The sequence below is a fragment of the Pseudoxanthomonas sp. 68-E7 genome (genome assembly GCF_057773145.1).
Genome location: NZ_JBYMTI010000002.1, coordinates 595,304 through 709,061, shown reverse-complemented (window position 1 = coordinate 709,061; position 113,758 = coordinate 595,304). Strand labels below are relative to the sequence as shown.

Annotated in this window: 100 protein-coding genes, 3 tRNA genes and 1 pseudogene (2 of these 104 cut by a window edge); 68 read left to right on the top strand and 36 right to left on the bottom strand. The window is 67.3% G+C overall.

Annotation, left to right across the window (positions count from 1 at the left end; translation table 11 throughout):
• The 7 genes from AC3DE2_RS07780 to tviB all read right to left on the bottom strand — a co-directional run.
• Positions 1–1,853 carry the 5' portion of a heparinase II/III family protein gene (locus AC3DE2_RS07780; protein WP_488425708.1) on the bottom strand. Its footprint begins 19 nt before the window's first position, so only the first 1,853 of its 1,872 coding nucleotides appear in the window; its start codon is at positions 1,851–1,853; its stop codon lies beyond the left edge, outside the window.
• Positions 1,854–1,863: 10 nt separating this feature from the next.
• Positions 1,864–3,171 (bottom strand): outer membrane beta-barrel protein, encoded by a 1,308-nt coding sequence (locus tag AC3DE2_RS07775; RefSeq protein ID WP_488425707.1) that lies wholly within the window; start codon positions 3,169–3,171, stop codon positions 1,864–1,866.
• 18 nt (positions 3,172–3,189) lie between these two features.
• Positions 3,190–3,954 carry a P-loop NTPase family protein gene (locus AC3DE2_RS07770; protein WP_295382151.1) on the bottom strand — a complete coding sequence of 255 codons (765 nt, stop codon included), beginning with the start codon at positions 3,952–3,954 and terminating at the stop codon, positions 3,190–3,192.
• 10 nt (positions 3,955–3,964) lie between these two features.
• A complete protein-coding gene (locus AC3DE2_RS07765) occupies positions 3,965–5,560 on the bottom strand; it encodes an XrtA system polysaccharide chain length determinant (protein WP_488425706.1) in 1,596 nt (531 codons plus the stop codon).
• Complete coding sequence (locus AC3DE2_RS07760) at positions 5,560–6,183, bottom strand: XrtA/PEP-CTERM system exopolysaccharide export protein (RefSeq protein ID WP_295382149.1); 624 nt, start codon at positions 6,181–6,183, stop codon at positions 5,560–5,562. Before AC3DE2_RS07760 ends, AC3DE2_RS07765 begins: the two co-directional genes overlap by 1 nt.
• A gap of 73 nt (positions 6,184–6,256) precedes the next feature.
• Positions 6,257–7,264, bottom strand: coding sequence for an NAD-dependent epimerase (locus AC3DE2_RS07755; protein ID WP_488425705.1), 1,008 nt, complete (start codon positions 7,262–7,264; stop codon positions 6,257–6,259).
• Between the two features lie 51 nt (positions 7,265–7,315).
• A complete protein-coding gene (tviB, locus tag AC3DE2_RS07750; RefSeq protein WP_488425704.1) occupies positions 7,316–8,605 on the bottom strand; it encodes a Vi polysaccharide biosynthesis UDP-N-acetylglucosamine C-6 dehydrogenase TviB in 1,290 nt (429 codons plus the stop codon).
• A gap of 214 nt (positions 8,606–8,819) precedes the next feature.
• Between tviB and galE the strand changes: the two genes are divergently transcribed.
• Complete coding sequence (gene galE, locus AC3DE2_RS07745) at positions 8,820–9,836, top strand: UDP-glucose 4-epimerase GalE (RefSeq protein ID WP_488425703.1); 1,017 nt, start codon at positions 8,820–8,822, stop codon at positions 9,834–9,836.
• Positions 9,837–9,939: 103 nt separating this feature from the next.
• Positions 9,940–10,989 carry a diguanylate cyclase gene (locus AC3DE2_RS07740; RefSeq protein WP_295382947.1) on the top strand — a complete coding sequence of 350 codons (1,050 nt, stop codon included), beginning with the start codon at positions 9,940–9,942 and terminating at the stop codon, positions 10,987–10,989.
• 3 nt (positions 10,990–10,992) lie between these two features.
• Here the strand turns inward: AC3DE2_RS07740 and AC3DE2_RS07735 are convergent, their stop codons facing one another.
• The 8 genes from AC3DE2_RS07735 to AC3DE2_RS07700 form a co-directional block, all read right to left on the bottom strand.
• A complete protein-coding gene (locus AC3DE2_RS07735) occupies positions 10,993–11,841 on the bottom strand; it encodes an alpha/beta hydrolase family protein (RefSeq protein ID WP_488425702.1) in 849 nt (282 codons plus the stop codon).
• The gene (thiD, locus tag AC3DE2_RS07730) at positions 11,838–12,647 is read right to left on the bottom strand and encodes a bifunctional hydroxymethylpyrimidine kinase/phosphomethylpyrimidine kinase (protein ID WP_488425701.1); all 810 of its coding nucleotides are present in this window, start codon (positions 12,645–12,647) and stop codon (positions 11,838–11,840) included. The genes AC3DE2_RS07735 and thiD overlap by 4 nt, the downstream gene beginning before the upstream one ends.
• A gap of 42 nt (positions 12,648–12,689) precedes the next feature.
• Positions 12,690–14,378, bottom strand: coding sequence for a SulP family inorganic anion transporter (locus AC3DE2_RS07725; RefSeq protein WP_488425700.1), 1,689 nt, complete (start codon positions 14,376–14,378; stop codon positions 12,690–12,692).
• A gap of 14 nt (positions 14,379–14,392) precedes the next feature.
• Positions 14,393–15,112: a YoaK family protein gene (locus tag AC3DE2_RS07720; RefSeq protein WP_488425699.1), complete on the bottom strand. Its 720-nt coding sequence runs from the start codon at positions 15,110–15,112 to the stop codon at positions 14,393–14,395.
• Positions 15,113–15,173: 61 nt separating this feature from the next.
• A complete protein-coding gene (locus tag AC3DE2_RS07715; RefSeq protein ID WP_295382953.1) occupies positions 15,174–15,425 on the bottom strand; it encodes a helix-turn-helix domain-containing protein in 252 nt (83 codons plus the stop codon).
• Positions 15,426–15,546: 121 nt separating this feature from the next.
• Positions 15,547–16,947: a PhoH family protein gene (locus tag AC3DE2_RS07710; protein WP_488425698.1), complete on the bottom strand. Its 1,401-nt coding sequence runs from the start codon at positions 16,945–16,947 to the stop codon at positions 15,547–15,549.
• 115 nt (positions 16,948–17,062) lie between these two features.
• Complete coding sequence (locus tag AC3DE2_RS07705; RefSeq protein WP_295382955.1) at positions 17,063–17,551, bottom strand: peroxiredoxin; 489 nt, start codon at positions 17,549–17,551, stop codon at positions 17,063–17,065.
• A gap of 2 nt (positions 17,552–17,553) precedes the next feature.
• The gene (locus AC3DE2_RS07700; RefSeq protein WP_141453362.1) at positions 17,554–18,114 is read right to left on the bottom strand and encodes a glycine cleavage system transcriptional repressor; all 561 of its coding nucleotides are present in this window, start codon (positions 18,112–18,114) and stop codon (positions 17,554–17,556) included.
• A gap of 161 nt (positions 18,115–18,275) precedes the next feature.
• Between AC3DE2_RS07700 and dapA the strand changes: the two genes are divergently transcribed.
• Both dapA and AC3DE2_RS07690 read left to right on the top strand, forming a co-directional pair.
• The gene (gene dapA / locus AC3DE2_RS07695) at positions 18,276–19,184 is read left to right on the top strand and encodes a 4-hydroxy-tetrahydrodipicolinate synthase (protein ID WP_295382958.1); all 909 of its coding nucleotides are present in this window, start codon (positions 18,276–18,278) and stop codon (positions 19,182–19,184) included.
• 15 nt (positions 19,185–19,199) lie between these two features.
• Positions 19,200–19,724: a hypothetical protein gene (locus AC3DE2_RS07690; protein WP_488425697.1), complete on the top strand. Its 525-nt coding sequence runs from the start codon at positions 19,200–19,202 to the stop codon at positions 19,722–19,724.
• 157 nt (positions 19,725–19,881) lie between these two features.
• Here the strand turns inward: AC3DE2_RS07690 and fdxA are convergent, their stop codons facing one another.
• On the bottom strand, positions 19,882–20,205 hold the full coding sequence (fdxA, locus tag AC3DE2_RS07685) for a ferredoxin FdxA (protein ID WP_295382961.1): 324 nt from the start codon (positions 20,203–20,205) through the stop codon (positions 19,882–19,884).
• Positions 20,206–20,514: 309 nt separating this feature from the next.
• Here fdxA and AC3DE2_RS07680 point away from each other — a divergent pair, with 309 nt between their 5' ends.
• From AC3DE2_RS07680 to AC3DE2_RS07670, 3 genes are all read left to right on the top strand, one after another.
• Positions 20,515–21,219 (top strand): pirin family protein, encoded by a 705-nt coding sequence (locus AC3DE2_RS07680; RefSeq protein ID WP_488425695.1) that lies wholly within the window; start codon positions 20,515–20,517, stop codon positions 21,217–21,219.
• A 98-nt stretch (positions 21,220–21,317) separates the two neighbouring features.
• On the top strand, positions 21,318–22,418 hold the full coding sequence (locus AC3DE2_RS07675; protein ID WP_488425694.1) for a PLP-dependent cysteine synthase family protein: 1,101 nt from the start codon (positions 21,318–21,320) through the stop codon (positions 22,416–22,418).
• A 100-nt stretch (positions 22,419–22,518) separates the two neighbouring features.
• Complete coding sequence (locus tag AC3DE2_RS07670; RefSeq protein ID WP_488425693.1) at positions 22,519–24,552, top strand: M3 family metallopeptidase; 2,034 nt, start codon at positions 22,519–22,521, stop codon at positions 24,550–24,552.
• Between the two features lie 78 nt (positions 24,553–24,630).
• Here the strand turns inward: AC3DE2_RS07670 and AC3DE2_RS07665 are convergent.
• Positions 24,631–24,705: transfer RNA gene (locus tag AC3DE2_RS07665), tRNA-Glu, on the bottom strand.
• Positions 24,706–24,737: 32 nt separating this feature from the next.
• Between AC3DE2_RS07665 and pcnB the strand changes: the two genes are divergently transcribed.
• The 6 genes from pcnB to pgi all read left to right on the top strand — a co-directional run bounded on the left by pcnB (position 24,738) and on the right by pgi (position 30,344).
• A complete protein-coding gene (gene pcnB / locus AC3DE2_RS07660) occupies positions 24,738–26,126 on the top strand; it encodes a polynucleotide adenylyltransferase PcnB (protein ID WP_295382968.1) in 1,389 nt (462 codons plus the stop codon).
• Positions 26,123–26,614: a 2-amino-4-hydroxy-6-hydroxymethyldihydropteridine diphosphokinase gene (folK, locus tag AC3DE2_RS07655; protein WP_295382970.1), complete on the top strand. Its 492-nt coding sequence runs from the start codon at positions 26,123–26,125 to the stop codon at positions 26,612–26,614. Before pcnB ends, folK begins: the two co-directional genes overlap by 4 nt.
• Positions 26,615–26,631: 17 nt before the next feature.
• Complete coding sequence (panB, locus tag AC3DE2_RS07650) at positions 26,632–27,444, top strand: 3-methyl-2-oxobutanoate hydroxymethyltransferase (protein ID WP_295382971.1); 813 nt, start codon at positions 26,632–26,634, stop codon at positions 27,442–27,444.
• A gap of 48 nt (positions 27,445–27,492) precedes the next feature.
• Entirely contained in the window at positions 27,493–28,335 is an 843-nt protein-coding gene (panC, locus tag AC3DE2_RS07645; protein ID WP_488425692.1) for a pantoate--beta-alanine ligase, read from the top strand.
• A gap of 114 nt (positions 28,336–28,449) precedes the next feature.
• Positions 28,450–28,830, top strand: coding sequence for an aspartate 1-decarboxylase (panD, locus tag AC3DE2_RS07640; RefSeq protein ID WP_295382974.1), 381 nt, complete (start codon positions 28,450–28,452; stop codon positions 28,828–28,830).
• Complete coding sequence (pgi, locus tag AC3DE2_RS07635; protein ID WP_488425691.1) at positions 28,827–30,344, top strand: glucose-6-phosphate isomerase; 1,518 nt, start codon at positions 28,827–28,829, stop codon at positions 30,342–30,344. The genes panD and pgi overlap by 4 nt, the downstream gene beginning before the upstream one ends.
• Positions 30,345–30,432: 88 nt before the next feature.
• On the opposite strand, the gene queG is transcribed toward pgi, so the two are convergent.
• A complete protein-coding gene (gene queG, locus AC3DE2_RS07630) occupies positions 30,433–31,509 on the bottom strand; it encodes a tRNA epoxyqueuosine(34) reductase QueG (RefSeq protein WP_295382976.1) in 1,077 nt (358 codons plus the stop codon).
• A gap of 23 nt (positions 31,510–31,532) precedes the next feature.
• Here queG and AC3DE2_RS07625 point away from each other — a divergent pair, with 23 nt between their 5' ends.
• From AC3DE2_RS07625 to AC3DE2_RS07600, 6 genes are all read left to right on the top strand, one after another.
• Entirely contained in the window at positions 31,533–33,005 is a 1,473-nt protein-coding gene (locus tag AC3DE2_RS07625) for an NAD(P)H-hydrate dehydratase (RefSeq protein ID WP_488425690.1), read from the top strand.
• A 24-nt stretch (positions 33,006–33,029) separates the two neighbouring features.
• Positions 33,030–33,521 carry a tRNA (adenosine(37)-N6)-threonylcarbamoyltransferase complex ATPase subunit type 1 TsaE gene (gene tsaE / locus AC3DE2_RS07620; RefSeq protein ID WP_488425689.1) on the top strand — a complete coding sequence of 164 codons (492 nt, stop codon included), beginning with the start codon at positions 33,030–33,032 and terminating at the stop codon, positions 33,519–33,521.
• Positions 33,522–33,596: 75 nt separating this feature from the next.
• Positions 33,597–35,165: an N-acetylmuramoyl-L-alanine amidase gene (locus AC3DE2_RS07615; protein WP_488425688.1), complete on the top strand. Its 1,569-nt coding sequence runs from the start codon at positions 33,597–33,599 to the stop codon at positions 35,163–35,165.
• Positions 35,166–35,238: 73 nt separating this feature from the next.
• On the top strand, positions 35,239–36,978 hold the full coding sequence (gene mutL, locus AC3DE2_RS07610) for a DNA mismatch repair endonuclease MutL (protein WP_488425687.1): 1,740 nt from the start codon (positions 35,239–35,241) through the stop codon (positions 36,976–36,978).
• Positions 36,978–37,946, top strand: a complete 969-nt coding sequence (locus tag AC3DE2_RS07605) for a DUF1684 domain-containing protein (protein WP_488425686.1) — start codon at positions 36,978–36,980, stop codon at positions 37,944–37,946. The genes mutL and AC3DE2_RS07605 overlap by 1 nt, the downstream gene beginning before the upstream one ends.
• Positions 37,943–38,893: a TraB/GumN family protein gene (locus AC3DE2_RS07600; RefSeq protein WP_488425685.1), complete on the top strand. Its 951-nt coding sequence runs from the start codon at positions 37,943–37,945 to the stop codon at positions 38,891–38,893. Before AC3DE2_RS07605 ends, AC3DE2_RS07600 begins: the two co-directional genes overlap by 4 nt.
• 41 nt (positions 38,894–38,934) lie before the next feature.
• Here the strand turns inward: AC3DE2_RS07600 and rnfB are convergent, their stop codons facing one another.
• The 3 genes from rnfB to AC3DE2_RS07585 all read right to left on the bottom strand — a co-directional run bounded on the left by rnfB (position 38,935) and on the right by AC3DE2_RS07585 (position 42,014).
• Positions 38,935–39,354, bottom strand: a complete 420-nt coding sequence (rnfB, locus tag AC3DE2_RS07595) for an Rnf electron transport complex subunit RnfB (RefSeq protein WP_488425684.1) — start codon at positions 39,352–39,354, stop codon at positions 38,935–38,937.
• A 51-nt stretch (positions 39,355–39,405) separates the two neighbouring features.
• Positions 39,406–41,475 carry a methionine--tRNA ligase gene (metG, locus tag AC3DE2_RS07590; protein ID WP_488425683.1) on the bottom strand — a complete coding sequence of 690 codons (2,070 nt, stop codon included), beginning with the start codon at positions 41,473–41,475 and terminating at the stop codon, positions 39,406–39,408.
• Positions 41,476–41,570: 95 nt separating this feature from the next.
• The gene (locus tag AC3DE2_RS07585) at positions 41,571–42,014 is read right to left on the bottom strand and encodes a DUF2147 domain-containing protein (protein ID WP_295382988.1); all 444 of its coding nucleotides are present in this window, start codon (positions 42,012–42,014) and stop codon (positions 41,571–41,573) included.
• A gap of 263 nt (positions 42,015–42,277) precedes the next feature.
• On the opposite strand from AC3DE2_RS07585, the gene AC3DE2_RS07580 reads away from it, so the two are divergent.
• The 4 genes from AC3DE2_RS07580 to AC3DE2_RS07565 are packed head-to-tail and all read left to right on the top strand — an operon-like array spanning position 42,278 to position 47,551.
• Positions 42,278–42,688 carry a GntR family transcriptional regulator gene (locus tag AC3DE2_RS07580; RefSeq protein ID WP_295382989.1) on the top strand — a complete coding sequence of 137 codons (411 nt, stop codon included), beginning with the start codon at positions 42,278–42,280 and terminating at the stop codon, positions 42,686–42,688.
• A gap of 36 nt (positions 42,689–42,724) precedes the next feature.
• Positions 42,725–43,639, top strand: a complete 915-nt coding sequence (locus AC3DE2_RS07575; protein ID WP_295382990.1) for an ABC transporter ATP-binding protein — start codon at positions 42,725–42,727, stop codon at positions 43,637–43,639.
• A gap of 22 nt (positions 43,640–43,661) precedes the next feature.
• Positions 43,662–45,482, top strand: coding sequence for a hypothetical protein (locus AC3DE2_RS07570; RefSeq protein ID WP_488425682.1), 1,821 nt, complete (start codon positions 43,662–43,664; stop codon positions 45,480–45,482).
• A gap of 20 nt (positions 45,483–45,502) precedes the next feature.
• Entirely contained in the window at positions 45,503–47,551 is a 2,049-nt protein-coding gene (locus tag AC3DE2_RS07565; protein ID WP_488425681.1) for a S9 family peptidase, read from the top strand.
• Between the two features lie 127 nt (positions 47,552–47,678).
• Here the strand turns inward: AC3DE2_RS07565 and AC3DE2_RS07560 are convergent.
• The 4 genes and pseudogenes from AC3DE2_RS07560 to AC3DE2_RS07545 form a co-directional block, all read right to left on the bottom strand.
• Positions 47,679–47,884 (bottom strand): annotated as a pseudogene (locus AC3DE2_RS07560) (AAA family ATPase); the annotation flags it as partial.
• A gap of 247 nt (positions 47,885–48,131) precedes the next feature.
• Positions 48,132–50,984, bottom strand: coding sequence for a TonB-dependent receptor plug domain-containing protein (locus AC3DE2_RS07555; protein WP_488425680.1), 2,853 nt, complete (start codon positions 50,982–50,984; stop codon positions 48,132–48,134).
• A gap of 263 nt (positions 50,985–51,247) precedes the next feature.
• Positions 51,248–54,154, bottom strand: coding sequence for a TonB-dependent receptor domain-containing protein (locus AC3DE2_RS07550; RefSeq protein WP_488425679.1), 2,907 nt, complete (start codon positions 54,152–54,154; stop codon positions 51,248–51,250).
• 246 nt (positions 54,155–54,400) lie between these two features.
• Positions 54,401–57,280: a TonB-dependent receptor plug domain-containing protein gene (locus tag AC3DE2_RS07545; protein ID WP_488425678.1), complete on the bottom strand. Its 2,880-nt coding sequence runs from the start codon at positions 57,278–57,280 to the stop codon at positions 54,401–54,403.
• Between the two features lie 173 nt (positions 57,281–57,453).
• On the opposite strand from AC3DE2_RS07545, the gene apbC reads away from it, so the two are divergent.
• Positions 57,454–58,305 (top strand): iron-sulfur cluster carrier protein ApbC, encoded by an 852-nt coding sequence (gene apbC / locus AC3DE2_RS07540; protein ID WP_488425676.1) that lies wholly within the window; start codon positions 57,454–57,456, stop codon positions 58,303–58,305.
• A gap of 95 nt (positions 58,306–58,400) precedes the next feature.
• On the top strand, positions 58,401–58,967 hold the full coding sequence (gene dcd / locus AC3DE2_RS07535) for a dCTP deaminase (protein WP_141453330.1): 567 nt from the start codon (positions 58,401–58,403) through the stop codon (positions 58,965–58,967).
• 18 nt (positions 58,968–58,985) lie between these two features.
• On the opposite strand, the gene AC3DE2_RS07530 is transcribed toward dcd, so the two are convergent.
• Complete coding sequence (locus AC3DE2_RS07530) at positions 58,986–59,393, bottom strand: HIT domain-containing protein (protein ID WP_488425674.1); 408 nt, start codon at positions 59,391–59,393, stop codon at positions 58,986–58,988.
• Complete coding sequence (locus AC3DE2_RS07525; RefSeq protein ID WP_488425672.1) at positions 59,390–60,067, bottom strand: dienelactone hydrolase family protein; 678 nt, start codon at positions 60,065–60,067, stop codon at positions 59,390–59,392. The genes AC3DE2_RS07530 and AC3DE2_RS07525 overlap by 4 nt, the downstream gene beginning before the upstream one ends.
• A gap of 168 nt (positions 60,068–60,235) precedes the next feature.
• Between AC3DE2_RS07525 and rimO the strand changes: the two genes are divergently transcribed.
• Positions 60,236–61,597, top strand: coding sequence for a 30S ribosomal protein S12 methylthiotransferase RimO (gene rimO / locus AC3DE2_RS07520; protein WP_488425670.1), 1,362 nt, complete (start codon positions 60,236–60,238; stop codon positions 61,595–61,597).
• Positions 61,594–62,421: a DUF3025 domain-containing protein gene (locus AC3DE2_RS07515; protein WP_488425669.1), complete on the top strand. Its 828-nt coding sequence runs from the start codon at positions 61,594–61,596 to the stop codon at positions 62,419–62,421. Before rimO ends, AC3DE2_RS07515 begins: the two co-directional genes overlap by 4 nt.
• On the opposite strand, the gene greB is transcribed toward AC3DE2_RS07515, so the two are convergent.
• The 3 genes from greB to AC3DE2_RS07500 form a co-directional block, all read right to left on the bottom strand.
• Complete coding sequence (greB, locus tag AC3DE2_RS07510; RefSeq protein WP_488425668.1) at positions 62,422–62,925, bottom strand: transcription elongation factor GreB; 504 nt, start codon at positions 62,923–62,925, stop codon at positions 62,422–62,424.
• Between the two features lie 64 nt (positions 62,926–62,989).
• Complete coding sequence (locus AC3DE2_RS07505) at positions 62,990–63,469, bottom strand: GNAT family N-acetyltransferase (RefSeq protein ID WP_295375961.1); 480 nt, start codon at positions 63,467–63,469, stop codon at positions 62,990–62,992.
• A gap of 43 nt (positions 63,470–63,512) precedes the next feature.
• On the bottom strand, positions 63,513–65,015 hold the full coding sequence (locus AC3DE2_RS07500) for a helicase HerA-like domain-containing protein (protein WP_488425667.1): 1,503 nt from the start codon (positions 65,013–65,015) through the stop codon (positions 63,513–63,515).
• A 134-nt stretch (positions 65,016–65,149) separates the two neighbouring features.
• Here AC3DE2_RS07500 and AC3DE2_RS07495 point away from each other — a divergent pair, with 134 nt between their 5' ends.
• Complete coding sequence (locus AC3DE2_RS07495) at positions 65,150–66,724, top strand: transglycosylase SLT domain-containing protein (protein ID WP_488425666.1); 1,575 nt, start codon at positions 65,150–65,152, stop codon at positions 66,722–66,724.
• A gap of 1 nt (position 66,725) precedes the next feature.
• Complete coding sequence (locus tag AC3DE2_RS07490; RefSeq protein WP_295375958.1) at positions 66,726–67,391, top strand: lysoplasmalogenase; 666 nt, start codon at positions 66,726–66,728, stop codon at positions 67,389–67,391.
• Here the strand turns inward: AC3DE2_RS07490 and asd are convergent.
• Positions 67,388–68,263: an archaetidylserine decarboxylase gene (gene asd, locus AC3DE2_RS07485; RefSeq protein WP_488425665.1), complete on the bottom strand. Its 876-nt coding sequence runs from the start codon at positions 68,261–68,263 to the stop codon at positions 67,388–67,390. The genes AC3DE2_RS07490 and asd overlap by 4 nt on opposite strands.
• Positions 68,260–68,913 (bottom strand): SCO family protein, encoded by a 654-nt coding sequence (locus AC3DE2_RS07480; protein WP_488425664.1) that lies wholly within the window; start codon positions 68,911–68,913, stop codon positions 68,260–68,262. Before AC3DE2_RS07480 ends, asd begins: the two co-directional genes overlap by 4 nt.
• A 126-nt stretch (positions 68,914–69,039) precedes the next feature.
• On the opposite strand from AC3DE2_RS07480, the gene prmB reads away from it, so the two are divergent.
• The 7 genes from prmB (at position 69,040) to AC3DE2_RS07445 (ending at position 76,669) form a co-directional block, all read left to right on the top strand.
• Positions 69,040–69,969, top strand: coding sequence for a 50S ribosomal protein L3 N(5)-glutamine methyltransferase (gene prmB / locus AC3DE2_RS07475; protein WP_295375955.1), 930 nt, complete (start codon positions 69,040–69,042; stop codon positions 69,967–69,969).
• A gap of 113 nt (positions 69,970–70,082) precedes the next feature.
• The gene (aroC, locus tag AC3DE2_RS07470; RefSeq protein ID WP_488425663.1) at positions 70,083–71,186 is read left to right on the top strand and encodes a chorismate synthase; all 1,104 of its coding nucleotides are present in this window, start codon (positions 70,083–70,085) and stop codon (positions 71,184–71,186) included.
• Positions 71,179–72,213: a 2-hydroxyacid dehydrogenase gene (locus AC3DE2_RS07465; protein ID WP_488425662.1), complete on the top strand. Its 1,035-nt coding sequence runs from the start codon at positions 71,179–71,181 to the stop codon at positions 72,211–72,213. Before aroC ends, AC3DE2_RS07465 begins: the two co-directional genes overlap by 8 nt.
• Before the next feature lie 96 nt (positions 72,214–72,309).
• Positions 72,310–73,335: an aspartate-semialdehyde dehydrogenase gene (locus tag AC3DE2_RS07460; RefSeq protein WP_488425661.1), complete on the top strand. Its 1,026-nt coding sequence runs from the start codon at positions 72,310–72,312 to the stop codon at positions 73,333–73,335.
• Between the two features lie 41 nt (positions 73,336–73,376).
• Positions 73,377–75,059, top strand: coding sequence for a FimV/HubP family polar landmark protein (locus AC3DE2_RS07455; protein WP_488425660.1), 1,683 nt, complete (start codon positions 73,377–73,379; stop codon positions 75,057–75,059).
• 19 nt (positions 75,060–75,078) lie between these two features.
• Positions 75,079–75,867, top strand: coding sequence for a tRNA pseudouridine(38-40) synthase TruA (truA, locus tag AC3DE2_RS07450; RefSeq protein ID WP_488425659.1), 789 nt, complete (start codon positions 75,079–75,081; stop codon positions 75,865–75,867).
• A gap of 160 nt (positions 75,868–76,027) precedes the next feature.
• Entirely contained in the window at positions 76,028–76,669 is a 642-nt protein-coding gene (locus AC3DE2_RS07445) for a phosphoribosylanthranilate isomerase (protein ID WP_295379577.1), read from the top strand.
• On the opposite strand, the gene AC3DE2_RS07440 is transcribed toward AC3DE2_RS07445, so the two are convergent.
• A complete protein-coding gene (locus AC3DE2_RS07440; protein ID WP_295379575.1) occupies positions 76,666–77,583 on the bottom strand; it encodes a LysR family transcriptional regulator in 918 nt (305 codons plus the stop codon). The genes AC3DE2_RS07445 and AC3DE2_RS07440 overlap by 4 nt on opposite strands.
• A 103-nt stretch (positions 77,584–77,686) precedes the next feature.
• On the opposite strand from AC3DE2_RS07440, the gene trpB reads away from it, so the two are divergent.
• From trpB to AC3DE2_RS07410, 6 genes are all read left to right on the top strand, one after another.
• Entirely contained in the window at positions 77,687–78,904 is a 1,218-nt protein-coding gene (gene trpB / locus AC3DE2_RS07435) for a tryptophan synthase subunit beta (RefSeq protein ID WP_295379573.1), read from the top strand.
• Positions 78,905–78,913: 9 nt separating this feature from the next.
• The gene (locus AC3DE2_RS07430; protein ID WP_488425658.1) at positions 78,914–79,297 is read left to right on the top strand and encodes a DUF3144 domain-containing protein; all 384 of its coding nucleotides are present in this window, start codon (positions 78,914–78,916) and stop codon (positions 79,295–79,297) included.
• Positions 79,294–80,100 carry a tryptophan synthase subunit alpha gene (gene trpA, locus AC3DE2_RS07425; RefSeq protein WP_488425656.1) on the top strand — a complete coding sequence of 269 codons (807 nt, stop codon included), beginning with the start codon at positions 79,294–79,296 and terminating at the stop codon, positions 80,098–80,100. The genes AC3DE2_RS07430 and trpA overlap by 4 nt, the downstream gene beginning before the upstream one ends.
• 103 nt (positions 80,101–80,203) lie before the next feature.
• Positions 80,204–81,094, top strand: coding sequence for an acetyl-CoA carboxylase, carboxyltransferase subunit beta (gene accD, locus AC3DE2_RS07420; protein ID WP_295379566.1), 891 nt, complete (start codon positions 80,204–80,206; stop codon positions 81,092–81,094).
• A gap of 16 nt (positions 81,095–81,110) precedes the next feature.
• Positions 81,111–82,454, top strand: a complete 1,344-nt coding sequence (glmM, locus tag AC3DE2_RS07415) for a phosphoglucosamine mutase (RefSeq protein WP_295379563.1) — start codon at positions 81,111–81,113, stop codon at positions 82,452–82,454.
• Between the two features lie 68 nt (positions 82,455–82,522).
• Positions 82,523–83,461 carry an isopenicillin N synthase family dioxygenase gene (locus AC3DE2_RS07410; RefSeq protein WP_488425655.1) on the top strand — a complete coding sequence of 313 codons (939 nt, stop codon included), beginning with the start codon at positions 82,523–82,525 and terminating at the stop codon, positions 83,459–83,461.
• Between the two features lie 145 nt (positions 83,462–83,606).
• On the opposite strand, the gene AC3DE2_RS07405 is transcribed toward AC3DE2_RS07410, so the two are convergent.
• Complete coding sequence (locus tag AC3DE2_RS07405; protein WP_488425653.1) at positions 83,607–84,410, bottom strand: SDR family NAD(P)-dependent oxidoreductase; 804 nt, start codon at positions 84,408–84,410, stop codon at positions 83,607–83,609.
• Between the two features lie 119 nt (positions 84,411–84,529).
• Here AC3DE2_RS07405 and tpiA point away from each other — a divergent pair, with 119 nt between their 5' ends.
• The 26 genes from tpiA to AC3DE2_RS07275 all read left to right on the top strand — a co-directional run bounded on the left by tpiA (position 84,530) and on the right by AC3DE2_RS07275 (position 112,060).
• On the top strand, positions 84,530–85,288 hold the full coding sequence (gene tpiA / locus AC3DE2_RS07400) for a triose-phosphate isomerase (protein ID WP_295383338.1): 759 nt from the start codon (positions 84,530–84,532) through the stop codon (positions 85,286–85,288).
• A gap of 58 nt (positions 85,289–85,346) precedes the next feature.
• Positions 85,347–85,811, top strand: a complete 465-nt coding sequence (gene secG / locus AC3DE2_RS07395; protein ID WP_488425652.1) for a preprotein translocase subunit SecG — start codon at positions 85,347–85,349, stop codon at positions 85,809–85,811.
• A gap of 51 nt (positions 85,812–85,862) precedes the next feature.
• Positions 85,863–85,947: transfer RNA gene (locus AC3DE2_RS07390), tRNA-Leu, on the top strand.
• 393 nt (positions 85,948–86,340) lie between these two features.
• Positions 86,341–86,697: an NADH-quinone oxidoreductase subunit A gene (locus tag AC3DE2_RS07385; protein WP_141453301.1), complete on the top strand. Its 357-nt coding sequence runs from the start codon at positions 86,341–86,343 to the stop codon at positions 86,695–86,697.
• Entirely contained in the window at positions 86,688–87,242 is a 555-nt protein-coding gene (locus AC3DE2_RS07380) for a NuoB/complex I 20 kDa subunit family protein (RefSeq protein WP_141453300.1), read from the top strand. The genes AC3DE2_RS07385 and AC3DE2_RS07380 overlap by 10 nt, the downstream gene beginning before the upstream one ends.
• Positions 87,243–87,300: 58 nt before the next feature.
• Entirely contained in the window at positions 87,301–88,023 is a 723-nt protein-coding gene (locus tag AC3DE2_RS07375; protein WP_488425650.1) for an NADH-quinone oxidoreductase subunit C, read from the top strand.
• On the top strand, positions 88,023–89,327 hold the full coding sequence (locus AC3DE2_RS07370; protein WP_488425649.1) for an NADH-quinone oxidoreductase subunit D: 1,305 nt from the start codon (positions 88,023–88,025) through the stop codon (positions 89,325–89,327). Before AC3DE2_RS07375 ends, AC3DE2_RS07370 begins: the two co-directional genes overlap by 1 nt.
• On the top strand, positions 89,324–89,851 hold the full coding sequence (gene nuoE, locus AC3DE2_RS07365) for an NADH-quinone oxidoreductase subunit NuoE (protein WP_488425648.1): 528 nt from the start codon (positions 89,324–89,326) through the stop codon (positions 89,849–89,851). Before AC3DE2_RS07370 ends, nuoE begins: the two co-directional genes overlap by 4 nt.
• 4 nt (positions 89,852–89,855) lie before the next feature.
• Positions 89,856–91,220 carry an NADH-quinone oxidoreductase subunit NuoF gene (nuoF, locus tag AC3DE2_RS07360; RefSeq protein ID WP_141453296.1) on the top strand — a complete coding sequence of 455 codons (1,365 nt, stop codon included), beginning with the start codon at positions 89,856–89,858 and terminating at the stop codon, positions 91,218–91,220.
• Complete coding sequence (nuoG, locus tag AC3DE2_RS07355; RefSeq protein WP_488425647.1) at positions 91,217–93,451, top strand: NADH-quinone oxidoreductase subunit NuoG; 2,235 nt, start codon at positions 91,217–91,219, stop codon at positions 93,449–93,451. The genes nuoF and nuoG overlap by 4 nt, the downstream gene beginning before the upstream one ends.
• Positions 93,448–94,539, top strand: a complete 1,092-nt coding sequence (gene nuoH, locus AC3DE2_RS07350; protein WP_295379649.1) for an NADH-quinone oxidoreductase subunit NuoH — start codon at positions 93,448–93,450, stop codon at positions 94,537–94,539. Before nuoG ends, nuoH begins: the two co-directional genes overlap by 4 nt.
• A 4-nt stretch (positions 94,540–94,543) precedes the next feature.
• Positions 94,544–95,032 carry an NADH-quinone oxidoreductase subunit NuoI gene (nuoI, locus tag AC3DE2_RS07345; protein ID WP_295379652.1) on the top strand — a complete coding sequence of 163 codons (489 nt, stop codon included), beginning with the start codon at positions 94,544–94,546 and terminating at the stop codon, positions 95,030–95,032.
• 10 nt (positions 95,033–95,042) lie between these two features.
• Positions 95,043–95,693: an NADH-quinone oxidoreductase subunit J gene (locus AC3DE2_RS07340; protein WP_488425646.1), complete on the top strand. Its 651-nt coding sequence runs from the start codon at positions 95,043–95,045 to the stop codon at positions 95,691–95,693.
• Positions 95,690–95,995, top strand: a complete 306-nt coding sequence (gene nuoK, locus AC3DE2_RS07335; protein WP_488425645.1) for an NADH-quinone oxidoreductase subunit NuoK — start codon at positions 95,690–95,692, stop codon at positions 95,993–95,995. The genes AC3DE2_RS07340 and nuoK overlap by 4 nt, the downstream gene beginning before the upstream one ends.
• Positions 95,996–96,002: 7 nt before the next feature.
• Entirely contained in the window at positions 96,003–98,210 is a 2,208-nt protein-coding gene (gene nuoL, locus AC3DE2_RS07330; protein ID WP_488425643.1) for an NADH-quinone oxidoreductase subunit L, read from the top strand.
• Positions 98,211–98,242: 32 nt separating this feature from the next.
• Positions 98,243–99,754 carry an NADH-quinone oxidoreductase subunit M gene (locus AC3DE2_RS07325; protein ID WP_488425642.1) on the top strand — a complete coding sequence of 504 codons (1,512 nt, stop codon included), beginning with the start codon at positions 98,243–98,245 and terminating at the stop codon, positions 99,752–99,754.
• Positions 99,755–99,760: 6 nt separating this feature from the next.
• A complete protein-coding gene (gene nuoN / locus AC3DE2_RS07320; RefSeq protein WP_488425641.1) occupies positions 99,761–101,212 on the top strand; it encodes an NADH-quinone oxidoreductase subunit NuoN in 1,452 nt (483 codons plus the stop codon).
• Between the two features lie 107 nt (positions 101,213–101,319).
• Positions 101,320–101,396: transfer RNA gene (locus AC3DE2_RS07315), tRNA-Met, on the top strand.
• Between the two features lie 163 nt (positions 101,397–101,559).
• Positions 101,560–102,180, top strand: a complete 621-nt coding sequence (gene rimP, locus AC3DE2_RS07310; RefSeq protein ID WP_295377096.1) for a ribosome maturation factor RimP — start codon at positions 101,560–101,562, stop codon at positions 102,178–102,180.
• 3 nt (positions 102,181–102,183) lie between these two features.
• The gene (nusA, locus tag AC3DE2_RS07305; RefSeq protein WP_295377098.1) at positions 102,184–103,695 is read left to right on the top strand and encodes a transcription termination factor NusA; all 1,512 of its coding nucleotides are present in this window, start codon (positions 102,184–102,186) and stop codon (positions 103,693–103,695) included.
• Positions 103,696–103,805: 110 nt separating this feature from the next.
• Entirely contained in the window at positions 103,806–106,454 is a 2,649-nt protein-coding gene (gene infB / locus AC3DE2_RS07300) for a translation initiation factor IF-2 (RefSeq protein ID WP_488425640.1), read from the top strand.
• Between the two features lie 117 nt (positions 106,455–106,571).
• Complete coding sequence (gene rbfA / locus AC3DE2_RS07295) at positions 106,572–106,943, top strand: 30S ribosome-binding factor RbfA (RefSeq protein WP_295377102.1); 372 nt, start codon at positions 106,572–106,574, stop codon at positions 106,941–106,943.
• Positions 106,944–107,086: 143 nt separating this feature from the next.
• A complete protein-coding gene (gene truB, locus AC3DE2_RS07290) occupies positions 107,087–108,034 on the top strand; it encodes a tRNA pseudouridine(55) synthase TruB (RefSeq protein WP_488425638.1) in 948 nt (315 codons plus the stop codon).
• A 148-nt stretch (positions 108,035–108,182) separates the two neighbouring features.
• On the top strand, positions 108,183–108,443 hold the full coding sequence (gene rpsO, locus AC3DE2_RS07285; RefSeq protein ID WP_141453283.1) for a 30S ribosomal protein S15: 261 nt from the start codon (positions 108,183–108,185) through the stop codon (positions 108,441–108,443).
• A 185-nt stretch (positions 108,444–108,628) separates the two neighbouring features.
• A complete protein-coding gene (pnp, locus tag AC3DE2_RS07280; RefSeq protein WP_488425636.1) occupies positions 108,629–110,737 on the top strand; it encodes a polyribonucleotide nucleotidyltransferase in 2,109 nt (702 codons plus the stop codon).
• 177 nt (positions 110,738–110,914) lie between these two features.
• On the top strand, positions 110,915–112,060 hold the full coding sequence (locus tag AC3DE2_RS07275; RefSeq protein WP_295377111.1) for an NAD-dependent epimerase/dehydratase family protein: 1,146 nt from the start codon (positions 110,915–110,917) through the stop codon (positions 112,058–112,060).
• 37 nt (positions 112,061–112,097) lie between these two features.
• On the opposite strand, the gene AC3DE2_RS07270 is transcribed toward AC3DE2_RS07275, so the two are convergent.
• On the bottom strand, positions 112,098–113,162 hold the full coding sequence (locus tag AC3DE2_RS07270) for a hypothetical protein (protein WP_488425635.1): 1,065 nt from the start codon (positions 113,160–113,162) through the stop codon (positions 112,098–112,100).
• Positions 113,163–113,243: 81 nt separating this feature from the next.
• On the bottom strand, positions 113,244–113,758 hold the final stretch of the coding sequence (locus tag AC3DE2_RS07265; RefSeq protein WP_488425634.1) for a DUF1501 domain-containing protein. Its footprint extends 955 nt past the window's final position; the window shows 515 of its 1,470 coding nt (coding positions 956–1,470); its start codon lies beyond the right edge, outside the window — the gene reads right to left on this strand; it ends in the stop codon at positions 113,244–113,246.

Below are 113,758 nucleotides of genomic sequence, written 5' to 3'. Positions count from 1 at the left end.
ACCAGATAGCCGTTCTGCCCACCTTCCACGTCCAGCCGCCAACCGCTGCGGAATTCCTGCGCGTCCACGCCGCTCCAGTCGTGAGCACGCAGGGTAGCGCCCGCGGGTTCCAGCACGCGGATCCTCAACCGGCCGGCTTGGGCCTCGTTGCCCTGGATGCGGGGTTTTTCAGGCACGTTGACCTGGAAAATCGCGCGCGTGCCGGCGCCGAGCTTGAAGGTGTCGCGGACCAGCAGCTTGCGCCCGCCGAAGTCGATGCGACGCTGCCAACTGTCCAGCGCGGGATTGCCGCGATAGACCGGGGTGAGGTCGGCGGTGGCGGTCAGGCCGCCATCGGGATTGCGGGTCAGGCTGAGCTTCGAGCGCGACTGCTGCGATTCGCACTGGTGCACCACCACGTCGCCGCGCGGTGCGGCGCACTGCTGGGCGTCTGGATTGCCACGTTCGAACCTGACCACGTTGTGGACGGGCGTGCCCTGCTGGATGCCGCTGTGGCTCCAGATGTTCTCGCTCACCGCCAGCCAGTCGCGCGCGAACAGGGTGAACGAACCCTGGTCCTGGTGGGCATGGCTCTCGTTGTAGGGGCCGGCGACGAACGACAGCCACATCGCGTCCTTGTTCCAGTCGCTGCGTGCGAACAGGTGGCCGGCGCCTTCGGCCAGGTAGACCAGATCGGTCGGCGGGGTGCCGCCTTCGCCCGCGGGCAGCAGGTCGTAGCGGCTGGTGAAGCCCTGGCTCATCCGCGGCACCGAGATGTGGCCCAGCCACCACGACGACATTGCCAGCGCGGCCGGCTCCTGGGTCAGCTGGCGCGCTTCCAGCACCAGCCGGCGGTGGTAGTCGAACAGTTCCGGAACCGAGTTGCGGGCCTGGTCGCCGATCGGGGCGAAGCGATCCATCGTCGGCACGGTGGCGTGCACCCAGTAGGCGATGCTGTCATGCGCGTGCGGGTTGGCGTTGGCCAGGTCCTCGCCGGTGCTGTCGCGCCACAACCTGTAGAGGCCGAACAACCGCATCTGCGCCGCGCCATAGCCGGTGCCTTCGCGGCTGCCGCCGCCGGGCAGGTTGGCGAAGTACGCCTGCAGCGGCGGCAGCCGGCGCTCGCGCAGTTCCTTCATCCAGACCGGATTGCCGCTGACCAGCGCCCAGTACATGGTCGCTTCCAGGAAGCTGTAGTAGTAGTTGTTGCCGGGATTGTCGATCGACCAGCCGCTCCACGGATGCGATTTTCCGCCCCATTGTGCCTGCGCTGGATGCCAGACGTTCCAGACCGCCTGCTCGGCGTAGTCGGACCAGCGCTTGCGCTGCGCGGCGTCGATGCCGGCCGGACAGCTGTGCAGGGTCATGGCCAGGTCGGCCAGCATCGGCCCGACTTCCAGATAGGAATCGCCGGAGATCGCGGGACGGCCGCCGGAGGCGATGGTCGCCTCGGCCTCGCCGACCTGCTGCTCGACCATGCGCACCGCCAGGTCGCAATACTTCTTGCCGTCGCTCAGCAGGGCCATCAACGCGGCATCGCTGGCCGCGAACGCGTACCCGGGACTGCCGGCGACCGCGCTGTCCACCCAGCCACGGAAACGCGAGTACGCCGACGAACGCCGATCCACGCGCGAAAGATCGATGTTGAGGGTGTCCTTGCCGGGCGCGGCCATCGCGGCGGGTGCGATGGCCGCGGGCGCCGCGGCGGGTGGCGGCGTGTCCGCGGCCTTTTGTTCGGGCAGGCCGGCGCCGGTCTCGCTGCACTGGCCCATCGCCGCCGCCAGCAGGGCCAGCGCCAGCAGGAATGCGCTGGGCAGGCCGTGGGTCTTCATCCGGGAGGCATGCGGGGCGGAAGGCGACGGGCGCGTGCGCATGGCGGGTTCCTCAGCGATTGGTGTAGGACACGCTCAGGTAGACGATGTTCTGCGAGACGTCCTGGCCGATGTCGGTGCTTTCGCGCTTGTAGCGCTCCCACAACAGGCCCAGGCTCCAATGCCGCGACCACTCGTAGCGCAGGGTCGCGCCCAGGCGGGTGGTCTTGTCCTCGCGGTTGAGCGTCGTGTACTCGAGCTTCTCGTGGGTGGCGTAGGTGCCCAGCGTCAGCGACTGCCGGACCAGCCAGTGCAGGTCGAAGCGCGCGCCGCGGTTCTTCTGATCGAACTCGTCAGAGTCCACGTAGTTGCGCTTCTGCACGTAGGGCGAAATCGAGAAGTTGGTGCGGGTGCTGGTGAACTGGTAGCCCAGGTCCACGCTGCGCACTTCATACGGCGACGCATTGACGATGGCGTCGCCGGTCAAGACATGTTCGGGCAAGGTGGGCGCCGCGTCGGCGTCGATGCCGCGCAGCGCGTCGGTGGCGGTGTCGGAGAACTGGCTGGCGACGGCGGCGGTGAACTGGCTGCGCGAAGTCGGGTTCCACTCGGCGTCCAGGCGGATCAGCGGATCCGAACGGCTTTCGCCGCGGCGGTAGTCGATGCGCGAATAGCCCACGTCCGCGCCCAGTTCGAAATGCGCGAGCGTGCGCGAGTAGCGGGCGAACAGGTCGTAACGGTTGTAGTCGCGGGCGACGACGTCATTGTCGAAATCGACCCGCTGGGCCTGGAAGTTCGCCGACATCCGGCTGGTCGCCGAGAATTCCTTGATGGCGCGCAGCGCGGCGGCGATCCGTTGCGAGTTGAACTCGTCGGTGATCTCGGCGTCGCTGTTGACGTAGCGCAGTTCGGCCTGGCCACGCAGCGCGGAGCTCCAGTTGAACAGCAGGGTGGGGCCGAGCGAGAACACGTTGACCTGCTGGCGGTTGCCCGGCGCGTCCGGCGCCAGCGCGTTCACCGGCTGCACCGACAGGTTGTCCTCGACGGTGAAGAACAGCCGCTCGGGGACGGCGATCCAGTTCATCCGACCGTTGAGGGTGCCGTCGACGGTGTCCTTGAACACGTCGTCCTCGTAGTCGCGGTATTCCACCCGTCCGCCCAGGCTCAGCTGCAGCGCCGACAGGTTCTCGGTGACGGTGAAACCGAGTCCCGCGCGCAGGTAGCGCTGCTGGATCGGATCGAACGGCGCCAGGGTGACGTTGTCATTTTCCTCGACGCCCAGATCGACCGTGTAGTCGACCCGGGCGGCCCAGGCGTCGGCGGAGATCCCGGCGAGCGTGGCGGCGGTGATGACCGAGGCTCCCACGTACTTCATCGGCATGCGCCTGCTCCTTGCTTGTCAGGGAATCTGGTTGAAGACCACGCCAGCGACTTTCTCGTGCGGGAAGCTGGCCACCGCCTTCTCGATGCTTTCCGGCGTCACCAGTCCATAGCCGGCGACCAGCACGACCAGATCCGCCAGCTCGGACAGGATGCGCGCGTCCGGCGAACCCAGTACCGAGGGGCTGTCCAGGATCAGGTAGCGATCCGGGTAGCGGCTGCGCAGCGAATCGACCATCGCCCGCATCTTGAACGAGCTGTAGGCCTCGCCGCTGGTCTCGCGCTGCGGACCGCTGGGAATCAGGCGCAGGCGCGGCACGCCGGTGCGGTAGATGATCCGCGCCAGGTCGCCTTCGCTGTTTTCCAGGTAGTCCATCAGTCCGCCATGGCTGGCGTCGATGCGCAGCGCATTGTGCTGGGTGGGATGCAGCGCGTCGCAGTCGATCAGCAGGGCGGACTTGCTGTCGTCGAAGGCGAACGCCGCGGCCAGGTTGCGGGCGACGAAACTGCCGCCGCAGCCATGGTTGATCGGGGCGACCAGGGTGACGAAGTTGCGCTCGCCGCCCAGCGCCAGCAGGCGCGTGCGCAGTTCGCGGAACGCGTCGGCCTGTTCACGCACCGAATCGTTGCGGTGGATGAGCCGGCGTTCCTCGAGTTCGCGCGGCGTCAGCGCCTTGGGTTCATCCATGAGGGCCAGGGAGCGGGCGGTGTCGGCGCGGTTGGGTACGCCTTGCGAACGATCGTTGTCCGGGGTCACGAGCGGTTCCAGAGTGGCTTGTTGCATGGCATCGTCCTCAGGCAGCGGCCATCTGCTTCAGCCCGAAGGCCAGAGCGTAGGCAAGGACGACGACGACGAGCATGCCGATGCTCAGCGCATTGCGCTTGAGCTGCAGGCGACGATCGTGCGGCGACGCGTAGGCCGGCACCGAGGTCAGCAGCATCAGGCCGGTGGCCTTCTGCAACTGGCGGGCCGAGCGGATGCGCGGATCGAAGCGGGCGCGCAGGAACAGCAGGCCGATTGGCAGCGCGACCGCCACCAGCAGGCCGGCGATGGCGAAGTGCAGGAAGCGCAGGCCGGTCGGGCGCAGCGGCATCGTCGCCGGATCCTGCACGCGCAGGGTCAGGCCGCGCTTCTCGCGGTCCAACTCCATCGACACGCGGGCATTCTCGCGCCGGCGCAGCAGATCCTGGTAGATGTCGCGGTTGACTTCGTAGTCGCGGGTCAGCTCGGCCAGCGCGCTTTCCGATTCGGCGATGCGCCGGCTGCGGTTGAGCTCATCGGCGAGCATCGACTCGGCGATCGACATGCGCGACTGGGTGGCCGCCACTTCACGCCGGGTCTGCGCCTGCTGGCTGCGCAGTTCCTGGTACAGCGGGTTCATCTGGGTATCGTCGAACGGGCTGTTGCCCTGCGGCGCCTGCGCGCGGCGCTGCTGTTCGTTGGTCATGGCCTGCTGCAGGTCGGCCATCTGGTGGCGGATGCGGACCACGTCCGGGTGCTGCTCGGTGTAGTTGAGCAGCAGGCGATCCAGCTGGCCCTGCAACTCGAGCAGCTGGGCGCGGTACAGGCTCTCGCGGGTGGCCACCGCGGTCACCGCCGATTCGCCCGACAGCTGGGAAGCGATCGCGCCTTCGCGCGAACGCTGTTCCAGCAGCGACATGCGGGTCTGTTCGACCTGGGTGCGCAGGGCGCTGATGCGGGTGTTGGCGTCGGTGGCGCTGCCGGGCTGCGCGTCGGCGTTGGCCGAGCGGTAATCGCGCAGCTTGTTCTCCGCTTCCATCAGCTTGGCGTGGTAGTCGGTGACCTGGCTGTCGATGAACTCGTAGGCCTCGCGGCTCTCGCGCTCCTTGGCGGCCAGGCTTTCCTGGATGAACAGCGCGCCCAGTCGCTCGGTGACGTCGTAGGTGCGCTTGGCGTCGGTGTCGCGATAGGCGATCTGGACCAGGTTCGGGCGCGGGCTGGTGATCGCGATGCGGCCCTTGATCTGTTCCATCAGCCGGTCCTGTTCCACCGGCGAGGGCTTGCTGTCCAGCCAGCCGCCGACCTTCAGGGCTTCTTCCAGCACCTTGCGGCTGTAGATGACCTGGCGGGCAATGCCGGCGCGATCCACCACTTCGGTGGCCACCGCGCGGCCTTCCAGCAGCGGCTGGATGATGTCGCTTTCCTGCGCCAGGATGGTGGTCGAGGCGGTGTAGTTCTTGGGCAGTACCAGCAGGCCGACGAGCAGCGTCAGCAGGGCGATGGCGGCGAAGATCGCGGCCATCGCCAGGCGGTTGCGCTTGGCCTCTTCCAGCAGGATCGGGACCAGTTCGTTCGGGGTCAGCGTGGCGGTGGCGGCCTGCGGCGCGGTGATCGCGCGGCGGGGGGCGGGAAGGGCATTGTTGCTCATCAGAACGTCCGCTCGGGCACGGTGATCACGTCGCCGGGGGAAACCGGATAGTTGGTGCTCAGGTCACCCCGGTTGAGGATGCGGTCCAGCCGCACGGCGTAGGTGCGGGTTTCCTCCGCGCTCTTGCGATGCAGATCGGAGCGATCCGGCGCGGCGAACTCGGTGATGCCACCGGCCGCCAGCACGGCGTCCAGCACGGTCATGCCGGGACGGTAGGGCAGCGACACCGGCTGGCGCACGGCGCCGGTCACCCGCACGCGCGAAAGGTATTCATGGCTGCGCAGGTCGGTGAGGATCACCGCCACCTGCGGATCGCGCACGAAGGTGGCCAGCTTGTCCTGGATGTCCTTGGCCACTTCCTGCGGGGTGCGGCCACCGGCGGAGACGTCGCCCACCAGCGGCACCGAGATCATGCCGTCCGGACGGACCGGCACGGTGATGCCGAGTTCGGGGTTGCGCCACACCGAGACCTGGACGATGTCGTCGACGCCGATGTGGTAGGCGTCGGTGGCCATCGTGGTGGTGGCGACCGGCGGCGGCGCATCGCTGCCCGAGGTGGTGGCGCACGCGGCGAGCAGTAGCGAAAGACCTGCGGCAGCAAGGCCGGCAAGGGCGCGTCTCATCGGAAGTTTCCCCTGTGGTGTGGATTACCCGGGAAAACGCGGCGGACGGCCGAAACCGGCCACGCGGAAGGGCTCAGACCCGGTAAAAATCCCGGTACCAGTCGACGAAACGGCGCACGCCGGTCTCGATCGGCGTGGAAGGCGCGTAGCCGGTGTCCCGGCTGAGCGCGGCCACGTCGGCATAGGTGTCCGGCACGTCGCCCGGCTGCAGCGGCAACAGGTTGCGCTCGGCCTTGCGGCCCAGGCAATCCTCCAGTACCTCGATGTAGCGCAGCAGTTCGACCGGCTGGTGGTTGCCGATGTTGTAGACCCGGTAGGGCGCGCTGGACGTGGCCGGGCTGGGCTGGAGCGGGTCGTAGTCCGGATCCGGGCCAGGCACGCGGTCCAGGGTCCGGATCATGCCCTCGACGATGTCGTCGATGAAGGTGAAGTCGCGGGTATGCCGGCCATGGTTGAACACGTCGATCGGCTCGCCGGCCAGGATCTTGCGGGTGAACAGGAACAGCGCCATGTCCGGCCGGCCCCAAGGGCCGTAGACCGTGAAGAAGCGCAGGCCGGTGGTGGGCAGGTCGAACAGGTGGCTGTAGGTGTGCGCCATCAGCTCGTTGGCCTTCTTGCTGGCCGCGTACAGGCTGACCGGATGGTCCACGCTGTCCTCGACCGCGAACGGCAGCTTGCGGTTGGCGCCGTAGACCGAACTGGAGGACGCGTACACCAGGTGCTCGATCCGGCGATGCCGGCAGGCTTCCAGGATGTTGATGAAGCCGGTGATGTTGCTGTCGATGTAGGCGTGCGGGTTTTCCAGCGAGTAGCGCACGCCGGCCTGCGCGGCCAGGTTGACCACCCGCTGCGGGCGGAAGCTGTCGAAGGCCTGTTCCAGCGCGGTGCGGTCTTCCAGCGCGGCGTTGACGAACCGGAAGCCCGGCTGCGGCAGCAGCCGGTCCAGGCGCGCCTGCTTCAGGCGCGGGTCGTAGTACGGATTGAGGTTGTCGTAGCCGAGCACCTCGTCGCCGCGCGCCAGCAGGCGCTCGCTCAGGTGATAGCCGATGAAGCCGGCGGCGCCGGTGACGAGTACGCGCATGGAAGGCCTTGAACAGTGCGGAGGGAAGACCGACGGTAGGCGGAGCCGTGTCTAGAGGCTGTCGTCGACCGCCGTGCGCGGCAGGGCGCGCTTGACGTCGAATAATACCGCGCCGGGCTTGCCGAAGCCGCGGATGCCGTCCGCGCCCAGGGCGATGAACTCGCGGTGCGAGACCGCCAGGATCACCGCGTCGTACTTGCCTGCTTCGGGCTGCGCGACCAGCTCCAGGCCGTATTCCTCGTGCGCCTCGGCCGGGCTCACCCACGGGTCGTGGATATGCACGTTGGCGTTGTAGCTGCGCAGTTCGGCGACGATGTCCACCACCCGGGTGTTGCGCAGGTCCGGGCAGTTCTCCTTGAACGCCAGGCCCAGGATCAGCACGTTGGACTGGGTGGTCTGCAGGCCGCGCTGGCCCATCAGCTTGGCCACGCGCTGGGCCACGTGCCCGCCCATGCCGTCGTTGATGCGGCGGCCGGCCAGGATCACGTCCGGGTGGTAGCCGATCTGCTGGGCCTTGTGGGTCAGGTAGTAGGGATCCACGCCGATGCAGTGGCCGCCGACCAGGCCGGGGCGGAACGGCAGGAAGTTCCACTTGGTGCCGGCGGCTTCGAGCACTTCATGGGTGTCGATGCCCAGGCGGTGGAAGATCAGCGCCAGTTCGTTGATCAGGGCGATGTTGACGTCGCGCTGGGTGTTCTCGATGACCTTGGCCGCCTCGGCGACGCGAATGCTGGAGGCCTTGTGAGTGCCGGCGACGACGATCGCGCCGTACAGCGCGTCGACGAATTCGGCCACCTCCGGGGTGGAGCCGGAGGTCACCTTGGTAATGGTCTCCAGGCGGTGCTGCTTGTCGCCCGGATTGATGCGCTCGGGGCTGTAGCCGGCATAGAAATCATCGTTGAACACCAGGCCGGACTCGCGCGCGATGATCGGCACGCAGACCTCCTCGGTCGCGCCCGGGTAGACCGTCGATTCGTAGATCGCCACGCCACCGGGGCCGATCGCGCGGCCAACGGTGCGACTGGCCGATTCCAGGGGGCGCAGATCCGGGCGCTTGTACTCGTCGATCGGCGTGGGGACGGTGATGATGAAGACATTGCAGCCCTTCAGCGCCTCGGGGTCGTCGCTGAAGTCGAGCAATGACGCCTCCTTGAGCTCGGCTTCCGAGACCTCCAGGGTGTGGTCGTGGTGGCCGCGCAGTTCCTGCACGCGCTTGCCGTTGATGTCGAACCCCAGCGTGGGGAAGCGGCGCCCGAAGGCCGTGGCGAGCGGAAGGCCGACGTAGCCAAGGCCGATGACGGCAATCTTGACCTGGTCGAGCGCGGGCAGTGAGGCATTCATCAAGCGTCGTTCCCCTGTGGTGGACATGCGCACCGCTGGCAGTCTAGCGGGTGTGTACGCCGGGAAACGCGCAAACCATCGCGGAGAGGACACGCCGGGCTGATTCCGGCCGTGGTTGGCCTGTCCGGAGCGGACATCGCGTATCATCAGGCGGGTATGGCCAGGACGTGACCGTGACCGTGCCCGTGGACGAATCGATATCGGGAATGAAGGAATGCGGATCCTGCTTTGCGGCGGCGCCGGCTACATTGGCGCCCACACCTATGTGGAACTGATTGCGCGCGGCCATCGCGTGCATATCGCCGACAACTTCTCCAACAGTTCGCCGCAGGTGCTGGGCCGGCTGGAACGGATTGTCGGCCAGCCGCCGGTGTGCCATACCCTCGACCTGCGGGATCGAGCCGCGACCCATGCCCTGTTCGACGCCCACGCCTATGACGCGGTTGTCCATTTCGCCGCGCTGAAGGCGGTAGGCGAGTCATGCGAGCGTCCGCTGGACTACTTCGAGAACAACATCAGCGGCACCATCCACCTGCTGCAGGCCATGCGTGGCGCCGGCGTTCGCCGGCTGGTGTTCAGTTCCTCGGCCACGGTCTATGGCGACCCTGCGCAGGTACCCGTGCGCGAGGATGCGCCCCTGAGCGTGACCAATCCCTACGGGCGGACCAAGCTGGTGATGGAAGAGCTGATCGGCGACTTGTGCCGGTCGGATCCGGAATTCCGTGCCGCCAACCTGCGCTATTTCAACCCGGTTGGCGCCCATGTCTCCGGCTTGATCGGGGAGGACCCGTCCGGCATTCCCAACAACCTGATGCCCTATATCTGCCAGGTGGCGGTCGGACGCCGCGAGCGCCTGCAGATATTCGGCGGCGACTACCCGACCCGTGATGGCACTGGCGTGCGCGACTACATCCATGTGGTCGACCTGGCCCGTGCGCATGCCGATGCCCTTGATTACCTGATACAAGCCGACCGCAGCCTGACCGTCAACCTGGGGACCGGGCAGGGCGCCAGCGTACTGGAACTGGTGGCGGCCTTCGCACGCGCCTCCGGCCAGGCCATTCCGTATGACATCGTCGAGCGCAGGACCGGTGACGTCGCCGAGGTCTATGCCGACCCGAGACTGGCGCGGGAACTGCTCGGCTGGCGCGCCGAACGTGGCATCGACGCCATGTGCGAGGACGCCTGGCGCTGGCAGTCGATGAATCCCCGCGGCTACGAAGCGGCCTGAAGCGCCGTTTGGACGGGCGGACAGGTCCCTCGCGATCGGGACTGCTGGACGCTGCCGGCCGGTTCGCGGAGAATCCGCCGGACGGAGCCACCGACTGCTTGTCTTGCCACTGGAACGCGTAAACCGCATCGACGAGCAGACCCGCAGCCGTTTCGGCTTCCGCACCTATCGGATGCGGGTCCTGGGGCTGGGGCTCGGCACCCTGTGCGTCGGCGCGGTCCTGTACGAACACGGCGACGGCATCGCGCCCTGGTTGCTGTTGCTCTTCAACGGCCTGGTCTGGCCGCACCTGGCCTACTGGCGGGTCCGCCGCAGCCGCGATCCGATCAACGACGAGTACCGCAACCTGACCCTGGACGCAGCGATGGGCGGGTTCTGGGTGGCCGCCATGCGCTTTGACGCATTGCCGAGCGTCCTGCTGGCGGTGATGCTCACGATGGACAAGATCATCATCGGCGGGCCGCGCTTCGGCGCCCGCACGCTCGGGGCGATGGCGCTCACCTGCCTGGCGGCCAGCGCCGCCTGGGGATTCGCCTTCGAGCCGCTGACCAGCTACCGGGTGGTCCTGGCCTGCCTGCCTTTCCTGGCGATCTACCCGATGGCGATCGGCTTCGCCACCCATGCGATTTCGCGCAAGGCCCAGCAACACAAGGATCTGCTGGAAAAGATGGCGCGCTTCGACGCCGCCACCGGCCTGATGAACCGCCAGCAATGGCTCTATGCGGTGGCGGTCGAGCTGAACCGTTACCAGCGCGCGCGCCTGCCGGCGGTGCTGGTGCTGATCGACATCGATCACTTCAAGCAGATCAACGACACCCGCGGGCATACCGTCGGCGACGGCGTGGTGGAGGAATTTGCCCGGTTGATGAAAGCCTGCCTGCGTGACGCCGACACCGGCGGACGCTACGGCGGTGACGAGTTCGGCATCGTCATGCCGGACACCCAGTGGGAAGAAGCGATCGTCGCGGCCGAACGCCTGCGCAGGCAGGTGGCGGCTTACGCGTTCACCCGCGACGGACTGCGCTGCACGGTCAGCATCGGGCTGGCCGAAATCAGTCCGTCGACGGCCACCGTCAGCGACTGGATCGACGCGGCCGATCGCGGCCTCTACCAGGCCAAGCGCAAGGGCCGCGACTGCATCGTGGTCGGCTGAGTCTCAGCCCTCGCCCGGTCCGCACAGCGTGGCGGCGACGGTTTCCGGCTGCTTCATCCAGGCGAAATGATCCGCACGGGCGCCAAGCGCGCGCGCGTCCAGCCGGGTGACTTGCTTGCCCGCGCGCGGGAACTTGGCCAGCAGGCCGGCCAGCGACGCCGGCGGGGCCAGCCAGTCACGCTCGAACAGCACGCCGCGAATGGCCGGGGACGCGGTGGCCATGCCGGCTTCCAGATCCGTTTCCAGGCCGGCGGCGGCGTAGCGGCCACCCAGGCCGACGGTGGCCCAGTCGACGATCAGTCCGCGCGCCTCCTCGCCGCCGAAGCCCAGCCGGCGACCGGGGAAGGTGCCGCGCCGACGCGCGATCCAGATCGCGAACTGGTAGAACCAGGGCAACAGCCAACCGCGTGGCGGGGCGAAGGTTTTCCAGTGGGGCGTGCCGCTGGCCACCAGCCACAGCCGTTCGAAGTCCGGGACATGCAGGCCCAGGTAGCAGGCCGCGAGTTGTCCGCCCAGGCTGTGCCCGCCGATGACGGAAACGCCCTCCACGCCCTGGGCGCGCAGTGCCCTGTGGCTGGCCGGCAGATCCCGCTCCAGCAGTTCCCGATAGGCCCAGTCATGCCGGCGGTCCGGCCGCAGGCTGCTGCTGCCGTTGCCTCGCCATTCGTGCAGGTAGACCGCGACGCCGCGGGCCGCCAGTGCCTCGGCGAACGGCAGATAGTGGCGGGCCGCCACGCCCAATGCCGGCAACCACAGAAGATGCGCCCAGGCGTGCTCCGGCACGCGCGCGGCCAGGGTCCAGGCGTGGCCATCGGTGCCTTGCACCGGCAATTCCAGCGCACGTATGTTCATCGGTCGGGCGAGGCTCCGAAGTGATCCAGGACCACGACAGCGCTGCGGCCGGGACGATATCCCTGTTTCAGCGCGGCATGCACATAGTCGGAAGCGGCGAAGCAGGCATCGGCCAGCGGCGTGCCGCGGCACAGGTTGGCGGCGATCGCCGAGGCCAGGGTGCAGCCGGTGCCGTGCGCTTCGAGCGACAGGCGCGGATGGGAAATGCCGTGCACGCCGGTGGCATCGGCGAACAGGTCGGTGACGTCGCCCGTGCCCGGCAGGTGCCCGCCTTTCAGGAAAACCGCCTGCGCACCGAGTTCGCGCAACGCGAGCGCCGCCGCATGCATGGCGTCCAGATCCGGGATGCGCCGGCCCAGCAGCAACTCGGCCTCCGGCAGGTTCGGCGTGACCACGCTGGCCATCGGCAGCAATTGGACGCGCAACGCCTGCAGGGCGCTGTCTTCGAGCAGCTTGGCGCCACTGGTGGCGACCATCACCGGGTCCACCACCACGAAGGCCGGCGCGCGCATGCGCAGCGCGTCGGCGACCGTGCCGATCACGTCGGCGGTGGCGAGCATGCCCAGCTTGGCCACCCGCACGTCGAAGTCGTCGAAACAGGCATCCAGCTGCGCGCGCAGGAAATCCATCGGCGGCACGTTCACCGCGCTCACGCCGCGGGTGTGCTGGGCGGTCAGGGCGGCGATGGCGGACAGCCCGTGTACGCGGTGGGCGGCGAAGGTCTTGAGATCGGCCTGGATGCCGGCACCGCCACCGGAGTCGGAGCCGGCGATGGTGAGGGCGGAGACGCGGGGCGGAATGGACATGCGCGCATTGTGCCCTGTACCGGCCATCGCGTCGCCCGGGCCTCAGGCCGGTGGCCTCTCCACCAGTGATGTGGCCAGCTTCAGCGCGCGCTCGAAGTTGGCCACGAAATGAACCTGGCCCGGACGTTCGCCGAAATCCATGCCGGCCAGCACGCGGTTGGGCTGCGTTTGCAGGCCGGAGACGATCAGGACGATGCCGCGGCGCTGGCAGCGGCGAGCCAGGTTTTCCATGGCATGCACGCCGCTGGCATCGATCAGTGGCACCAGCCGCATGCGCAGGATGAAGACCCGCGGCGGTTCCAGGAACTGATCGAGCAGGTCGTCGAGCCGGTTGGCCACGCCGAAGAACAATGGCCCGCTGATCTGGTAGACCTCCACGCACGGCGGCAACTGCGCGCGCTGGCCCTCGTCGATGCTCTCCTCGCCGTCCATCGAGCGCATCCCCGAACTGATTTCGACGCTTTCGGCCATGCGGTGCATGAACACCAACGTCGCCACCACCAGGCCGACTTCGATGGCGATGGTCAGATCGAAGAACACCGTCAGCAGGAAGGTCAGCAACAGGACCAGGCGATCTCCCCAGGGAGCCGACAAGGTATGCCGGAAATGTTCGTGTTCGCTCATGTTCCAGGCCACCACCAGCAACACGGCGGCCAATGCCGGCAGTGGCACGTAGCGCATCAGCGGCGCCAGCAGCAGCATGAACAGCAGCAGGAACAGCGCGTGCAGCATTCCCGCCACCGGCGAACGGGCTCCCGCCCGGATGTTGGTCGCGGTGCGCGCGATTGCCCCGGTCGCCGGCAGGCCCCCGAACAGCGCGGCTCCCACGTTGGCCACGCCCTGCGCGACCAACTCGCCGTTGGAGCGGTGCCGGCTGCCGATCATGCCATCCGCCACCACGGCCGACAGCAGGGATTCCACGCCTGCCAGGAATGCAATGGTGAAGGAACTGGGCAACATCTCCAGCGTGCGCTCGAAGGGAATGTGCGGAAAGTCGAAGCTGGGCAGGGCGGAGGGAAGATCGCCAAAGCGCGTGCCGATGGTGTCGACGGGCAGGGCGAACGCGAGGCCCATGCCGGTGCAGACCAGCAGCGCGATCAGGAAACCCGGCCATTTTGGTTTCCAGTGGCGCAGGCCGAAGATCACCGCCAGGCCCACCATCGTCAGTGCCAATGCCGACACCTGGATGGTATCGACATGCCGGGCGTAGGCGATCCAGCGGGGAACGAATTCCGATGGCAGGGTCTCCATCCGCAGGCCGAGGGCATCCTTGATCTGGCTGGAAAAAATGCTGACCGCGATGCCGGCGGTGAAGCCGGTGATGACGGGCTGTGGCATGTATTTCATCAGCGTGCCCAGGCGCAGCAGGCCGGCGGCGATGAGCATCAGTCCCGCCAGCAGCGTGCACAGGATCAATCCCCCGAACCCGAACCGCTCGACGACCACGAATACGACCGGAATGAATGCCGCGGTCGGGCCGCCGATCTGAACCCGGGAGCCTCCCAGTGCGGAGATCAGGAAACCGGCCACGATGGCGGTGTACAGGCCCTTCTCCGGCGCGGCCCCACTGGCGATTGCCAATGCCATCGCCAGCGGCAGGGCGACGATGGCGACGGTGAGTCCGGCGAGCGCGTCCTGCCGCAGCGATTGCCAACGGTAACCTTCATGCAACACGGTGTACGACTTCGGAATGAACTGCCGCAGGTAGTCGTGCAGGTTGAAGGCGGACATGGCGTGTTCCGTGGCTAGCGGGACCGTGAGGGAGGCTGCCGGGCGTCGCGCGGCGCCGAATGCCGGCGTTGTCGCAGCAGCACCCAGTTGCGGTAGAGCACGTAGCTGATCCCGGTCAGGCCGGTGAGCACCGCCGGAACCAGCAGTGCGTGGTAGTGCAGGGCGCGAAACAGCCAAGTCCCCAGGACGCCGCCGCCGAGGAAGCCGCTGATGATCAGGCCGCTGAGGGTCAACCGGCGCAGGGGCAGCGGCATGCCGCGCAGCGCGTGCCCCAGTCCGATGCCCAGGTCGGTGAACATGCCGCTCAGGTGGGTCGTGCGCACGACCGCGCCGCTGTATGTCGTGACCATGGCGTTCTGCAGCCCGCACGCCATGGCCACCAGCAGGGCGCCGGCCAGTTGCTGGCGGATGAACAAGGGCACGGATGCCAGCAGCAGCACGGACTCGACCGCCAGCGCCACCCCGTAGCGGCGGCCGAGCCGCAGGGTGCTGTCCTGGATGATCAGGCCGCTGAGCGTGGCGCCCGCACTGAAAGCGATGAGGATGCCCCACAACTGGCCGATCGCGCGCCAGTCGCCGTCGGCGAGCGCCGCGCCCAGCAGGCTGGTGGTGCCGGTGAGATGGCTGAGCGCCTGGTGTTCGAAACCCAGGTAGCCCACGACGTTGATCATGCCGGCGATGCAGGCCAGCACGATGGCGCCTACCCAGACCCAGCGTGGCAGTTGCGCGGCCATCGCACTCAGCGGGTCCGCTGTGGATTGCGGCAGCAGGCAGGAAGCGGGGAGCGCCGCGACGTCATGCCGGTTCCTTCAGGCGCACGCCGCGTCCCAGGCCGCGGCTGGGCTGCCCGTCGCCGATCAGTTCGACGCCGGCGCCGTCCAGCGCCGCGATTACTTTCATGAGCGTGTCCACCACGCCGCGCACGGTGCCTTCGCTGGCCTCCATGCGCTGGATGGTCGGAAGCGATACGCCGGCGAGCTCGGCCAGCGTGCGCTGGTCTACGCCAAGCAGGGCGCGGGCAGCGCGCATCTGTGCGGAGGTGATCATGGGTGGCGTCCTTCGGAACGCCGCCCATGATGCGCTTCTCAGCCGTGCCTATGCAAGCTTCTGGATTTAATTATGATGTTTTATACATCAAATTGTAGGGCGGAGATGGAGAGCATGAGCCTCAGAGCACTTCCGAGGCGTAGTCTGCCAACCGCGAGCGCTCGCCCCGGCGCAGGGTGATGTGTGCGCTGTGCGCCCAGACCTTGAACCGGTCCACCGCATAGGTCAGGCCGGAGGTGGTCTCGGTCAGGTAGGGCGTGTCGATCTGCTCGACGTTGCCCAGGCAGACGATCTTGGTGCCCGGCCCGGCGCGCGTGATCAGGGTCTTCATCTGCTTCGGGGTCAGGTTCTGCGCCTCGTCCAGGATCAGGTAGCGGCTCAGGAAGGTGCGGCCACGCATGAAGTTCATCGAACGGATCTTGATCCGGCTGGCCAGCAGATCGTTGGTCGCCGCGCGGCCCCAGGCGCCGCCTTCCTGGTTGTGGGTCAACACTTCCAGGTTGTCGGTCAGCGCGCCCATCCACGGCGTCATCTTTTCTTCCTCGGTGCCGGGCAGGAAGCCGATGTCCTCGCCGACGCTGACGGTGGCGCGGGTCATGATGATTTCGCGGTAGCGCTGCTGGTCCATCGTCTGCGCCAGGCCGGCCGCCAGCGCCAGCAGGGTCTTGCCGGTGCCGGCAGTGCCGAGCAGGGTGACGAAATCGATTTCCGGATCCATCAGCGCGTTCAGCGCGAAGTTCTGCTCGCGGTTGCGCGCGGTGATGCCCCAGACCGCGTGCTGGCCGTGGCGGAAATCATCGACGATGGTGAGCGTGGCCTTGCGGTCCGCGCCGACCTTGACCACGCGCAGTTCGACCTCGTCGTCGCCGGGCAGGTACAGGTACTGGTTGGGATACCAGTCCTCGTCGTCGGCCAGGGTGATCTCGTAGCTGGTGCGGCCCTTGTCGCTCCAGCTGCGCAGATCGGCGTTGTGCTTGTGCCAGAAATCCTCGCCCAGCTCGGTGGCGCCGGTGTACAGCAGGCTGAAATCGTCGAGCGCGCGATCGTTCTCGTAGTCCTCGGCGGCCAGCCCGCTGATCGAGGCCTTGATGCGCAGGTTGATGTCCTTGGACACCAGGATGACCGGGACTTCCGGATGTTCCTCGCGCAGTTCCAGTACCGACGCCAGGATCTTGTTGTCCGGCGCCACGGTGCCGAACGTGCGGCCCGGATCCACCGGCTTGACCTGGAAGTACAGCTTGCCGATCTGGCCGCGCGATTTCAGCTGCAGGCCCTGCGGGTGGGTCAGGGTGATGCCGGCCTGGATGTGATCGGCGCCGGCGCCGACGATCAGTTCGTTGAGGAAACGGCTGACCTGGCGGGCGTTGCGGCTGACTTCGGAGGTGCCCTTCTTGGCGTTGTCCAGTTCCTCGATCACCTGCATCGGCAGGAACACGTCGTGCTCTTCGAACTTGAACAGCGCCGTGGGGTCGTGCATCAGCACGTTGGTGTCCAGCACATAGATGCGCTTGCTTCGGGTCATTCAGGCAGCCTCATGGAGGATGGTATGTGTGAACACGCGTCGCGGAGAGCGCACAGCAGCGAACCACCACGCCCGCCGCGACACGGGATGGTGGAGAAGGTGGAGAACGGTTCGATCACTGGGTTTGGAGCGCCTTCAATGCGTCCAGCACGGCCTGGGCATGGCCGGGAACCTTGACGCCGCGCCACTCCTGCGCGAGGCGGCCGTCAGGGGATATCAGGAAGGTGCTGCGGACCACGCCCAGCACCTTGCGCCCGTACATGTTCTTCTCGTGGATCACGTCGAACGCCTGGCAGAGTTTCTCGTCGCCATCGCTGACCAGCGGAAACTTGAAGCCCTGCTTGGCGCAGAAATTGTCGTGCGACTTCACCGAGTCGCGCGATACGCCGAGCACGGTGGCGTTCAACTTCTTGAACTTCGGCAGCAGCGCGTTGAAGTCCAGGCCTTCGGTGGTGCAGCCGGGCGTGCTGTCCTTGGGATAGAAGTACAGCACCAGCCATTGGCCGGCATGGTCGGCGAGGGTGGCGTGTTCGCCGCCGGACAGCGCCAGCGGCAGCTTGAGGGTCGCCTTGGGCAGGGCCTTGCCGGTGCTGATCGCCGTCATCGTCAGAACTTCATCGGATCCATGATCGCGTCCAGGTTCAGATGGTCGCAGAATTCGAGGAAATCGTCGCGCAGCGCGGCGATGTGCATGTTGGCGGGCACCCCGATGGTCACCTGCGCGGAGAACATCTCCGCCCCGGTCTGCATGGCCCGGTAACGGGTGCTCTGCAGGTTCTCGATGGTGATGCCCTGGCGATCGAAGAAGTCGGCCAGCTGGAACAGGATGCCCGGCTTGTCGGCGGCCACCACTTCCACGATGTACGGCAGCAGGTTGGACTGCACGACCTTCGGACCGGTGCGGTACCAGACCAGCTTCAGGCCTTCCTCGCGCTCCAGCCGGGTCATCATGGCTTCCAGCTTGGCCACCGAGTCCCAGGAACCGGTCGCCAGCGCGGTCACCGACACGTCCCGGCCCACCGTGGACAGGCGGGCGTCGACCAGATTGCAGCCGCTGTCCGCGATCCGGCGCGTCACCGCCAACAGCGGGGACTCCGGATGCGTCGTATAGGCGTTGATCAGGAGGTGGTTTTCGTTCGGCGAAGGCCGGGGCGTGGGATCGGTCAAAGCGGCTTCCGGCAAGGCGGCGAGTCTGAATGGCACCCCGGGCTGGCGCCCGGCACGGGATCCAGCATACTTGCCCGCGCTTTCACGCCGCAAGTAACATCGCAGGGTGCGCGGACGCCGCGCAGCCCCCTGTTCAACAAGACGTTCAAGAAGGCATACGCTTGTCCCTTTCCGGCAGCATCACCGCTCTGGCCACGCCGTTCACGGCCGCTGGCGAACTCGACCTCGACGCCTGGCGCCGGCTGCTCAAACAGCAGCTCGACGGCGGCACGCAGGGCGTGGTCGTCGCCGGTTCGACCGGCGAGGCGGCGGCGTTGTCCGACGAGGAATACGAGCGGTTGCTGCGGATCGCGGTGGAAACCCTGGGTGGGCGTATTCCGGTGCTGGCCGGCACCGGCCAGATGAACACCGCCAAGACCATCGCCCAGACCCGCCGCGCGCAGGCGGCGGGCGCCGAATACGCGCTGGTGGTCACCCCGCCTTACGTGCGGCCGACCCAGGCTGGCCTGATCGCGCATTACCGCGCGGTGGCCGAGCAGGGCGGGCTGCCCGTGGTCCTGTACAACGTGCCGGGCCGCACCGGTTGCGACATGCTGCCGGAAACGGTCGCCGAACTCGCGCCCCATCCGCATATCGTCGGCATCAAGGAAGCCCGTTCCGAACCGGAGCGGATGAGCGCGCTGCTGGCGTTGCGCAACGACGGTTTCGCCATCCTCAGCGGCGACGATCCGACGGCCGGCCGGGCCATGCTGGCGGGGGCCGATGGACTCATCTCGGTCGGTTCCAACGCATTGCCCCGCAGCTTCCGTCGCCTCTGCGATCGCGCCCGCGCCGGGGACACCGCGGCGGTTGCCGCGCTGGACGCGGAACTGGGCGAGATCTATGGCTTCCTCGGGGTGGAATCCAATCCCATCCCGGTCAAGGCGCTGCTGCAGCGCCAGGACATCGGCGCCGGGCTGCGACTGCCCCTGTTGCCGTTGTCCGCCCCTCACCAGGACACCGCGGATCGACTGGCCGGACTGGCCCGTCGACTCGAAGAACAATCCAGCCGCGATACGATCGCGGCCTGAACCCAGGAGATCACCATGCGTTTTTCGCCTTCGCTCATGCGTCCGCTCGCCCTCGCGCTGCTGGCCGTTTCCGTGGCCGGCGGCCTGTCGGGCTGCAAGTGGTTCAGCAAGAAGGGCGCCAAGGGCGACTACGCGCTGAGCCCGGAAATGCGTCCGCTGGAAGTGCCGCCGGATCTCAACCTGCCCAGCAGCGCTGGCGCGATGACCCTGCCCAACACCGCCTCGCAGGTGCAGTCGCAGGGCCAGGGCAGCGCCCCGGCGGCGGCGTCCAGCACCGGTTTCAACACCGCCGGCAGCCGCGACGAGGCCTTCGCCAAGGTCGGTGACGCGCTGGGCGGCATCGAAGGCGTGAGCATCGCCAGCCGCGCGCAACTGCTGGGCACCTACGACGTGAACTACGAAGGCAGCAACTTCCTGGTGCGCGTGGTCAGTCTGCAGGATGGCGCCTATGTCTCCGCGGTGGACCCGCGTGGCCTGCCGGCGCAGGGCGAGGCGGCCACCAAGCTGATCGCGGCGCTGAAGGCCAAGCTCGGCAACTGAGTTTGCCCGCATCGGCCATGAAAAAGGCGCCTTCGGGGCGCCTTTTTCTTGCGGACCTCGCGGCCAGGCCGGCGAGGGGATTTCAGGCCAGATCCGCCAAGGCGGATGACGAAGCCGAAGAGGCGGGGTGGCGCCGCGCCTGCGGACGAGCGGAGGCTCAGCGCTCCAGCAGCGGCAGCTTGCCGGGCTTGCCTTCCCATTCCTTGGCGTCGGGCAACGGTTCCTTGCGGGTGGTGATCACCGGCCAGTCCTTGGCCAGCTCCGCGTTCAACTGCACGTAGTTTTCCTGTCCGGCGGGGACATCGTCCTCCGGATAGATCGCATTGATCGGGCATTCCGGCTCGCACAGCGTGCAGTCGATGCACTCATCGGGGTCGATCACCAGGAAGTTCGGGCCTTCGTGGAAGCAATCCACCGGACAGACTTCCACGCAATCGGTGTATTTGCATTTGATGCAATTCTCGGTGACGACGAAGGGCATTGGCAGAGCATCGAAACGGAAACCCGACAAGTTTAAAGCAACGCGCACGGCGGAATGACATTGATTGTGGTTCGCGTGCCGGCCGGAGCGCACGGGTCGCGCAGCGCAGGGATCCAGGCACCGCGCCTTGGCCCGGATCGCCGCCGGGGCTCAAGCGGGGCGGGGGCCATGTTGTTCCAGTAGTGGCCTTGTTTTTGCTGTTTGAATGCCAATCATCCTGAAATTGGAACAGCCCATTGGTCGGCGAGCTGTTTATCCTGCTTCCGCGGAACCGCATCCTTTCGCCAACGTTTCCCGAGGAGGTTCCCGATGATCACCCTGCGCCCGGCCGCCGAACGCGGCCACGCCAACCATGGCTGGCTGGATTCCTGGCACAGCTTCTCTTTCGCCGGCTACTACGACGACAACCACGTGCACTGGGGCCCGCTGCGGGTCATCAACGAGGATCGGGTGGAAGCCGGACGCGGCTTTGGCCAGCACGGCCACCGCGACATGGAAATCATCAGCTACGTGCTGGAGGGCGCGCTCGGCCACAAGGATTCGATGGGAAATGCGTCCAGCATCGTGCCCGGTGACGTGCAGCGGATGAGCGCCGGTACCGGCGTGCAGCATTCCGAGTTCAACTACAGCGAAACCGGCACCACCCATTTCCTGCAGATCTGGATCATCCCGGACCGGCAGGGTGTGGCGCCGTCCTATGAGCAGAAGGCGTTTTCCGCCGCGGACAAGCAGGGGCACCTGCGCCTGATCGCCAGCCCGGACAGCGCCGACGGCTCGGTGGCCCTGCACCAGGACGCACGTGTCTACGCCGGCCTGTTCGACGGTGACGAGAAGGCCGAACTGCGCCTGGCCGATGGCCGCCTGGGGTACGTGCACGTGGCGCGGGGCGAGCTCACCGTCAACGGTCACGCGCTGGCGGCCGGCGATGCGCTGCTGTACGAAGGCGAGCCGCTGATCACGGTCGGTGCCGGTCGCAGCGCGGAAGTGCTGGTGTTCGATCTGCCCCGGATCTGAGCGGAGCACTCCCGGACGGCGCCCGTCGTCCGGGAACATCCGCTGGCCGGGAGTGGGATAATGCCGGGCGACCGTTTCCTTCCGGACATTCCCGCTCCATGTCGCACCGTCACTGGGTGGCCGCGTCCATCCGCAGAATCGAAGCCGATTTCAATCGTTCGGCCGACACCCATCTGATTCCGCTGTCGCTGCCCGGTTATCCGGACATCGACTTCTATTTCAAGGACGAGTCCAGCCATCCCACCGGCAGTCTCAAGCACCGGCTGGCGCGTTCGCTGTTCCTGTATGCGCTGGCCAACGGCTGGCTGCGCGAGGGCGCGCCGGTAATCGAGGCGTCCAGCGGATCGACTGCGGTATCGGAGGCGTATTTCGCCCGCCTGCTCGGTGTCCCCTTCATCGCGGTGATCCCGGCCAGCACCTCTCCGGAAAAGATCGCTGCCATCGAATTCCAAGGCGGGCGCTGCCACCTGGTCGAACGCGCCTGCGATCTGGACGACGCATCGCGCCAGCTCGCACGCGAGACCGGCGGGCATTTCATGGATCAGTTCACCTACGCCGAGCGCGCCACCGACTGGCGCGCCAACAACAACATCGCCGAGTCGATCTTCAAGCAGATGGCGGCAGAACCGCACCCGGTGCCGGCATGGATCGTCTGCAGTCCCGGTACCGGCGGCACCGCCGCCACCCTGGGCCGCTACGTGCGCTACCGCCAGCACGCCACCGACATCCTGTGCGCGGATCCGGAGGTCTCGATGTTCTTCGACGGCTATCGGGAAGCGCTGGCAGGCCGTCCGTGGCGCGACCTGGCCAGCACCGGCGGTTCCCGCATCGAAGGCATCGGCCGGCCGCGGGTGGAGGCAAGCTTCCTGCCCAGTTGCGTGGACGCGATGGTCAAGGTGCCGGATGCGCTCTCGCTGGCGGCGATGCGCGAGGTCAGCGCGCGGCTGGGACGACGCGTGGGAGGCTCCACCGGCACCAACTTCGTCGGCGTGCTGTGGGCGGCGCAGCGGATGAAGCAGGCCGGGCGCGCCGGTTCGATCGTCACCATCCTCTGCGATGCCGGCGAGCGCTATGCGCACAGCTACTACGATCCCGCCTGGTACCGGGACAACGGCATCGACGTGGAAACCAGCGACGCCGCGATTTCGGCCGCATCCGCCGGCCGGTCCTTGCCCGAACTGTCCTCGGCGGTGCGCTGACGAACACGGGTGGACGGGGTCCGGTGCTTGGATCCGGGCCGGCCGCCTCCACCTAGGACAGGTGTTTCGCGTACACGCCGCCCGATTCCAGGAGTTCCCCGTGACCCTTCCGCTGCTCGATTTCTCCGGCCTGCCGCGCTTCGACGCGATCCGCCCCGATCAGATCACCCCCGCCATCGACCGGTTGCTGGCCGAGGCGGAGGCGGAAGTGAAGCGGGCCGAGGCGGTGGCGCCGGTGAGCTGGGACGGCTTCGTGGTGCCGCTCGACGACGCCACCGAGCGGCTGTACCGGGCGTGGGGACAGGTCACCCACCTGCAGGCGGTGGTCAATACGCCGGAACTGCGCGAGGCCTACAACGCCAACCTGCCCAAGGTCACCCGTTTCGGCAGCGCGCTGGGACAGAACCTGGCCCTGTACGCGCAGTACAAGGCGCTGGCGCAGTCGCCGGAAGCCGCCGGCTACGACGAGGCGCGGCGCAAGGTACTGGAAAACGCGTTGCGCGATTTCCGCCTGGGCGGCGCCGAACTGGACGACGCGGGCAAGGCGCGCTTCAGCGCCATCCGCGAGGAACTCTCGGCGCTGTCGGCGAAGTTCTCCAACAACGTGCTCGACGCCACCGACGCGTGGGCGCTGTATGTCGAGGACGAGGCGCGGTTGGCCGGATTGCCCGCGGACGTGCTGGCCGCCGCCCGCGCGCAGGCCGAAAAGGACGGACGCGACGGCTGGAAGCTGACCCTGCAGATGCCGTGCTACCTGCCGGTGCAGACCTATGCCGAGGATCGGGCACTGCGCGAGCAGCTCTATCGCGCCAGCGCGGTACGTGCCTCCGAACTGGGCGACGATGCGGGGCTGGACAACAGCCCGCTGATCGAACGCATCCTGGCCCTGCGCACCGAACTGGCGGCGTTGCTGGGATTCGCCAGCTATGCGGATTATTCGGTGGCCACCAAGATGGCCGACAGTCCGCAGGCGGTGCTGGCCTTCCTGCGTGATCTGGGCAGCCGGGCGCTGCCGCATGCGCGGCGCGACCGCGCGGAACTGGAGGCATTCGCGCGCGACGAACTGGGTCTGGCGGACCTGCAGGCCTGGGACCTGGCCTGGGCCGGCGAGAAGCTCAAGCAGGCGCGCTACAGCTATTCCGGGCAGGAGGTGAAGCAGTACTTCACCGAACCCAGGGTGCTGGCCGGCCTGTTCGATCTGATCCATGCGCTGTATGGTCTTAGGGTCGAGCCGGACCAGGCGCCGGTCTGGCACCCGGACGTGCGCTTTTACCGCCTCGTCGATGGCGAAGGCGGCTTGGTGGGCCAGTTCTACCTGGATTTGTACGCACGCGAAGGCAAGCGCGGCGGCGCCTGGATGGACGATGGCCGCAACCGCCGCGAGCGCGCGGCGGGGCAGGGCGTGCAGACGCCGCTGGTATACCTGGTCTGCAACTTCGGCCGCGGCGCCGATGGCAAGCCTGCGACCTTCAGCCACAACGAAGTCACCACCCTGTTCCATGAAATGGGCCATGGCCTGCACCAGTTGCTGACCCGGGTCGGCGAGCTGGCGGTGGCCGGCATCAACGGCGTGGAATGGGACGCGGTGGAGCTGCCCAGCCAGTTCATGGAGAACTTCTGCTGGGAATGGGAGCGCGTGCGGGCGATGACCGCGCACGTGGAATCCGGTGAGCCGCTGCCGCGCGATCTGTTCGATCGGATGCTGGCGGCGAAGAACTTCCAGAGCGGCATGGCGACCGTGCGGCAACTGGAGTTCGGCCTGTTCGACATGCTGCTGCATGCCGGCGGCCGCGACCCGGCCGGCGACAGCGTGCTTGCGCTGCTGGAGCGCGTGCGCGACGAGATCGCGGTGAACCGACCGCCGGCCTGGAACCGCTTTCCGCACCAGTTCAGCCACATCTTTGCCGGCGGATACGCGGCCGGTTACTACAGCTACAAATGGGCCGAGGTGCTGAGCGCGGACGCCTATGCCGCGTTCGAGGAAGCGCCTGCGCAACTGGCCGAGACCGGAGCCCGTTTCCGCGGCGAGGTGCTGGCGCGCGGCGGCAGCCGTGGCGCGGCCGAGAATTTCAGGGCGTTCCGCGGACGCGAACCACGCATCGACGCGCTGCTGCGGCACAGCGGCATGGCGTAGGGGACGGGGAAGGAAGGCCGGCGGACGACCTGCCGGCCCCGGCGCGACGGGCCGGGCCCGTGCCATGTCCAGCCGGTTTGGCGCTCCCTAGGGGACTCGAACCCCTGTTTTAGCCTTGAGAGGGCCACGTCCTAACCACTAGACGAAGGGAGCGTTTGGGTGATGCCGGCGAAGCGCATTAGTATATGCGGCTACCCCGGCCTTCGGCAATCGCCCGCCGGGGCGACGAGACAACCAACGGAACCGCCACCATTACCCCGAACATCACCCTGCGCAGCATTCCCCGCGACCAGCACCCGATATCGCGCAAGGACATCAGTCCCAATGCCCTGCGCGTGCTGTACCGGCTGCGTGACGCGGGCTTCGCCGGCTACCTGGTCGGCGGGGCCGTGCGCGACCTGCTGGTCGGTGGGCACCCCAAGGATTTCGACGTCGCCACCGACGCCACCCCGGAGCAGGTCAAGCAGCTGTTCCGCAATTGCCGGCTGATTGGCCGCCGGTTCCGCCTGGCCCACGTGGTGTTCGGCAGCGAGATCATCGAGGTCGCCACCTTCCGCGCCAACAGCGACGACGGCAGCGGCGATCGCGAAATGGAGAATGGCCGGCTGGTCCGCGACAACGTCTACGGCACCGTCGAGGACGATGCGATCCGTCGCGACTTCACTGCCAATGCGCTGTATTACGCCATCGAGGATTTCTCGGTGCGCGACTACGTCGGCGGTTTCGAGGACGTGCAGGCCCGCACGCTGCGCCTGATCGGGGACCCCGAGCAGCGCTACCGCGAGGACCCCGTGCGCATGCTGCGCGCGGTGCGCCTGGCCGCCAAGCTGGGCTTCTCGATCGAGCCGGCCACCGCGGAGCCCATCGCGCGGCTGGCGTCGCTGCTTTCCGACGCCGCGCCGGCGCGGTTGTTCGAGGAAATCCTCAAGCTGTTCCTGTCCGGCCACGCGGTGGCCAGCTTCGAGGGCCTGGAGCGTTTCGGCCTGCTCGGCGTGCTGCTGCCGGAGACCGCCGCGGCACTGGCGTCCAACCGCAGCGGGGCGCTGCGCCGCATGCTGCTCGAAGGCCTGGCCGGCACCGATCGGCGCGTGGCCAACGATGAGCCGGTGTCGCCGGCGTTCCTGTTCGCCTTGCTGCTGTGGCCGGCATACTGCCGCGCCCTGATGGCGCTGCAGGCCCAGGGCGTGCATGCGGAGGAAGCGCAGCGCCGCGCCGCCGATCGAGTGACCCTGCACCAGCTCAATACCATCGCGCTGCCACGCCGCTTCTCGCTGCCGATGCAGGAGATCTGGCTGTTGCAGACGCGCTTTGGCAACCGCCAGCGCAAGCGGGTCATGCGCCTGCTGACCCATCCGCGCTTCCGCGCCGCCTTCGATTTCCTGGTCCTGCGTCTTTCCGCATCCAGCGAACATGCCGAGGACGTGGCGTTCTGGCGGGAGGCCCAGGCGCAATCGCCCGAGGTCCTGGCCAACGCGCTGGTTTCCGCTCCGGGCACGGCGGACGAAGAGGGGGGGCCGCAAGGTCGCCGTCGTCGCCGCCGTCGCCGTCGCAGCAGCGCCGCTTCGCCGGAATGAATCCGCCGGCCACGGCCTTCGTCGGCCTGGGCGCGAACCTGGGCGACGCCCAGGCCAGCGTGCGCGCGGCCGCCGTCCGGCTGGGGCAACTGCCGGAAACCGAATGCCTGGCGTTGTCGCGGCTCTACCGCACCCCGGCCTGGGGCCTGGAAGCGCAGCCCGATTTCATCAATGCCGTGGCCGTGCTCCGCACCACGCTGGAACCGGTTACGTTACTGGAGCACCTGCTCGCGGTGGAGCGCGAGTTCGGCCGCGATCGCAGCCGCGAGCAGCGCTGGGGCCCGCGCCGGCTGGATCTGGATCTGCTGTTGTTCGGGGATCGGGTGCTCGATGTGCCCGGACTGCAGTTGCCGCATCCACGCCTGCACGAACGCGCCTTCGCGCTGGTGCCGCTGCTGGACGTGGCGCCGGATGCCTGGATCCCGGGGCACGGCTACGCGCGGGATGCAGCGTCCGGCCTGGAAAGGTCGAACATCCAGCCGTTATGAGGGGATAATGCATTCCCATGAGCACCCACGCCGATAGCAAGCCCTGGACCGTTCCCGCCCTGGCCGAGGCCAAGCGGGATGGACGCAAGCTGGTCATGCTGACCGCCTACGACGCCGGTTTCGCCCGGGTCTTCGATGCCAATGGCGCCGACCTGATCCTGGTCGGCGATTCGCTGGGCATGGTGGTGCAGGGACACGATTCGACCCTCCCGGTCAGCACCGCCGACGTCGCCTACCACACCGCCGCCGTCGCCCGCGGCCTGAACCGCGCGCTGCTGATCAGCGATCTGCCGTTCCAGTCCGACGCCACGCCCGAGCGCGCGCTGGACGCCTCGATCGCGCTGCTGCAGGCGGGCGCGGAGATGGTCAAGCTGGAAGGCGCCGGCCACAAGCTGGAAGTGATCCGCTTCCTGGCCGAGCGCGACATCCCGGTCTGCGCGCACCTGGGCCTGACCCCGCAGTCGGTGCTCAAGTTCGGCGGCTACAAGGTACAAGGCCGCGACGAGGCCGCCGCCGCGCGCCTGCGTGCCGATGCCCGCGCGGTGGCGGAAGCCGGCGCGGCGCTGCTGGTGCTGGAATGCGTGCCGTCGCCGCTGGCCGCCGCCATCACCGCCGACATCGCGATCCCGACCATCGGCATCGGCGCCGGCCCGGACTGCGATGGCCAGGTGCTGGTGCTGCATGATTTCCTCGGCCTGGACAGCGGCCACCGCCGGCCGAAGTTCGTCAAGGATTTCCTCGCCGAAGGCGGTTCGATCGCCGGCGCCGTGCGCGCCTACGCCGACGCTGTGCGCGACGGCAGCTTCCCCGACGCCAGCCATTCCTACTGAGCCACGCTTCCGGCGCGGCGCGCCAGCGCACTTTCCGCGGACACCTACATGCTAGAAACCATCACCGAACCGCACGATCTGCGCGCCCGCGTCAGGCAATGGAAACGCGAGGGCCTGAAAGTCGCGCTGGTGCCGACGATGGGCAACCTGCATGCGGGCCATTACTCGCTGGTCATGCTGGCGCGGCAGTACGCCGACCGCGTGGTGTCCAGCGTGTTCGTCAATCCGACCCAGTTCGGTCCCAACGAGGACTTCACCCGCTACCCGCGCACGCCGGAAGCGGACATGAGCGGTCTCGAGGGCGCCGGTTGCGATGTCCTGTGGTTGCCCACGGTGGAATCGATGTATCCGTTCGGCGTGGAACTGGCCGCCCGGGTGCACGTGCCGGGCGTCAGCAGCCTGCTGGAAGGCGCGCACCGTCCCGGTCATTTCGATGGCGTGTGCACCGTGGTCGCACGCCTGTTCAACCAGGTGCAGCCGGACCTGGCGGCCTTCGGCAAGAAGGATTACCAGCAACTGGCGGTCATCCGGCAGATGGTGGCGGACCTGGCATTCCCGATCGAACTGCTCGCCGGCAGCATCGTGCGCGAGAGCGACGGCTTGGCGATGAGTTCGCGCAACCAATACCTCTCGGCGGACGAGCGCCCGCGCGCCGCGGAGATCCGCCGCGTGCTCACCGCCATGCGCGACGGCATCGTCGCTGGAAACCCGCGGGTGGAGGTCGAAAGCGCCGCCAGCCGCCAGCTGGCCGAGGCCGGCTTCGTGGTGGACTACACCACGGTGCGTCGACCCGACCTGAGCGAGCCGGCGGATGGCGAAACCGGTAGCCGGGTCGCGCTGGTCGCCGCCCGCCTGGGCCGGACCCGGCTGATCGACAACCTGGAGTGGTGAGCGCGGCGCCCTTCGTCCGCTTCCTGTTTCGCGCGTTTTCACGCGCCGCATGCACGGCGGCCGCCGCCGGCCGCTGCTAAACTTCCGCTTCCTCCGTGGTCCGTCACCCCCGCCATGCAACTCAGCCTGCTCAAGACCAAGATCCACCGCGCCACCGTCACCCACGCCGAACTGAACTATGAGGGCTCGATCGCCATCGACGGCCTGCTGCTGGACGCCAGCGGCATCCGCGAGTTCGAGCAGGTGCACATCTGGGACGTGACCAACGGTGCGCGTTTTTCCACCTACGCCATCCGCGCCGACGAAGGCAGCGGCATCATCTCGCTCAACGGTGGCGCCGCGCGCCACGTGCAGATCGGCGACCTGATCATCATCGCCGCGTTCGCCGGCATGAGCGAGGAGGAAGCCGAGCGCTTCCAGCCCAAGCTGATCTACGTGGACGGCAACAACGCGATCACCCACACCAACCACAGCATCCCCAAGCAGGCCGCATGAGCCAGACACCGGGTTTCGACGCATTGCAGTCCCACGCCGCGCGCCTGCGCGGGCAATCCCTGCCGGCGCTGCTGGCGCAGGATCCGGCGCGCGCCAACGACTTCGCACTGCGCCACGGCCCGCTGTATTTCAACTTCGCCCGCCAGGGCTATGACCGCGACGCGTTGTCGGCGCTGCTCGCGCTGGGCGAATCGCGGGATCTGACGGGCGCGTTCCAGCGCCTGTTCGATGGCGAGAAGGTCAACGTCACCGAAGGCCGCGCCGCCCTGCACACGGCCCTGCGCGGCAATCACTCCGGGGCCGCCGTCGCGCGCGAGGCCTTCGCCACCGCCAGCGCGGTGCGCGAGCGCATGGCCGCGCTGATCGCGGATCTGGAAGCCAGCGATGTCACCGACATCGTCAGTGTCGGCATCGGCGGTTCCGATCTCGGCCCGCGGCTGGTGGCCGATGCGTTGCGCGGCCCGTTGCCGGGCCGCTTCCGCGTGCATTTTCTTTCCAACGTCGACGGCGCAGCCGCCCAGCGCGTGCTGGCGCCGCTGGATCCGCGCAAGACCGCGGCCATCCTGATTTCCAAGACCTTCGGTACCCAGGAAACCCTGCTCAACGGCGGCATCCTGCGCGACTGGCTGGGCAGCAGCGACCGGCTGTACGCGGTCAGCGCCAATCCCGAGCGCGCGGCCGCCGCGTTCGCGATCGATGCGGCGCGCGTCCTGCCGATGTGGGACTGGGTCGGTGGCCGCTACTCGTTGTGGTCGGCGGTCGGCCTGCCGATCGCGCTGGCGATCGGTTTCGAGCGCTTCGAGGCACTGCTGGCCGGCGCCTCGGACTTCGATGCGCACGTATTGAACACCGCGCCCGCCGGCAACATCGCGGTACGCCACGCGCTGACCGCGATCTGGAACCGCAACGCGCTCGGCCATGCCGCGCATGGCGTGATGACCTACGACCAGCGCCTGGCACTGCTGCCGGCCTACCTGCAACAACTGGTGATGGAGAGCCTGGGCAAGTCGGTGAAGCTGGACGGCAGCCCGGTGGGCGTGGACACCGTGCCGGTATGGTGGGGTGGGGCCGGCACCGATGTGCAGCACAGCTTCTTCCAGGCGTTGCACCAGGGCACCGGCATCGTGCCGCTGGATTTCATCGGTACCGTCCGCAACGACGATCCCTACGCCGAGAACCACCTGGCGCTGATGTCCAACCTGCTGGCGCAGACCGAGGCGCTGGCGAACGGGCAGGGCAGCGAAGATCCGCACCGCGCGTATCCGGGCAGTCGCCCCAGCACGCTGATCCTGCTCGACGCGCTGACCCCGCAGACCCTGGGCGGCCTGATCGCCATGTACGAGCACAGCGTGTACGCGCAATCGGTGCTGTGGGGCATCAACGCCTTCGATCAGTTCGGCGTGGAGCTGGGCAAGCAATTGGCCAATGGCCTGCTGCCGGCGCTCAAGGACCAGGCCGAAGTCAGCGATCCGGTCACCCGCGTCCTGCTGGAAGAGCTGCGCAAGCGCGGCTGATCTTCAGGAAGCACCTTGTAGGAGCGACGTGAGTCGCGACCGGATGGTTTCCGTCGTCGCGACTCACGTCGCTCCTACGGGGACGGTGTCATGGCTGCGAATGCCGCTGCAACGCCCACGCCACATGCTCGCGCACCAGCGCCGACGGATCATCGCGGCGCGAGGCCAGTGCGGCCAGCACCTCGGGTGTCGTCGGCGCATTGCCCAGCGCGACGGCGATGTTGCGCAGCCAGCGTTCGTGGCCACTGCGGCGGATCGCCGAGCCCTCGGTGCGGCGCAGGAATTCGGCTTCGTCCCAGGCGAACAGCTGCGGCAGGGTCGCGGTGTCCAGATCGTTGCGCGCGCGGAAGTCGGGTTCGTCATGGCGCTTGGCGAACTTGTTCCAGGGACAGACCAGTTGGCAATCGTCGCAGCCGAAGATGCGGTTGCCCATCGGCACGCGCAGATCTTCAGGTATCGCCCCGTCGTGCTCGATGGTCAGGTAGGAGATGCAGCGCCGCGCATCCAGTCGGTAGGGCGCGGTGATTGCCCGGGTCGGACAGATGTCGATGCAACGCACGCAGGTGCCGCAGTGCGCGCTGGCGGGCGCGTCGATGGGCAGCGGCAGGTCGACGTAGATCTCGCCCAGGAAAAACCAGGAGCCGCCTTCCTTGTCGATCAGGCAGGTGTGCTTGCCGATCCAGCCAAGTCCCGCGTTGCGCGCGAGCGCGCGTTCCAGCACCGGTGCCGAGTCGACGAACACGCGATGGCCGAATGGCCCGACTTCCTCCTGCAGCCGCTCGGCCAGCCGCTGCAGGCGATTGCGCATCAGCTTGTGGTAGTCGCGTCCCAGCGCGTAGCGCGCCACGTAGGCGCGCTCGCCGTCCGCCAGCGTCCGCCAGGCGTCGTCGCCGTCATTGCGGCCGTAATCCAGGCCCACCGAGATGACCCGCAAGGTCCCCGGCAGCAGTTCCTGCGGCCGGCTGCGCTTGTCGCCATGGCGCGCCATCCAGTCCATCGAGCCGTACAGGCCCTGCGCCAGCCAGTCGCGCAGGTGATCCTCGTCCGGCCCCAGTTCGATGCCGGCGATGCCGCAGCGCTGGAAACCGAACTCGCGCGCCAGATCCCGTACCCGCGTGGCGAGCGCGGCGGGGTCCGGCAGCAGGGCGGGCGCGGTGGACGACATGCGGCAAGTATAGAATCGGCCGCATGTCCGGCAGCTTTCCCCTGTACGACACCCACGCCGCGCGCGAACTGGATGCGCGTGCGACCGCCCGCCTGGGCGGCGATTCGCATGCCCTGATGCTGCGGGCCGGACAGGCCGCCTGGCGCCAGCTGCTGGCCGAATGGCCGCAGGCGCAGCGGATCGTGGTGGTGTGCGGGCCGGGCAACAACGGGGGCGATGGTTACGTGTTGGCGCAGCTGGCGCGTCGCTCCGGACGCACGGTGCTGGTGGCGCATCTGGACGAGCACGCGCCGCGCACTCCGTCCAGCCAGCGCGCCTGCACCGATTACATCGCCGCCGGTGGCCGGGTCGAACTGTTCGACATCGTCCTGCCCGCCGCGGATCTGGTGGTCGACGCACTGTTCGGCATCGGCCTGTCGCGTGCGCCCGAGGCGGGATCCGCGCGGCTGATCGAAGCGATCAACGCGCAGAGCGCGCCGGTGTTCTCGCTGGATGTTCCCAGCGGTGTGGACGCCGATCGCGGCCAGGTGCCAGGCGTGGCGGTGCTGGCTTCGCGCACCCTCCAGTTCATTGCCGAACACGTCGGGTTGCGCACCGGCGATGCGCTCGAGTACACCGGCGCGTGCGCGCTGGACGAACTCGACGTGCCGGACGATATTTTCACCGACGTTGCGCCGGTGGCGACCGGGCTGGGGCAGGGCGCGCTCGCGCGCTGGTTGTTGCCGCGGCGACGCAACACCCACAAGGGTGAATCCGGACGCGTGCTCTGCATCGGCGGCGACCAGGGCAGCGGTGGCGCCATCGCGTTGTGCGCGGAGGCGGCCTTGCGCGCCGGTGCCGGCCTGGTGCGGGTGGCTACCCGCGAGCGCCATGTCGGACCAATCCTGGCGCGCAGGCCGGAAGCGATGGTGCGCGCGGTGGAATCCGGCGAGGACCTGGCGCTCTTGTTGCCGCAGGCCGACGTGATCGCGCTCGGGCCAGGACTTGGGCAAGGCGAATGGGGAATGGGTCTGTTCGAACTGGCGCTGCGCGCGGGCAAGCCCTGCGTGCTGGACGCCGATGCGCTCAACCTGCTGGTGGCGCATCCGCACGAACTTCACGACGCGATCCTGACCCCGCATCCGGGCGAGGCGGCGCGGCTGCTGGGCGCGGACACGCGCGAAATCCAGCGGGATCGCCTGGCCGCCGCGCGCGCGCTGGCCGAACGTCACGGGTCCGTGGTCGTACTCAAGGGCGCGGGCACGATCATCGCCGCCCCGCGGGAAACGCCCTGCGTGCTCGATGCCGGCAATCCCGGCATGGCGGTCGGTGGCATGGGCGATGTGCTGACCGGCATCATCGCGGCGCTGCGCGCGCAGGGACTGCCGGCGTTCGACGCGGCGCGTGCCGGCGCGTTGCTGCATTCGCTTGCGGCCGACGCCGCGGCCGCCGACGGCGAACGTGGATTGCTGCCTTCGGATCTGATGCCGATCGTGCGCGGCCTCGCCAATCCCTGAGCGCGCGAAGGCTAGAATCGCGGCATGGAATCCCTGTCCCTGTTTCTTCCCGACAGCGAGGCGACCGACGCGCTCGGACACGCGCTCGCCGCGAGCCGGCCGACCAGTGCCGTGGTCCACCTGCAAGGCGATCTCGGCGCAGGAAAATCCACCCTGGCGCGCGCGCTGCTGCGCGCACTGGGCGTGCAGGGCGCCATCCGCAGCCCGACCTACACACTGGTCGAACGTTATCCGCTGGCGGACGGCGAAGCCTGGCACCTGGATCTGTACCGCATCGGTGATGCGGGGGAACTGGATTTCCTGGGCCTGGACGAGGGCAGCGCCACCCTGTGGCTGGTGGAATGGCCCGAGCGCGGCGGCGCCGGGCTGCCGGCTTGCGACCTGCGGGTCAGGCTGGCGGTGGACGGATCCGGGCGTTCCGCCACCCTGGAGGCGTGCAGCGGAGCGGGCTGGGAATGGCTGGGACGGCTGACAAAAGATCGCCAGTTGCCTCGATCACCTGTCCCAGCGGTATAGGAAGATCCGGCAGGTCACGGATTATTAAGGGAAAACTTCTTGCAATCCGGCGCGGTTGGTGCTTGAATCCGCCCCATGCGCCCGGGGAAGCCTCCATTCCAACGCCTATGTGTCGCCGCCCTCGGGCTGGTGATGGCTTCGGCGTGGGCCGGAACCGCGTCCGCCGGTGAGGTCAGCGCGGTCCAGCTGAGCAACGGCGCGACCGGCACCCGGGCGGAAATCCAGTTGCAGGGCAAGGGCGAGTTCAAGACCCTGGCCCTGCATGGCCCCGAGCGCCTGGTCGTGGATCTGCCCGCGTCCAGCGCGGCGCGCGGCCTGAAGCTGCCCAGCGGGCAGGGCGTGGTCACCGCAGTGCGGACCGGCCAGCCCAGTCCCGGCACCCTGCGGGTCGTGTTCGACCTGGCCGGGCCGATCACTGCGCTGAAACCGCGCGTGGAAAGCGTCGGCGGCGGTGCACGCCTGGTCATCGAATGGCCCGGCGACGGTCCCGCCAACGCCGTCGCCAAGGCGCCCGCCGTGACCACCCCGTCGTCGTCCGCGCCTGCCTCGGCCGCGCCGAGCGAAGTCGCGCCGACACCTTCGGCCGGCCAGGCCACCGCGGCGCTGGCGGCCCAGGTCGCGCAGCAGGCCAATGCACCCGCGCCGCGTCCGGCCGAAGCTGCGCCGGCATCGTCGTCCCCGTCCCCGCAGGCCATCCTCAACGGCCAGCCCACCGCCCAGGTCGCGCCCGCGCAGCCGAACGCGGCCGGCGTGACCGCCGGTGGCGTGCCGTACACCATCGCCACCGGCAAACCGGCCACGCCGGCGCCGGAGGAACCCGCGTCCGTCGCGGCCCCGCAGGAACCGGCGCCCAAGGTCGGCATGCGCGCCGGCATGCGTCCCCTGATCGTGGCCATCGATCCGGGCCATGGCGGCCAGGATTCAGGCGCGGTCGGCCAGGGCGGCACCTACGAGAAGAACGTGGTGCTGGCGATCGGCCGCGAACTGGCCCGCCAGATCAACGCCACCCAGGGCATGAAGGCCTACATGACGCGCGACAGCGATGTCTTCATTCCGCTCAACATGCGCGCCCGCAAGGCCCGCGCCGCCGGTGCCGACATCTTCGTGTCCATCCATGCCGACGCCGCGGAAAACCGCTCGGCGCGTGGCTCATCGGTGTACGTGCTGTCGCTGAAGGGCGCGTCCTCGCAGCGCGCGCGCTGGCTGGCCGACAAGGAAAACGCCTCCGATCTGATCGGTGGCGTGGCCCTGCAGAAAGTCGACAACACGCTGGGCTCGGTGCTGCTGGACCTGGCCCAGAGCGGCCACATGCGCGCCTCGGAAGACGCCGCCAACCACGTGCTCGATGGCCTGAAGCGGGTCGGCAACAACCACAAGCCGAACATCGAACGCGCCAACTTCGCGGTGCTGCGCACCTCGGACATGCCCTCGATGCTGGTGGAAACCGCCTTCATCTCCAATCCGGACGAAGAGAAGCGGCTGAAGGATCCGGCCTACCAGCGCAAGGTCGCTGCCGCCGTGCTGGATGGCGTCAACACCTACTTCACCCGCCAGCCTCCGCCGGGCACGCTGTTCGCCGCGCGCGCGCAGGCCGAAGCCGAAGCACGCAGCGCCGCCGCGGGCGGCGCCGCCGGCGCGCCCTGAGTGCTCCGCGCCGGGGCATCGCTCGGCTATCATCCGCATTGACTTCCCGCGACGGCGAACGCGCCGCCCCGACGTGCCGATCCGCCAACTGCCCGACACCCTCATCAACCAGATCGCCGCGGGCGAGGTGGTGGAACGCCCGGCGTCGGTCGTCAAGGAACTGGTGGAGAACGCGCTGGATGCGGGCGCGCGCCGCATCGATATCGACCTGGAGGATGGCGGCATCCGGCTGATCCGGATCCGCGACGACGGCGGCGGCATTCCCGCCGCGGAACTGCCGCTGGCGATCTCGCGCCATGCCACCAGCAAGATCACTTCGCTGGATGATCTGGAAGCCGTGGCCACGCTGGGCTTCCGTGGCGAAGCGCTGCCGTCGATCGCCTCGGTGAGCCGTTTCCTGCTGACGTCGCGGCGCGCGGACGACGCGCACGGTGCGGCACTGCGCGTGGATGGCGGTCAACTTGGCGAAGTGGCGCCGGCGCCACATCCGCCAGGCACCACGGTGGAAGTGCGGGATCTGTTCTACAACGTGCCGGCGCGGCGCAAGTTCCTGCGCGCGGGCCGCACCGAACTGGGCCATATCGAGGAATGGCTGCGCTCGCTCGCGCTGGCGCGCCCCGAGATTGAACTGCGGGTGGGCGTGGACGGCAAGCCGTCGCGCCGCTACCGGCCGGATGGCGTCGATCCACTCGCGCGGGTGCGCGAAACCCTGGGTGAAACCTTCGTCGACCAGTCGCTGCGCATCGAGCATGCCGCGGCCGGATTGCGCCTGCATGGCTGGATCGCGCAACCCAATTATTCGCGCGCGACCGGCGATCAGCAGTACCTGTACGTGAATGGCCGCGCGGTCCGCGATCGCAACATCGGCCATGCCGCCAAGAGCGCCTACAAGGAGGTGCTGTTCCATGGACGGCAGCCGGCCTACGTGCTGTTCCTGGACCTGGATCCCACCCGGGTCGACGTCAACGTGCATCCGGCCAAGCATGAAGTGCGCTTCCGCGACGCGCGCCTGATCTACGACTTCGTCCTGCGCACCCTGCACGAAGCGCTGGCCGAAACCCGGGCGACGATGGAACAGGCGCTGGCGATGCCCCGCGGTGCCGAAGGCCTGGCGGGACACGCCCTGCCGGCGGCGCAGGTGCGCGAAGCGCGCGCGTTCTACGAAGCCTTGTACGGCGACCACGGCGCTTTGCCATCGCAGCCGGCGATGCCGCCCCTGCCGATGTCGCAGGACGGCGCGATCCCGCCGCTCGGATTCGCGGTCGCGGTGCTGCATGGTCGCTATCTGCTGGCCCAGGACGAAGCGGGCCTGGTGATGGTGGATCTGCCGGCCGCGCATCAGCAACTGATGCTGGCGCGCCTGTGCACCGCGCGCGCCGGTATCGGCCTGCATGCGCAGCCGCTGCTGCTGCCGCTGGAACCGGATGTCGACAGGGAGCACGCACGCTGGGGCACCCGGCACGTGGCTTGGCTGGCATCGCTCGGCCTGGTGGTCGAACCGGCCGGCGAATCGCGGCTACGCCTGCGCGCGGTGCCGGCCCTGCTGGTGGATGCCGATCCGCAAGCGCTGCTGCATGATGTGCTGGCCGCTTGCGCGGATGCAGGAGCGGGCGACGATGATGCGCGCCTTGACGCCGCACTGGCGGTGATGGCGCGGCATGGCGTACCGCCGCCGCGAGGGATGACGCTGGCGGAAATGAACGCGCTGTTGCGCGATGTCGAACGCATCGAGGCGCGGGAGGGCCAGGCGGGGGGAGTGTGGCGACGCCTCGACCTGTCGGAAATCGAACAAGGGTTCAAGCGGGGGACGTGATGGGCAATTGGCAACGATATGCCGGCATCGCCGGATTGCTGCTGCTGGCCGCGTGCCAGCGGGAGGCGCCCGGTGACCTGCCGGCGGCGCGGAAGACACAGGATCCTGCCTTCGTCGCGGCCGAGCAGCAATGGCGCAGCGAGCGTCGCGACGAACTGCTCAAGCCCGATGGCTGGAACAGCCTGATCGGCCTGCACTGGATCCAGCTCAAGGCGCACTACGTCGGCAGCGGTCCGGACAGCGGCATCCGTCTGGCGGTCGGGCCGGCCAAGCTGGGCATGATTTCCGACGAGGCGGGGCGCATCCATTTCACGCCGGAACCGGGCGTGGCGATGACGTTCAACGGCCAGCCGCTCAAGGGCAAGGTCGAGATCCCCAGTGATCATGACGAGTCACCCGGCGTCATCGGTTTCGACGACGGCAAGGGATGGTTGACCGTGATCGAACGCGGGGGGCGTCACGCCCTGCGGGTGAAACACGCCGATGCGGCCAGCCGGCTGCAGTTCGCCGGCCTGAAGTACTGGCCGATGGACGCGGACTGGAAAATCCAGGCGCGCTTCATCCCGCATCCACCCGGCAAGACCATTCCCATCGTCGACATCATCGGCGTCACCACGCCTTCGCCCAATCCTGGCGTGGTCGAGTTCGAGCGCGAGGGACGCCGTTATCGACTGGAAGCGCTGGGCGACCCGGGAGGCGAGCTGTTTTTCGTGCTGGCCGATCGCACCAGCGGCCACGGCAGCTATCCGGCCGGACGCTTCCTGGATGCGCCAGCGGTGGCGGATGGCAAGGTCTGGCTGGATTTCAACCAGGCCTACAACCCGCCCTGCGCGTTCACACCGTTCGCGACCTGCCCGTTGCCGCCGCCGGAAAACCGGCTGGATCTGGCGATCACGGCCGGCGAACAGACCTACACACCCGCGCCCGCAGCCTCGGCGCCCTCACCCCGGAAGGCCACTGCTCCATGAATCAGACGTCCCGCAGGAAGATGGGCCGCTTGCGCATCGCCGGCCTGGCCGTGCTCGCCGGCTTCGCCTTGCCGGCATTCGCCGATGCGCCGGAATCTCAGGCCGACGCGCCGGTGCCGCTGCTCTGGAAAGTCTCCGACAGCGACAACGCGGTGTACCTGCTGGGCTCGTTCCATATGCTCAAACCCGCGGACTATCCGCTGGCGCGCGACGTGGACGGCGCGTTCGCCGATGCCGAATCGTTGATGTTCGAACTGTCCCCGGACGAAATGGGGCCGGCGTTGTCGACCCGGATGATGCAGGCCGCGTTGCGCAGCGACGGCAAGAGCCTGCGCGATGATCTGGACGAGGCCACCTGGACGATGCTGGAAGCCTATGCCGGCAAAAACGGCATGCCGATCGCCAATCTGGCCGCGTTCAAGCCCTGGTTTGTCGGCTTGACCATCAGCGTGACCGAGATGATGCGGCAGGGACTGGATCCCAAGATCGGCCTGGACGCGCATTTCATGGAACAGGCCAAGGCCGCCGGCAAACCCGCCAGCGGACTGGAACAGGCCATGGATCAGATCACCCTGCTCGATGGCATGGATGCGGTGGAGCAGCGCCAGTTCCTAAAGGAAGTGCTGGAACAGGCGGAGAAGGGCCCCGGCCAGACCGAGAAGCTGCACGCGGCCTGGCGGCGCGGCGACGCCGCCATGCTGTGGGAGGAAATGGCCGCGGAGATGAAACGCGAGTATCCGCGCCTGTACCAGCGCATCAATGTCGATCGCAACGACAACTGGGTGCCGAAGATCGAAAAGCGGCTGACCGGGTCCTCCCGCGACGACACGCTGGTGATCGTGGGCGCGCTGCACCTGCTGGGCAGCGACGGCGTGGTCGAGAAGCTGCGTGCGCGCGGCTACCAGGTCGAGCGCATCTGCTCGGCGTGCAAGGCGCCGCAGAAGTAGTGGCATCGCGCGTGGCGTTCCCGCGCGATGGAAAACGCCGGCTATGGCGCCGGCGACATCACGATGCAGTCGACCGGACAGGCTGGCACGCACAGTTCGCAACCGGTGCACAACGGGTCGATGACCACGTGCATGTGCTTGGCGCCACCGATGATGGCGTCGACCGGGCAGGCCTGGATGCACTTGGTGCAACCGATGCAGTCGGCCTCGATGACCACGGCGATCGCAGGTGCCTTGTGTTCACCGCGCTCGCGATCATAAGGCAGCGCCGGACGATCGAGGAGACGGGCCAGGGCGCGCGCGCCGGCATCGCCACCGGGTGGACAGCGATCCACATCCGCCTCGCCACGCGCCATCGCCTCGGCATAGGGACGGCAACCGTCGAAGCCGCACTGGCCACACTGGGTCTGCGGCAACAGCCGATCGAGCCGTTCAACCAGCGCGGGTACGGCGTTGCTCATGCGAAGGCGGATTCCGGGCCGCGACAGGGGTGACTGGTCGCCAGGGACGGCTCAGCGAACCGGCATGCCCGGCTGCGCACCACCGTCGACGTCCAGCAGGGCGAGCGCGCCGCCGTCGAAGCCGGCCGACAGGATCATGCCTTCGCTCAGGCCGAAACGCATCTTGCGCGGGGCCAGGTTGGCGATGAACACCACGTGGCGTCCGACCAGCTTTTCCGGCTCGCCGTAGCTGGCGCGGATGCCCGAGAAGATCTGGCGCTTGCCGAGATCACCCGCATCCAGTTCAAAACGCAGCAGCTTGTCCGAACCGTCGACGAACTCGCAGGCCAGTACCTTGCCGATGCGCAGGTCGAGTTTGGCGAAGTCGTCGATGCCGATGGTCGCGGTCGCATCGCCGCCGACCGTTTCAGCCGGCTTGGTGGGCGCGGTGACGGTGGCCTTTGCCGGTGCGGGCGCGGCAGCGGCGGGGGCGAGGGTTTCCCTGGAGGCTTCGGTCATGGCGTCGATCAGTTTCGGGTCAATGCGGGTGAACAGGGCGGCGTAGGGCTGGATGACGTTGCCGATCAGCGGCGCATCCAGATCCGGCCAGGCGGTGATTGGCGAAGCCAGGAAGGCTTCTGCCTGCGCTGCGGTGCGCGGCAGCACAGGCTTGAGCGCAGCGGCCAGCACGCGGAACAGGTTCAGGCCCTGGGTGCAGACGGCCTGCAGTTCGGCGTCGGCGCCGTCCTGCTTGGCGATCACCCACGGCTTCCTGTCGTCGATGTAGCGGTTGGCCTCGTCGGCCAGCGCCATGGTCGCGCGGATGGCCGCGGCCGGGTCGTTGCGTTCGTAGGCTTCGCGCACCGGCCCTAACGCGGCGACGAAGCGGTCATACATGGCATGGTCCGGCAGCACGTCGGCCAGCCGGCCGCCGAAGCGCTTGTCGATGAAGCCGGCGCAGCGGCTGGCCAGGTTGACGAACTTGCCGACCAGATCGGCATTCACCCGCGCGGTGAAGTCGCCCAGGTTCAGATCCAGGTCGTCGACGCCGCCGGAGGACTTCGCCGCGTAGTAGTAGCGCAGCGCTTCGGCTTCCAGGCCGACGTCCAGGTAGGTGCGCGCCTTGACGAAGGTGCCGCGCGACTTGGACATCTTGGCGCCATCCACGGTCAGGTAGCCGTTGACGTGCAGCCGGGTCGGCGCGCGATGGCCGGTGCCGTGCAGCACCGCGGGCCAGAACAGGCCATGGAAGTTGACGATGTCCTTGCCGATGAAATGGTGCAGCTCCACGTCGGTGCCCGCGCGCAGGTGCGCCTCGAAATCCAGGCCCTGCTGCGCACACAGCACCTTGAAGCTGCTCAGGTAGCCGATCGGCGCATCCAGCCAGACATAGAAGTACTTGCCCGGTGCCCCCGGAATGCCGAAGCCGAAATAGGGCGCGTCGCGCGAGATGTCCCACGCGCGCAGGCCGCCCTCGGCGTCCAGCCATTCCATCAGCTTGGCCTTCACGCCCGGCAGCGCCACGTCGCCGGCCAGCCATTCGCGCAGGAACGCCTCGAAACGGCCGACCTCGAAGAAGAAATGTTCCGAGTCGCGGATTTCCGGCGTGCTGCCGGACAGCACCGACCTGGGTTCCTTCAGATCGGTCGGCGCGTAGGTCGCGCCGCAGACCTCGCAGTTGTCGCCGTACTGATCCGGCGAACCGCAGTTGGGGCAGATGCCCTTGATGTAGCGGTCCGGCAGGAACATGCCCTTGGCCGGGTCGTAGAACTGGGCGACGTTGCGGCGGGCGATGTGGCCGCCGGCGTCCAGCTTCGCGTAGAACGCCTCGGTCAGTTCGCGGTTGGTGGCCGAATTGGTCGAATCGTAGTGGTCGAACGCCACGCCGAAGGCGGCGAAATCGCGCTCGTGGCCCGCCTGCACGTCGGCGACGAAGGCCTCCGGCGTGGTGCCCGCTTTCTCCGCCGCCAGCATGATCGGGGTGCCGTGGGTATCGTCGGCGCAGACGAAATGGGTGGTGTTGCCGGCCAGCCGGCGGGCCCGGACCCAGATGTCGGCCTGGATGTAGCCCACCAAATGGCCCAGGTGCAGGGGGCCGTTGGCGTAGGGCAGGGCGGTGGTAACGAGGGCGGTGCGGCTCATGGCGGACGGCTTGCGGGGAGTCGGCCATTATCGCATGGCCCAAAAAGGACAGCCCGGCGGAGCCGGGCTGTCGGGAACGCGATATCCGGTGGCGCTTACTCGCGCTGCCAGGTCTGCGCGCGGCAGATGAAGGCGATGCAGCCGGACACGTCCAGCTTCTGGCCGCCGGCCTGCAGTTCCATCTTCGACTTGTAGGTCTTGCCGTTGGCCGGATCCAGGATGGTGCCGCCGCTCCACTCGTTGGCACCATCGGCCTTCAGGCCCCACAGGATGACCATGCCCTTGACCGGCTTGTCCTTGCGATCGCCGGTGCACTTGTCGCAGGTCGGGTTGGGGCCGCGGTCCGAATGCAGGACGTCGACCACCTTGCCGGCCAGCGAGCCGTTGGTGGTGGTGTAGATCTCCACGATCGACTTCACCTTGCCGGTCTTGTCGTCGATGGTCTTCCAGCGGCCCACCGCGCCGTCGGCGGCGGTGGCGGCCAGGGATGCGGCCAGCAGCGGCAGGGCCAGCAGGGTGGCGGTCAGGATCTTGCGCATGTTCCCCTCCCAGGGAGTCTTGGACGAACCGGCGGAAGCCGCCGGAATGGCCTCCTTTATACCGCATCCGGTGGCGTACGGAAGCAGAGGGTGTTTCCGTGTTGGCCGCCGGCAAGGGAAAGGAAAACCTGGCTTGTGCCGGGTGCTCCCGGGCTCGGAATCCGGGGTTCTGTCGCCGCAGGAGCCTTTTCGTCGCGAGGGGGCTTGACGGATGCGGGTCGTTCGTACTGTACTAGTAAACATAGTACAGATAGGACGCCCAAATGGCCCGACCCCAAGCCCTGATGATCCAGATCGCCACCGGCGATCCGCGCCCGATCGGCAAGCAGATCGTCGATGCCGTAAGGATGAAGATCGCCACCAGCGAGTTGAAGCCCGGCGACCAGTTGCCCAGCGTGCGCGGCTTGGCCCAGCAACTGACCATCAACCCGAACACGGTAGCCAAGGCCTACGCCGAACTGACCACCGAGGGCTGGCTGGAATCGCGCCAAGGCATGGGCCTGTACGTGGCCGAGCCACGCCAGCGCCTGAGCGACGCCGAACGCGAGCGCCGCCTGGACGAGGCCGTCGGCCGCTTCATCAACGACGTGATCCCGCTGGGTTTCCCGCCTGACGAGGTGCAGGCGCGGGTTGCCCACGAGTTTCAGCAACTTGTTCCGCGCAAACGCGCCTGACCCCGACGACTGAACCCTACTTTCAGCGAGACCCAGATGGACGCTTCCTCCGACTACGTCATCGAAACCCGCGCGCTGAGCAAACGCTATGGCCGCAAGCTCGCGCTCGACCAACTGGACCTGGCCGTGCCGCGCGGTCGCATCCACGCCGTCGTCGGCGCCAACGGCGCGGGCAAGTCCACCCTGTTCCGCATCCTGCTCGGCTTCATGCCGCCGACCGCGGGCGAAGCGCGCATCCTCGGCCGCGACAGCCAGCGACTGACCCCGGATGACCGCAGTCGCATCGGTTTCGTCAACGAGGAACACACCTTGCCCGGTTGGATGCGCGTGGCCCAGGTCAGCACGATGCAGCGCAAGCTGTATCGGCGCTGGAACCAGTCCGCCTTCGATGGCGTGATCGGCCACTACAACGTGCTGCCCGAGCAGAAGATCAGCCAGTTGTCGCGCGGCGAACGCGCCGGCTTCAACCTGGCGCTGGCGCTGGCCCAGGGGCCGGAACTGCTGGTGCTGGACGAACCCACGCTGGGCCTGGACGTCGTCGCCAAGCGTGCGTTCCTCGAATCGCTGATGTACAGCAACGCCACCGACGACTGCACGGTGATCTATTGCTCGCACCAGATGGAGGAAATCGAGCGCGTCGCCGACAACCTGATCATCCTCGAGCATGGCCAGCTGAAGAACATGTCGGCGCCGGAGGATTTCTGCGCGCGGGTCACCCACTGGGTCGCCGACGTGCCGTTCAAGGGGCCAGAACCGCGCAGCGTGCCGGGCCTGCTGGAAGTGCAACGACTCGACGGCCTGCATCACTACCTGGTGCTGGATCAGGACGATGGCTTCGAACAATTCCTGCGCGACAGCGGTGCGCGCAGCGTGCAGTCGATGCCGGTCAGCCTGGACCGCGCCGTCAACGCCTTCCTTGCCAAGAACCATGCCGCGCCGGCTGCGGCCTGAGCGCGCGAACGAGGACGCCAACATGATCGATCTGTTCAAGTGCGAGTTGCTGCGCTTCCGCTGGTGGGCGCTGGCTGCCGGCCTCATCAACCTCGCCGTGCTGGGTTTCCTGAGCCGCATGGTCGACCTGGCGCAGCAGCCGCTGGTGGTCTATCAGGTCTTCGCCGCGGTGTATGCCGTGGCCGGCGTTGCGCTGGGCCTGTACCAGATGGGCGCGTATCGCAAGCCGAACCAATGGTTGAACCTGCTGCATCGCCCATTGCACCGCCTGCGCATCGCTGGCGCATTGACCGGCGCGGGCGCGCTGCTGTTGCTGGTCGCGGTGGCCCTGCCGATCGCGCTGGTCGCGCTGTACCAGGAAACGATGACCGCGCGCGTGGTCGACCTGCGGCACTGGATGCTGCCGATCGCCGCATGGCTGATCGCGGTGACGGGCTACCTGGCCGGCGCCTACGCGATGGTTGGCAACCGCCGCTATTCGTTTGCCGCCTTCCTGCTGCCGAACCTGTTCATGTACGCACAGGCCTCCGGCGTCGCCATGCTCGGCGTGCAATGCGCCGCCATCGCCTTCCTCGCCGTACTGCTGGCGATCGCGTTCAAGCCGGACCCGGCCGTGCAGCCGCGCAATCCCCTGGCGGTGCTGGCGGTCGCATTGCCGGTGCAGGTGGGCGCGTATTTCCTGATGTGGATGCTGGGCTTCGGCATCGAATTGTTCTGGACGGTGAGCGGCACTCATCCGCTCAATTCGCTGGAACCGCCGAAGGGCGGACATGTCGAGGCCGACCGCGCCGAGGGCAAGGACTTGCTGCTGCTAGGCATCGAAAACAGCCGCGATCCCGAGGCTGCGCTGTGGCGCGAGCAGATCGCCCTGTCCGACGTGTACACGCGCTACCCGATGCGCAACCTGCCGGTGCGCAACAGCCTGACCAACCTGTCGCCGCTGGAACTGGGCGATGACGAGAACAACTTGTGGATGGTGTTCAGCCACGACCGCGCGCGTTTCGTGACCCGCGGCCTGCGCGACCAGCGCGCGCGCGGCGAACTCGGCGTAGGTGCGGCGCAGGCCGAGTTCCCGGCGCCGACCATGCCGTTCGGTGCGATCTACCTGTTCAACGCGCATGCGGCCTACCAATACGACAGCACACAGAAGCTGATGTTCGAACGCGTCCGCCTGCCGCAGGGCGAGGTGATGACCGTCCCGCCGGAACCGGCAGGCGACAACATCGTGGTGCTGAGCAACCGCGCCGCCTATGTCTATCCCGGCCGCGAGGCGATGAGCGGGCTCGACCTGCTGCAGCCGCTGATGCGCGTGCCGATGCCGGGCCGGGTCGGCAATCTCAGCCGGATGGATATGATCGAACTGCTGGATGGCTACCTGGTGTCGTTCGCCTACACCTGGGGCGTGTGGAGCGGCGATCTGCAACACCCGTACCAGGTGGTGTTGCGGGTGGACGGCAAGGGCCATGCGCGCGAAGTCGCGCGCCGAGCGATCCACAACGACCTGCCGGCGGCTTACACCGACCGCAATACCTGGCTGTCGCCGGTGCTGCGTGCGATCTGCCTGGGTGCACAGGACCTGTTCGCGGCGGACGATCCGCTGACGGCGAAGCCGCAGCCGGTGTCGCAACGCATCCTGGCGCTGGCCGCGGCGTGCTGCCTGCTGGCGCTTCTGGGCGCGATCTGGCTGAGCGCGCGCCAGCAGCATTCGCCACGCGGTCGCTGGGCATGGGTGCTGCTGTGCGGCGTGGTCGGCCTGCCAGCACTGGCCAGCCTGTGGCTGATGTACCCGCGTCGCGAAACCCCGCCGATGGCTGCGCCGAGTGCGCTGCCGGTCGCGGCCTGAGCGGAACGGAGATCATCGAAATGAATTTCCCGAAACTCCTGGCGGTGCTGGCCTGCACCCTGTCGTGGTGGGCGGCGATACCCGGCCACGCCGACGATGCCGGCGGGTTGCGCGCGGCGATTGGCGTCGAGCGCGCACGCACACTGGCGCCGCACTATCCACGCGCTGCGTTCGAGCCATCGCGTGTGCTGCAATCGGTGCGGCTGTCGCCCGATGGTCGCCATGTCGCCTACCTGCGCCAGCAGGGCGAACAGCGCAGCGTGTGGCTCCTGCCGACGGCCGGCGGAGCCGCGCGCCAACTGCTGGCGCGCACCGAAGCGGATGAGCTGCTGTGGTCGCGCGATGGTCGCTGGCTGTTCGTCAAGGCGCGACGCGCGTTGCTGAGCCTGTCGATTGAAGGCGGCAGCGGCGTGCGCATCGCACTCGACAATCCGCGCGCCGTGATCCGGGTCGACCCCTCGCAACCGGCGGCTGTGGTGCTGCGCGAACGCGTGCGCACGCCCACCGGCGAGCGCTGGCCGGTGGTGCGGCGGGACGCGCACGGGCGGCGCACGCTGCTGCGCGACGACGACCGCTTCGTCCACGACGTTGCACTCGATGCGCGCGGGCGGCTGGTCGCATTGCTGCGCTTCGACGGCGACCACGATGCGCTCTACCGCGTCGATGCCGCCGGGAGGCTGCGCGAACTGGCGCGCTGGAACGTCATCCGTGATCAGGCCGCGCTGCTGGCCGCGACGCCGCAGGGCGATCTGTTCCTCGACGGCGATATCGGCGGCAACTTTCGGCGCGTGCTGCGGGTGGATCGTGATGGGGGACTGCATACCGTGCATGCAGATCCGCGTGGCGAGGCCGACCTCGACCAGGTGGTGCTCGACCCGGGCACGCAACTTCCGGCGGTCGTGAGCTACCGCAGCACGGTGGCGGCGACCTACGGACTGGGCGCAGCGCAGGCACAGGTCGCGGCGATCGGCAAGCGTTTCCCCGGCCGCGATATCGGAATCGGCATCGGCCATGGCCCCGATGCGTATTGGCTGGTGTCCGAGCGCGCCAGCACGCTGCGCGACGCCAGGTGGCATCTGTACGACCCCCGCAGCGGACGCATCCGCCGCATCCTCGAACAGGACGCAGAGGCCGCGCTGCCGCTGCCGGAGACCGCGTTGGCGCGCAAGCTGCCGTTCGCCTATCGCGCCTCCGACGGCATGTTGGTGCGCGGGTTCCTGTTGCTGCCGCCGGGCGCGGATCCTGCGCGCGTGCCGCTGGTTGCCTTCGTACACGGCGGCCCGATCAATCATTTCCATGCGGACGATTACGAAGGCATCGCGCAATTGCTGGTCAATCGCGGCTACGCGGTGTTCGAGTCCAACTTCCGCGGTTCCACCGGACACGGACGCGACTATGCGCTGGCGCCGAATGGCGACTACGGCAATGGGCGCGTGCAGCAGGACATCGTCGAAGGCACGCGCTGGCTGCTGGCGCATGGCATCGGCGATCCGCAACGGGTCGGCATCGCCGGCCATTCGTTTGGCGGTTATTCGACCCTGCTCGGCGTGACCTTCCAGCCCGATCTGTTCAAGGTCGGCATTGCCGGCGCGCCGCCGGCGGACTTCGGCTGGTCGATGCGCTGGCTGCACGAGTTCGGCACCCAGGGCGCGCGCCCGGACCGTTCGCTGGCGGCATCGATGCGCCTGCTCGGGCTCGATGTCGGCGACCCCGCGAGTTATGCCCACCTGCGTGCGCAGTCACCTATGGCCAACGCCGGCAAGTTGCGCCGCCCCTTGCTGCTGCTGGCCGGTGGCGAAGACCGTACCGTGCCGATCCGCGAAGTGATCAGCTATGCCGCCGTGCTGCGGCGGCTGGGCAAGGACGTGAGCCTGTACGTCGAGGCCGATGGCGGGCATTCACCGAGCGAACCGTTGCCGCGCGAAGCCTACGTCTATCTGATGGAAACCATGCTGCACCGCTATCTCGGCGGCGCCAGGCCGGATGCACCCAGCCCGAAATTGCGCGATTACCTGAAGCCGTCGCTGCGCGTGGTGGCCAAGGACGTCGAATTCCTGCCGAAGCGCTAGCGCAACGCAGGCGCGAACCGCGCAAACCGCAAGGACGCCGGATCAACCGGCGCCCTTTTCGTTTCCGGCACCGGATTGGCGAATTCCAACCGTCGCCGGCAACAGCTTTTCCGGTTCCGGCTGCGGGGCCGCACTGGTCGAAGCAGGCGTAGCCCGGGGGCACACCGAACAAGCAGCTGACCGAAGGCGGCTCCCTTATCCGCTCATGTCAAAGCGGACCAGCTTGATGCCCAACTGCAACACGGATCGCCTGGCCGCCTTGGTCTTGCCGACGCCGGTCGGGCCGGCGAACAGGGCATTGCCGATCGGCTTGTCCGGATTGACCAGGCTCGCAGCGCGCCATCCTGGCGACGATGGTTTCCATTTGCTCCGGTGCGAGCCGTGCTTGCCGACCTCATGTCGGCAAGCAGCTCGAAAGAGACCATGGAGAGGGCATTGCTTTAATGCAGGTCTTTGAATCAATTGCACCGAATGTCCCTTCAGCGAGTGTGGCTCGCGTAGCGGTGGTGCGGTGTTCGGCCAATGAAAAAGCCCCGCCTTGCGGCGGGGCTTCTCGCTTTCATCGACCACGAAGTACGGCTTACTTGCCGAACTTGTAGCGCGCTTCCACGAAGAACGAACGACCGTACACGTTGTACAGGGCGTTGTTGTACGGGGTGGCCTCGTTGCCGGGGTAGCTGCGGGCCTGGTCTTCCGGGGTCTTGTCCAGGAGGTTGTTGACCATGAACGAGAATTCCAGGTTGTCCATCGGCGCGTAGTTCACGCTCATGTTGTACGTGATGTACGGCGCCCACCAGCCGGCACGCGGATCGGTGAAGCCACGGGTGTTGTACGCGACCCAGTTCGGCGTCTTGCCGATGCGGTTCGCGTAGACCGTGGTGGTCCACTTGTCCTTGTTCCAGGCCACCGACAGGTCCGCGCGGGTCTTGGCGTACGCGTCGTACACCCACATGGAGTACGGGTCGCGCAGCAGGTCGATCGCGGGATCGCCCGGCAGCGGGGTGACCGTGTGCTTCAGCGTGTTGGTGTAGTTGCCGGCGAACTTCAGCGCGCCGAAGCGGCCGATATCCAGCAGGTAGTTGACGCTGGCGTTGACCGCGCGCAGCTTCTGCTTGGCGACGTTGACCTTCGGCGTGAACACGGTCTCGATCGCGCCGGTGCCGTCACGCGTGATCCAGGCCAGCGCGTTCTGGCAACCCTGCGAACCGGTGTCCATCTGGCCGGTGCGGCAGTAGTACTCCATCAGCGACAGCTGGTCGGTGCTCTGCAGGTCGACTTCGTTCTCGATGTCCCACGCGAAGTAGTCCACCGACATCGACAGGTTGCTGCTCGGCGCCCAGACCACGCCCGCGCTCCACACGTCGGCGGTGATCGGCTCCAGCTTCGGGTTGCCCGCCTGCTGGCCGAAGAACTGCGAGTCGTCGTAGGCGCAGTCGGCGGTGTTGCCCGGCAGGTAGCCTTCCTGGGCGCAACGGTAGTAGTCGGTCACTTCGTCGTAGTAGCCGCTGATGCCCTGGAAGGTGTCGGACAGGGTCGGCGCGCGGAACGCGGTGCCGTACTTGCCGCGCAGCAGCAGGCTTTCGATCGGACGGTATTCCAGGCCGATGCTGTAGGTCGGCTTGTCGACGGTTTCGCCGTAGGCGTCGAACGCGTCATAGCGACCCGACAGGGTCACGGTCAGCGGTTCCAGCACCGGCAGGCGCAGTTCGCTGGTGACCGCATAGCGGGTGCGGTGACCGGCGCCGCTGACGGCGGTGGTGCCCCACACCTGCGATTCCAGCGTTTCCGGATCGGCGATCAGGCGTGCGTCGGGGGTGTAGTCCCAACCCTGGTTGCCACCTTCGACCACCACGGCCAGGCCGGCGTCGCCGCCCGGCAGCGAGAACAGCGAGCTGTTGGTCACCTGCGCGCGCAGCATGTTGTCCCAGGTCTTGCTGCGCGAGGTCGCGAAGCCGGTGAAGCTGGCGAAGTCGGCCGGCGACATCGGGGTGTAGAACGCCGCGTAGTCGGGGCGGAACACCGGGTACAGGCCCTGCACCGGATCCAGGCCCAACTGCGGGCCGAGCACGTTTTGCTCGAAGTAGTCGTTGATCGGATCCGCCCAGCGGGCGAAGCGACGCTGCTTCAGGCGGTACTCGGTGCGGGTCAGGCCCAGATCCCAGTCCCAGTTGCCCAGCACGCCGTTGGCGCCGAAGGTCACCGAGTAGGAACTGCTGCGATCGGTGTTCATGATGTCGCGGTAGCCCTCGCCGCCGATGTCCTCTGGCGAGAACGCGCGCTGCAGGTTGACCAGCGCATCGAGGTCGGGATCGTAGAAGTAGCCGTACTTGGCGCTGGTGCTCCACCAGGTGTAGGCCGAACCGGTGGCGTACTTCACCTCTTCATGGCTGTACAGCACGTCGCCATAGAGCTGCAGGCTGTCGCTGACGTCGAAGGTGGCGTGGCCGTAGGCCTGCGCCGATTCCTTGCCGTTGGTGATGGTGCGGTAGCCCGGGGTGGTGAACGAGCCGCAGTACTGGCCGAAGCCCGGACGGTTCTGCAGGCCTTCGCTGCCGCCGAACTGGCCACCGACGGTGGAGCAGTTGTTCGGATCCAGGAAGAAGTAGCCGTTGTTGGCGGCCTTGATGCCGCCGTCGGCCGCGTAGTTCCTGTAGCCGGCGACCAGGTAGTCGCGGCTGGCCAGCGGCGCGGTGTAGCCGTTGACGTTGTACTGCTTGGTCAGATCGCGCTGGTAACCCCAGATCGGATCCTTGGTTTCGGCCTGGATGCCGGCCAGCACGTTCAGGCGGCCGTCGTAGCCGGTGAAGCCCTTGGCCAGGCTGACGCGGAAGCTGTCGCCGCCGCCATCACCATAGGCGCCGCCGCGCACGCTGAGCGCGCCGCCGTCCATGTTCTTCTTCAGGATGATGTTGATGACGCCGGCAATCGCGTCGGAACCGTACAGGGAGGACTGGCCGCCCGGCAGGATCTCGATGCGTTCGACCAGATCGATCGGAATGCCGCTGATGTTGTTGAAGGTATCGCTGCCGTTGTACAGCGCCGGATAGTTGGCCATCGGGCGGCCGTCGATCAGGTACTTGGTGTAGCCCGGATCGAGGCCGAACATGCTGACCGTCTCGGCGCCCTGGGTGAACGAGGCGGAGGTCTGGCCACCCTGCACGCCGCCGGTGGAGAAGGCGGACTGCTGCAGGGCATCGGCGATGCTGGTGAAACCGCGGGTCTTGATGTCCTCGGCGGAGATCGTGGTGACCGGGGTGAAGTTTTCCAGCTGGGTCTGGGGAATCAGCGAACCGGTGACCGTGACCTTGTCGAGGTTGGTGGTATCGCCGGCGGGAGCGGGGGAGGTGTCTTGAGCAAAAGCGGCGGTCGGGGCCAACAGGACGGCGACCATCGCCGCGGTCAGGCGGCTCCGCTTGATGTTGCGAACTGGCATTGCTTGTTATTCCTTGGAGCAGATTGCAAAAGGTGCGGCCCTTCGCGCTGTTCCCTCAGCCAGACCACAGAGTTCCCCGAATTCCCGGGGCCGGGGAACTTAACACGTGTTTAACCCCTGCTGTAATGTCTGTTACTGTTTGTGAAGACGAATGGACAGGCTTGGTTAAGGCCATATCGTTTTTTTTACGTTCGGATGGACGCAACCAATCTTCCAAAAAAAAGCCCGGCGTTGCCGCCGGGCTTCTTCAGGCTCATCAACTATCAGAACCGGTACTTCAGGGTCAGATAGAAGCGGCGGCCCAGCGGGTCCGCACCCACGTACGGATCAAAGAAGGGATAGCCGGTGTTGCTGACGTCGAAGCGGTACTGATTGTCGGTGACGTTGACCACCGTGAAATCAGCCGACACGTTGTCGCCGAACTTCTTCGAAACCTGCAGGTTGTACAGCATGAACGGAGCCAGGCGACGCGAGTAATGGCGTCCGGTCTGGCTGTCGACGCCATCCGCCAGGGCGCTGCTGCGCGCGGTGCCGAAGCGGGTGCCGAACACCGTCGCCGACCAGTCACCCTTGGACCAGTTGAGCGAACCACGGGCGCGGCTGCGCGAGTTGCGGCTGGGTTCATCGCGGTAATCGATCAGTTCATCCTGCTCGTACTGCTTGTACTTGTCGGTCAGCACCAGTGAATAACCCAGATCCAGGCGGAACGTGCCCAGGCGATCCGTATCGAGGCGATACTTGTAGGTCGCATCGATGCCGCTGGTGTCGGTCAGCGCAGCGTTGATGTACGCGGAGTTGATGCGCTGGATGACGCCGGTGGACGAACCACCCTGACGGGTCACCAGTGCATAGACGTTCTGGCAGTAGACCGAGTTGGTGCCATGCTCGAACGGGCTGCCATCGGCCTTCACGCCGAGACGGCAGTTGGCCTCGTTGTCCAGCAGCGTCGCCGCGGCCAGCTGGAGGGCCTGGTCCTCCAGCTTGATGCGGTAGTAGTCCACCGACATCGACATGCCTTCCATGATGTCCCAGACGAAGCCGGCGCCGAAGCTCTTGCCCTTCTCTTCCTCGAGCAGGGTGTTGCCCGCGACGACCGTCTGCATCTGGTAGATGGTCGGATCACCGGAGACGTTGCACTGCGCGAGGGTACGCGGACCCAGCGCGTCGGCCGGACCGGTGCCCGCGCGGCAGGAGTAGCGGTCGAGGCTGTTGGCGTACGACGCCGCGCCTTCCGCGAAGACCTGCTGCATGTCTGGGGCACGGAAGCTGGTGGCATAGGACGCGCGCAGCAGCAGGCTGCTGAACGGACGCCATTCCAGACCGAACATCGAGGTGACGGCATCGTCCACCGCGGTGATGTCGTCGTACTTGTCGTAGCGGCCCGCGATCTGGGCGCTCAGGCTGTCCAGGATCGGAACACGGAACTCGACGCCCAGCGCGTAGCGGTTGCGCTCGCCCTTGGTGCGGCCGGCACTGCCCAGGCCGAAGACGGTCTGATCATCGAGCGGACGGGTCGGGCTGGTGCGCGGATCGCTATTGAGGTCGGTGGTCTGGCGACCCGCTTCAAGCACGCCGGCAAAGCCGACCGCACCGGCGGGGAGTTCGAACAGATCGCCGCTGACGTTGAAGTTGAACGTCGCCGAGGTCGCCTTCGCGGTGTTGGCCACCGTGGTCGTCATCGAGCGGTACTGCTCCGGCGTCATCGGGGTGTTCCAGCGGTCGAGGTTCAGCTCGTACTCCGGAAGGGTGACCCCATTGACTGTCCGCCAGCCCAGCTGCGGGCCGAGGAAGTAGTCATGCACCGACTTGGACAACAGCTTGGGACGGGTGGCCTCGTAGTCGTAACGCGAATAGGCGACGCTGGCTTCCCAGTCGAACCGATCGGCGAAGTCGCCGCGGACGCCCGCCATGATGTCGTAACTCTTCTCGTCGTATTCGGTGGTGACCGCGTCGCTGCCGCCCACTTCGAACGGATTCAGCACGCGCTGCAGGAACGTCGGGCTGTTGAAGCGGCGGTCGTAGTAGCCCGCCAACTGCGCGCCGGCCTGGCTGCGCATGAACTGATCGCTCGAGGTGCTCCAGAACTCTGTGCCCGAGCTGGATTCGGCGTCGCTCTTGTAGAACGAACCGGAAGCGAACAGCTGGAGACTGTCGTTCAGGTCGAACGTGCCGTAGCCGTAGGCGGTGTAGAACTGGTTTTTGTTCGAGATCGAACGGGACGCCGGCTGGGTGAACGAACCGCAGTAGCGGCCGCGCGTGCCCGTGGTGACCGTCGTGTACCCGAAGGCATCGCAGTTGGCCTGGCCCGGATAGTAGACACTGGTGCCCAGCACACCGGTGCGCGGATTGAAGTTCAGGGTCGCCAGCGACAGGCTCGGATTGGTGAACTGCGGGCCCTTCGGGCCGCGGCGGCTGTCGGACAACCAATCACGCTGGCTAGCGAACACCGGTTCTTCCGAACCGTACTGGAACGAGTAGACAGCGCTCCAGCGATCGCCCGTGCGGCCGCCAGTGTATTCCAGCGTCACGGAATCGCCACCGCCATTGCTGGTGGTGCCGGTCGTCAGCTGCACGCTGTTGCCTTCGTACTGCTCGCGCAGGACGATGTTCACCACGCCGGCGATGGCGTCGGAACCGTAGATCGCCGAGGCGCCGCCGGTCAGGACTTCCACGCGTTCGACCGCGGCCGACGGAATCGCGCGGATATTCACGACGTTGTTGTCGCGATTGTAGGGGCTGGGATACTGGGCCGGACGGCGACCGTTGACCAGGGTCAGGGTGTAGCCGGGACCCAGGTTGCGCAGGTTGACGACCTGGGCATTGGGGGTAAAGCCGGTGACCGCCAGATCGCCGGTGAAGGACGCTGAGGTGTTCTGTGTCAGCGTCTGCAGCATGTCCGCAACGGTATTGAAACCTTCGCGTTCGATGTCGGCGCGGGTGATGACAGTGACCGGAGCCGGTCCTTCGATTTCGGCACGCTTGATGCGTGAACCGACGACCGAGACCTTGTCCAGGTTGGTGGTACCACTGTCGGACGATTGCGACGACGAATTGTCTTGGGTGGACGAACTGTCCTGGGCGAATGCCACCGTGGTCGGCAGCACGAGTGCCGCGATGAGGGCGGCGCACAGGTGGTTGCGCTTCAATGCGCGTGAGTTACGAACTGGCATGTGGTGAATCCCCTAAAGGAAGACGAGGCGAAAGTGGTCGTTCCCTCGACCCGCCACATCAATGTGAAATCCTTGTTACGAAACTTAACACGGAGATAACGATTGGTGTGACTTGCGTCATGCAGGGTGCGTAATTTGTATTGTTTTGTGATGATTGTCACATTTTTTTGGGATTTTTCCCGTAGCGCAGCAAAAAAGAAACCCGGCCGAGGCCGGGTTTCTTCATTCACATGGGTGTGCTGGACGTCAGCGGAAGGTGTACTCGAACTGCGCCGAGATCTCGCGGCCGACCGGGCTGAACGCACGCCAGAAGTACGGATACGAATTGTAGGTGTCGTCCTTCGGATGGAAGTTGTTGAAGATGTTGTTCACGAACAGCGTCAGCTTGGCCTTGTCCGTGATCCGCTTGCTGACGTTCGCGTTCCAGACGAAGTAGGGGCCGGTTCGACCATAGCTTTGGCCCTTGGCCGCGCGGGCGTCGGAGATTCCCCAAGCTGGAACGCTGCCGTAGCGGACCATGAACAGGTTGGCCGACCAGTCATCCTTCCTCCAGGCGGCGCTGCCCCGGATGCGGCTGCGGAAGTTGTAGTTGCCGTAGTAGTCGCGGTAGTCCTCGTCCACCTTGTCGGTGGCGAACTGCTGGTACTCCTCGGCGAGGGTGTGGGTCCAGGCCAGTTGGGTATTGAAGGTGCCCAGGCGGTCGGTGTCGAAACGGTAGTTGATGGTGGCATCGATGCCGTTGACGCGGTTGTAGGCGGTGTTGACCGGGCCGCTGCGGATGTTGCTGACGCGATCGGTGGGCTCGCCGGGCGCCGGATCGCGGGTGACACGGCCCAGGATCTCCTGGCAGAAGGCCGAGCCCGCCTCGAACTTGAACGGCTGGCGGTTGCGATCCAGACCGGTGCGGCACCCGCCTTCCATCTCGATGATGTAGGCCGAGGTCAGGTTCGATACCGCGCCATACAGGCGGATGTTGAAGTAGTCCACGCTGATGGAGAGGTCATCGAGGATGTCCCAGACCACGCCGGTGGTGAACGACTTGCCGGTTTCCTCTTCCAGCGTGGGCTCGCCCATGCTGGTGGCGAACATCGAGTAGTTGTAGGTCGCACCGTTGCAGGTGGCCTGGCCCGGCGTGCCGCCGGAGGACAGGCAGCGATAGTAGTCCAGCGTGGTCGTGAAGGAGCCACTGCCTTCATTGAACACGTAGTGCATGTCCGGCGCCTTGAAGCTGGTCGAATAGCTGCCGCGGAACAGCAGGTTTTCGAGCGGGCGCCACTCCAGGCCGGCGCCCCAGGTCTTGGCGTCGTCGACGTTGGTGATGTCGTCGTATTTGTCCCAGCGACCGGACAGGCTGGCCGTCAGCGAAGACAGGATCGGAACGTTGAACTCCACGCCGGCGGCGTAGCGGTTGCGGTCACCGCCACCGCTGGTGCCGGTCAGGTTGTAGATCTCGCGGCGGCTGGGGAGCAGGCGTTCGTCCGTGTTGAGGGTGTAGCCCTGCTCGCTGGCTTCGACGACGGCCGCCATGCCCAGCGGGCCGGCCGGCAATTCGAACAGATCACCGGAAATGGTGAACTGGGCCTGGTTGACGTAGGACTCGGCGTCGTAGGTCACGACCGTCGACATGTCCGCGAACTGCTGCGGCGTCAGGGCGGTGTAGTAGCGGTCCAGGTTCAGGCGGTAGACCGGCAGACCCGACTGCGTGCCCTGGCGTGCACCGAAGAAGTACGAGGTCACCTTGTCGCCGTCCAGGCGCGGACGGGTGCGGTCGGCGTTGTACTCGGCGCGGCCCAGGGTGACGTCCCAGTCCCAGCGGTCGGCGATGGTGCCGCGGAGGCCTACGGCCAGATCAAACGACTTCTCGGTGAACCGCTGGTACAGCTTGTCGAGACCACCGACTTCCTGCGGGGTGAACAACCGCTGGATGGTCATGGAGCTGTTGAACTGCGGGTCGTAGTAATTGGAGAACACCCCGAGGCCATCGATGTGCGGACCGCTGATGAACTCGGTGCCGCCGGTCAACTTCGACTTCGAGTGGTAGGCGCTGAGGCTCGCCCAGGCCTGCAAGCCGCTGTCGAAATCGAAGGTGCCGTAAAGATAGCCAGAGAGATCGCGGTTGCCGTTGGTGATGGTCTGGTAGGCGGAGTTCTTGTAGCTGCCGCAGGCCTGGCCCAGATTGGTGATCACGCCGGTGGTCGCATTGCGCGACTGGAAGTTCCAGCGCACCCATTCGTCACCCAGCTGTTCGCACGCGCCGGCGCGCGGGGTCAGGTAAGAACCCGTCGTCGAACCCGAATTGCGACGCAGCAACATGGTGGAAGTGGGTTGGATGCCGACAACCGCAGGGGGACGGGGATTGTCCAGCGACGAGTCCATGAAGTCGCGCTGGGTGCCGAAGATCGGTTCATCGGCGAAGTACTCGAATGCGTACGTCAGGCTCCAGTTGTCGCCGGTGCGCCCGCCAATCCACTGCACGTCGCCGAAATCGCCGCCTCCCTCGGTCGTGGTGCCGCCACGAAGCTTGAGCACATCGCCCTCGAAATTGGTCTTCAGGATGACGTTGACCACGCCGGCGACCGCATCCGAGCCATAAATTGCCGATGCGCCGCCGGCGAGGATTTCAATGCGATCGACCGCGGCGGACGGAATGTTGCCGAAGTTCTGGAAGTTGCTCTGGCCGTTGTAAGGGAACGGATAGTCGGCCGCGCGGCGACCGTTGATCAGCAGCAGGGTGCGGCCGGGACCCAGGCCACGCAGGTTGACCGGGCTGCCGTTCGGCGTGAAGCCGCCCGCCGAATTGAGTTCGTTCTGGGTGACGCCGGTGTTCTGGCTCAGTGTCTCCAGGGCATCGAACACCGTGGAAAAACCTTCGCGTTCGATCTGGTCGGCCGTGATGACCGTAACCGGCGCCGGGCCTTCGATATCCGCGCGCTTGATGCGCGAGCCGGTCACTGACACCTTGTCCAGGGTGTGGGTGGGCTGGTTTTCGGTCTGGCTGGAAGCCGGGGTGGCGGCCTGACCGGAGTCCTGCGCGAACGCGGAACCGGCGACGGTCAGGGTCAATGCGGAAAGCAGGGCCGCGCTCAGGCGGCTGCGCGAAAGTGCGCTGACATTACGAACTGTCATATGGTGAATCCCCTAAACTATGCAAGGTCTGCAGCCACCGGTCCGCCCCTTGGACGCCGCTGCAAAGTGAAAAATCTCCTGTTCCTTGACGTTAACACGGCATAAATATCGCGTGACCGTTTTGTGAACGGATCAACCTTCTTTTCCATTCGAACGTAATTCGCTTTTTGCATATGACCGATAAAACAAGGGTTTTTCCGCATGCGGTGCAGGCCAATCTCGCACCGTCTCCGCGCGTCAAGAACGTGATCGCCGTTGGCTCGGGCAAGGGCGGCGTCGGAAAATCCACGACTGCCGTCAATCTCGCGCTGGCCCTGCACGCGGAGGGAGCGAAAGTCGGATTACTCGACGCGGACGTGTATGGCCCCAGCATCCCGGCGATGCTCGGCCTGTCGGGACGTCCGGACAGTCCCGACAACAAATCTATCGAGCCGATGCGGGCGTTCGGGGTGGAGGCGATGTCGATCGGCCTGCTGGTCGATCAGGACACGCCGATGATCTGGCGCGGGCCGATGGCCACCTCGGCGCTGATGCAGTTGTTCACCGACACCTTGTGGGACGATCTGGACTACCTTCTGATCGACCTGCCGCCGGGCACCGGCGACATCCAGCTGACCCTGGCCCAGAAGATCCCGGTGGCGGGGGCGGTGGTGGTGACCACGCCGCAGGACATCGCCACCCTGGATGCGCGCAAGGCGCTGAAGATGTTCGAGAAGGTCGAAGTGGCCGTGCTGGGCATCGTCGAGAACATGGCGGTACACACCTGTTCGAACTGCGGCCACGTCGAGCACTTGTTCGGTGAGGGCGGTGGCCAACGGATGGCGGCGCAGTACGGCGTGCCGCTGCTGGGCTCGCTGCCGCTGGACATCGCCATCCGGGAGCAGGGCGACGCCGGCCAGCCGGTGGTGGTCGCCGCTCCGGACTCCGCCGCGGCCCAGGCCTATCGCCAGGCGGCGCGGGCGCTGGTCGAACAGCTGGGCAAGCGGCCGCGGGCCAAGTCCTCGATCCTGTCCTCGCTGCTCTGAGTCGGCGGCACATCCTGTCGGGGGGAGCCGGGCGCGCGCCGGGCTGCCCTACAATGGCGGCCCCATCCATCCACGTCCCCCCACCAGGAACCCGCATGAGCATCAAGAGTGACCGTTGGATCCGCCGCATGTCCGAGCAGCACGGCATGATCGAGCCGTACGAGCCGGGACAGGTGAAGCAGGTCAACGGTGAGCGCATCGTCAGCTACGGCACCTCCAGCTACGGCTACGACGTGCGCTGCTCGCGCGAGTTCAAGGTGTTCACCAACATCAATTCGACGATTGTCGATCCGAAGCACTTCGATCCCGGCAGCTTCGTCGACATCGAATCGGACGTGTGCATCATCCCGCCCAATTCCTTCGCCCTGGCCCGCACGGTCGAGTACTTCCGCATCCCGCGCGACACCCTGGTGGTGTGCCTGGGCAAGAGCACCTACGCGCGCTGCGGCATCATCGTCAACGTGACCCCGCTGGAACCGGAATGGGAAGGGCATGTGACCCTGGAATTCAGCAATACCACGCCGCTGCCCGCGCGCATCTACGCCAACGAGGGCGTGGCGCAGATGCTGTTCTTCCAGTCCGACGAGGTCTGCGAGACCTCGTACAAGGATCGCGGCGGCAAGTACCAGGGCCAGACCGGCGTCACCCTGCCGCGCACCTGAGGCGCGCCGCTCCGGCGGTCAGCCCAGGCGCTCCCGCCAGTGGTTGGCCTCCGCCACGATCGCAGCTTCGTCGTAGCGTTCGGCCTGGCCATGCCCCCATACGGGCCCCGGCCAGGCTGCATCGCCTTCATGGCGCCCGACCAGATGGATGTGCAACTGGCGCACGATGTTGCCGAGCGCGCCGATGTTGAGTTTCTGTACCGTGGGAACCGCACGAATCAACGCACCCGCCTGGTTGATCTCCGCCAGCAGCAGGCGCTGCTGGCCGCCATCCAGATCCAGCCATTCGCTGACGTTGTTCACCCTCGGTACCAGCACCAGCCAGGGATAGCGCCGGTCATTCATCAACCGCACCTGCGAGAGCGGTCCGTCGGCGACGAAGACACTGTCGCTGGCGAGCCGGGAATCCAGCTGGAAGCCGCTCATCCGATGTTTTCCGCGAGGAATGCGAGGCTGCGCGAGAGCGCCAGCTCCGCGCTGGCGGCATGGTAGATGTCAGGGCTGGCATCGCGGTTGAACGCGTGGCCGGCGGGGTAGGTGAACACCGGCATGCCGGGCAGGCGATCACGGTGCAAAGCGATGGCTTCGGGAGGAATCGACCCGTCCTGTTCGCCGAAATGGAACATCACCGGCGCCGGCAGCGTGCAGCCTTCCGGCATGTCCTGCAGGAACAGGCGATTGCGCGAGCCGTAGTAGCTCACCCCCGGCAGGCCCAGCCGCAACGCCGACAGGAAGGCAACCGTGCCGCCCCAGCAATAACCGACCGTGCCGACCTTGCCTGCCCAGGCCAGCGCGCCGGCGGCCGCGGACACGACATCAAGCGCGGCATCGAATCCCAGCTTGCCGATGAGTTCGCGGCCACGGTCGTGGGCGGAGGGGTCATAGGGCAGTTCGACGCCGGGTTCGACCAGATCGAAGAAGGCGGGGGCAAGGGTGGCGTAGCCCGCCTCGGCATAGTGCTCGGTCACGTTGCGGATATGCGCGTTGGCGCCGAAGATTTCCTGGATGATCACCAGGCCGCCGCGGGGTTCACCCCGCGGACGAACCTGCCAGGCGGCGACCGGGCCGCGTGCGGTCTCGAGGGTGGTCCATTCGCCCATGGCGGAACTCCTGATGTCGTGCTGCCGAAAGCGCGCATTGTCGCCCATCGGGCGCTGGTGCCGGGTGACGGGTGCGCCATTCAGTCCGCGCGCCGGGGGGGGGGCCGGGAAGGAAGGGTATAATCCGCGGCCCTCGGCGCCGATGCCGTTTCTTCCGTTCCCGCTTCCATGTCCCTGCAGAACCCCAAGGTGGGTTTCGTCAGCCTCGGCTGCCCGAAAGCCCTGGTCGATTCCGAACGCATCCTCACCCAGTTGCGCGTGGAGGGCTACGACATCGTGCCCACCTACGACGACGCCGACGTGGTGGTGGTCAATACCTGCGGGTTCATCGACGCGGCGGTCACCGAATCGCTGGATGCCATCGGCGAGGCGCTGGCCGAGAACGGCAAGGTCATCGTTACCGGTTGCCTGGGCAAGCGCCCGGAGCAGATCCGCGAAGCGCATCCTGACGTATTGGCGATCAGCGGTCCGCAGGATTATCAGAGCGTGATGGAGGCGGTGCATGCGGCGCTGCCGCCCAAGCACGATCCGTTCCTGGACCTGGTGCCGGACTATGGCCTGAAGCTGACCCCGCGCCACTACGCCTATCTCAAGATTTCCGAAGGCTGCAATCACCGTTGCAGCTTCTGCATCATCCCGTCGATGCGTGGCGATCTGGTCTCGCGACCGGTTGACGAAGTGCTGCGCGAGGCCGAGCGCCTGGTCAGGGGCGGAGTCAAGGAACTGCTGGTCGTCTCGCAGGACACCTCGGCCTACGGCGTGGATCTGAAATACGCCGAGCGCGAATGGGGCGGCAAGGCCTACGCCACCCGCATGAAGGCGCTGTGCGAGGGCCTGTCCGCGCTCGGCGCGTGGACGCGCCTGCACTACGTCTACCCGTATCCGCACGTGGACGACGTCATCCCGCTGATGGCCGAGGGCAAACTGCTGCCGTACCTGGACATCCCGTTCCAGCACGCCAGCCCGCGCATCCTCAAGCTGATGAAGCGTCCCGGCGCGGTCGACAAGACCCTGGAGCGGGTGCAGCGCTGGCGGGCGATGTGTCCGGAACTCACCCTGCGCTCGACGTTCATCGTCGGCTTCCCCGGCGAAACCGAGGCCGAGTTCGAGTCGCTGCTGGAATTCCTCGACGAGGCGCAACTGGATCGGGTGGGCGCGTTTGCCTATTCGCCGGTCGAGGGCGCGGCCGCCAACGCGCTGCCGGATCCGGTGCCGGAGGAAGTGAAGCAGGAACGCCTGGCCCGTTTCATGGAACGGCAGGCGGCCATCTCCGCCGCGCGCCTGGAAGCGAAGATCGGCAGCGTGCAGCGTTGCCTGGTGGATCTGCTGGAAGACGGCATCGCGGTCGCGCGCTCGTCGGCCGATGCGCCGGAAATCGACGGCCTGGTGCATATCCAGAACGGTGAAGAGGCCGCCCTGCGGGTGGGTGACTTCGTCGACGTGGAAATCACCGACAGCGATGAACACGACCTGTTTGGCGACGCCATCGTCAGGTCGAACGCCGCGGCGATCGATCTCAAGGTGCTGTGACCGGAGCGGCCACGGTGGCGGGGAGGGAGCGCCGCCGCTTCGTCGCCCCCGCACGTGGTCCTCTCACTGTCGCCTGCTTTGCCCACCCGTTGTTCGAGGATCTTACGGGCTACCGCGATCTGGCCGAATCGGCCGATTGGCCCGGCATCGACACCCTCAATGCCAGGTTGCCGTTGCCCGGACGACGTTTCGTGGCCCAAGATGAAGCGCTGGACGCCGACGGACTGCACTATGAGGTGCGCGTCGCCCAGGGAAGTATCGCCACCCGTCCGCACAACTGGCACGACTTGTTCAACGCACTGGCCTGGGCACGTTATCCCGCCCTCAAGGCGGCGCTCAATGCGCGCCAATGCCTGCACGTCGCACGCAACGGCACGCAGCGGCGCGATCACGCGCAGCAGGCATTGACCCAGTTCGATGAAGGCGGCGTGATCGTATGGGCACGCGCCGCCGCACTGATCCGGGCGTGGGACTGCCACGACTGGTCCACGTTGTTCCGCAATCAGGCGGACCATTGGCGGCGGGGCGACATCGGCATCGCCGCGGTCGTGGGACATGCGCTGATGGAACAGGCCCTGTTCCCGGAACGCCGGCTGGTGGGCAAGTGCCTGGTGGTGCTGGGCGGCACGCGGGAGGAGAGCGTGCTGCGCATTACCGCTGCCATCCAGGCAGGCCAAACCCTGGTCACGCCGGGCGAGTTGCGGCCGTTGCCGCTGGCCGGCATTCCCGGTTGGCGTCCACGGCAGGACGACGCCTTTCATGCACAGGCCGACTACTTCCGCCCCTTGCGCGAAGGCCGTGTGTATCCACGGCCGCTGTCCTGATCAGGATTCGTAGCCGACGTCCACCACCACGAAGCGGGCCATGCCGCCGGGCAGTTCGACCGCGAATTCGTCGTCGATGCGCTTCTTCAGCATTGCCCGCGCCAGCGGCGAATCGATGCTGATCCAGCCGCGCGGCGCATCGGTTTCGTCCGGCCCGACGATGCGGTAGCGCGAAGTCTCTCCGCTGGCCATGTTCTCCACCTCAACCCGGGCGCCGAAGAACACCGCCTCCGGATCCGAAGGCGCGCCCTCGACCACGCGCAGGGCCTCCAGCCGTTTGCTCAGGTAACGCACGCGGCGATCGATCTCGCCCAGCTGTTTCTTGCGGTAGGTGTACTCGGCGTTCTCCGAGCGATCGCCTTCCGCGGCGGCGGCGGCCAGCGCCTTGACCACTTCCGGGCGCCTGGCGCGCCACAACTCGTCCAGTTCCGCCTTCAGGCGATCGTGGCCTTCGCGGGTGATCAGGGCGGTGCTCTTTTCGGCAGGGGGACGCCAGCGGGACATGCGGACAGGAAAGCCTTGCGGAGTACTTTGCGGAACAGGATAGATCGGGGCGGCGGCAGTGGAATCAAGCGCGCGCCAGGGTCTTCTCGTAGCGCCACACTTCGAGATCGAAGATGCCGGCCGGCGTGTCGAGACGGTTGATCATGTTGCCCGCAAGCGTCCAGCCCTGGCGGGTGTAGAAGCGCGCGGCACGCTCATTGCCGATGGCGCAGGCCAGCCAGGCGCGGGAGACGCCGGCCCGGGCCTGGCGCGCTTCGGCGTCGGCCAACAGCATGGCCGCGACGCCGCTGCCACGCGCGGCGGCACCCACGTACAGCTGGTACATCTCGTCGCCCTTGATCATGGCGAAACCGAGTGGCTGGCCGAGGGCACCGATCGTGCGCACCCGGGGCAGGCCATCCGCGAGGCGTTCGGCGAAACTGGCCAGGGTCCGATGACGCGCCAGTGCCGGCGGCAGGATGGCCGCGTGGGCGTCCTGCCAGCCGTCGTGCCACAGGCGCGCCAACGCTTCGATTTCGGAAGGTTCGGCCTGTCTGATCCGCATGGTCCGCCTCGCCTCGCGGTCGCGCTGCCCCCCGGCCGCCGCGTCAGCGGCGCCCGCCGAAGATGCTGCCCAGGATGCCGCGCACGATCTGGTTGCCCAGCTTGGTGCCGATGGTGCGGGTGGTCTGCTTGGCCATGGTTTCGATCATGCCCTGGCGGCGTTTGGTGCCGAACACTGCATCCTTGACCGCCTGGCCAAAGCCGCCCGCGTCGGGATCGTCCTTTTCGGTCTTGGCGGCCGGCGCGTTGGCGGTCTGCATGGCCGCGTCGGTGCGCTTGGCGAGCATCTCGGCCGCCGATTCGCGGTCGATGCGGGTGTCGTACTTGGCCCCGACCGGGCTGCCGGCGCGCATCTGCGCGCGTTCGCTCTCGTTGATGGCGCCCATCCGGCAGCGCGGCGGCGAGATCAGGGTCTGCTGCACGGGCGAGGGCACGCCCTTGTCCTGCAGCGTGGAGACCAGCGCCTCGCCGGTGCCCAGGCGCGAAATCGCATCGGCCACGTCCAGCTTGGGATTGGGGACGAAGGTCTGGGCTGCGGTCTTGACCGCTTTCTGATCGCGCGGGGTGAACGCACGCAGCGCGTGCTGCACGCGGTTGCCCAGCTGGCCCAGGATGTTGTCGGGCACGTCGTCGGGGAACTGCGAGCAGAAATAGACGCCCACGCCCTTGGAGCGGATCAGGCGCACGACCTGTTCGATACGCTGCTTGAGCGCGGGCGGGGCATCGTCGAACAGCAGGTGGGCTTCGTCGAACACGAACACAAGCTTGGGTTTGTCGAGATCGCCGACTTCCGGCAGGGTTTCGAACAGTTCCGACAACAGCCACAACAGGAAGCTGGAGTACAGGCGCGGCTTCAGGATCAACTGGTCCGCGGCCAGGATGTTGACGATGCCGCGGCCGTCCAGATGGGTACGCATCAGCTCCTGCAGTTCCAGCGCCGGTTCGCCGAAGAACATCCCGCCGCCTTCCTGCTCCAGCCGCAGCAGGGCGCGCTGGATGGCGCCGACCGACTGTGTGCTGACCAGGCCGTAGCTGGTGGAAATGTCCTTGCGCTCGTCGGCGACCAGGCCGAGCAGGGCGCGCAGGTCCTCCAGATCCAGCAACAGCAGGCCGCGGTCGTCGGCCAGCTTGAACACGATGTCCAGCACGCCGGCCTGGGTGTCGTTGAGCTCCAGGATTCGCGACAACAGGGTGGGACCCATCTCGCTGACCGTGGTCCGCACCGGATGGCCAAGCTTGCCGTACAGGTCCCAGAACACCACCGGGCTGGCGCCGGGCGCGTAGTCGGCGATGCCGATGTCACGTGCGCGCTGGAGCACCTTCTCGTTGCCGTCGCCGGCCACCGCGAGTCCGGCGACATCGCCCTTCACGTCGGCCAGGAACACCGGCACGCCCAGGCGCGAGAAGCCCTCGGCCAGGGTCATCAGGGTCACGGTCTTGCCCGTGCCGGTGGCCCCGGCCACCAGGCCGTGGCGGTTGCCGAATTTCGGCAGCAGGGTGACGGGGATGTCGTCGGTGGTGCCTTTGCCCAACAGAATCGGATCCATGAGGTGCCTCGCGGTCTGGTCGGCTGATTCTAGCGATCCGGGATGTCCGGGGAAGTAATGTCGTGACAGGTTCGGCTTGCCCCGGGATCCGGGCGCCGCTACCCTGCCGCGACCGTTTTCGATTGCGCGTGCTGATGTCCCTTACGAAGTCCTTGCTGCGTCCCTGGCCCCTGCTGGCCGTTCTCCTGCCGCTCCTGGCGCTGGCCCCCGCCGCGCATGCCCAGCGGGTCTCGGCCAAGGACAAGGCCGCCATCGAAGTGCTGAACGCGCGCATGGCCGCGGCCGAGAAGCGTTACCGCGACGGCCTGGTGCGGGTGGCCAACAACGACCCCAAGGGGACCGCCGAGACCGATGCCGCGCTGGAGGACATGGAGGACGTGCTGGACGCCTGCATCAAGCAGCGCGGCTGCCAGACCCACACCCTGCTGACCACATACAAGCGCCTGCTCAAGGATGCCTCCGACGGTGGCGGCGAGGCCGAGGAGGAAACCACCAGCGTCGATCCCCTCGATGACGGCAGCGATCATTCGGCGCTCGCCCAGGCCATCCCGGAAGCCCAGCGCGCCGCATCGCTGCTCAACGACCAGCGTCACGCGTTCGACAAGATGGTGGAGTACAACCCCGCGGTGCAGGCGGGCATCCGCCGCTGGCTGACCGACATGCGCAGCGCGCTGATCACCAGCTACGAGAACTACCAGAACATGCGCGCGGAGATGTACCCGGACTGGGAGCGCAGCAAACTGCCGGAAGCGCTGCTGTTCGGCATCATGGCCAAGGAATCCAATGGCCGCGTGCATGCGACCTCGCGCGCCGGCGCGGCCGGCCCGCTGCAGTTCATGTATGCGACCGGCAAGCGCTTCGGCCTGGGCCCGGACGGCACCGGTTTCGATACCCGCTACGACCCGGCGTTCGCCGGCGAGGCCAGTGCCGCCTACATGAACGAGCGCATGCGCGAACTCAACAACAACATCGAGTTCGCCCTGGCCGCCTACAACGGCGGCGAAGGCCGCGCCGGCCGCGTCTACCGTCAGTACCCGGGCCGTGGTTTCTGGGACGAGGTGGTCTACAGCCAGTTCCCGGGCGAGACCCGCGACTACGTGCCGATGGTGATCGCCGCGGCATGGTTGTTCCTGCATCCCAAGCAGTACGGCCTGGAATTCCCCAAGGTCGACGTGCATCCGGCGCCGCTGAAGCTGGCGCGCGACAGTTCGATTTACGAATTGACCATCTGCCTCGGCAATGGCGGCACCCGCGAGGGCTTCATGCGCGCGCTGCGCAACCTCAATCCCCGCTACGAGGCCGAAGCCTGGATTCCGGCCGGGACGATGCTCAAGGCCAACACCCGCATCGTCAGCCTGTACAACCGCTACTGCGTCAGCGGCCCGCGCGCCGACCTGGCCCGCACGCTGGTGCGTGCCGACGTCAACGCCGCCATCAAGCGCACCGCGCTGACCGGCACCGTCGCGGTGGGCGACGTGACCCCGGTGGCGGGCGTGCCGACCACGGTGGCCTCCGGTGAGCCCAAACCGGCCGAACCGAAGGCGAAGCAGGCGCGCGAGTACCGGGTCGCCAAGGGCGACACCCTGGGCCGGATTTCGCAGCGCTACCAATGCGACCTGAAGAAGCTGGCCCGCGCCAATGGCCTGAAGGGGCCGGCCTACAGCGTGCGACCGGGGCAGTCGCTGACCCTGGAAAGCTGCAGGAAGTGACGTGAGCGCGCCGGCGCGTATCCACCGCCGGAACATCGGATGGCTGGCGACCGTAGTGGCCAGCGCCGTGCTGGCCATCATCGGCGCGGAGGCCGAAGGCCTGCGTGCGCTGCACTATCTGTTCAAACCCCTGGCCACGCTGCTGGTGGCGGCGATGGTGCTGCGCATGGCGGCCGCGGAGCCCGGCTACCGGCGCGCGGTGCTCGCCGGCTTGCTGCTGTCCTTGCTCGGGGATGTGTTCCTGATGCTTCCCGGCGACTGGTTCGCGTTCGGGCTGGGCAGTTTCCTGCTGGCGCACCTGTGCTATCTGCGGGCGCTGCGACGGCGCGGTGGCTGGTTTCGTCCGCGCTGGCCGGTGCTGGCATACGCCGGCGTCGCGGCGATGGTGCTGGCATGTCTGTGGCCGCATCTGCCGACGGATCTGCGGATTCCCGTGACCGTCTATGTGGCGGCGCTGGCCGCCATGGCCGCGCAGGCGGCCTGCGTCTGGCGCCAGCGTCCGGACCGGGCCACCGCGCTGGCCGCGGTCGGCGGCGCGTGCTTCGTGATGTCCGATGCGCTGCTGGCCATCGATCGCTTCGCCATCACGATTCCCTTGGCGAGTGCGTGGGTGCTGGTGAGCTACTGGACGGCGCAGTGGTGCATCGCACGCTCGACGGCGACTTAGGCGGGTGATGGTCCGGTGTGGTCAGAGATGGCTTCCAGCCGCGCCAGCGCCTGTCCCAGCCGCACCGGCGATTCGGCATGCAACTCCGGCGCTAGTTCCGCTACGCCCGGCGGCAGCAGGATGATCACGGTCGAGCCATAGTTGAAGCGGGCCATTTCCTCGAAGCGATCCAGGGTGATGCCCTTGCCGCGATAGTCCTTGCGGGTGACGCGATCGCCGTAGGCGGGAATTTCCACGCCGCTCCAGACCGTCTCCACGCCCGATACCAACAGCGCGCCGACCATCACCGAGACCATCGGGCCGAAGTCGGTGTCGAAGTGGCAGACCAGGCGCTCGTTGCGGGCGAACAGCCCCGGCACGCTGGCGACGGCGTCGGTGCCGACGCTGAAAAGGCGGCCGGGCACATGCACGGTTTCGCGCAGGGTGCCGCGCCAGGGCATGTGGACCCGGTGGTAGTCGCGTGGCGACAGGTACACGGTGGCGTACAGGCCGTTGCGGAACGGCTCGGCGTCCGCGGCATCGCCCAGCAGTTCGGCGGCGGTGAACGATTGCCCCTTGGCCTGGAAGATGCGCCCGTCCCGGATGGGTCCGCATTGGCTGACATGGCCGTCGGCCGGCATCAGCAGCGCGCGCGGGTCCGGATCGGCCATGCGTGCGCCGGGCTTCAGCGCGCGGGTGAAGAAGGCATTGAAGCTCGGATAGGCGCGCGGGTCGGGCTCGGCCGCTTCCGACAGATCAACGCCGAAGCGGCGCACCACCGCGCCGATCAGCCATTGCTTGATGGCCGGCGAGCTGGAATACGCCAGCCGGCGCGCCAGCGAGGACAGCAAGCGATGCGGCAGGACGTAGGTGAGCGCGGTGACCGGACTCATCGCGCGGTGGCCTCGGTCAGCGCCTTCATGTCGGTGGCAATGGCATCGGGACGGAACGGCGGGCGGATCAGGCCGGCCAGGCGCCCCTGCGGATCCAGCACGGCGATGGCCGAGGAATGGTCCATCGAATAGTCGTTGGGATTCTGCTCGAAGCCCTTGCCCGGGACCTTCATGAAGACGAAGCCCAGCGACTTGGCGAAATTCTCCAGGGTGGGCTCGTCGGCGGTGGCCGCCAGCGTGTCGGGGTGGAAGGCGTGCGCGTACTCGCCGACCTTGTTGGGGGTGTCGCGTTCCGGATCCACGGAGACGAACAGCACCCGCGGGCGGGTCGAGTCGGGCAGGGCGCGCCACTGGTTCTGCGACTGGGCCAGTTCGGCCAGGGTGGTCGGGCAGACGTCCGGGCAGAAGGTGAAGCCCAGGAACACCAGGGTCCAGTGGCCTTTCAGTTCGCCGGAGGCCAATTGCGTACCATCGGACTGCCGCAGCGCGAACTCCGGCAACGGGCGCGCCTGCGGGAGCATCGTCACCGCCTGCGTCGCCGGCCAGGCCTGCGCGGGGCGGGCGGGGCCGAAGAACTTCTGCGCGGCCAGCAGGCCCAGGCCGGCGGCCAGCGCCAGCAGCAGGATGATCCCGAACTTCTTGTTGAACATGGCGGTCTCGCGGGAAGGCCGGCGTGGCGGCGGTTTCGAGCCGTGCCGGCGGACCCGACATGATACCGGCGCAACGCCTATAATCGGGAACCGGACCCCACCGGCCATTTCCCCCGTCTTTACGCCATGACTGCCGACGCAGCCGCAGAACTGCATACCCTCATCGACCTGATCCGGTACGGCGCCAGCCGCTTCAACGAGGCCGGCCTGACCTTCGGTCACAGCTACGACAACGCCCTCGATGAGGCAACCCATCTGGTGCTGCACACGCTGCATCTGCCGCCGGATCTGGGCCCGGCCTACGGCCAGGCGCGGGTGACCGGCACCGAGAAGGCGGAAATCCTCGCGCTGTTCAAGCGCCGCGTGGAAGAGCGCGTTCCGGTGGCCTACCTGACCGGCGAGGCCTGGTTCGCGGGACTGAGTTTCAAGAGCGACGCGCGCGCGCTGGTGCCGCGTTCGCCGATCGCCGAACTGATCGAATCGGGCTTCGAGCCGTGGCTGGGGGGGCGCGAGGTCAACCACGCGCTGGACCTGTGCACCGGTTCGGGCTGCATCGCCATCGCCATGGGGCACTACAACCCCGAGTGGCAGGTCGACGGCGTCGACATCAGCGACGACGCGCTGGCACTGGCGGCCGAGAACAAGGCGCGCCTGCATGCCGACAACGTGCAGTTGGTCAAGTCGGATCTGTTCGCCGGCCTGGGCGGGCGCCATTACGACCTGATCGTCACCAATCCGCCCTACGTCACCAACGACGAGACCGATGCGCTGCCGAAGGAGTATTCCTTCGAGCCCGAACTCGGCCTGCGCGCCGGCGACGACGGCCTGGACCTGGTGCTGAAGATCCTGCGCGATGCGCCGCTGCACCTGAGCCAGGAAGGTCTGCTGATCTGCGAGGTCGGCGAATCCGAGCACGCGCTGGTGAAGCTGCTGCCGGATGTCGAATTCGCCTGGATCGAATTCAAGGTCGGCCAGATGGGGATCTTCGCGGTGGAGTGCGCCGAATTGATCCGGCACAACAAGCACATCCGTGCGCTGGCGGACGCGCGAAAATGAAACGCGCTTCCGATGGCGTCGCGCCATCCCGCGGCTAGCGCCGGGCCTGCTCGGCGAGCACGTCCGGTTTGCCGGAACAGCGGGGCAAGCTCCGCTCCACATGAGACACCGCCTTGAGCAGCAACAGTTTCGGAAAACTCCTCACCGTCACCACGTTCGGCGAATCGCACGGACCGGCGATCGGCTGCGTGATCGACGGTTGCCCGCCCGGGCTGGCGATCGCGCCGGAGGAGTTCCGGCATGACCTGGAGCGTCGCGCCACCGGCAAGAGCCGGCATACCTCGGCGCGGCGCGAAGCCGACGAGGTGGAAATCCTCAGCGGCGTCTACGAAGGCCTGACCACCGGCACGCCCATCGCGCTGCTGATCCGCAACACCGATCAGCGTAGCAAGGACTACGCCAACATCGCCAGCCAGTTCCGTCCCGGCCATGCCGACTACACCTATTGGCAGAAGTACGGCATCCGCGATCCGCGCGGCGGCGGGCGTTCCTCCGCGCGCGAGACGACCATGCGCGTGGCCGCCGGCGTGATCGCCAAGAAGTGGCTGGCGCGGCGGCATGGCGTGAGCGTGCGCGGCTATCTGTCGCAGCTCGGGCCGGTCACGCCGGAAGGTTTCGACTGGAACGTGGTCGAGGACAACGCGTTCTTCTGGCCGCACGCCGCACAGGTGCCGGCGCTCGAAAGCTACATGGATGCGCTGCGCAAGTCGGGCGATTCGATCGGTGCGCGGGTGAACGTGGTCGCCGACAACGTGCCGCCGGGCTGGGGCGAGCCGATCTACGGCAAACTCGACGGCGATCTGGCCGCCGCGCTGATGAGCATCAACGCGGTCAAGGGCGTGGAGATCGGCGACGGCTTCGCCGCGATCACCCAGAAAGGCACCGAGCATCGCGACGAGATGACCCCGGAGGGTTTCCTGTCCAACCATGCCGGCGGCATCCTCGGCGGCATCTCGACCGGCCAGCAGGTCACTGCCTCGATCGTCCTCAAGCCCACCTCCAGCCTGCGCCTGCCGGGCCGCACCGTGGACCTGGACGGCCAGCCGGCCGAGGTGATCACCACCGGTCGCCATGATCCGTGCGTGGGCATCCGCGCCACCCCGATCGCCGAGGCGATGATGGCGCTGGTGCTGATGGATCACGCGCTGCGCCACCGCGCGCAATGCGGCGACGTGGGCGACGTGCCGCCCCGGGTGCCGGGACAGGCCGATGGCTGAACCGCGCCGCCGCGTCTGGGTCTCGCAGCCGCTGTTCGATGACGTCATCGAACGGCTGGGCGGGTACTTCGACGTGCGTGGCACCACCGAGGTGCAGGCCTATACGGCGGCGCAGATCGCCGCGCACCTGCGCGACGCGGATGGCGCCGTGGTCACCCTCAACGAGCGCATCGGCGCGGCCGAGGTCGCGGAGGCGCCGCGGCTGAAAGCCATCGCCAACGTCGGCGTCGGCTACAACAACCTCGACATCCCGGCGCTGGACGCGGCCGGCATCGTGGCGACCAATACGCCGGACGTGCTCACCGAGACCACCGCCGACTTCGGTTTCGCCCTGTTGATGGCCACCGCCCGCAGGATCACCGAGGCCGAGCGCTGGCTGCGTGATGGCCAGTGGCGGCAGTGGTCGTTCAGCACGATGCTGGGCATGGATCTACATGGCAGCCACCTGGGCATCCTCGGCATGGGCCGGATCGGGCAAGGCATCGCGCGCCGGGCCGGCGGTTTCGGCATGCGCGTGCGGTACCACAACCGCCATCGCGTCGATGCGGCGACCGAGCGCGAGTGCCGTGCCGAATACGTCGATCTCGACACGCTGCTGGCGACGTCTGATCATCTCGTGTTGGTGCTGCCGTATTCGCCGGACGTCCATCACCTGATCGACGCCGCCGCGCTGGCGAAAATGAAGTCGACCGCCACCCTGGTGAACATCGCGCGTGGTGGCCTGATCGACGAACCCGCGCTCGCCGACGCACTGGCGCAGGGCCGCCTGGCCGCGGCGGGGCTGGACGTCTACGAAGGTGAACCGGCCGTGCTTCCGGAACTGCTCGCGCTGCGCAATGTCGTGCTGACCCCGCACATCGCCAGCGCCAGCCTGGCCACCCGCCGCGCCATGGTTGGCCTGGCGGTGGACAATCTCATCGCCGCGCTCGGCGAAGGTCCGGATGCCGGTCGTCCGGCCAACCCCATCAACCCGGATGTGCTGGCGATCGCCGGCGGCGACCGCAAGACCACCGCGATTAAACGATAGGGAGCCTCTGGCCTTCCCGGAGGTTCCCCGAACACAGCCCCCCATTGCTGTCCGCTGTCTTCCTTCATCCCCATTTTTTTTCGCGAATCCCCATCCATGAGCAATCAGAATCGCAGTTTCAATGTCGCAGTCGTGGGCGCCACCGGCGCCGTGGGCGAGACCATGCTCGCCATCCTGGCCGAGCGCGGCTTCCCGATCGGAAAGCTGGTCGCGCTGGCCTCCGAGCGTTCGGCCGGCGGCGAGGTCGAGTTCAACGGCCAGAAGATCACCCTCCAGGACCTGGCCACCTTCGATCCGGCCGGCATCGATATCGCCCTGTTTTCCGCCGGTGGCAGCGTCTCCAAGGAATACGCGCCGAAGTTCGCCGCCGCCGGCGCGGTGGTAATCGACAACTCGTCCGCGTTCCGCTACGACGACGACGTGCCGCTGGTGGTCAGCGAGGTCAACCCGGAGCAGGTGCAGAACCGTCCGCGCGGCATCATCGCCAACCCCAACTGCTCGACCATGCAGATGCTGGTCGCGCTGGCGCCGATCCACCGCAAGGCCGGCATCGAGCGCATCAACGTGGCGACCTACCAGTCGGTGTCCGGCGGTGGCCGCTCGGCGCTGGAGGAACTGGGCCGCCAGACCGGCGCCCTGCTGAACTTCCAGGATCCGGATCCGCAGCGCTTTCCGGTCCAGATCGCCTTCAACCTGATTCCGCACATCGACGAGTTCCTCGACAACGGTTTCACCAAGGAGGAAATGAAGCTGGTGTGGGAGACCCGCAAGATCCTCGGCGACGACAGCATCCAGGTGAACCCGACCGCGGTGCGGGTGCCGGTGTTCTACGGCCACTCCGAGGCGGTCAATGTGGAAACCAAGGTCAAGCTGAGCGTGGCCGAAGCCCGCGCGCTGCTGGAGAACGCCCCCGGCGTGGAAGTGGTGGACGACCACGCGCCCGGTGGTTACCCGACCCCCGTCACGCACGCCTCCGGCACCGATCCCGTCTACGTCGGCCGCATCCGCGAGGATCTGTCGCACCCGCGCGGCCTGAACCTGTGGATCGTCGCCGACAACATCCGCAAGGGCGCGGCCCTGAACGCCGTGCAGCTGGCGGAACTGGTGGCGAAAAACGGTTGAACCGTTATAGTCGGCGCCATCGTGGCAAAGGGGACGGCTTGATGCCGACGGCGGGATACCGATGGCGCAGCCTGATGGCGCTGGCGCTGCTGTTGATCAGCAGCTCGGCGCTGGCGCTGGGACTGGGCGAGATCCGGGTGAAATCCTCACCCGGGCAGCCGCTGCTGGCCGAGATCCCGATCATCTCCAGCGAACCGGGCGAGCTGGAACAGCTGCGCGCCCAGTTGGCTTCCCCGACCACCTTCGAGCGGGTCGGCCTGCCGAGGCCGACCGGCCTGGTCGGCAACCTCGATTTCGCGGTGGCGCTGGACGACGCCGGCCGGCCGGTCATCCGGGTCACCACGCAGGAACCGGTCACGGTACCGGTGCTGAATTTCCTGATCGAAGTGGACTGGGGCCAGGGGCGGTTGGTGCGCGAGTATTCCGCGCTGGTCGATTCCCCGGGAACGGTCGCGGCCGCCGCGCAGCCGGTGATCGACGCGCCGCGGGCGGCGCCGGACGACACCATTGCCCGCCCGGTCGAGCCGATCGCCACGGTCGAGCCCGCACCGCCGGCCGAGACGCCGGGCGACACGCCTGGGCGGGCCAGCGCGGGCGCGCCGGCGACGCGCACGCCGGTCCCGGCGCCACCGGCGTCGGGCGATGCGGTGCAGGCGGGCGACCAACTGACCGTGGCCCGCGGCCAGACCCTGTCCGGCATCGCGCGCGACCTGGCGGGCGGACGCAGTCTCGACCAGACCATGATCGCGTTGCTGCGCGCGAACCCCGAAGCGTTCATTGGCGGCAACATCAATCGCCTGAAGCAGGGCGCGGTGCTGCGGATTCCCGCCGCCACGGAAGTGGCCGGGCTGGGACAGGCCGAAGCCGCGGCACTGGTACGCAACCAGATCGACGAATGGCGCCAGGCGCGCCGCCCGATCCCGCAACCGGCGGCGATCGCGGCGAACCCGGCGCCGTCGTCGGCGGACGCGCCGGCACGCACGACCCAGGCCCGCCTGGAAATCGCGCCACCACTGGCGAGCGCGACGGCACGGGCAGGCACACAATCCGGCGTCGAAGCCGGCGGCGAGGGCAACATGCTGGCGAACCAACACGCACAACAGACGCAGGAAGATCTGGCCGCCCGTGAATCGGAGGTGCAGGAGCTGCGTGCCCAGGTCGCCGAACTGGAAAAGCTGAAGCAGCAGCAGGACAAGTTGATCGCGATGAAGGACAGCGACCTGGCCGCCGCGCAGCAGCGCCTGGACCAGTCCAATGGCGCCGCCTCGTCCGGGACCCCGCTGTGGGCATGGGTCGGCTGGGCCTTGCTGATCGTCGGCGCGCTGGCCTGGTTGCTGAGCAGCCGCCGCCAGCGCGTGGCGCCGCCCAGGCCGGCCTCGCGAAAGCCGTTGTTCGAGACACCCGCGGCGGTCGCGCCGGCGGCGCCTCCCGTTGTCGACGTGCAGGTGCCGGATGTCGTCGCGCCATCTGCGCCGGTCGTTGCTCCCGCCGCGACCGGATCCGCCCGGCCGACCTGGCATTCGGGCGAGCCGGCCGCCGACGCGGCGGCCAGCGTGGCCCCGCTGAATCCGGCACCGGCCGGTCGCGAGCGGCTGGAACTGGCGGTCGCGTATCTGGATCTGGGCGATACCGTGACCGCGCGCGATCTGTTGAACGAAGTCGCCGCCGGCCATGACGAAGCCGCGCGCCAGGAAGCCCTGCAATTGCTGCGCGATCTCGGTTGATGCGGATAGGGAGTCGTTGATGCGGTACGCGCTGGGCGTCGAATACGACGGCAGCGGATTCCAGGGCTGGCAGCGCCTGAGCAAGTCCGGTACGCCGGATGAGACCAGCGTGCAGTCGGTCCTGGAGAACGCACTCTCGCGGGTGGCCAACGCGCAGGTCGACACGATCTGCGCGGGTCGGACGGACGCAGGCGTGCATGCGCAGTGCCAGGTCGTCCACTTCGACAGCGCCGCGCCGCGCGATCCCCGCAGCTGGGTGCTGGGAACCACCGCCAACCTGCCGCCCGCGGTCTGCGTGCGCTGGTGCCAACCGGTCCCGGATGACTTCAATGCGCGCTTCTCCGCGCGCGCGCGCCGCTATCGCTATCGCCTGGTCAACCGCATCGTCCGTCCCGCGCTGGAGCGCCACACCCTGAGCTGGGAACGGATACCGCTGGATGCGGACGCGATGCATCGTGCCGCGCAGGCGCTGCTCGGCGAGAACGACTTCAACGCGTTCCGTACCGTGCACTGCCAGTCGCCGCATGCCTTCCGTGATCTGCAGTCCATCTCCGTGCACCGCCATGGCGAGCAGGTCTGGGTCGATGTGCAGGCCAACGCGTTCCTGCATCACATGGTGCGCAACATCGTCGGCTCATTGCTGGTGGTCGGACGCGGCGAGAAGCCGGAGGGCTGGATCGCCGAGCTGCTCGCCGGACGGGATCGCACCGCCGCCGGCCCGACCGCGCCGCCCGATGGCCTGGTGTTCGTCAGTCCGCTGTATCCGGCGCACTGGCGACTGCCGCCCGAAGTGACGCTGCCCGGCTAGCGAGATGGCACGGCGCCGGCTTGGCCGTCACGCCGTGGACCTTGCGTAAAGGCCAGGGTGCGCGGAAGCTGTTCCCGATTCCCGATTCCCGATTCCCGATTCCCGATTCCCGATTCCCGATTCCCGATTCCCGATTCCCGATTCCCGATTCCCGATTCCCATGCCCACCCGCATCAAATTCTGTGGACTGACCCGCGCCGAGGATGTACGCGCCGCGGTGGAGCTGGGCGTGGACTACGTGGGCCTGGTGTTCGCGCCGCGCAGCCCGCGCCGGCTGCTGATCGGCCAGGCGCGCATGCTGCGCGATCTGGTGCCCGAGGAGATCGCGGTGGTGGCGCTGATGATGGACAACCCGGCCAGCGATGTGGAAAGCGTGATCGAACATGTGCGCCCGGATCTGCTGCAGTTCCATGGCAGCGAGGAGGACGCGTTCTGCGCCGGCTTCCCGCTGCCGTTCATGAAAGCCATCGCGATGGGCGGCGCCAGCGAGGGCGCGTTCACGGCGGTCGCGCGCTATCCGTCCGCGCACGGATTCCTGTTCGATGGCCACGCGGCGGGCGAGCAGGGCGGCAGTGGCAAGCGCTTTGACTGGAAGCAGATGCCGCAAGCGGTGGAACGCCCCTACCTGCTGGCCGGCGGCCTGTCGCCCGACAATGTGGCGGTGGCGATCCGCACCGCGCATCCGTGGGGCGTGGATGTCTCCAGCGGCATCGAATCGGCGCCGGGGGCCAAGGACGTCGAGAAAATGCGCCAGTTCGTCGAGGAAGTCCGCCGCGCCGATCAGCGCGCGCAGCAGGCCTAGCCCGGCGCTTCGTCCACGCCTGAACCGGTGGCCGGGTTCGCGGCTGCGATGGCGAGTTCGCGTTCCAGCCAGTCCCCCAGGCGGTCCACGCGCGGGTCGGCCGTGCCGCGTCGGCGGGCGAGAATCCAGGCGCCGCCGGTGGCGCTGAATCCCCACGGGGCAAGCAGGCGCCCGGCGTCCAGATCGGCGGTCACCAAGGGCTCCGGCGCAATCGCCACGCCGATGCCGGCAAGCGCGGCTTCCAGCAGGTAATAAAGATGTTCGAATCCGTTGCCGTAGCGCAGCCGCGCGGGATCGACGCCGTGCCGGGCCGCCCAGCTCGGCCATGCCTGCGGGCGCGAAGTCGTGTGCAGCAGCGGTTCGTCCAGCAGGCGGGCCGGCTGGCCCGCCGCCGGATGGCGCGGACTGACGACCGGGCCGATCCGTTCCGGCGCCAGTTCGCGCACCTGCCAACCGGCGGGCCAGGGCGCCTCGGCCAGCAGGAAGGCGGCATCCAGGCCGGCCAGTTCGGGATCGAAACCGCCTTCCTGGGCGGCCAGGTGCAGGGTCAATCCCGATAGATCTCGGCCCAGCCGCTCCAACCGCGGGATCATCCAGCGCGCCAGCAGGCTGCCGGGGCAGCCGAGCACCAGGGCAGATGGCGTGTCGCTGCGCAGACGCGTGGTGGCGTCCTGCAGGCGGGCGAAGGCGGTGCCGGTCGCCTCCTGCAACTGGCGCCCGGCCGGAGTGAGCCGCAGGCCGCGGCCTTCGCGGGAAAACAGGGCCAGGCCCAGATCCGCCTCCAGCAGCCGGATTTGCCGGCTGACCGCGCCATGGGTGACGTGCAGTTCCCGGGCGGCCTGGCTGACCCCGCCGAGGCGGGCGGTCGCCTCGAAGGCGCGCAGGGCGTTGAGCGGGGGCAGGCGGGTGTTCATGACATGTGAGTTTATCTCACAAGAAAGACAGAAATAATCGATTTTTGGGTTCGCATGTGTGCGCTAAGCTCAGCGCTCCGAAGCCGCGCTCCCGCCGTCGTCCATGTCCGAATCCCGCCCCGCCGATTTCCATGCCTTCCCCGATGCCCGCGGTCATTTCGGCCGGTTCGGTGGCCGGTTCGTCGCCGAAACCCTGATCGGTCCCCTGCAGGAACTGGCTGCGGCCTACGACGAGGCGCGCCGGGATCCGGCCTTCCTGGCCGCTTTCGATCACGACCTGAAGCATTACGTTGGCCGCCCCAGTCCCATCTACGAGGCGACCCGCCTGTCCCGCGAGGTCGGTGGCGCGCGCATCCTGCTCAAGCGCGAGGACCTGAACCACACCGGCGCGCACAAGATCAACAACACCATCGGCCAGGCCCTGCTGGCCAGCCGCATGGGCAAGCCGCGCATCATCGCCGAGACCGGCGCCGGCCAGCATGGCGTGGCCAGCGCCACCGTGGCCGCCCGCCTGGGCCTGGAGTGCGTGGTCTACATGGGCGCGACCGACATCGAGCGCCAGAAGATCAACGTCTACCGGATGAAGCTGCTGGGCGCGACCGTGGTGCCGGTGACTTCCGGTTCGGCCACCCTGAAGGACGCGTTGAACGAGGCGATGCGCGATTGGGTGACCAACGTGCACGACACCTTCTACATCATCGGCACGGTCGCCGGTCCCGATCCGTATCCACGCATGGTCCGCGATTTCAATGCCGTGGTCGGCCGCGAGGCGCGCGCGCAGATGCTGGAGGACTACGGGCGCCTGCCCGATGTCATCACCGCCTGCGTCGGTGGTGGCAGCAATGCCATCGGCCTGTTCCATGCCTTCCTCAATGATCCGGGCGTGGAAATCGTCGGCGCCGAGGCGGCCGGCGACGGCATCGCCAGCGGTCGCCATGCCGCGTCCATCGCGGCCGGCCGGCCCGGCGTACTGCACGGCAACCGCACCTACGTGCTGTGCGACGACGATGGCCAGATCATCGAGACCCATTCGGTCTCGGCCGGCCTGGACTACCCCGGGGTCGGGCCGGAGCACGCTTTCCTGGCCGATACCGGCCGCGCGCGCTACGTGGGCGTGACCGACGAGGAGGCGCTGGCCGCCTTCCACCAACTGGCCCGCACCGAGGGTATTCTTGCGGCGCTCGAGTCCAGCCACGCGGTGGCGCAGGCCGTCAAGCTCGCCCGGGATCTGCCGCGCGATGCCCTGGTCCTGTGCAACCTGTCCGGACGGGGCGACAAGGACGTCCACACCATCGCCGCGCGCGAGAACCTCCATTTCTAAGGCAGTGCAATGACCGAACAGCAGAACGAATCCCAGGCCCAGCAGAATCCGAACCAGCTCGATCCGGCCTTCTTCACCTGTGTCAACGAGTACCTGGAACTGACCAACCGCCAGGCCAAGCAGCAGGGCCTCAAGCGCATCAGCGTGGCATCCCTGTACGCCGCCGCGCGCTTCAACTCGCATGTCTACCTGTCCTTCGAGGGCGACGCCGCGGCCTCGCGCAAGGATTTCCTCGATTACATGACCAACATGTACCGCCGCATGCTCAACGAGCACCTGGACGCATTGGGCGCCGAGCGCGGCCTCAACGTGGGCGAGTCCGAACTGGCGTCCGAATACGCCGCCTTCAACGACGCCCAGGCCACGGACAACCAGGACGCCAAGCAGGAATGAACCGATTCGACCAGCGTTTCGCGGAATTGCGCGCCACCGGCCGCAAGGCGCTCATTCCGTTCATCACCGCCGGGGACCCGTCCCTGGAAGCCACCGTGCCGGTGATGCATGCGCTGGTGGAGGCGGGCGCCGACGTCATCGAACTCGGCGTCCCGTTCTCCGATCCCATGGCCGACGGCCCGACCATCCAGCGCAGCTCCGAGCGCGCGCTGGCGCGTGGCGCGGGCCTGCGTTACGTGCTGGATGCCGTGGCCGGATTCCGGCGACAGGATGCGGATACCCCGGTGGTACTGATGGGTTACCTGAATCCGGTCGAGATCCACGGCACCGGGCGCTTCGCCGAGGCGGCCGTGCAGGCGGGGGTCGATGGCGTACTGCTGGTGGACCTGCCGCCGGAAGAGGCCGACGAAACCCGCGCCATCTTCAACCGGCACGGCCTGGCCCTGATCATGCTGGCCTCGCCGACCACATCGGACGAGCGCCTGGCGATGCTCTGCGACGAAGCGCAGGGTTACCTGTACTACGTCAGCTTCGCCGGCGTGACCGGTGCGTCCGAGCGCCTGGACATCCGTGCCGCCGGTGACCGCCTGCGCCGGATCCGCGCCCGGGCCAAGGCGCCGGTCGCCGCCGGCTTCGGCATCAAGGACGCCGCCAGCGCCCGTGCCATGGCGGTGGACGCCGATGGCGTGGTGGTGGGCAGCGCCCTGGTCGGCGAACTGGCCAGGACGGATGCCGTCGAGACACCCGCCGTCCGCGCGGCCGCGTTCCTGGCGCTGTTGCGGCAGGCGCTGGACCAGCCCTGAGTCGGCCTGCCCGCCGGGGTGACAGGCCGCCGCGGGCGGCCTGCTAAACTGACCCGTCTGCCCATCCGCGGGATGGGTACCTGAACGGGATTGTCGATAACGCATGAGCTGGCTCAGCAAACTGATGCCGTCGGGCATCCGCACCGAGGGCGGTGGCGCCAAAAGCAAACGCAGCGTGCCTGAAGGGCTGTGGGAGAAGTGCGACCGCTGCGGCGCGGTGCTCTACCGCCCGGAACTGGAAGAAAACCTGGAGGTCTGCCCGAAGTGCGGCTTCCACATGTCCATCCGCGCGCGCGCGCGCCTGCTGGCCTTGTTCGACCCCAAGAGCACGGAAGAGATCAGCATCGGCCTGGCCCCGGTCGACGTGCTGAAGTTCCGCGACCAGAAGAAGTATTCGGACCGGTTCAAGGCGGCGCAGAAGGCGACTGGGGAGCACGACTCGCTGGTGGCGATGAAGGGCACCCTCAAGCAGCGGCCGCTGGTGGCCTGCGCGATGGACTTCGCCTTCATGGGCGGCTCGATGGGCTCGGTGAGCGGCGAGAAGTTCGCCCGTGCCGCCGAGCGCGCGCTGGCCGATCGCGTGCCGCTGGTGTCGTTCGCCGCCAGTGGCGGCATGCGCATGCAGGAAAGCCTGTTCTCGCTGATGCAGATGGCCAAGACCTCGGCCGCGCTTGCGCGCTTGCGCGAGCAGGGCATCCCGTACATCTCGGTGAGCACGCATCCGACCTTCGGCGGCGCCTCGGCGTCGTTCGCGATGCTGGGCGACGTCAACATCGCCGAGCCGGAGGCGCTGATCGGCTTCGCCGGTCCGCGCGTGATCGAGCAGACCGTGCGCGAGACCCTGCCCGAGGGATTCCAGCGCGCCGAGTTCCTGCTGGAGCACGGCGCCATCGATCAGATCTGCGACCGCCGCGAGATGCGCGACCGCCTGGCCGACCTGCTGGCGCTGCTGCTGAACCAGCCGCGGCCGCAAGAGACCGAAACCATCGCATGAGCAGGGAGGCTGCCCGATGAGCCGCAAGTATTTTGGTACCGATGGCATCCGTGGCCGGGTCGGGCAAGGCCCGATTTCCGCGGATTTCGTGTTGCGCCTGGGCAACGCCCTGGGCCGCGTGCTGGCCGAACGCAACGGGCGCCGCCCGATCGTGGTGATCGGCAAGGACACCCGCATTTCCGGCTACATGTTCGAAGCCGCGCTGGAGGCCGGGCTGGTGGCCGCCGGCGCCGACGTGCAGCTGATGGGACCGATGCCGACCCCGGCGGTGGCGTTCCTGACCCGTACCCTCGGGGCGGACGCCGGCATCGTCATCAGCGCCTCGCACAACCCGCACTACGACAACGGCATCAAGTTCTTCTCCGCCGAAGGCGAGAAGCTCGACGACGCGACCGAGGCGGGGATCGAAGCGGCGCTGGACGGCAGCTTCGTCACCGTCGAGTCGGAAAAGCTGGGCAAGGCCATCCGCAGCCGCGACGTGGTCGGGCGTTACATCGAGTTCTGCAAGGCCAGCGTGCCGCGCGGCTTCGATCTGCGCGGCATGAAGATCGTGCTGGATTGCGCGCATGGCGCCACCTATCACATCGCGCCGCTGCTGTTTCGCGAACTGGGTGCGGACGTCGTGGCGATCGGCGCCGAGCCCAATGGCCTGAACATCAACGATGGCGTCGGCTCGATGCACATCGACAACCTGGCGCGCAAGGTCCGTGAAAGCGGTGCCGATCTGGGCATCGCCTTCGACGGCGACGGTGATCGGGTGCTGATGGCCGACGACCAGGGCAACCCGGCCGACGGCGACGACCTGCTGTATGTGCTGGCGAATGCCTGGCAACGGAGCGGCCGGTTGAAAGGCGCGGTGGTGGGCACGCTGATGACCAACTACGGCCTGGAACGCGCGCTGGGCGAACGCCAGGTGCCGTTTGTGCGGGTCAAGGTCGGCGATCGCTATGTCCACCAGGGATTGGTCGAGGGCGGCGGCGTGCTGGGCGGCGAGACCTCCGGCCACCTGCTGTGCCTGGACCGCGCGACGACCGGCGACGCCATCGTCAGCGCCCTGCAGGTGCTGGAAGTGCTCAAGCACGGCCGGCAATCCCTGCGCCAGGCCCTGGCGGGCCTGTCGAAGGTTCCGCAGAAGACCATCAACGTGAAGCTGGCCAATGGCGCGCGTCCGGCCGAAGCGGCGAGCGTGCAGGCCGCGCTCGCCGAGGCGCAGGCCGCGGTCTCCGGTCGCGGGCGCGCTTTCCTGCGCCCGTCCGGCACCGAACCCGTCGTGCGGGTGACGGTGGAAGCCGACGACGACGCGTTGATGCAGGCCACGCTGGACAAGCTGGCCGAAGCCGTGCGCGCCGCCGCGGCTTGAGGTCGATCAATGCAATCCTGGCGCGGGCCGGCTGGAATGACGCCGCCGCGCCTTCCTGGAGCAAGTGAATGAGTGCCCGTATTCCCACCCTCGACATCACCCGTTTCGACACCGATCGCGAGGCCTTCGTGGCCGAGTTGGGCGCGGCCTATCGCGAATGGGGGTTTGCCGGCATCCGCAACCATGGCATCCCGCAGGCCGACATCGATGCCGCCTACGACGTGTTCAAGCGCTTCTTCGCGCTGCCGGAGGAAACCAAGCGCAAGTACCATGTGCCGGGCAGCGGTGGCGCGCGTGGCTATACCCCGTTCGGCGTGGAGACCGCCAAGGACTCCAAGCATTTCGATCTGAAGGAGTTCTGGCACATCGGCCGCGAGATTCCGGACGACTCCGGCTACCGTGCGGTGATGCCGCCGAACCTGTGGCCGGACGAGGTCCCCGGTTTCCGCGAGCATGGCTACGGCCTGTACCAGGCGCTGGACAAGCTGGGCGCGCGGGTGCTGTCGGCGCTGGCGCTGCACATCGGGCTGGCCGGGGACTACTTTGCCGACAAGACCAACTCGGGCAATTCGATCCTGCGTCCGATCCACTACCCGCCGATCACCGCCGACGACATCCCGAACGTTCGCGCCGGCGCGCACGAGGACATCAACCTGATCACGCTGCTGGTCGGCGCCAGCGCCGCCGGCCTGGAGGTGAAGTCCAAGCAGGGCGAGTGGGTGCCGTTCACCTCCGACGCGGACACCATCGTGGTCAACATCGGCGACATGCTGCAGCGCCTGACCAACCACGTGTATCCGTCCACCACCCATCGCGTGGTGAACCCGCCGGGCGGGCAGGCGCGCCAGCCGCGCTATTCGGTGCCGTTCTTCCTGCATCCGAATCCGGATTTCCTGATCGACGTGCTGCCTTCGACGATCAGCGCCGACAATCCCAAGCGCTATCCCGAGGCGATCACCGCCCAGGGCTACCTGGAAGAGCGCCTGCGCGAGATCAAGCTGAAGTAAGCCGCATCAAGGCGTCGGGGATATCCACTGACGGCGCCCGTGCCGACGGCGCCGCCGCCATGCGGAACGGGCGTCGTCGGGCCTCGTCGCGCCCCGCGCGTTTCCATGTGCGGGGGATGCGGCGGAGGAAGCGCTTTCCAGCCGCTCAATCCGCCTTGCGTATGCGCGATGAATTCCGGCTCATCAGCCGGAACCGCGCATGATCGGACAGATGCCGGGTCACCCCGTGAAGCAGGCGGTAGCGCCAGCCGGGGACCACGATGACGCGCCCGCGCTCCAGCCCGTCGATGCCCGCGCGCGCCACCGCGTCCGCCTGCAGCCACAGCTTTTTCGGCAGCCGATCCATCATCGCGCGGGTGCCGGTGACGTCGTGGAATTCCGACCAGGTGAAGCCGGGGCAGAGCGCGCAGACCTTCATCCCGCGATCGGCGTTTTCCTGGGCCAGCGATTCGCTGAACTTGATCAGGAAGGCCTTCACCGCCGCGTAGAGCGTCTGGCCATTGGCGCCCGGCATCAATCCGGCCAGCGACGCCACATTGAGGATGCGCCCGTCCGGAAAGCCGCGCAGCGAAGGCAGCAACCGCCAGGTCAATTCGCATACCGCACCGATCATCACCTGCAGGAACGCGGCGTGCTCCACCCATTCGCGGTTCTGGTAGCGTCCGGGCATGCCATAACCCGCATTGTTGACCAGTACGCGCACCGCCAGCCCGCGTGCCCGGATCGCGTCGCACAATCCGGTGACGCCGTCGGCGGCCGCGAGATCGGCCGCAATGACCTCCACCGGCACCCGCGGGCGCAATTCCGCCGCCAGCGCCTCCAGCCGTTCCCGCCGCCGCGCGGTCAGGATCAGCGGCACGCCGCGGCGCGCGTACTCGCGCGCGATTTCCGCGCCGATGCCGCTGGAGGCGCCGGTGATCAGGGCGTAGCCGGAAGGCGTGGAGGACATGCGCGGACTCCTGTCGACGGAAAAACCGGGGTTCCGCCGCATGGTAATGCGTGCGGTCGCGCTTGCCGGAAATTCCACATCGGCTATCCTTGCGCGCCCACTGGACAGGAATTGGTCTTATGCGCCGCAAGATCGTGGCCGGAAACTGGAAGCTCCACGGCGACCGCCAGTTCGCCTATGCCCTGATGGACGAGATTGCCGCCGGCCTGCCGCTGTCCGGGGTGGACGTGCTGATCCTGCCGCCGCTGCCCTACCTGGGCGAACTGGTCGAGGACTATGCGCCGCAAGGCTTCGCGCTGGGCTCGCAGGACGTGAGCAGCAACGAGAAGGGCGCGTATACCGGCGAGGTGTCCGCCTCGATGCTGGTCGACGTCGGCGCCACCCACGGCCTGGTGGGCCATTCCGAGCGCCGCCAGTACCACCACGAGGACAACGAACTGGTCGCGCGCAAGTTCATCGCCGCCCGCAACGCCGGCCTGGTGCCGGTGCTGTGCCTGGGCGAAAGCCTGGCCCAGCGGGACGCCGGGCAGACCGAGGCGATCGTCGGCGCCCAGCTGCGCGCGGTGCTGGACGCGGCCGGCGTGGACGCGTTCGCCAAGGCCATCGTGGCCTATGAACCGGTCTGGGCCATCGGCACCGGCCGCAACGCGACCCCGGGCCAGGCCCAGGCCGTTCACGCATTCATCCGTGGCGAAGTGGCCGGACGCGATGCTAGAATCGCCGATTCGCTGCCCATCCTGTACGGGGGCAGCGTCAAGCCCGACAACGCCGTGGAACTGTTCGCGCAGCCCGATGTCGATGGAGGGCTGGTGGGTGGCGCGTCGCTGGTGGCGCGCGATTTCCTCGCCATCGCGAAAGCGGCGGCGGAGCGGGGCTGACGCCCGCGGGGCCGGTTCCTGCCGGGCCCATCAATACTGGTTTCGGGACGAATTCGAAATGATGCTGATCCTCAATGTGGTCTACGTGCTGATCGCCATCGCGATCATCGCGCTGGTGCTGATGCAGCGTGGCTCGGGCGCGCAGGCCGGTTCCGGCTTCGGCGCCGGCGCTTCCGGCACGGTGTTCGGCGCGCGCGGCGCGTCCAACTTCCTGTCCAAGAGCACCAAGTGGCTGGCCATCGCGTTCTTCGGCATCACCCTGTTCATGGCGTGGCACGCTTCGCACAGCGCCCGCCCGACGACCCAGCAGAACCTGGGCGTGATGACCCAGCAGCAGGGCCCCTCTGCCGCGACGCCGGCCGCGGGCGAACTGCCCGCGCAGCCGACCACCGTCCCCTCGGCCCCGGCCGCGCAGCCCGCTCCGACCACGGTGCCGAGCGCACCGGCGCAGGCGCCGACGGACGCCGCCAGCCAGCCCGGCACGGCCCAGCCGCCGGTGCAGGCCCCGGCACAGGGCGGTTGAACCGGGATACAATACCGGCCCGCAACCGCTGACCGGTTGCAGAGTTTCAAAGCCCAGGTGGCGGAATTGGTAGACGCACTACCTTGAGGTGGTAGCGGCGAAAGCTGTAGGGGTTCGAGTCCCCTCTTGGGCACCAATCGAAGCGACGGGACCGGCGCATGCCGGCCGGTCGTGGAGTCGGAAAGCGAAGCCCGCGCAAGCGGGCTTTTCTTTTGCCCGTGAAAAGCGCCGCATACAGCTTCGTAAACGTTTACTAGTCAGTTCACTAACCGGTACAATTCCGCCGATCCATTCCAGGCCAGGTACGAGCTGCGGAAGGGCCTGGATCGGGTTGGTCACCGCCGCCTGCGGCGGGACACGGTGGATGCCGCGGCCAGGCTTGAGTCGCCTCGCCGCAGCTCCTTGCGCACCCGCGCAAACCGCGCGTACCACGCGGTCCCACAGCGGAATGCAGTGCCCCACCAAGGCGACACGCCCACACGGCGTGAAGGCCGGACGCGGGGCAGGTAGGACAAGAAGAGAAACGCGAGTGCTGGCCAACTATCTGCCGACCCTGTTGTTCCTGATCGTCGCCACCGGCATCGGCATCGCGCTGATCCTGGCGGGACGCTTCCTCGGCCCACGGCGCCCCGACGCGCAGAAGCTGTCGCCGTACGAATGCGGCTTCGAGGCCTTCGAAGACGCGCGCATGAAGTTCGACGTGCGCTATTACCTGATTGCCATCCAGTTCATCGTCTTCGACCTGGAAATCATCTTTATCGTTCCGTGGACCCTGGTCTTCCAGGAGCTCGGCCCCCGCGCACTGGTCACCATGGGCCTGTTCGTCGGCATGCTGTTCCTCGGCTTCATTTACGTTTGGAAGAAGGGAGCGCTCGAATGGGAGTGATCCAGACCCTCGATCGCCTGATGACCAACCCGATCCCGGAAGGGCGGGTGGACGACATCCTGCGGCCGGAAGGCGACAACCCGCTGCTGGAGAAGGGCTACGTGACCACCAGCGTCGACGCGCTGATGAACTGGGCGCGTACCGGCTCGATGTGGCCGATGACCTTCGGCCTGGCCTGCTGCGCGGTCGAGATGATGCACGCCGGCGCCTCGCGCCTGGACCTGGATCGCTACGGCGTGGTGTTCCGCCCGTCGCCGCGCCAGTCCGACGTGATGATCGTGGCCGGCACGCTGGTCAACAAGATGGCCCCCGCGCTGCGCAAGGTCTACGACCAGATGCCCGACCCCAAGTGGGTGATCTCGATGGGCAGCTGCGCCAACGGTGGCGGCTATTACCACTACTCGTATTCGGTGGTGCGCGGCTGCGACCGCATCGTGCCCGTCGACGTGTACGTGCCGGGTTGCCCGCCGACCGCCGAAGCGCTGGTCTACGGCATCCTGCAGTTGCAGAAGAAGATCTGGCGCACGCAGACCATCGCGCGCTGAGCGCGCCGGCCTGCTTCCCGTTCCACCCGTTTTCCTTTCCGAGAGCACGCTACGCCCCATGGCCGAGCAAGCTGCAAATTTCACCGACCGGTTGCGCGCGCGCTTCGCCGATGCGGTGATCACGGTTGCCGGAATCCGCGAGGAGGTCACCCTCGAGGTGCCTGCCGCGTCCTGGCATGAGGTCTGCCGCGCCCTGCGCGACGAGTTCGGATTCGAACAGGCCGTCGACGTCTGCGGCGTCGACTACCTGGGCTACGGCAGCGCCGAGTGGGATACCTCGGACGTCTCGTCCGGAGGCTTCAGCCGCGGTGTCGAGGGCTTTGGCCCGGGCCGTTTCGACTGGGAACAGCGTCCGCGCGGCGCCGGTCCCGAGCGCCGCTTCGCGGTCGTCCTGCACCTGCTGTCGTACCAGCACAACCAGCGCCTGCGCGTGCGCTGCTTCGCGCCGAACGACGACCTGCCGGTGGTGGCCTCGGTCACCGACCTGTGGGCGGGCGCCAACTGGTTCGAGCGCGAGGCATTCGACCTGTACGGCATCGTGTTCGAAGGCCACCCGGACCTGCGCCGGATCCTGACCGACTACGGTTTCGTCGGCCATCCGTTCCGCAAGGATTTCCCGCTGATCGGCAACGTCGAAGTCCGCTACGACGAAGAGAAGAAGCGCGTGGTCTACGAGCCGGTGACCTCGGTCGAGCCGCGCGTCGGCGTGCCGCGCGTGATTCGCGATGACGCGCGCTACCAGACCGCGGCCGGCGAAGCCGCGGGCGAGGGCAGCAAGTGATGAGTACGCAACAGTCCCCCATGGCGTTTGCGAGCAATCCTGAAGAGTCCAAGCAGGAAATCCGCAACTACACGATGAACTTCGGCCCGCAGCATCCGGCCGCGCACGGCGTTCTCCGCCTGATCCTGGAAATGGACGGCGAGACCATCATGCGCGCCGACCCGCACGTCGGCCTGCTGCATCGTGGCACCGAGAAGCTGGCCGAATCCAAGCCGTTCAACCAGTCGATCGGCTACATGGATCGCCTGGACTACGTGTCGATGATGTGCAACGAGCACGCCTACGTGCGCGCGATCGAGACCCTGATGGGGATCGAGGCGCCGGAGCGCGCGCAGTACATCCGCACGATGTTCGACGAAATCACCCGCATCCTGAACCACCTGATGTGGATCGGATCCAACGCGCTCGATCTCGGCGCGATGGCGGTGATGCTGTACGCCTTCCGCGAGCGCGAGGAGCTGATGGACTGCTACGAGGCGGTCAGCGGCGCGCGCATGCACGCGACCTATTACCGCCCAGGCGGCGTCTACCGCGACCTGCCGGACCGGATGCCGAAGTACAAGGAATCGCCGTGGCGCAAGGGCCAGGCGCTGAAGCGCCTGAACAATGCCCGCGACGGTTCGATGCTGGACTTCCTGGAGGATTTCACCCGCGAGTTCCCCAAGCGCGTCGACGAATACGAGACCCTGCTCACCGACAACCGCATCTGGAAGCAGCGCACCGTCGGTATCGGCGTGATTTCTCCGGAACAGGCGCGCGCCTGGGGCATGACCGGGGTGATGCTGCGCGGCTCGGGCATCGCCTGGGATCTGCGCAAGAAGCAGCCGTACGCCAAGTACGACGTGGTGGATTTCGATATTCCGCTGGGCGTGCAGGGCGACTGCTACGACCGCTACCTGGTCCGCGTGGCCGAGATGCGCGAGTCCAACCGCATCATCGCCCAGTGCGTGAAGTGGCTGAAGGCCAACCCGGGCCCGGTGATGGTCAAGAACTTCAAGGTCGCCCCGCCCGCGCGCGAGGAGATGAAGGACGACATGGAAGCGCTGATCCATCACTTCAAGCTGTTCAGCGAAGGCTACTGCGTGCCGGCCGGCGAGACCTACGCGGCGGTGGAAGCGCCCAAGGGCGAGTTCGGCTGCTACCTGGTGTCCGATGGCGCCAACAAACCGTTCCGCGTGAAGCTGCGCGCGCCGGGCTTCGCCCATCTTTCTTCCATGGATGCCATCGTGCGCGGCCACATGCTGCCGGACGTGGTCGCCATGATTGGTACTTACGATCTGGTTTTCGGTGAGGTGGACCGATGAGGGCCACAGGCAATTTCGAGGCGACGCAGAACGTCGATCCCCTGGTGGCGCTGAGCGACAAGACGCGCGCGCACATCGATCATTGGCTGACCAAGTTCCCGCCCGACCGCAAGCGGTCGGCGGTGCTGCAGGGGTTGCATGCCGCGCAGGAACAGAACGGCGGCTGGCTGAGCGACGAACTGATCGCCGCGGTCGCCAAGTACCTGGACATTCCGCCGGTGTGGGCCTACGAGGTCGCCAGCTTCTACTCGATGTTCGAGACCGAGAAGGTGGGCCGCAACAATGTCGCCTTCTGCACCAACATCAGTTGCTGGCTCAACGGCGCGGAGGATCTGGTCAAGCACGCGGAGAGGAAGCTCGGCTGCAAGCTGGGTGAATCCACTGCCGATGGTCGGGTGTTCCTGAAGCGGGAAGAAGAATGCGTCGCCGCTTGCTGCGGCGCGCCGGTGGTCGTGATCAACGGCCATTACCACGAGAAGCTGACGCCGGCCCAGGTCGACGAACTGCTGGACGGGCTGGAGTAAGCGCATGGCACATCACCCGCACACATCCGAGGGCTACGGCCCGGTCGGCCCGGCGCCGAAGGAACACCAGGTCGTCTACACCACGCTGCACTTCGACAAGCCGTGGTCGTACGAGAACTACCTCAAGACCGGTGGCTACAGCGCGCTGCGCAAGATCCTCGAAGAGAAGATCCCGCCGGCCGACGTGGTCGAGATGGTCAAGCAGTCCGGCCTGCGCGGCCGTGGCGGCGCGGGCTTCCCGACCGGCCTGAAGTGGAGTTTCATGCCCAAGGGCGACATGCAGAAGTACATCCTCTGCAACTCCGACGAATCCGAGCCGGGCACCGCCAAGGATCGCGACATCCTGCGCTTCAACCCGCACGCGGTCATCGAGGGTATGGCGATCGCCTGCTACGCCACCGGTTCCACCGTCGGCTACAACTACCTGCGCGGCGAGTTCCACCACGAGCCGTTCGAGCACCTGGAAGAAGCCACCGCCGAGGCCTACAAGCACGGCTGGCTGGGCAAGAACATCCTGGGCTCCGGCATCGACATCGACATCTTCAACGCGCTGGGCGCGGGCGCCTACATCTGCGGCGAGGAAACCGCGCTGATGGAATCGCTGGAAGGCAAGAAGGGCCAGCCGCGCTTCAAGCCGCCGTTCCCGGCCAACTTCGGCCTGTACGGCAAGCCGACCACCATCAACAACACCGAGACCTACGCCTCGGTGCCGGCGATCATCCGCAACGGTGCGGAGTGGTTCCTCAACCTGGGCAAGCCGAACAACGGCGGCCCGAAGATCTTCTCGGTCTCCGGCCACGTCGCCCGCCCGGGCAACTACGAGATCCGCCTGGGCACCCCGTTCGCCGAACTTCTGGAAATGGCCGGCGGCATCCGCAACGGCCACAAGATCAAGGCGGTGATTCCGGGTGGTTCCTCGATGCCGGTGCTGCCGGGCGAGACCATGATGGGCCTGACCATGGACTATGACAGCATCCAGAAGGCGGGCTCCGGCCTGGGCTCGGGCGCGGTCGTGGTGATGGACGAGACCGCCTGCATGGTGCGCGCCTGCCAGCGCATCGCGCGCTTCTATTTCAAGGAAAGCTGCGGCCAGTGCACGCCGTGCCGCGAAGGCACCGGCTGGATGTACCGCATGCTGACCCGCATCGCCGAGCAGAAGGCGACGCTGGACGACCTGCACATGCTGAAGGCCGCCGCCGGCCAGATCGAAGGCCACACCATCTGCGCCTTCGGTGAAGCCGCGGCATGGCCGGTGCAGGGTTTCCTGCGCCATTTCTGGCACGAATTCGAATACGCGATCGTCAACAAGCGCTTCCTGGTCGACGACCAGCGTGCCGGCACGGTCATTGAAGGCAAGGTGGCCGCATGAGTGCGCAGCCCGTCAACCCGAACCTCCCGCCCGACCACGTCACCGTCTTCATCGACGGCGTCGAGATGGCCGCGCCCAAGGGTTCGATGATCATCCAGGCGGCGGACAAGGCCGGGATTCCGATTCCGCGCTTCTGCTACCACGAGAAGCTGCCGATCGCGGCCAACTGCCGCATGTGCCTGGTCGACGTCGAGAAGATGCCGAAGCCGGCACCGGCCTGCGCCACGCCGGTCATGGACGGCATGAAGATCCAGACCCGCAGCGAGAAGGCGCTGAAGTCGCAGCGCAACGTGATGGAGTTCCTGCTGATCAACCATCCGCTCGACTGCCCGATCTGCGATCAGGGCGGCGAATGCGAACTGCAGGATCTGTCGCTGGGCTACGGCCGCTCGGTCAGCCGTTTCCAGGAGCGCAAGCGGGTGGTGCCCGACGAGGACATCGGTCCGCTGGTCGCCACAGAAATGACCCGCTGCATCCAGTGCACGCGCTGCGTGCGCTTCACCGCGGACGTCGCCGGCACCTACGAGCTGGGCGGTATGTACCGCGGCGAGAACCTGCAGATCGGCACCTACGACGGCAAGCCGCTGACCACTGAAATCTCCGGCAACGTCATCGACGTCTGCCCGGTGGGCGCGCTGACCAACAAGGTGTTCCAGTTCCGCGCGCGTCCGTGGGAACTGATTGCCCGCGAATCCGTCGGCTACCACGATGCGATGGGTTCCAACCTGTTCGTGCATTCCCGCCGCGGCCAGGTGCTGCGCACGGTCCCGCGCGAGAACGAGGCGGTCAACGAATGCTGGCTGTCGGATCGCGATCGCTATTCGCACCAGGGCCTGTACAGCGACGACCGCGCGGTCAAGCCGCTGCAGAAGGTCAACGGCGAATGGCGTGAAGTGTCCTGGCCCGAGGGCTTGGCCGCCGCCGCCGAAATCCTGCGCGGCAACGCCGGCGACGATCTGGGCGTGCTGGTCCATCCGGCCACCTCGAACGAGGAAGGCGGACTGCTGGCGAAGCTGGCCGCCGGCCTGGGCAGCGGCAACCTGGATCACCGCATCAACAGCCGCGATTTCTCCGATGGCGCGGTGGCCGAACCGTTCGCGCTGCCGCTGGCGGACATCGAGAAGGCCGATGTCATCGTGCTGTTCGGCACCAACATCCGCCACGAACTGCCGCTGCTGCACCAGCGCATCCGCAAGGCCCAGCGCAAGGGCGCCCGGGTGCACGTGGTCAATCCGGTCGACTTCGACTTCGCGTTCGGCATCGCCGGCAAGCACATCGTGCCGCCGTCGCAGCTGGCCGGCGCGCTCAACGAGGCCGCGCTGCGCGAGGCCGCCAAGGCCGGCAACCATGCGGTGCTGGTCGTCGGCGGCATCGCCGAAAACCATCCGCAGGCTTCCGCGCTGCGCCAGGCCGCCGGCGAATTCGCCGCCGCCACCGGCGCTTCGCTGTGCCGCATCCCGCAGGGCGCCAACGCGGTGGGCCTGGCCCGCCACGGCGTGCTGCCGTCGCGCCGCGACGTGGCCGGCATGTTCGCCGAGCCGCGCAAGGCCTACGTGATCTACGGCATCGAACCGGGCCTGGATTTCGCCGATACGCCGGCCGCCGCGCGCGCGCTGTCGTCGGCCAAGGTGGTGGCGTTCAGCCATTTCGCCTGCAAGTCCACACGCGACGTGGCCGACGTGATCCTGCCGATCGGCGCGTTGCCTGAAATCGAAGCCACCCTGACCAACCTAGACGGCGCCGACCAGCGCACCCAGGCCGCCGGCAAGCTGCCGGGCGAGGCCCGCGAGGGCTGGCGCGTGCTGCGCGCACTGGGCGGCGAGCTGCAGTTGCCGTCGTTCGAGTTCACCGACCTGGCCGGCCTGCGTGCCGCCATCGCCGGTGCCGCGTCGGTCGGCATCGCCCGTTCGGCGGCTCCGGCCACGGGCGGCGAGGGCCTGGAACTGGCGGTCAGCGCGGCCATCTATCGCACCGACGGCATCGTCCGCCGGGCCGAGGCGTTGCAGGCGCATCCGCTCAACGTGGGCGCGCGCATCGTCCTGAATCCGGCCGACGCGCAGTCCTCCGGCGTGGGCGAGGGCGCGATGGCCAAGGTCGGTTCGGCCCACGGCACCGCGACCCTGCCGGTGGTGATGGATGCCCGCGTGGCCAGGGGCAGTGCCTGGATTGAGAGCGGCTACGGCGCGACCGCGCCGCTGGGCGCAGGACGTGTCACGGTGGTGAGCGCATGAACGAGCTGTTGATCAATGCCGTCGGACCGCTCCGCGAGTGGTTCTTCGCGCTGGGCGACATCGGTGTCGCGTTGTGGATCGTGCTGAAGATCCTGGTGATCGCCGTGCCGGTGATCATCGCGGTCGCCTTCTACGTGGTCTGGGAGCGCAAGCTGATCGGCTGGATGCACGTCCGCCACGGACCGATGTACGTGGGCATGGGCATCTTCCAGGCCTTCGCCGACGTGTTCAAACTGCTGTTCAAGGAAATCATCCAGCCCAGCAGCGCGCAGAAGGCGATGTACATCATCGCGCCGCTGATCACGCTGGCGCCGGCGTTCGCCGCCTGGGCGGTGGTGCCGTTCGACGCCAAGCTGGTGCTGTCCAACGCCAACGCCGGCCTGCTGTACCTGCTGGCGATGACCTCGCTGGGCGTGTACGGCATCATCATCGCCGGCTGGGCATCCAACTCGAAGTATGCGTTCCTGGGCGCGATGCGCTCGGCCGCGCAGGTGGTCAGCTACGAAATCGCGATGGGTTTCGCCCTGGTCGGCGTGCTGATCGCCGCCGGCAGCCTGAACCTGAGCGACATCGTGATGGCGCAGGCCGGCAACAACGGTTTCTTCGAATGGTTCTGGCTGCCGCTGTTCCCGCTGTTCATCGTGTACTGGGTGTCCGGTGTCGCCGAAACCAACCGCTCGCCGTTCGACGTGGTGGAAGGTGAGTCGGAAATCGTCGCCGGCCACATGGTGGAGTATTCGGGCGCGGCGTTCGCGCTGTTCTTCCTGGCCGAATACGCCAACATGATCCTGGTGAGCTTCCTGGTGGCGCTGTTCTTCCTGGGCGGCTGGCTGAGCCCGCTGCAGGGCTGGATCACCGCCGACGTGTCGCCCTGGGTCAACTGGATCTGGACCGGCGGCTGGCCGTGGTTGCTGCTGAAGGTGCTGTTCTTCGCCAGCGCCTACATCTGGTTCCGTGCGAGCTTCCCGCGCTACCGCTATGACCAGATCATGCGGTTGGGCTGGAAGGTGTTCATCCCGCTGACTATCGCCTGGATCGCGGTGACGGCGTTGATGGTGTTCTTTGGCGTGTTCGAGAAGGGTGTCTGACGCAATGAACAAGGTCATCCATTACTTCAAGAGCCTGATGCTGCTGGAACTGCTGGGCGGACTGTGGCTGACGCTGAAATACGCGTTCAAGCCCAAGTACACCATCATGTATCCGATGGAGAAGTTCCCGCAGTCGCCGCGCTTCCGTGGCCTGCACGCGCTGCGCCGCTATCCGAACGGCGAGGAGCGCTGCATCGCCTGCAAGCTGTGCGAGGCAGTCTGCCCGGCGCTGGCGATCACCATCGATTCGGCCCCGCGCGAGGACGGCACCCGTCGCACCACCCGGTACGACATCGATCTGTTCAAGTGCATCTTCTGCGGCTTCTGCGAGGAGAGCTGCCCGGTGGACTCGATCGTCGAGACGCACGTGCTGGAGTACCACTTCGACAAGCGCGGCCAGAACATCGTCACCAAGCCGCAGCTGCTGGCGCTGGGCGATCGGCTGGAAGCCGAGATCGCCGAGCGTCGCGCCGCCGACGCCGCATTCCGCTGAGGTCCATGAGATGGATTGGGTAAATATCGCTTTCTGGATCTTCGCCGCCATCGCGGCGGTCGCCGCCGGTGCGGTGATCAGCGTGCGCAACCCGGTGCATGCCGTGCTGTGCCTCATCCTGACCTTCTTCTCGGTGGCCTGCATCTGGCTGCTGGTTGGGGCCGAGTTCCTGGGCGTGGCGCTGATCCTCGTCTATGTCGGCGCGGTCATGGTGCTGTTCCTGTTCGTGGTGATGATGCTGGACATCGACATCGCCAAGATGCGCGAGGGCTGGGTGAAATTCCTCCCGGTCGGCGTGGTGGTCGCGGTCGCGATGCTGGTGCAGATGCTGACCCTGATCGGCGTCAAGGCGCGTACCGTCGCCGCGTTCCCGGACAACGCCGCCGCCGCCGCCGCGGACGTGTCGAACACCGCCTGGCTGGCGCGCAGCCTGTTCACCGAGTTCCTGCTGCCGTTCGAATTCGCCGCCGTGATCCTGACCGTGGCCGTGGTCGCCGCGGTGATGCTGACCCTGCGCCGCCGCGCGGGCGCCAAGCACCAGGATCCGTCCGAGCAGTCGCGGGTCAAGGCCGGCGATCGCATCCGCATGGTCAAGATGGCGGCCGAAAAGCCGGTCCGCGCATCGACCGATGAAGCTGCCGAAGGGGAGGGCAAGGCATGATTACCCCGGGTCACCTGCTGGCGCTGGGCGCGGTGCTGTTCTGCATCAGCCTGGCCGGCATCTTCCTGAACCGCAAGAACGTCATCGTGCTGCTGATGTCCATCGAGCTGATGCTGTTGTCGGTGAACATCAACTTCGTGACGTTCTCCCGCGAACTGGGCGACGCCGCCGGCCAGATCTTCGTGTTCTTCATCCTGACCGTGGCCGCCGCCGAGGCCGCCATCGGCCTGGCCATCCTGGTCACCCTGTTCCGCACCCGGCGCACGATCAACGTCGCCGAAGTCGACACGCTCAAAGGCTGATGCACCCATGACAGGTCTGGAAGTCGCAATTTCCAAGAACGTGCTGCTGGCCATCGTGCTGGCGCCGCTGCTGGGCAGCATCATCGCCGGCCTGTTCGGCCGGCAGGTTGGCCGGGCGGGCTCGCACGTCGTCACCATCCTGGGCGTGGCCGCCAGCTGCGCGCTGTCGGGCTGGGTGCTGTACCAGCTGGTCGGGCAGGGCGCCTCGCCGTTCAACCAGAACGTCTACACCTTCTTCGAGGTGGGCAATTACAGCGCGCATGTCGGTTTCATGATCGACAAGCTGACCGCGATGATGATGGTGGTCGTCACTTTCGTCTCGCTGCTGGTGCACATCTACACCATCGGCTACATGGCCGAGGATCCGGGCTACCAGCGCTTCTTCAGCTACATCTCGCTGTTCACCTTCAGCATGCTGATGCTGGTGATGAGCAACAACTTCCTGCAGCTGTTCTTCGGCTGGGAAGCGGTGGGCCTGGTGTCGTACCTGCTGATCGGCTTCTGGTTCAAGCGCCCCTCGGCCATCTTCGCCAACCTCAAGGCGTTCCTGGTCAATCGCGTGGGTGATTTCGGCTTCCTGCTGGGCATCGCCGCGGTACTGTTCATGTTCGGCACCCTGGACTACGCCACCGTGTTCGCCAACGCGCCGATGCTGGCCGGCAAGGCGATTCCGGTGTGGTCCGGCGCGATCACGATGTTCGGCCAGACTTGGCAGGTGCTGGATCAACCGCTGATCTGGTCGATGGCCACCGTCATCTGCATCTGCCTGTTCATCGGCGCGATGGGCAAGTCGGCCCAGGTGCCGCTGCACGTCTGGCTGCCGGATTCGATGGAAGGCCCGACCCCGATCTCGGCGCTGATCCACGCCGCGACGATGGTGACCGCCGGCATCTTCATGGTCGCGCGCATGTCGCCGCTGTTCGAGCTGTCGCAGACCGCGCTGGATTTCGTGCTGTTCATCGGCGCCACCACCGCGTTCTTCACCGGCCTGATCGGCATCGTGCAGAACGACATCAAGCGCGTGGTCGCGTATTCCACCCTGTCGCAGCTGGGCTACATGACGGTGGCGCTGGGCGTGTCGGCCTACTCGGCGGCGGTGTTCCACCTGATGACCCATGCCTTCTTCAAGGCGCTGCTGTTCCTGGCGGCCGGTTCGGTCATCATCGGCATGCACCACGAGCAGGACATGCGCAAGATGGGTGGCCTGCGCAAGTACATGCCGATCACCTACATCACCAGCCTGATCGGCACCCTGGCGCTGGTCGGCACGCCGTTCCTGTCCGGCTTCTATTCCAAGGACACCATCATCGAGGCGGCCAAGCACCACCAGGAGCAGGCCGGCGAGTTCGCCCACAAGGTGGCCGAACTGGGCACGATGGCGCAGGGCATCAACGGCCCCAGCGAATGGGTCGCCAACTATGGCTACTGGGCGGTGCTGCTGGGCGTGTTCGTCACCAGCTTCTACAGCTTCCGCCTGCTGTACCTGACCTTCCACGGCAAGGAGCGCTTCCGCGACGCCCATGCCGGGCACGGCCATGACGAGCATGATGGCGACGCGCACCACGACGACCACCATGGCGACGATCACGGCCACCACGGCGCGCACGAGCCGCACGAGTCGCCGTGGGTGGTCACCGTTCCGCTGATCCTGCTGGCGATTCCGTCGATCCTGGTCGGTTACTTCACCATCGGCCCGATGCTGTTCGGCACCGACTGGAGCGGCCACCACGAGCAGCTGCCGTTCTTCCTGGGTGCGATCGACTTCATCAATCCGGCCGCGGACACGGTGGGGCAGTTGAAGGAAACCTTCCATGGTCCGTTCGAGTTCGCCCTGCACGGCATGAAGGCCGCCCCGTTCTGGCTGACCCTGGCCGGTTTCATCCTGGCGACCGTCCTGTACCTGTTCACGCCGGAATTGCCGGGCAAGCTGCGCCGCATCTTCGCGCTGCCGGTCCGCATCCTGGAGAACAAGTACGGCATGGACGACCTGTGGATCGGTGGCCTGGCCGGTGGCAGCGTGAAGCTGGGCAAGGCATCGCGCGCCATCGACACCCACCTGATCGACGGCGTGGCCGTCAACGGCAGCGCCCGCATCGTGGATCTGGCCGCCAACCTGTTGCGCCGTACCCAGTCGGGTTTCCTCTACCACTACGCCTTCGCGATGATCCTCGGCCTGATTGCACTGCTGGCCGTGCTCATCCGGTTCTGGCAATGACCGCCCTGGCGCTGAACTAACGGATACCACTCGTGTCGAACTGGCCTTTGCTTAGCATTCTGATCTGGCTGCCGATTCTCGGCGGCGCGCTGGTCCTCGCCCTGGGCAACCGCCGCGCCAGTGCCGCCCGCTGGGTGGCATTGGGCGTGGCCTTGCTGACTTTCCTGGCGAGCCTGCCGCTGCTGACCGGCTTCGACTTCGCCAACCCCGGCATGCAGTTCGCCGAGAAGCGCGCCTGGGTGCCGACCTTCAACATCTGGTACGCGCTGGGCGCCGACGGCATCTCGGTCGCGCTGATCGTGCTGACCACGCTGACCACCGTGCTGGCGTTGATCGGCGCCTGGTCGGCGGTGGAGAAGCGGGTCAGCCAGTACGTGGCGGCGTTCCTGTTCCTGGAAGGCCTGATGATCGGCGTGTTCTGCGCGCTCGACGCCATCCTGTTCTATGTCTTCTTCGAAGGCATGCTGATCCCGATGTTCCTGATCATCGGCGTGTGGGGCGGCCCGCGCCGCATCTACGCCTCGATCAAGTTCTTCCTGTACACCTTCCTCGGGTCGGTGTTCATGCTGATCGGCCTGATCTACCTGTACCTGAAGGGCGGCAGCTTCCAGCTGGCGGACCTGTACACGCTGCCGCTCAGCGCCAAGGAGCAGACCTGGCTGTTCTTCGCCTTCCTGATCGCCTTCGCGGTCAAGGTGCCGATGTTCCCGGTCCACACCTGGTTGCCGGACGCGCACGTGGAAGCGCCGACCGCCGGTTCGGTGATCCTGGCGGCGATCATGTTGAAGATCGGTGGCTACGGCTTCCTGCGCTTCAGCCTGCCGATCGTGCCTGACGCCGGTTTCGAATGGGCCTGGCTGGTGATCCTGCTGTCGCTGATCGGCGTGGTCTACGTCGGCCTGGTGGCGCTGGTGCAGGACGACATGAAGAAGCTGATCGCGTACTCGTCGGTCTCGCACATGGGCTTCGTCACCCTGGGCATCTTCATCGCCTTCGGCCTGGTCCGCGACTATGGCAACCTGGATGGCGCCCGCCTGGGCCTGCAGGGCGCGATGGTGCAGATGATTTCGCACGGTTTCGTTTCCGGCGCGATGTTCTCCTGCGTCGGCGTGCTGTATGACCGCATGCATACCCGCATGATCAAGGACTACGGCGGCGTGGCCAACGTGATGCCCTGGTTCGCGGTGTTCTTCGTGCTGTTCGGCATGGCCAACTCGGGCCTGCCGGGCACCAGCGGTTTCGTCGGCGAATTCATGGTCATCGTCGCCAGCTTCCAGAAGCATCCGCTGATCGCGCTGGTCGCCGCGCTGACCCTGATCATCGGCGCCGCCTATACCCTGTGGCTGATCAAGCGGGTGATGTACGGCGAAGTGGCCAATTCGCACGTGGCCGAGCTCAAGGACATCAACGGGCGCGAAGCGCTGGTGCTGGGCGTGTTCGCCATCGGCGTGCTGGTGCTGGGCGTCTACCCCAAGCCGCTCGTCGACCTGATGGAACCGTCGATTGCGAACCTGGCGATGCAGCTCGCCAACAGCAAGCTGTAAGGAAGAATGATGACCACGTCGATGCTCCCCACCGCCGCCGACCTGCTCCCGCTGCTGCCGGAAGTCGTGCTGATCGCCGGCGCGTTCGCGCTGCTGATGCTGGACCTGTTCCTGAGCGACCGCCAGCGGGTGATCACCCACGCGCTGGCCCTGGTCACCCTGGCGGTTTCGTTCTTCATGATCCTCACCGACGTCGGCGGCAGCGGATCCGTGTTCAACGGCATGTTCGTCCGCGACGTGATGGCCAACGTCACCAAGCTGGCGATCCTGCTGGTCAGTGCGCTGTCGCTGGTCTACGCCTGGCCCTACCTGCGCGAGCGCAAGCTGTATCCCGGTGAAGTGCCGGTGCTGGTGATGCTGGCGACCGCGGGCATGATGATGATGGTCTCGGCCGGCAGCCTGGTGATGGTCTACCTGGGCCTGGAACTGCTGGCGCTGTGCTCGTACGCGCTGGTCGCGCTCAACCGCGAGGACGGCCTGTCCGCGGAAGCGGCGATGAAGTACATCGTGCTGGGTTCGCTCGCCTCCGGCCTGCTGCTGTATGGCATGTCGCTGACCTACGGCGCCACCGGCACGCTGCACCTGGACGGCATCCATGCCGCCATCGCCTCGACCTCCGACCGCACCCTGCTGCTGACCGGCGTGGTGTTCATGGTGGCCGGCGTGGCCTTCAAGCTGGGCGCCGCGCCGTTCCACATGTGGTTGCCGGACGTCTACCAGGGCGCGCCGACCCCGATCACCCTGTTCATCAGTTCCGGTCCCAAGCTGGCCGCGTTCGGCATGGCTTACCGGTTGCTGGAAAGCGGCGTCGGCCCGGTCGCCGAGCAATGGCAATGGCTGCTGGCCGGACTGGCCGCGGCGTCGCTGGTGATCGGCAACCTGATCGCCATCGCCCAGACCAACCTGAAGCGCATGCTGGCTTACTCGACGGTGTCGCACGTGGGCTTCCTGCTGGTCGGCTTCGCCGGTGGCGGTGCGACCGGCTATTCGGCGGCGCTGTTCTACGCCATCAGCTACGCGCTGATGGCGGCGGCCGCGTTCGGCGCCATCGTGGTGCTGTCGCGCCAGGGCTTCGAGGCCGACAAGATCGACGACTTCAAGGGCCTGAACGCGCGCAATCCTTGGCAGGCCGGGCTGGTGCTGTGCGTGATGGCCTCGCTGGCCGGCGTGCCGCCGTTCCTGGGCTTCTGGGCCAAGCTGGTGGTGCTGGGCGCGGCGCTGAAGGGTGGCTTCACCTGGCTGGCGATCCTGGGCGTGGTCTGCGCCGTGATCGGCGCCTTCTACTACCTGCGCGTCATCAAGGTCATGTACTTCGACGAGCCGGTGGGCGAGCGCCAGCCGGCCCGCCAGGATCGGGTGGTGCCGGTCGTGTTCGGCGTGAACGCCCTGGCGCTGCTGGTGCTGGGCATCTTCTGGAACCCGATCATGTCGTGGTGCCAGCAGGCATTCGCCGGCTGAATCCCGCGGACGCGCCCGGCGTCCGCATGTTTTTCCTCCGGGCGATAGTTTTTGTTGATGTGAAGGCTTGCAAGAATCCACGGAAGCCTTCATAATTCCGCTTCTGCTGCGGGGTGGAGCAGTCTGGCAGCTCGTCGGGCTCATAACCCGAAGGTCGCAGGTTCAAATCCTGCCCCCGCTACCAAGCTTTGCGGTCGTAGGAAGCCTCCTGGCTTCCACGTCCGAAGCTCGGGCTCGTGAAAGCGCATGCTTCCGCTTTCACACCGAAATCCAGCGTTATCGGACAAGGGGCCCATCGGGCCCCTTGTTGTTTCTGCAATCTAGAATCTTCTGGCAAAGGTCATTCCGTGAGCGACAAGGCCACTCAAATCTCGGAACTCCTGGCCCCGACGGTCCAGGCACTCGGGCTCGAGTTGCTGGGCATCGAGTATCTGCCCGCACCCGGCGGCGCCACCGTGCGGCTGTACATCGACGTGCAGGATGCGGAGCGGGACACCCGGTCCATCAATATCGACGACTGCGAGGCGGTCAGCCGCGAAGTCTCGGCCCAGTTGGACGTGGAAGACCCGATTTCCGGCAACTACACCCTGGAAGTCTCGTCGCCGGGCGTGGACCGCCCCCTGTTCACCCTGGCCCAGCTCGCGCGCCACCAGGGCGAGAGCGCCAAGGTGGTGCTGAAACTGCCGCAGGACGGCCGTCGCCGCTTCCAGGGCGCCATCACCGGGATCGAGGGCGACCAGGTTGTTTTCACGGTCGACGGCGCGGCACTGTCCGTGGCCTTCGATAATATTGACAAGGCTAGGCTGGTCCCCGACTGGGCGGCACTGGGCCTGGCCCCCGAAAAACCCAAGGGCGGTGGCCGCAAGGCCGGCGCCGCGAGCGGAGCCGCCGCCGGCAAGGGCGCGGCGAAGCAGGCATCCAAGCAACAACCCAACAAGCCGGCGGCTCGCAAGCCGCGTGCGGAGTGAATGATGAGTAAGGAACTTTTGCTGGTGGTGGATGCGGTCGCCAACGAGAAGGGCGTGCCGCGCGAAGTGATCTTCGATGCCATCGAAGCCGCGTTGGCATCCGCCGCCAAGAAGCGTTACCTGGACCAGGACGTGTCGGTGCGCGTGTCGATCGACCACAAGGACGGCAGCTACGAGACTTTCCGCCGCTGGGAAGTCGTGGCCGACGACGTGGTGATGGAATCGCCGGATCGCCAGCTCCGCCTGATGGACGCCGTCGACGAGGCCGAAGGTGTCGAGGTCGGTGACTGGATCGAGGAACAGATCGAGAACCCGGACTTCGGGCGCATCGCCGCGCAGGCCGCCAAGCAGGTGATCGTGCAGCGCGTGCGCGAGGCCGAGCGCCAGCAGGTGGTCGATGCGTGGAAGGATCGCGTCGGCGAACTGGTCACCGGCGTGGTCAAGCGCGCCGAGCGCGGCAACATCTACGTGGACCTGGGCGGGAATGCGGAAGCCTTCATCCCGAAGGACAAGGGCATTCCGCGCGACGTGCTGCGCGCCGGCGACCGCGTGCGCGGCTACCTGTACGACGTGCGTTCCGAGCCCCGCGGCCCGCAGCTGTTCATCAGCCGCGCCGCGCCGGAATTCATGATCGAGCTGTTCAAGCTGGAAGTGCCGGAAGTGGGCCAGGGCCTGGTCGAGATCAAGGCCTGCGCGCGTGATCCGGGCGACCGCGCCAAGATTGCGGTGCTGGCGCACGACAGCCGCACCGATCCCATCGGCGCCTGCATCGGCATGCGTGGTTCGCGCGTGCAGGCGGTGTCGAACGAACTGAACGGCGAGCGCGTCGACATCGTGCTGTGGAACGACAACCCCGCCACCTTCGTCATCAACGCGATGGCGCCGGCCGAGGTGCAGTCGATCATCGTCGACGAGGAAAAGCACTCGATGGATCTGGCGGTGGCCGAGGACCGGCTGGCGCAGGCCATCGGCAAGGGCGGCCAGAACGTGCGCCTGGCCAGCCGCCTGACCGGTTGGCAGCTGAACGTGATGACCCAGGACCAGGTCGCCGCCAAGTCCGAGGCCGAGCAGGCCGTGGCCCGCCAGCTGTTCATGGACAAGCTGGAAGTGGACGAGGAGATCGCCGCCATCCTGGTCAGCGAAGGCTTCAGCACGGTCGAGGAAATCGCCTACGTGCCGGTCGGCGAACTGCTGGCGGTCGAAGGCTTCGACGAGGACATCGTCGAGGAACTGCGGGCCCGTGCCCGCGATGCCCTGCTGAACGAGGCGCTGGCCGAGGAGGAGGGCCTGGAGGAGAACCAGCCCGCCGACGACCTGCTGGCGCTGGAGGGCATGGACGAGGAAACCGCCTATGCGCTGGCCGCGCAGGGCGTCCGTACCAGCGAGGACCTGTCGGACCTGGCCGCCGACGAAGTGGTGGAATTTGGCATCGAAGGGCTGGACGAGGGACGCGCCGCGGCGCTGATCCTGGCCGCCCGTGCCGAGGAGATCGCCCGCCTGGAGCGTGGCGAATGATCCACCGATGAGCACCGCCCTGGCACCCGCAGGGCTTAGAATCCCCAACCTTGAAATGGGGCGCTCCTTCGCTGACGGCAGAGGGGCGCTACAAAGAAACTAGGATCCGAATGTCGCAGCAAACCACCATCCGCAAGCTGGCTGAACTGGTCAATACGCCGGTCGAGAAACTGCTGGAACAGCTGGCCGAGGCCGGCATGAAGTTCAGCGGTCCCGATCAGGTCGTGACCAGCACCGAGAAGATGAAGCTGCTCGGCTTCCTGCGCCGTACCCACGGCAAGACGGAGAAGGCGGCGGACGAGACGGCCGCGCCGAAGAAGATCACCCTGAACCGCCGCAAGGTGCAGGAAGTGACCGTCGCCGCCGGCCGCAGCAAGACCACGGTGAACGTGGAAGTGCGCCAGAAGCGCACCTACGTCAAGCCGAACGAGGCCGATGCGCCCGTCGCCGCGACCACTTCGCAGACCGAGACCGATCCCGAGCGCGCCGAGATCCTGCGCAAGCTGGAGGAGTCCAAGCAGCGCAACCTGCAGGAACAGCAGCGCCTGGCCGAGGACGATCGTCGTCGCGCCGAGGAACTCGAGCGCAAGCGCAAGGAAGAGGAGGCCGCCCGCGCGGCCGCCGAAGCCATCGCGCGCGCCGAAGCCGAGGCCAACGCCGCCAATGCCGGCGAGTCCCCCTCCGGCGAGGAGCGCCCGGCCCGCGCCGGTGGGCATCACGTGGCCAAGCAGGTGGTCCGCAAGGATCCGCCGCGCGTCGATGATCGCAACGGTGCCGCCGCGGCGGCGAACAAGCACAAGACCCGCGGTTCGCATGCGATGGTCAGCGGCATCGAGGACGACGATGCGGCCAGCCGCTTCGCCGGCCAGCTGCACCTGTCCGCCGCCGAACGCGCGCGCCGCACCACCTCGCGTGGCAAGCCCAAGCCGCGCCGGCAGATGGAACAGAGCCGTGGCGGCGGCGGTGGCGCGCATGGCTTCGAGCGTCCGACCGCGCCGGTCGTGCGCGAGGTCGCCATCGGCGAAACCATCACCGTGGCGGACCTGGCGCAGAAACTGGCGCTGAAGGGCGGCGACGTGGTGAAGGCGATGTTCAAGATGGGCGTCATGGCGACCATCACCCAGACCATCGATCACGACACCGCCGCGCTGGTCACCGAGGAACTGGGCCACAAGGCGATCCGTGCCGAGAGCAACGACGCCGAGAGCGAACTGCTGGCCCACACCGAGGAGCAGCAGGGCGACAAGGTGGCGCGTCCGCCGGTGGTCACCATCATGGGCCACGTCGACCACGGCAAGACCTCGCTGCTGGACTACATCCGCCGCACCAAGGTGGCCACCGGCGAAGCCGGCGGCATCACCCAGCACATCGGCGCCTACCACGTGGAGACGCCGAAGGGCGTCATCAGCTTCCTGGATACCCCCGGCCACGCCGCGTTCACCGCGATGCGCGCCCGCGGCGCCAAGCTGACCGACATCGTGGTGCTGGTGGTGGCCGCCGACGACGGCGTCATGCCGCAGACCAAGGAAGCCATCCAGCACGCCAAGGCGGCCAGGGTGCCGCTGATTGTCGCGGTCAACAAGATCGACAAGTCCGACGCCGATCCGATGCGGGTCAAGAACGAACTGCTGGCCGAGGAAGTGGTGGCCGAGGACTTCGGCGGCGACACCCAGATGGTGGAGATCTCGGCCAAGACCGGCCAGGGCATCGACGAATTGCTGGACGCGATTTCGCTGCAGGCCGAAGTGCTGGAACTGAAAGCCGTGGAAGACGGCCGCGCCAGCGGCGTGGTCATCGAGTCCTCGCTGGACAAGGGCCGCGGCCCGGTCGCGACGGTGCTGGTGCAGCAGGGCACCCTGAAGAAGGGCGACTACCTGGTGTGCGGCATCCAGTATGGCCGCGTGCGCGCGCTGTTCGACGAGACCGGCGGCCAGCCGGCCTCGGCCGGTCCGTCGATTCCGGTGCAGGTGCTGGGCCTGTCGGGCGTGCCCGACGCCGGTGACGATTTCGTGGTGGTCGAGGACGAGCGCCTGGCCAAGGACGTGGCGCAGCAGCGCGACGCCAAGCGCCGCGAATCGCGCCTGGTCAAGCAGGCCGGCAACCGCATGGAGGACATCCTGGCGCAGATGGGCCAGGGCGAAGGCCAGCAGGTGCTGAACCTGGTGATCAAGGCCGACGTGCAGGGTTCGGTGGAAGCGCTGAAGCAGTCGCTGGTCGGCCTGTCCAACGAGCTGATCCGCATCAACGTGATCACCGCCGGCGTCGGCGGCATCACCGAGTCCGACGCCAACGCCGCGGTCACCGCCAAGGCCACGGTCATCGGCTTCAACGTGCGCGCCGATGCCTCCGCCCGCCGGATCATCGAAGCCAACGGCGTCGACCTGCGCTACTTCTCGATCATCTATGACGTGATCGATCAGGTGAAGCAGGTGGCCTCGGGCTTGCTGGGCAAGGAAATCCGCGAAGAGATCATCGGCACCGCCGAGGTCCGCGACGTGTTCCGCAGCTCCAAGTTCGGCGCGGTCGCCGGCTGCATGGTCGTGGAAGGCGTGGTCAAGCGGAACAAGCCGATCCGCGTGCTGCGCGACAGCACGGTGATCTTCGAAGGCGAACTGGAATCGCTGCGTCGCTTCAAGGAGAACGTCGAGGAGGTCCGCAATGGTACCGAGTGCGGTATCGGCGTGAAGGCCTACAACGACATCAAGCCGGGCGACCAGATCGAGTGCTTCGAACGCATCGAGGTGGCGCGGACGCTATAAGCGTCCCGCTGGGATTGGGGATTCGGGATTGGAGATTCGTTGAATCTTCTCCCGGATTCCCGACCCTTCACGATCGCTCTTTCGAATCCCGAATCCCGAATCTCGAATCCCGTTTCAATGCCCACCAAATCCTTCCATCGCACCGACCGTATCTCCGCACAGCTCCGCCGCGAGCTGGGTGCGTTGGTGCATGAGGCCGTGCGCGAGTACGGCCTGCCGTCGGTCAGCGTGTCCGACGTCGAGGTCTCCCGCGATCTGGCGCATGCCCAGGTCTACGTGACGGCGCTGATGCCGGAGCGTTCGGCGGACGCGATCAAGGGCCTGCGGGAGCTGGCGCGTGAACTGCGCATGGAGCTGGCCCGCCGGGTCAAGCTGCGCCATGTGCCGGAACTGCACTTCCACTACGACGATTCGGTCGATCGCGGCGAGCGCATCGACCAGTTGCTGCGCGACCTGCCCGAGCGCGGGCAGGACGACGGGCAGGACTGATCGCCACGCGGCGGCGGCCCTGGCCGCGCCGTCCCCGTTTTTCGTTGATACTGCGCGGGCATGGCCCGCCGGACATCGTCGGCGTACCGGCCGCCGTGCAGGTGCTGGCCGTGCCCGAGGACCCTGATAGGACCCGGAGAGGGATGCCCCCGAAGATTCGCTTCCGCCCGCTGGATGGCCTGCTGCTGCTGGACAAGCCGCAGGGCCTGAGTTCCAACGCCGCCCTGCAGGCCGTGCGCCGCCTGTTCCGCGCCGAGAAGGGCGGGCATACCGGCAGCCTGGACCCGCTCGCCACCGGCCTATTGCCACTGTGCTTCGGCGAGGCCACCAAGATCGCCGGCCTGCTGCTCGGCTCGCGCAAGGCCTACGAGACCACCGCCGTGCTGGGCGTGACCACCGACACCGACGATGCCGACGGCGCGCCGCTGCGCCAGCGGCCGGTGCCGGCGCTGGCCGCGGGCGACCTGGAGGCGGCGCTGGCGCCCCTGCGCGGCGTGATCCGCCAGCGTGCGCCCATCTATTCGGCGCTCAAGCAGGGCGGCGAGCCGCTGTACGCCCGGGCCCGGAGGGGCGAGTCGATCGAGGCGCCGGAGCGAGAGGTCGAGGTCCATGCCATCGAGGTCCTGGCCACCGAGGGCGACCGGGTCCGACTGCGGGTCGAATGCGGTTCCGGCACCTACGTGCGCAGCCTGGTCCGCGACCTGGGCGAGGCGTTGGGTTGTGGTGCCCACGTGGCCGAGCTGCGCCGCCTGTGGGTGGAGCCGTTCCTGGCCCCGCGCATGTACACCCTGGAGGCGCTGGACGCGCTGGCCGGGCAGGGCGACGAAGCGCTGCTGGCCGCGCTGCTGCCGGTCGAGGCCGGCCTGACCGGTTTTCCCCGGCGCGACCTGGACGCCGACGGCACCCGCCGCTTCGGCATGGGCCAGCGCCTGCGCGGGCAGGGGGAGACGGCCGCGACGGTGGCCATCTTCGGGCCGTACGGGCGGGTGCTGGGCCTGGGCAGCGTGGACCCCGAGGGGACGCTGGTCCCCCAACGTCTGTTCAGCTGGGCGGTCCTGAACACCCCGGGCACGGCGCGGCCCAAACATTAAAACCTTGTTTCAAAAGGCCTCGGCGGCTACACTACGCCGCCGGTTTTGCACCGGTATTTCCTTTCGTTCACGGCGAGCCACGCGGTGCTCCGGTCTACTCCGGTATCTCCCGGCGTTCCTGCAGGCTTCGCATCTCCAGAGAAACCACATGTCCATCGATACCCAGAAGATCATTGAAGAAAACAAGCGCGGCGCCGCCGACACCGGTTCGCCGGAAGTGCAGGTCGCCCTGCTGACCGCCCGCATCGAGCAGCTGAGCGGCCACTTCAAGATCCACAAGAAGGATCACCACAGCCGTCGCGGCCTGCTGCAGCTGGTCAACCGTCGCCGCAGCCTGCTCGACTACCTGAAGAAGAAAGACAACGAGCGCTACAAGAGCCTGATCGAAAAGCTCGGTCTGCGTCGTTGATGCAATACCCCACCGCGGCGCAGCAATGCGCCGCGGTTTGCATTTGAGGGAAGGAAACCTCGCGGCATGTCCCTGAAAGGCATGCGCCTTCCCTGCAAGACACCGGCCGGATACTCCGGCCAACCGCCGACGGCACGGGCCGCGGGCGGCCCAGAATCCGAACAGGCAATATCCAAGGAAACCACGTGGCAAAAATCACCAAAACCTTTCAGTACGGCAAGCACACCGTCACCCTGGAAACCGGCGAAATCGCCCGCCAGGCCAGTGGCGCCGTCATCGTCAAGATGGACGACACCGTACTGCTGGTCACCGCCGTCGCCGCCAAGTCCGCCCGCGAAGGCCAGGACTTCTTCCCGCTGACGGTCGACTACCAGGAGAAGTTCTATGCCGGCGGCCGCATCCCCGGTGGCTTCTTCAAGCGTGAAGGCCGCGCGACCGAGAAGGAAACCCTGATCTCGCGCCTGATCGATCGCCCGATCCGCCCGCTGTTTCCGGAAGACTACAAGAACGAAGTCCAGATCATCGCCACGGTGATGTCGCTGAACCCGGAAGTCGACGGTGACATCCCGGCCCTGATCGGCGCCTCCGCCGCCCTGGCCCTGGCCGGCACCCCGTTCATGGGTCCGATCGGCGCCGCCAAGGTCGGTTACAAGAACGGCGAGTACATCCTCAACCCGACCACCAGCGAGCTGAAGGAATCGCAGCTGGAGCTGGTCGTCGCCGGCACCGCCAACGCCGTGCTGATGGTCGAATCCGAAGCCGCCATCCTGTCCGAGGACGTGATGCTGGGTGCGGTGATGTTCGGCCACCGCGAGATGCAGAAAGTCATCAACGCGATCAACGAGCTGACCGTCGAAGCCGGCACCAAGCCATCCGACTGGACCGCCCCGGCCAAGAACACCGCCCTGATCTCGGCGCTGAAGGAAGCCGTCGGCAACCAGCTGGCCGAGGCGTTCCAGGTGCGCGACAAGCTGCAGCGCCGCGACGCCATCGCCGCGATCAAGAAGGACGTGGTGGAACGCCTGGCCGGTCGCGTCGAAGCCGAAGGCTGGAGCGGCGCCGAGCTGTCGAAGGAATTCGGCGAGCTGGAATACCGCACCATGCGCGACTCCGTGCTGGACACCAAGGTCCGCATCGACGGCCGCGCGCTGGACACCGTCCGCCCGATCACCTCCAAGGTGAGCGTGCTACCGCGTACCCACGGCTCCTCGCTGTTCACCCGCGGCGAGACCCAGGCGATCGTGGTCGCTACCCTCGGCACCGCGCGCGATGGCCAGATCATCGATGCGGTCAGTGGCGAGTACAAGGAAAACTTCCTGTTCCATTACAACTTCCCCCCGTTCTCGGTGGGCGAGTGCGGCCGTTTCGGCGCGCCCAAGCGTCGTGAAATCGGCCACGGCCGCCTGGCCAAGCGCGGCGTGCTGGCGGTGATGCCGACCATCGAGGAATTCCCGTACACCATCCGCGTGGTGTCGGAAATCACCGAATCCAACGGTTCCTCGTCGATGGCCTCGGTCTGCGGCAGCTCGCTGGCGCTGATGGATGCCGGCGTGCCGGTGAAGGCGCCGGTCGCGGGCATCGCGATGGGCCTGGTGAAGGAAGGCGACAACTTCGTCGTGCTGTCGGACATCCTGGGTGACGAAGATCACCTGGGCGACATGGACTTCAAGGTGGCCGGTACCGCCGACGGCGTGTCCGCGCTGCAGATGGACATCAAGATCGAAGGCATCACCGAGGAAATCATGAAGCAGGCGCTGCAGCAGGCCAAGGCCGGCCGCCTGCACATCCTGGGCGAAATGGCCTCGGCGCTGACCTCGCCGCGCGCCGAGCTGAGCGACTATGCCCCGCGCCTGCTGACCATCAAGATCCATCCGGACAAGATCCGCGAAGTGATCGGCAAGGGTGGCGCCACCATCCAGGGCATTACCAAGGAAACCGGCACCCAGATCGACATCCAGGACGACGGCACCATCGTCATCGCCTCGGTCAATGCCGCCGCCGCGCAGGCCGCCAAGGCGCGCATCGAGCAGATCACCTCGGACGTCGAGCCGGGCCGCATCTACGAAGGCAAGGTCGCCAAGATCATGGACTTCGGCGCGTTCGTCACCATCCTGCCGGGCAAGGACGGCCTGGTGCACGTCTCGCAGATCTCCAGCGAGCGCGTGGAGAAGGTCAGCGACAAGCTGAAGGAAGGCGACGTGGTCAAGGTCAAGGTGCTGGAAGTCGACAAGCAGGGCCGCATCCGCCTGTCGATCAAGGCCGTCGAGGAAGGCGAGGGCGTGCCGGCCGAATAAGCCGGTCCTTGCCTTCACGGACAACGAAAAGCGGGCTTCGGCCCGCTTTTTGTTTGTCGCAATGCGGCAAACCGGCCCCGACTTTCGCCATAGGCGCGGCCCTGGCGGCGGATGGTATTAGTGCGGCTTCCCCCGGCCACACCACCACCACCACCACCACCACCACCGGAGCCACCCATGACCAGCCGCCGTGACCTGCTCAAACTCAGTGCGCTTGCCGCCGCCACCGCCGCGATGCCATCGCTGGCCTGGGCCGCGGGCCAATCCGGCAAGGTTGGCAAGGCCGCCAAGCCGCTGGACATCCTCATCCTCGGCGGCACCGGCTTCACCGGTCCGTTCCAGGTCGCCTATGCGCTGGAACGCGGCCACAAGGTCACCCTGTTCAACCGCGGCAAGCGCCCTTCGCCGGAATGGCCGGGCGAGGTCGAGCAATTGCACGGCGACCGCAACACTGGCGATCTGAAGTCGCTGGAAGGACGCAAGTGGGATGTCTGCATCGACAACCCGACCAGCCTGCCGTTCTGGGTGCGCGACGCCGGCCAGGTGCTGAAGGGCAATGTCGGCCATTACCTCTTCATCTCGACGATCTCGGTGTACGCCGATGGCAGCAAGCCCGGCATCAGCGAGGCCGATGCGCTCGCCCCGTACAAAGGCAAGGACGCGATGGCCGAAACCCAGGAATCGCTGCGGGCCGACATCGAGGGCCTGTACGGCCCGCTCAAGGCGCTCAGCGAAGCCGAGGCGCACAAGCAGTTCGGCGAACGGGTGACCATCGTGCGCCCGGGCTACATCGTCGGCCCGCGCGACGAGACCGATCGTTTCACCTACTGGCCGCATCGCGTCGCCCAGGGGGGCGAGGTGATGGTGCCCGGTGACGGCAAGGATCCGGTGCAGGTCATCGATGGCCGCGATCTGGGCGAATGGATGATCCGGCTGGCCGAGGCGCGCACCTACGGGGTGTTCAACGCGGTCGGTCCGAAGGAGCTGTTGCCGATGGATGCGATGTTGCAGGCCTGCGCGAAGGCGACCGGCGGCAAGGCCACCTACACGCACGTCACGCCCGAGTTCCTGGAAGCGCAGAAGGTCGAGGAATTGCCGATCTGGGTATCCGCGAAGAGCGGCCCATATGCGGGCTATGGCCAGGTCAGCAACGCGCGTGCGGTGGCAGCCGGCCTGACCTATCGTCCGCTGGAGACCACCATCACCGACCTGATGGCCTGGTTCCACAGCCAGCCTGCCGAACGCCAGGCCAAGCTGCGCGCGGGCATCAGCCGCGAAAAGGAATCCGAACTGCTGAAAGCCTGGCACGCGACCAACGGTTGAGGCGGTTGAGCAGGAGGTCGCCTCCCGCCCCGTGTCGCTATGACGCGCCGGCGGGAGCGGGGAGGGAAGGCGGCGGATCCGGGACGCGCCTGGCGGTTGGCTGCGAGCATTCGGCACGCGCGGCATCGGGTGTGCCGCGTGCGCCGGGCGAAGGAATCGCGAACGGCTCCCGGGACGAAGGCGTCCAGTCGCGTGCGTAGCCGGCTGCCAGTTCCCGTGCCCTGGCCTGCGCCGGCGCATCCAACTCCGCCAGCAGTTCACCGCTCTGTTGCTCCACCTGGGCGCGCAGGCCGCCCAAGGCCGCGGGCGCCGACTCCAACTGCCTTTTCAGGTGCAGGTACAACGCCAGCGCCTTGACCTTGTCGGGCCGCACCGCCTGCGCCAGGAAGTAGCGTCGCAATTCGTTGCGCTGCGGCGAGAGCGCGGATGCCAGGGCAAAGGCGGTATGCAGATCGCCCGAAGCGGCGCCTCGCCAGGCGAGCGCCTCGGCTTCGCGCCGGTACACGGCCAACGCGTCCAGATTCTCGAGTGTTTCATTGAGCCGGAAGGCATTGCCTACCGCGTAGTGACGCAGCGCCGGCGCGTTGCCACCCAGCGCCGCCTGGCGCCAGTAGCGCACGCGTTCGGCCGCGGTCGACAGCGCGACGCCCTCGCAATGCTCGCTCTCCTTGAGCAGGCGCTCGCTGTTGGCGGCCATCATGTCGCGCATGTTCTGGCGGGTTTCCTCGGACAGGCCGGATCCGGTATTGCTCCTGAGCTGCTCCTGTTGCTGCAGCACCTCGGAGGCGGCGACCAGCCGGTAGCGGATCTGATGGCAGTACTCGAACTCCGCGGCCAGCCGGCAGGCCGCGTTGGGGTCACCCGCATCCGCGCGCTGCCGCAGCATCGCCAGTGCATCGCGCAGCGGCGTTTCCAGCGCGGGCAACGGAGCGGCGGAAACCGCCGGCGCCGAGGGTGGCGGTGACACGGGGGAGCCGGAAGCAAGCGCCTGTCCGGTCGGCGCTTCCGGCGAAGCCGGCGCCGCGGGAGCGCCGGTGGAGCGTCCCTGCAGCCAGCCCAGATACGCCGCGAGGGGGACGAGGATTACGACCAGTCCCGACACTCCATACCGCCACCACCACCTGCCATGCATTCGTGCCGGGTCTCCATGAGTCGCCGGCGCATCATCGCATGCAGCCTCGGATCAATGTTCCCGGCGGGGAATGAAGCGTTCGATCCGGCCGCGGCGTTGCCAGTCGGGGACTTCGCGGCCAACGGCATTGCCACGAGGTGTTTCCGGCGCCACTTGCAGCGCGGGCATGGCGAGCGGCAGGGCCGGTGCGGCCGCGGCCAGATCGCTGCCCTGCACGATGCCCAGTGGCGCATAGCCGGCATAGCCGGGAAACACCTGCGACAGGTTGGCGTTGCCCATCCGCTGGATCAGGATTTCCGAGATCACCCGCCGGTAGTCGGTGGTGACCGGCACGTCGCCGAAGGTCGGGGACAGGGTCTCCGGGTTCAGTCCGGGCCAGCTGCCGTAGAAGCGGCGCCCGTTGACCGGACCGCCCAGCACCAGCAGCGGATTGCCATAGCCATGATCGGTGCCGCCGTTGGCGTTCGCGCGCACCCGCCGACCGAACTCGGATTGCACCACCACGGTGACGCGCGCCATTTCGCCGCCGGCGTTGAGCTCGTTGAAGAACGCCTGCAACGCCGAGG

Excerpts from the sequence above, each read along its gene's own strand:
- AC3DE2_RS07775 (WP_488425707.1), bottom strand. The coding sequence starts at position 3,171 with ATGCCGATGAAGTACGTGGGAGCCTCGGTCATCACCGCCGCCACGCTC.
- AC3DE2_RS07770 (WP_295382151.1), bottom strand. The coding sequence starts at position 3,954 with ATGCAACAAGCCACTCTGGAACCGCTCGTGACCCCGGACAACGATCGT.
- AC3DE2_RS07765 (WP_488425706.1), bottom strand. The coding sequence starts at position 5,560 with ATGAGCAACAATGCCCTTCCCGCCCCCCGCCGCGCGATCACCGCGCCG.
- AC3DE2_RS07760 (WP_295382149.1), bottom strand. The coding sequence starts at position 6,183 with ATGAGACGCGCCCTTGCCGGCCTTGCTGCCGCAGGTCTTTCGCTACTG.
- AC3DE2_RS07755 (WP_488425705.1), bottom strand. The coding sequence starts at position 7,264 with ATGCGCGTACTCGTCACCGGCGCCGCCGGCTTCATCGGCTATCACCTG.
- tviB (WP_488425704.1), bottom strand. The coding sequence starts at position 8,605 with ATGAATGCCTCACTGCCCGCGCTCGACCAGGTCAAGATTGCCGTCATC.
- galE (WP_488425703.1), top strand. The coding sequence starts at position 8,820 with ATGCGGATCCTGCTTTGCGGCGGCGCCGGCTACATTGGCGCCCACACC.
- AC3DE2_RS07735 (WP_488425702.1), bottom strand. The coding sequence starts at position 11,841 with ATGAACATACGTGCGCTGGAATTGCCGGTGCAAGGCACCGATGGCCAC.
- thiD (WP_488425701.1), bottom strand. The coding sequence starts at position 12,647 with ATGTCCATTCCGCCCCGCGTCTCCGCCCTCACCATCGCCGGCTCCGAC.
- AC3DE2_RS07725 (WP_488425700.1), bottom strand. The coding sequence starts at position 14,378 with ATGTCCGCCTTCAACCTGCACGACTACCTGCGGCAGTTCATTCCGAAG.
- AC3DE2_RS07720 (WP_488425699.1), bottom strand. The coding sequence starts at position 15,112 with ATGGCCGCGCAACTGCCACGCTGGGTCTGGGTAGGCGCCATCGTGCTG.
- AC3DE2_RS07715 (WP_295382953.1), bottom strand. The coding sequence starts at position 15,425 with ATGATCACCTCCGCACAGATGCGCGCTGCCCGCGCCCTGCTTGGCGTA.
- AC3DE2_RS07710 (WP_488425698.1), bottom strand. The coding sequence starts at position 16,947 with ATGACCCGAAGCAAGCGCATCTATGTGCTGGACACCAACGTGCTGATG.
- AC3DE2_RS07705 (WP_295382955.1), bottom strand. The coding sequence starts at position 17,551 with ATGACGGCGATCAGCACCGGCAAGGCCCTGCCCAAGGCGACCCTCAAG.
- AC3DE2_RS07690 (WP_488425697.1), top strand. The coding sequence starts at position 19,200 with ATGCGTTTTTCGCCTTCGCTCATGCGTCCGCTCGCCCTCGCGCTGCTG.
- fdxA (WP_295382961.1), bottom strand. The coding sequence starts at position 20,205 with ATGCCCTTCGTCGTCACCGAGAATTGCATCAAATGCAAATACACCGAT.
- AC3DE2_RS07680 (WP_488425695.1), top strand. The coding sequence starts at position 20,515 with ATGATCACCCTGCGCCCGGCCGCCGAACGCGGCCACGCCAACCATGGC.
- AC3DE2_RS07675 (WP_488425694.1), top strand. The coding sequence starts at position 21,318 with ATGTCGCACCGTCACTGGGTGGCCGCGTCCATCCGCAGAATCGAAGCC.
- pcnB (WP_295382968.1), top strand. The coding sequence starts at position 24,738 with ATGCGGCTACCCCGGCCTTCGGCAATCGCCCGCCGGGGCGACGAGACA.
- folK (WP_295382970.1), top strand. The coding sequence starts at position 26,123 with ATGAATCCGCCGGCCACGGCCTTCGTCGGCCTGGGCGCGAACCTGGGC.
- panB (WP_295382971.1), top strand. The coding sequence starts at position 26,632 with ATGAGCACCCACGCCGATAGCAAGCCCTGGACCGTTCCCGCCCTGGCC.
- panC (WP_488425692.1), top strand. The coding sequence starts at position 27,493 with ATGCTAGAAACCATCACCGAACCGCACGATCTGCGCGCCCGCGTCAGG.
- panD (WP_295382974.1), top strand. The coding sequence starts at position 28,450 with ATGCAACTCAGCCTGCTCAAGACCAAGATCCACCGCGCCACCGTCACC.
- pgi (WP_488425691.1), top strand. The coding sequence starts at position 28,827 with ATGAGCCAGACACCGGGTTTCGACGCATTGCAGTCCCACGCCGCGCGC.
- queG (WP_295382976.1), bottom strand. The coding sequence starts at position 31,509 with ATGTCGTCCACCGCGCCCGCCCTGCTGCCGGACCCCGCCGCGCTCGCC.
- AC3DE2_RS07625 (WP_488425690.1), top strand. The coding sequence starts at position 31,533 with ATGTCCGGCAGCTTTCCCCTGTACGACACCCACGCCGCGCGCGAACTG.
- tsaE (WP_488425689.1), top strand. The coding sequence starts at position 33,030 with ATGGAATCCCTGTCCCTGTTTCTTCCCGACAGCGAGGCGACCGACGCG.
- AC3DE2_RS07615 (WP_488425688.1), top strand. The coding sequence starts at position 33,597 with ATGCGCCCGGGGAAGCCTCCATTCCAACGCCTATGTGTCGCCGCCCTC.
- AC3DE2_RS07605 (WP_488425686.1), top strand. The coding sequence starts at position 36,978 with ATGGGCAATTGGCAACGATATGCCGGCATCGCCGGATTGCTGCTGCTG.
- AC3DE2_RS07600 (WP_488425685.1), top strand. The coding sequence starts at position 37,943 with ATGAATCAGACGTCCCGCAGGAAGATGGGCCGCTTGCGCATCGCCGGC.
- rnfB (WP_488425684.1), bottom strand. The coding sequence starts at position 39,354 with ATGAGCAACGCCGTACCCGCGCTGGTTGAACGGCTCGATCGGCTGTTG.
- metG (WP_488425683.1), bottom strand. The coding sequence starts at position 41,475 with ATGAGCCGCACCGCCCTCGTTACCACCGCCCTGCCCTACGCCAACGGC.
- AC3DE2_RS07585 (WP_295382988.1), bottom strand. The coding sequence starts at position 42,014 with ATGCGCAAGATCCTGACCGCCACCCTGCTGGCCCTGCCGCTGCTGGCC.
- AC3DE2_RS07580 (WP_295382989.1), top strand. The coding sequence starts at position 42,278 with ATGGCCCGACCCCAAGCCCTGATGATCCAGATCGCCACCGGCGATCCG.
- AC3DE2_RS07575 (WP_295382990.1), top strand. The coding sequence starts at position 42,725 with ATGGACGCTTCCTCCGACTACGTCATCGAAACCCGCGCGCTGAGCAAA.
- AC3DE2_RS07570 (WP_488425682.1), top strand. The coding sequence starts at position 43,662 with ATGATCGATCTGTTCAAGTGCGAGTTGCTGCGCTTCCGCTGGTGGGCG.
- AC3DE2_RS07565 (WP_488425681.1), top strand. The coding sequence starts at position 45,503 with ATGAATTTCCCGAAACTCCTGGCGGTGCTGGCCTGCACCCTGTCGTGG.
- AC3DE2_RS07555 (WP_488425680.1), bottom strand. The coding sequence starts at position 50,984 with ATGCCAGTTCGCAACATCAAGCGGAGCCGCCTGACCGCGGCGATGGTC.
- AC3DE2_RS07550 (WP_488425679.1), bottom strand. The coding sequence starts at position 54,154 with ATGCCAGTTCGTAACTCACGCGCATTGAAGCGCAACCACCTGTGCGCC.
- AC3DE2_RS07545 (WP_488425678.1), bottom strand. The coding sequence starts at position 57,280 with ATGACAGTTCGTAATGTCAGCGCACTTTCGCGCAGCCGCCTGAGCGCG.
- apbC (WP_488425676.1), top strand. The coding sequence starts at position 57,454 with ATGACCGATAAAACAAGGGTTTTTCCGCATGCGGTGCAGGCCAATCTC.
- dcd (WP_141453330.1), top strand. The coding sequence starts at position 58,401 with ATGAGCATCAAGAGTGACCGTTGGATCCGCCGCATGTCCGAGCAGCAC.
- AC3DE2_RS07530 (WP_488425674.1), bottom strand. The coding sequence starts at position 59,393 with ATGAGCGGCTTCCAGCTGGATTCCCGGCTCGCCAGCGACAGTGTCTTC.
- AC3DE2_RS07525 (WP_488425672.1), bottom strand. The coding sequence starts at position 60,067 with ATGGGCGAATGGACCACCCTCGAGACCGCACGCGGCCCGGTCGCCGCC.
- rimO (WP_488425670.1), top strand. The coding sequence starts at position 60,236 with ATGTCCCTGCAGAACCCCAAGGTGGGTTTCGTCAGCCTCGGCTGCCCG.
- greB (WP_488425668.1), bottom strand. The coding sequence starts at position 62,925 with ATGTCCCGCTGGCGTCCCCCTGCCGAAAAGAGCACCGCCCTGATCACC.
- AC3DE2_RS07505 (WP_295375961.1), bottom strand. The coding sequence starts at position 63,469 with ATGCGGATCAGACAGGCCGAACCTTCCGAAATCGAAGCGTTGGCGCGC.
- AC3DE2_RS07500 (WP_488425667.1), bottom strand. The coding sequence starts at position 65,015 with ATGGATCCGATTCTGTTGGGCAAAGGCACCACCGACGACATCCCCGTC.
- AC3DE2_RS07495 (WP_488425666.1), top strand. The coding sequence starts at position 65,150 with ATGTCCCTTACGAAGTCCTTGCTGCGTCCCTGGCCCCTGCTGGCCGTT.
- asd (WP_488425665.1), bottom strand. The coding sequence starts at position 68,263 with ATGAGTCCGGTCACCGCGCTCACCTACGTCCTGCCGCATCGCTTGCTG.
- AC3DE2_RS07480 (WP_488425664.1), bottom strand. The coding sequence starts at position 68,913 with ATGTTCAACAAGAAGTTCGGGATCATCCTGCTGCTGGCGCTGGCCGCC.
- prmB (WP_295375955.1), top strand. The coding sequence starts at position 69,040 with ATGACTGCCGACGCAGCCGCAGAACTGCATACCCTCATCGACCTGATC.
- AC3DE2_RS07465 (WP_488425662.1), top strand. The coding sequence starts at position 71,179 with ATGGCTGAACCGCGCCGCCGCGTCTGGGTCTCGCAGCCGCTGTTCGAT.
- AC3DE2_RS07460 (WP_488425661.1), top strand. The coding sequence starts at position 72,310 with ATGAGCAATCAGAATCGCAGTTTCAATGTCGCAGTCGTGGGCGCCACC.
- AC3DE2_RS07455 (WP_488425660.1), top strand. The coding sequence starts at position 73,377 with ATGCCGACGGCGGGATACCGATGGCGCAGCCTGATGGCGCTGGCGCTG.
- truA (WP_488425659.1), top strand. The coding sequence starts at position 75,079 with ATGCGGTACGCGCTGGGCGTCGAATACGACGGCAGCGGATTCCAGGGC.
- AC3DE2_RS07445 (WP_295379577.1), top strand. The coding sequence starts at position 76,028 with ATGCCCACCCGCATCAAATTCTGTGGACTGACCCGCGCCGAGGATGTA.
- AC3DE2_RS07440 (WP_295379575.1), bottom strand. The coding sequence starts at position 77,583 with ATGAACACCCGCCTGCCCCCGCTCAACGCCCTGCGCGCCTTCGAGGCG.
- trpB (WP_295379573.1), top strand. The coding sequence starts at position 77,687 with ATGTCCGAATCCCGCCCCGCCGATTTCCATGCCTTCCCCGATGCCCGC.
- AC3DE2_RS07430 (WP_488425658.1), top strand. The coding sequence starts at position 78,914 with ATGACCGAACAGCAGAACGAATCCCAGGCCCAGCAGAATCCGAACCAG.
- trpA (WP_488425656.1), top strand. The coding sequence starts at position 79,294 with ATGAACCGATTCGACCAGCGTTTCGCGGAATTGCGCGCCACCGGCCGC.
- accD (WP_295379566.1), top strand. The coding sequence starts at position 80,204 with ATGAGCTGGCTCAGCAAACTGATGCCGTCGGGCATCCGCACCGAGGGC.
- glmM (WP_295379563.1), top strand. The coding sequence starts at position 81,111 with ATGAGCCGCAAGTATTTTGGTACCGATGGCATCCGTGGCCGGGTCGGG.
- AC3DE2_RS07410 (WP_488425655.1), top strand. The coding sequence starts at position 82,523 with ATGAGTGCCCGTATTCCCACCCTCGACATCACCCGTTTCGACACCGAT.
- AC3DE2_RS07405 (WP_488425653.1), bottom strand. The coding sequence starts at position 84,410 with ATGTCCTCCACGCCTTCCGGCTACGCCCTGATCACCGGCGCCTCCAGC.
- tpiA (WP_295383338.1), top strand. The coding sequence starts at position 84,530 with ATGCGCCGCAAGATCGTGGCCGGAAACTGGAAGCTCCACGGCGACCGC.
- secG (WP_488425652.1), top strand. The coding sequence starts at position 85,347 with ATGATGCTGATCCTCAATGTGGTCTACGTGCTGATCGCCATCGCGATC.
- AC3DE2_RS07380 (WP_141453300.1), top strand. The coding sequence starts at position 86,688 with ATGGGAGTGATCCAGACCCTCGATCGCCTGATGACCAACCCGATCCCG.
- AC3DE2_RS07375 (WP_488425650.1), top strand. The coding sequence starts at position 87,301 with ATGGCCGAGCAAGCTGCAAATTTCACCGACCGGTTGCGCGCGCGCTTC.
- AC3DE2_RS07370 (WP_488425649.1), top strand. The coding sequence starts at position 88,023 with ATGAGTACGCAACAGTCCCCCATGGCGTTTGCGAGCAATCCTGAAGAG.
- nuoE (WP_488425648.1), top strand. The coding sequence starts at position 89,324 with ATGAGGGCCACAGGCAATTTCGAGGCGACGCAGAACGTCGATCCCCTG.
- nuoF (WP_141453296.1), top strand. The coding sequence starts at position 89,856 with ATGGCACATCACCCGCACACATCCGAGGGCTACGGCCCGGTCGGCCCG.
- nuoG (WP_488425647.1), top strand. The coding sequence starts at position 91,217 with ATGAGTGCGCAGCCCGTCAACCCGAACCTCCCGCCCGACCACGTCACC.
- nuoH (WP_295379649.1), top strand. The coding sequence starts at position 93,448 with ATGAACGAGCTGTTGATCAATGCCGTCGGACCGCTCCGCGAGTGGTTC.
- nuoI (WP_295379652.1), top strand. The coding sequence starts at position 94,544 with ATGAACAAGGTCATCCATTACTTCAAGAGCCTGATGCTGCTGGAACTG.
- AC3DE2_RS07340 (WP_488425646.1), top strand. The coding sequence starts at position 95,043 with ATGGATTGGGTAAATATCGCTTTCTGGATCTTCGCCGCCATCGCGGCG.
- nuoK (WP_488425645.1), top strand. The coding sequence starts at position 95,690 with ATGATTACCCCGGGTCACCTGCTGGCGCTGGGCGCGGTGCTGTTCTGC.
- nuoL (WP_488425643.1), top strand. The coding sequence starts at position 96,003 with ATGACAGGTCTGGAAGTCGCAATTTCCAAGAACGTGCTGCTGGCCATC.
- nuoN (WP_488425641.1), top strand. The coding sequence starts at position 99,761 with ATGATGACCACGTCGATGCTCCCCACCGCCGCCGACCTGCTCCCGCTG.
- nusA (WP_295377098.1), top strand. The coding sequence starts at position 102,184 with ATGAGTAAGGAACTTTTGCTGGTGGTGGATGCGGTCGCCAACGAGAAG.
- infB (WP_488425640.1), top strand. The coding sequence starts at position 103,806 with ATGTCGCAGCAAACCACCATCCGCAAGCTGGCTGAACTGGTCAATACG.
- rbfA (WP_295377102.1), top strand. The coding sequence starts at position 106,572 with ATGCCCACCAAATCCTTCCATCGCACCGACCGTATCTCCGCACAGCTC.
- truB (WP_488425638.1), top strand. The coding sequence starts at position 107,087 with ATGCCCCCGAAGATTCGCTTCCGCCCGCTGGATGGCCTGCTGCTGCTG.
- rpsO (WP_141453283.1), top strand. The coding sequence starts at position 108,183 with ATGTCCATCGATACCCAGAAGATCATTGAAGAAAACAAGCGCGGCGCC.
- AC3DE2_RS07275 (WP_295377111.1), top strand. The coding sequence starts at position 110,915 with ATGACCAGCCGCCGTGACCTGCTCAAACTCAGTGCGCTTGCCGCCGCC.